The 115,343-nt window shown below is 30.9% G+C and carries 107 protein-coding genes, 2 tRNA genes and 1 pseudogene (2 of these 110 cut by a window edge); 59 read left to right on the forward strand and 51 right to left on the reverse strand.

The window, feature by feature from the left end; genetic code table 11:
- A protein-coding gene (locus ACZ49Z_RS11460) for a TonB-dependent receptor (RefSeq protein WP_464304454.1) crosses the window boundary here: on the reverse strand, nt 1-1,462 show its 5' portion. Its footprint begins 890 nt before the window's first position; 1,462 of the gene's 2,352 nt are visible here — the first part of the coding sequence; its start codon is at nt 1,460-1,462; the stop codon falls past the left edge of the window.
- A 181-nt stretch (nt 1,463-1,643) separates the two neighbouring features.
- Here ACZ49Z_RS11460 and argS point away from each other — a divergent pair, with 181 nt between their 5' ends.
- The 24 genes and pseudogenes from argS to ACZ49Z_RS11580 all read left to right on the forward strand — a co-directional run bounded on the left by argS (nt 1,644) and on the right by ACZ49Z_RS11580 (nt 26,483).
- Nucleotides 1,644-3,434, forward strand: a complete 1,791-nt coding sequence (argS, locus tag ACZ49Z_RS11465; protein WP_464304455.1) for an arginine--tRNA ligase — start codon at nt 1,644-1,646, stop codon at nt 3,432-3,434.
- Nucleotides 3,435-3,451: 17 nt separating this feature from the next.
- The gene (locus tag ACZ49Z_RS11470) at nt 3,452-4,900 is read left to right on the forward strand and encodes an SGNH/GDSL hydrolase family protein (protein WP_464304456.1); all 1,449 of its coding nucleotides are present in this window, start codon (nt 3,452-3,454) and stop codon (nt 4,898-4,900) included.
- A complete protein-coding gene (locus ACZ49Z_RS11475) occupies nt 4,878-6,293 on the forward strand; it encodes a GDSL-type esterase/lipase family protein (protein ID WP_464304457.1) in 1,416 nt (471 codons plus the stop codon). The genes ACZ49Z_RS11470 and ACZ49Z_RS11475 overlap by 23 nt, the downstream gene beginning before the upstream one ends.
- Before the next feature lie 57 nt (nt 6,294-6,350).
- Nucleotides 6,351-7,808, forward strand: coding sequence for an MBOAT family O-acyltransferase (locus ACZ49Z_RS11480; RefSeq protein WP_464308066.1), 1,458 nt, complete (start codon nt 6,351-6,353; stop codon nt 7,806-7,808).
- A gap of 370 nt (nt 7,809-8,178) precedes the next feature.
- Nucleotides 8,179-8,493: a tyrosine-type recombinase/integrase gene (locus ACZ49Z_RS11485; protein ID WP_464304458.1), complete on the forward strand. Its 315-nt coding sequence runs from the start codon at nt 8,179-8,181 to the stop codon at nt 8,491-8,493.
- A gap of 248 nt (nt 8,494-8,741) precedes the next feature.
- Nucleotides 8,742-9,149, forward strand: coding sequence for a hypothetical protein (locus ACZ49Z_RS11490; RefSeq protein WP_464304459.1), 408 nt, complete (start codon nt 8,742-8,744; stop codon nt 9,147-9,149).
- A 391-nt stretch (nt 9,150-9,540) separates the two neighbouring features.
- Nucleotides 9,541-10,548, forward strand: a complete 1,008-nt coding sequence (locus ACZ49Z_RS11495; RefSeq protein WP_464304460.1) for a hypothetical protein — start codon at nt 9,541-9,543, stop codon at nt 10,546-10,548.
- Nucleotides 10,549-10,687: 139 nt separating this feature from the next.
- A pseudogene (locus ACZ49Z_RS11500) lies at nt 10,688-12,357 on the forward strand (IS1182 family transposase).
- A 6-nt stretch (nt 12,358-12,363) separates the two neighbouring features.
- Nucleotides 12,364-12,531 (forward strand): DUF1398 family protein, encoded by a 168-nt coding sequence (locus ACZ49Z_RS11505; RefSeq protein ID WP_464308067.1) that lies wholly within the window; start codon nt 12,364-12,366, stop codon nt 12,529-12,531.
- 145 nt (nt 12,532-12,676) lie between these two features.
- Nucleotides 12,677-13,381: a response regulator transcription factor gene (locus tag ACZ49Z_RS11510; protein ID WP_464304461.1), complete on the forward strand. Its 705-nt coding sequence runs from the start codon at nt 12,677-12,679 to the stop codon at nt 13,379-13,381.
- 99 nt (nt 13,382-13,480) lie between these two features.
- Complete coding sequence (locus ACZ49Z_RS11515; protein WP_464304462.1) at nt 13,481-15,811, forward strand: outer membrane beta-barrel protein; 2,331 nt, start codon at nt 13,481-13,483, stop codon at nt 15,809-15,811.
- A gap of 183 nt (nt 15,812-15,994) precedes the next feature.
- Nucleotides 15,995-17,038 (forward strand): S66 family peptidase, encoded by a 1,044-nt coding sequence (locus ACZ49Z_RS11520; protein WP_464304463.1) that lies wholly within the window; start codon nt 15,995-15,997, stop codon nt 17,036-17,038.
- A gap of 263 nt (nt 17,039-17,301) precedes the next feature.
- Entirely contained in the window at nt 17,302-17,757 is a 456-nt protein-coding gene (locus ACZ49Z_RS11525) for a YdcF family protein (RefSeq protein ID WP_464304464.1), read from the forward strand.
- A gap of 231 nt (nt 17,758-17,988) precedes the next feature.
- Nucleotides 17,989-18,564 carry a hypothetical protein gene (locus ACZ49Z_RS11530; protein WP_464304465.1) on the forward strand — a complete coding sequence of 192 codons (576 nt, stop codon included), beginning with the start codon at nt 17,989-17,991 and terminating at the stop codon, nt 18,562-18,564.
- 183 nt (nt 18,565-18,747) lie between these two features.
- Nucleotides 18,748-19,311 carry a hypothetical protein gene (locus tag ACZ49Z_RS11535; protein ID WP_464304466.1) on the forward strand — a complete coding sequence of 188 codons (564 nt, stop codon included), beginning with the start codon at nt 18,748-18,750 and terminating at the stop codon, nt 19,309-19,311.
- A complete protein-coding gene (locus ACZ49Z_RS11540; RefSeq protein ID WP_464304467.1) occupies nt 19,308-19,697 on the forward strand; it encodes a VOC family protein in 390 nt (129 codons plus the stop codon). Before ACZ49Z_RS11535 ends, ACZ49Z_RS11540 begins: the two co-directional genes overlap by 4 nt.
- Nucleotides 19,698-19,921: 224 nt before the next feature.
- Nucleotides 19,922-20,905, forward strand: coding sequence for a c-type heme family protein (locus tag ACZ49Z_RS11545; RefSeq protein WP_464304468.1), 984 nt, complete (start codon nt 19,922-19,924; stop codon nt 20,903-20,905).
- Nucleotides 20,905-21,096 (forward strand): DUF6132 family protein, encoded by a 192-nt coding sequence (locus ACZ49Z_RS11550; protein WP_464304469.1) that lies wholly within the window; start codon nt 20,905-20,907, stop codon nt 21,094-21,096. The genes ACZ49Z_RS11545 and ACZ49Z_RS11550 overlap by 1 nt, the downstream gene beginning before the upstream one ends.
- A gap of 54 nt (nt 21,097-21,150) precedes the next feature.
- Entirely contained in the window at nt 21,151-21,357 is a 207-nt protein-coding gene (locus ACZ49Z_RS11555; RefSeq protein ID WP_464304470.1) for a hypothetical protein, read from the forward strand.
- 119 nt (nt 21,358-21,476) lie between these two features.
- Nucleotides 21,477-22,808, forward strand: a complete 1,332-nt coding sequence (locus tag ACZ49Z_RS11560) for a cytochrome ubiquinol oxidase subunit I (RefSeq protein ID WP_464304471.1) — start codon at nt 21,477-21,479, stop codon at nt 22,806-22,808.
- 3 nt (nt 22,809-22,811) lie between these two features.
- Nucleotides 22,812-23,888, forward strand: a complete 1,077-nt coding sequence (cydB, locus tag ACZ49Z_RS11565; RefSeq protein ID WP_464304472.1) for a cytochrome d ubiquinol oxidase subunit II — start codon at nt 22,812-22,814, stop codon at nt 23,886-23,888.
- Nucleotides 23,889-23,920: 32 nt separating this feature from the next.
- Nucleotides 23,921-24,268, forward strand: a complete 348-nt coding sequence (locus ACZ49Z_RS11570; protein WP_464304473.1) for a hypothetical protein — start codon at nt 23,921-23,923, stop codon at nt 24,266-24,268.
- A 305-nt stretch (nt 24,269-24,573) separates the two neighbouring features.
- A complete protein-coding gene (locus ACZ49Z_RS11575) occupies nt 24,574-26,154 on the forward strand; it encodes an NADP-dependent glyceraldehyde-3-phosphate dehydrogenase (protein WP_464304474.1) in 1,581 nt (526 codons plus the stop codon).
- A 206-nt stretch (nt 26,155-26,360) separates the two neighbouring features.
- Nucleotides 26,361-26,483, forward strand: a complete 123-nt coding sequence (locus ACZ49Z_RS11580) for a hypothetical protein (protein ID WP_464304475.1) — start codon at nt 26,361-26,363, stop codon at nt 26,481-26,483.
- 64 nt (nt 26,484-26,547) lie between these two features.
- On the opposite strand, the gene ACZ49Z_RS11585 is transcribed toward ACZ49Z_RS11580, so the two are convergent.
- The 7 genes from ACZ49Z_RS11585 to ACZ49Z_RS11615 all read right to left on the reverse strand — a co-directional run bounded on the left by ACZ49Z_RS11585 (nt 26,548) and on the right by ACZ49Z_RS11615 (nt 33,020).
- Entirely contained in the window at nt 26,548-28,035 is a 1,488-nt protein-coding gene (locus ACZ49Z_RS11585) for a serine hydrolase (RefSeq protein WP_464304476.1), read from the reverse strand.
- A gap of 104 nt (nt 28,036-28,139) precedes the next feature.
- Complete coding sequence (locus ACZ49Z_RS11590; protein ID WP_464304477.1) at nt 28,140-28,679, reverse strand: helix-turn-helix domain-containing protein; 540 nt, start codon at nt 28,677-28,679, stop codon at nt 28,140-28,142.
- 423 nt (nt 28,680-29,102) lie between these two features.
- Nucleotides 29,103-29,555: a hypothetical protein gene (locus ACZ49Z_RS11595; protein ID WP_464304478.1), complete on the reverse strand. Its 453-nt coding sequence runs from the start codon at nt 29,553-29,555 to the stop codon at nt 29,103-29,105.
- A gap of 6 nt (nt 29,556-29,561) precedes the next feature.
- Nucleotides 29,562-30,353, reverse strand: a complete 792-nt coding sequence (rluF, locus tag ACZ49Z_RS11600) for a 23S rRNA pseudouridine(2604) synthase RluF (RefSeq protein WP_464304479.1) — start codon at nt 30,351-30,353, stop codon at nt 29,562-29,564.
- Between the two features lie 137 nt (nt 30,354-30,490).
- Entirely contained in the window at nt 30,491-31,051 is a 561-nt protein-coding gene (locus tag ACZ49Z_RS11605) for a hypothetical protein (RefSeq protein WP_464304480.1), read from the reverse strand.
- Nucleotides 31,052-31,144: 93 nt separating this feature from the next.
- Entirely contained in the window at nt 31,145-31,924 is a 780-nt protein-coding gene (locus tag ACZ49Z_RS11610; protein ID WP_464304481.1) for a zinc ribbon domain-containing protein, read from the reverse strand.
- A gap of 1 nt (nt 31,925) precedes the next feature.
- Nucleotides 31,926-33,020, reverse strand: coding sequence for a Nif3-like dinuclear metal center hexameric protein (locus tag ACZ49Z_RS11615; protein ID WP_464304482.1), 1,095 nt, complete (start codon nt 33,018-33,020; stop codon nt 31,926-31,928).
- A 163-nt stretch (nt 33,021-33,183) separates the two neighbouring features.
- Between ACZ49Z_RS11615 and lpxK the strand changes: the two genes are divergently transcribed.
- Both lpxK and ACZ49Z_RS11625 read left to right on the forward strand, forming a co-directional pair.
- Nucleotides 33,184-34,191, forward strand: coding sequence for a tetraacyldisaccharide 4'-kinase (gene lpxK / locus ACZ49Z_RS11620; RefSeq protein WP_464304483.1), 1,008 nt, complete (start codon nt 33,184-33,186; stop codon nt 34,189-34,191).
- Nucleotides 34,163-34,975 carry a purine-nucleoside phosphorylase gene (locus ACZ49Z_RS11625; RefSeq protein WP_464304484.1) on the forward strand — a complete coding sequence of 271 codons (813 nt, stop codon included), beginning with the start codon at nt 34,163-34,165 and terminating at the stop codon, nt 34,973-34,975. Before lpxK ends, ACZ49Z_RS11625 begins: the two co-directional genes overlap by 29 nt.
- Here the strand turns inward: ACZ49Z_RS11625 and ACZ49Z_RS11630 are convergent.
- Complete coding sequence (locus ACZ49Z_RS11630; RefSeq protein ID WP_464304485.1) at nt 34,959-37,172, reverse strand: ATP-binding protein; 2,214 nt, start codon at nt 37,170-37,172, stop codon at nt 34,959-34,961. The two genes, ACZ49Z_RS11625 and ACZ49Z_RS11630, sit on opposite strands and share 17 nt — an antisense overlap.
- Before the next feature lie 91 nt (nt 37,173-37,263).
- Nucleotides 37,264-38,268: a type I glyceraldehyde-3-phosphate dehydrogenase gene (gene gap, locus ACZ49Z_RS11635; RefSeq protein ID WP_464304486.1), complete on the reverse strand. Its 1,005-nt coding sequence runs from the start codon at nt 38,266-38,268 to the stop codon at nt 37,264-37,266.
- Between the two features lie 107 nt (nt 38,269-38,375).
- Here gap and ACZ49Z_RS11640 point away from each other — a divergent pair, with 107 nt between their 5' ends.
- Nucleotides 38,376-40,241, forward strand: a complete 1,866-nt coding sequence (locus ACZ49Z_RS11640; protein WP_464304487.1) for a DUF4139 domain-containing protein — start codon at nt 38,376-38,378, stop codon at nt 40,239-40,241.
- 545 nt (nt 40,242-40,786) lie between these two features.
- Here the strand turns inward: ACZ49Z_RS11640 and lipA are convergent.
- From lipA to recF, 7 genes are all read right to left on the reverse strand, one after another.
- Nucleotides 40,787-41,662, reverse strand: a complete 876-nt coding sequence (gene lipA, locus ACZ49Z_RS11645) for a lipoyl synthase (protein ID WP_464304488.1) — start codon at nt 41,660-41,662, stop codon at nt 40,787-40,789.
- A gap of 78 nt (nt 41,663-41,740) precedes the next feature.
- On the reverse strand, nt 41,741-42,985 hold the full coding sequence (locus tag ACZ49Z_RS11650) for an MFS transporter (protein ID WP_464304489.1): 1,245 nt from the start codon (nt 42,983-42,985) through the stop codon (nt 41,741-41,743).
- Nucleotides 42,986-43,017: 32 nt separating this feature from the next.
- Nucleotides 43,018-43,599: an RNA polymerase sigma factor gene (locus ACZ49Z_RS11655; RefSeq protein WP_464304490.1), complete on the reverse strand. Its 582-nt coding sequence runs from the start codon at nt 43,597-43,599 to the stop codon at nt 43,018-43,020.
- Nucleotides 43,590-44,699 carry a glycosyltransferase gene (locus ACZ49Z_RS11660; protein ID WP_464304491.1) on the reverse strand — a complete coding sequence of 370 codons (1,110 nt, stop codon included), beginning with the start codon at nt 44,697-44,699 and terminating at the stop codon, nt 43,590-43,592. The genes ACZ49Z_RS11655 and ACZ49Z_RS11660 overlap by 10 nt, the downstream gene beginning before the upstream one ends.
- 23 nt (nt 44,700-44,722) lie before the next feature.
- On the reverse strand, nt 44,723-44,926 hold the full coding sequence (locus ACZ49Z_RS11665) for a membrane or secreted protein (protein WP_464304492.1): 204 nt from the start codon (nt 44,924-44,926) through the stop codon (nt 44,723-44,725).
- A 225-nt stretch (nt 44,927-45,151) separates the two neighbouring features.
- Nucleotides 45,152-46,159, reverse strand: coding sequence for a UDP-N-acetylmuramate dehydrogenase (gene murB / locus ACZ49Z_RS11670; RefSeq protein WP_464304493.1), 1,008 nt, complete (start codon nt 46,157-46,159; stop codon nt 45,152-45,154).
- Between the two features lie 45 nt (nt 46,160-46,204).
- Complete coding sequence (gene recF, locus ACZ49Z_RS11675) at nt 46,205-47,284, reverse strand: DNA replication/repair protein RecF (RefSeq protein ID WP_464304494.1); 1,080 nt, start codon at nt 47,282-47,284, stop codon at nt 46,205-46,207.
- A 199-nt stretch (nt 47,285-47,483) separates the two neighbouring features.
- Here recF and ACZ49Z_RS11680 point away from each other — a divergent pair, with 199 nt between their 5' ends.
- The 8 genes from ACZ49Z_RS11680 (at nt 47,484) to ACZ49Z_RS11715 (ending at nt 54,074) form a co-directional block, all read left to right on the forward strand.
- Entirely contained in the window at nt 47,484-48,266 is a 783-nt protein-coding gene (locus ACZ49Z_RS11680) for a tetratricopeptide repeat protein (protein ID WP_464304495.1), read from the forward strand.
- Nucleotides 48,267-48,272: 6 nt separating this feature from the next.
- Nucleotides 48,273-48,761, forward strand: coding sequence for a 6,7-dimethyl-8-ribityllumazine synthase (gene ribH / locus ACZ49Z_RS11685; RefSeq protein WP_464304496.1), 489 nt, complete (start codon nt 48,273-48,275; stop codon nt 48,759-48,761).
- Between the two features lie 111 nt (nt 48,762-48,872).
- A complete protein-coding gene (locus ACZ49Z_RS11690) occupies nt 48,873-49,103 on the forward strand; it encodes a hypothetical protein (protein ID WP_464304497.1) in 231 nt (76 codons plus the stop codon).
- Nucleotides 49,104-49,119: 16 nt separating this feature from the next.
- Nucleotides 49,120-49,407 (forward strand): riboflavin synthase subunit beta, encoded by a 288-nt coding sequence (locus ACZ49Z_RS11695; protein WP_464304498.1) that lies wholly within the window; start codon nt 49,120-49,122, stop codon nt 49,405-49,407.
- Nucleotides 49,408-51,270: a DNA mismatch repair endonuclease MutL gene (gene mutL, locus ACZ49Z_RS11700; protein WP_464304499.1), complete on the forward strand. Its 1,863-nt coding sequence runs from the start codon at nt 49,408-49,410 to the stop codon at nt 51,268-51,270.
- A complete protein-coding gene (locus ACZ49Z_RS11705; protein WP_464304500.1) occupies nt 51,267-52,073 on the forward strand; it encodes a rhomboid family intramembrane serine protease in 807 nt (268 codons plus the stop codon). The genes mutL and ACZ49Z_RS11705 overlap by 4 nt, the downstream gene beginning before the upstream one ends.
- A 97-nt stretch (nt 52,074-52,170) precedes the next feature.
- Nucleotides 52,171-53,037 carry a rhomboid family intramembrane serine protease gene (locus ACZ49Z_RS11710; protein WP_464304501.1) on the forward strand — a complete coding sequence of 289 codons (867 nt, stop codon included), beginning with the start codon at nt 52,171-52,173 and terminating at the stop codon, nt 53,035-53,037.
- Nucleotides 53,034-54,074: an endonuclease/exonuclease/phosphatase family protein gene (locus tag ACZ49Z_RS11715; protein WP_464304502.1), complete on the forward strand. Its 1,041-nt coding sequence runs from the start codon at nt 53,034-53,036 to the stop codon at nt 54,072-54,074. The genes ACZ49Z_RS11710 and ACZ49Z_RS11715 overlap by 4 nt, the downstream gene beginning before the upstream one ends.
- Nucleotides 54,075-54,085: 11 nt before the next feature.
- On the opposite strand, the gene ACZ49Z_RS11720 is transcribed toward ACZ49Z_RS11715, so the two are convergent.
- From ACZ49Z_RS11720 to ACZ49Z_RS11745, 6 genes are all read right to left on the reverse strand, one after another.
- Entirely contained in the window at nt 54,086-54,697 is a 612-nt protein-coding gene (locus ACZ49Z_RS11720) for a WbqC family protein (RefSeq protein WP_464304503.1), read from the reverse strand.
- A 69-nt stretch (nt 54,698-54,766) separates the two neighbouring features.
- The gene (lepB, locus tag ACZ49Z_RS11725; RefSeq protein WP_464304504.1) at nt 54,767-56,485 is read right to left on the reverse strand and encodes a signal peptidase I; all 1,719 of its coding nucleotides are present in this window, start codon (nt 56,483-56,485) and stop codon (nt 54,767-54,769) included.
- Between the two features lie 130 nt (nt 56,486-56,615).
- Nucleotides 56,616-57,314 carry a 4-hydroxy-tetrahydrodipicolinate reductase gene (gene dapB, locus ACZ49Z_RS11730; RefSeq protein WP_464304505.1) on the reverse strand — a complete coding sequence of 233 codons (699 nt, stop codon included), beginning with the start codon at nt 57,312-57,314 and terminating at the stop codon, nt 56,616-56,618.
- A gap of 45 nt (nt 57,315-57,359) precedes the next feature.
- Nucleotides 57,360-57,920: a DUF5683 domain-containing protein gene (locus tag ACZ49Z_RS11735; protein ID WP_464304506.1), complete on the reverse strand. Its 561-nt coding sequence runs from the start codon at nt 57,918-57,920 to the stop codon at nt 57,360-57,362.
- Nucleotides 57,920-58,816, reverse strand: a complete 897-nt coding sequence (locus ACZ49Z_RS11740; protein WP_464304507.1) for a ParB/RepB/Spo0J family partition protein — start codon at nt 58,814-58,816, stop codon at nt 57,920-57,922. The genes ACZ49Z_RS11735 and ACZ49Z_RS11740 overlap by 1 nt, the downstream gene beginning before the upstream one ends.
- Before the next feature lie 3 nt (nt 58,817-58,819).
- Nucleotides 58,820-59,584, reverse strand: coding sequence for a ParA family protein (locus ACZ49Z_RS11745; protein WP_464304508.1), 765 nt, complete (start codon nt 59,582-59,584; stop codon nt 58,820-58,822).
- 500 nt (nt 59,585-60,084) lie between these two features.
- Between ACZ49Z_RS11745 and ACZ49Z_RS11750 the strand changes: the two genes are divergently transcribed.
- On the forward strand, nt 60,085-61,707 hold the full coding sequence (locus ACZ49Z_RS11750; RefSeq protein ID WP_464304509.1) for an amidohydrolase: 1,623 nt from the start codon (nt 60,085-60,087) through the stop codon (nt 61,705-61,707).
- A 216-nt stretch (nt 61,708-61,923) separates the two neighbouring features.
- Here ACZ49Z_RS11750 and ACZ49Z_RS11755 read toward each other — a convergent pair whose 3' ends face one another.
- Nucleotides 61,924-63,051, reverse strand: coding sequence for a methionine aminotransferase (locus ACZ49Z_RS11755; protein ID WP_464304510.1), 1,128 nt, complete (start codon nt 63,049-63,051; stop codon nt 61,924-61,926).
- A gap of 458 nt (nt 63,052-63,509) precedes the next feature.
- Here ACZ49Z_RS11755 and ACZ49Z_RS11760 point away from each other — a divergent pair, with 458 nt between their 5' ends.
- The 4 genes from ACZ49Z_RS11760 (at nt 63,510) to ACZ49Z_RS11775 (ending at nt 71,447) form a co-directional block, all read left to right on the forward strand.
- Nucleotides 63,510-63,911 (forward strand): (deoxy)nucleoside triphosphate pyrophosphohydrolase, encoded by a 402-nt coding sequence (locus ACZ49Z_RS11760; protein ID WP_464304511.1) that lies wholly within the window; start codon nt 63,510-63,512, stop codon nt 63,909-63,911.
- Nucleotides 63,892-67,047: a DUF3427 domain-containing protein gene (locus tag ACZ49Z_RS11765; protein WP_464304512.1), complete on the forward strand. Its 3,156-nt coding sequence runs from the start codon at nt 63,892-63,894 to the stop codon at nt 67,045-67,047. Before ACZ49Z_RS11760 ends, ACZ49Z_RS11765 begins: the two co-directional genes overlap by 20 nt.
- A gap of 88 nt (nt 67,048-67,135) precedes the next feature.
- The gene (locus ACZ49Z_RS11770) at nt 67,136-70,414 is read left to right on the forward strand and encodes a VIT domain-containing protein (protein WP_464304513.1); all 3,279 of its coding nucleotides are present in this window, start codon (nt 67,136-67,138) and stop codon (nt 70,412-70,414) included.
- Nucleotides 70,415-70,550: 136 nt separating this feature from the next.
- Nucleotides 70,551-71,447, forward strand: coding sequence for a glycerophosphodiester phosphodiesterase family protein (locus tag ACZ49Z_RS11775; RefSeq protein WP_464304514.1), 897 nt, complete (start codon nt 70,551-70,553; stop codon nt 71,445-71,447).
- Between the two features lie 37 nt (nt 71,448-71,484).
- Here the strand turns inward: ACZ49Z_RS11775 and ACZ49Z_RS11780 are convergent, their stop codons facing one another.
- On the reverse strand, nt 71,485-71,907 hold the full coding sequence (locus tag ACZ49Z_RS11780) for a transposase (RefSeq protein ID WP_464304515.1): 423 nt from the start codon (nt 71,905-71,907) through the stop codon (nt 71,485-71,487).
- 204 nt (nt 71,908-72,111) lie between these two features.
- Here ACZ49Z_RS11780 and ACZ49Z_RS11785 point away from each other — a divergent pair, with 204 nt between their 5' ends.
- A complete protein-coding gene (locus tag ACZ49Z_RS11785; protein WP_464304430.1) occupies nt 72,112-73,473 on the forward strand; it encodes a transposase family protein in 1,362 nt (453 codons plus the stop codon).
- A 338-nt stretch (nt 73,474-73,811) separates the two neighbouring features.
- Here ACZ49Z_RS11785 and scpA read toward each other — a convergent pair whose 3' ends face one another.
- The 7 genes from scpA to udk all read right to left on the reverse strand — a co-directional run bounded on the left by scpA (nt 73,812) and on the right by udk (nt 79,581).
- Nucleotides 73,812-75,929 (reverse strand): methylmalonyl-CoA mutase, encoded by a 2,118-nt coding sequence (scpA, locus tag ACZ49Z_RS11790; protein ID WP_464304516.1) that lies wholly within the window; start codon nt 75,927-75,929, stop codon nt 73,812-73,814.
- A 9-nt stretch (nt 75,930-75,938) separates the two neighbouring features.
- Nucleotides 75,939-76,232, reverse strand: a complete 294-nt coding sequence (locus ACZ49Z_RS11795; RefSeq protein ID WP_464304517.1) for a type II toxin-antitoxin system RelE/ParE family toxin — start codon at nt 76,230-76,232, stop codon at nt 75,939-75,941.
- Nucleotides 76,222-76,455 carry a hypothetical protein gene (locus tag ACZ49Z_RS11800; protein ID WP_464304518.1) on the reverse strand — a complete coding sequence of 78 codons (234 nt, stop codon included), beginning with the start codon at nt 76,453-76,455 and terminating at the stop codon, nt 76,222-76,224. Before ACZ49Z_RS11800 ends, ACZ49Z_RS11795 begins: the two co-directional genes overlap by 11 nt.
- 40 nt (nt 76,456-76,495) lie before the next feature.
- A complete protein-coding gene (locus tag ACZ49Z_RS11805) occupies nt 76,496-77,122 on the reverse strand; it encodes a hypothetical protein (protein WP_464304519.1) in 627 nt (208 codons plus the stop codon).
- Nucleotides 77,123-78,484 (reverse strand): methylmalonyl-CoA mutase subunit beta, encoded by a 1,362-nt coding sequence (locus ACZ49Z_RS11810; RefSeq protein ID WP_464304520.1) that lies wholly within the window; start codon nt 78,482-78,484, stop codon nt 77,123-77,125.
- Between the two features lie 136 nt (nt 78,485-78,620).
- Nucleotides 78,621-78,971, reverse strand: a complete 351-nt coding sequence (locus ACZ49Z_RS11815; protein WP_464304521.1) for an FtsB family cell division protein — start codon at nt 78,969-78,971, stop codon at nt 78,621-78,623.
- A 1-nt stretch (nt 78,972) separates the two neighbouring features.
- Nucleotides 78,973-79,581 carry a uridine kinase gene (gene udk / locus ACZ49Z_RS11820; RefSeq protein ID WP_464304522.1) on the reverse strand — a complete coding sequence of 203 codons (609 nt, stop codon included), beginning with the start codon at nt 79,579-79,581 and terminating at the stop codon, nt 78,973-78,975.
- A gap of 127 nt (nt 79,582-79,708) precedes the next feature.
- Between udk and ACZ49Z_RS11825 the strand changes: the two genes are divergently transcribed.
- Nucleotides 79,709-79,783: transfer RNA gene (locus ACZ49Z_RS11825), tRNA-Pro, on the forward strand.
- Nucleotides 79,784-80,155: 372 nt separating this feature from the next.
- Here ACZ49Z_RS11825 and ACZ49Z_RS11830 read toward each other — a convergent pair.
- A tRNA-Met gene (locus ACZ49Z_RS11830) sits at nt 80,156-80,229 on the reverse strand.
- A 147-nt stretch (nt 80,230-80,376) separates the two neighbouring features.
- On the opposite strand from ACZ49Z_RS11830, the gene ACZ49Z_RS11835 reads away from it, so the two are divergent.
- Nucleotides 80,377-80,769: an START-like domain-containing protein gene (locus ACZ49Z_RS11835; RefSeq protein ID WP_464304523.1), complete on the forward strand. Its 393-nt coding sequence runs from the start codon at nt 80,377-80,379 to the stop codon at nt 80,767-80,769.
- Nucleotides 80,770-80,823: 54 nt separating this feature from the next.
- Nucleotides 80,824-81,669: an aminotransferase class IV gene (locus tag ACZ49Z_RS11840; protein WP_464304524.1), complete on the forward strand. Its 846-nt coding sequence runs from the start codon at nt 80,824-80,826 to the stop codon at nt 81,667-81,669.
- On the opposite strand, the gene ACZ49Z_RS11845 is transcribed toward ACZ49Z_RS11840, so the two are convergent.
- From ACZ49Z_RS11845 to ACZ49Z_RS11865, 5 genes are all read right to left on the reverse strand, one after another.
- Nucleotides 81,662-82,222, reverse strand: a complete 561-nt coding sequence (locus ACZ49Z_RS11845; RefSeq protein ID WP_464304525.1) for a YqgE/AlgH family protein — start codon at nt 82,220-82,222, stop codon at nt 81,662-81,664. The two genes, ACZ49Z_RS11840 and ACZ49Z_RS11845, sit on opposite strands and share 8 nt — an antisense overlap.
- A gap of 104 nt (nt 82,223-82,326) precedes the next feature.
- Entirely contained in the window at nt 82,327-82,602 is a 276-nt protein-coding gene (locus ACZ49Z_RS11850; RefSeq protein ID WP_464304526.1) for an HU family DNA-binding protein, read from the reverse strand.
- Nucleotides 82,603-82,778: 176 nt separating this feature from the next.
- Nucleotides 82,779-83,726, reverse strand: coding sequence for a methionyl-tRNA formyltransferase (gene fmt, locus ACZ49Z_RS11855; protein ID WP_464304527.1), 948 nt, complete (start codon nt 83,724-83,726; stop codon nt 82,779-82,781).
- Nucleotides 83,726-85,609: a RecQ family ATP-dependent DNA helicase gene (locus ACZ49Z_RS11860; protein WP_464304528.1), complete on the reverse strand. Its 1,884-nt coding sequence runs from the start codon at nt 85,607-85,609 to the stop codon at nt 83,726-83,728. The genes fmt and ACZ49Z_RS11860 overlap by 1 nt, the downstream gene beginning before the upstream one ends.
- Nucleotides 85,610-85,646: 37 nt before the next feature.
- The gene (locus tag ACZ49Z_RS11865) at nt 85,647-86,186 is read right to left on the reverse strand and encodes an AAA family ATPase (RefSeq protein WP_464304529.1); all 540 of its coding nucleotides are present in this window, start codon (nt 86,184-86,186) and stop codon (nt 85,647-85,649) included.
- Between the two features lie 131 nt (nt 86,187-86,317).
- Here ACZ49Z_RS11865 and ACZ49Z_RS11870 point away from each other — a divergent pair, with 131 nt between their 5' ends.
- The 4 genes from ACZ49Z_RS11870 to ACZ49Z_RS11885 all read left to right on the forward strand — a co-directional run bounded on the left by ACZ49Z_RS11870 (nt 86,318) and on the right by ACZ49Z_RS11885 (nt 89,461).
- Nucleotides 86,318-86,602, forward strand: coding sequence for a DUF493 family protein (locus ACZ49Z_RS11870; protein WP_464304530.1), 285 nt, complete (start codon nt 86,318-86,320; stop codon nt 86,600-86,602).
- A gap of 2 nt (nt 86,603-86,604) precedes the next feature.
- Complete coding sequence (locus ACZ49Z_RS11875; protein ID WP_464304531.1) at nt 86,605-87,300, forward strand: DUF4290 domain-containing protein; 696 nt, start codon at nt 86,605-86,607, stop codon at nt 87,298-87,300.
- Nucleotides 87,301-87,305: 5 nt separating this feature from the next.
- Nucleotides 87,306-88,616 (forward strand): UDP-N-acetylglucosamine 1-carboxyvinyltransferase, encoded by a 1,311-nt coding sequence (murA, locus tag ACZ49Z_RS11880; RefSeq protein ID WP_464304532.1) that lies wholly within the window; start codon nt 87,306-87,308, stop codon nt 88,614-88,616.
- A gap of 71 nt (nt 88,617-88,687) precedes the next feature.
- A complete protein-coding gene (locus ACZ49Z_RS11885; RefSeq protein WP_464304533.1) occupies nt 88,688-89,461 on the forward strand; it encodes a sulfite exporter TauE/SafE family protein in 774 nt (257 codons plus the stop codon).
- 66 nt (nt 89,462-89,527) lie between these two features.
- Here the strand turns inward: ACZ49Z_RS11885 and ACZ49Z_RS11890 are convergent, their stop codons facing one another.
- The 4 genes from ACZ49Z_RS11890 to ACZ49Z_RS11905 form a co-directional block, all read right to left on the reverse strand.
- Nucleotides 89,528-89,950: a hypothetical protein gene (locus ACZ49Z_RS11890; protein ID WP_464304534.1), complete on the reverse strand. Its 423-nt coding sequence runs from the start codon at nt 89,948-89,950 to the stop codon at nt 89,528-89,530.
- A gap of 58 nt (nt 89,951-90,008) precedes the next feature.
- Complete coding sequence (locus ACZ49Z_RS11895; protein ID WP_464304535.1) at nt 90,009-92,471, reverse strand: DUF5686 and carboxypeptidase regulatory-like domain-containing protein; 2,463 nt, start codon at nt 92,469-92,471, stop codon at nt 90,009-90,011.
- 52 nt (nt 92,472-92,523) lie between these two features.
- Nucleotides 92,524-92,937, reverse strand: coding sequence for a type II 3-dehydroquinate dehydratase (gene aroQ, locus ACZ49Z_RS11900; protein ID WP_464304536.1), 414 nt, complete (start codon nt 92,935-92,937; stop codon nt 92,524-92,526).
- 76 nt (nt 92,938-93,013) lie between these two features.
- Entirely contained in the window at nt 93,014-93,556 is a 543-nt protein-coding gene (locus ACZ49Z_RS11905) for a porin family protein (protein ID WP_464304537.1), read from the reverse strand.
- Nucleotides 93,557-93,888: 332 nt separating this feature from the next.
- On the opposite strand from ACZ49Z_RS11905, the gene ACZ49Z_RS11910 reads away from it, so the two are divergent.
- The 5 genes from ACZ49Z_RS11910 (at nt 93,889) to ACZ49Z_RS11930 (ending at nt 99,071) form a co-directional block, all read left to right on the forward strand.
- Nucleotides 93,889-94,476: a hypothetical protein gene (locus ACZ49Z_RS11910; protein WP_464304538.1), complete on the forward strand. Its 588-nt coding sequence runs from the start codon at nt 93,889-93,891 to the stop codon at nt 94,474-94,476.
- A 524-nt stretch (nt 94,477-95,000) separates the two neighbouring features.
- A complete protein-coding gene (locus ACZ49Z_RS11915; RefSeq protein ID WP_464304539.1) occupies nt 95,001-95,585 on the forward strand; it encodes an outer membrane beta-barrel protein in 585 nt (194 codons plus the stop codon).
- Nucleotides 95,586-95,731: 146 nt separating this feature from the next.
- Entirely contained in the window at nt 95,732-96,505 is a 774-nt protein-coding gene (locus tag ACZ49Z_RS11920; protein WP_464304540.1) for a hypothetical protein, read from the forward strand.
- An 81-nt stretch (nt 96,506-96,586) separates the two neighbouring features.
- A complete protein-coding gene (gene xerD, locus ACZ49Z_RS11925) occupies nt 96,587-97,489 on the forward strand; it encodes a site-specific tyrosine recombinase XerD (RefSeq protein ID WP_464304541.1) in 903 nt (300 codons plus the stop codon).
- A 79-nt stretch (nt 97,490-97,568) separates the two neighbouring features.
- A complete protein-coding gene (locus ACZ49Z_RS11930) occupies nt 97,569-99,071 on the forward strand; it encodes a PAS domain-containing sensor histidine kinase (protein ID WP_464304542.1) in 1,503 nt (500 codons plus the stop codon).
- Between the two features lie 117 nt (nt 99,072-99,188).
- Here the strand turns inward: ACZ49Z_RS11930 and rny are convergent, their stop codons facing one another.
- The 3 genes from rny to ACZ49Z_RS11945 form a co-directional block, all read right to left on the reverse strand.
- Entirely contained in the window at nt 99,189-100,751 is a 1,563-nt protein-coding gene (gene rny, locus ACZ49Z_RS11935; protein WP_464304543.1) for a ribonuclease Y, read from the reverse strand.
- Between the two features lie 209 nt (nt 100,752-100,960).
- Complete coding sequence (locus tag ACZ49Z_RS11940; protein WP_464304544.1) at nt 100,961-101,257, reverse strand: cell division protein ZapA; 297 nt, start codon at nt 101,255-101,257, stop codon at nt 100,961-100,963.
- Between the two features lie 5 nt (nt 101,258-101,262).
- Nucleotides 101,263-101,466, reverse strand: coding sequence for a hypothetical protein (locus ACZ49Z_RS11945; RefSeq protein ID WP_464304545.1), 204 nt, complete (start codon nt 101,464-101,466; stop codon nt 101,263-101,265).
- A 287-nt stretch (nt 101,467-101,753) separates the two neighbouring features.
- Here ACZ49Z_RS11945 and ACZ49Z_RS11950 point away from each other — a divergent pair, with 287 nt between their 5' ends.
- From ACZ49Z_RS11950 to ACZ49Z_RS11965, 4 genes are all read left to right on the forward strand, one after another.
- Nucleotides 101,754-103,442, forward strand: a complete 1,689-nt coding sequence (locus ACZ49Z_RS11950; protein ID WP_464304546.1) for a M23 family metallopeptidase — start codon at nt 101,754-101,756, stop codon at nt 103,440-103,442.
- 12 nt (nt 103,443-103,454) lie between these two features.
- Entirely contained in the window at nt 103,455-105,914 is a 2,460-nt protein-coding gene (locus tag ACZ49Z_RS11955) for a TonB-dependent receptor (RefSeq protein WP_464304547.1), read from the forward strand.
- Between the two features lie 125 nt (nt 105,915-106,039).
- Complete coding sequence (locus tag ACZ49Z_RS11960; RefSeq protein ID WP_464304548.1) at nt 106,040-106,762, forward strand: hypothetical protein; 723 nt, start codon at nt 106,040-106,042, stop codon at nt 106,760-106,762.
- A 32-nt stretch (nt 106,763-106,794) separates the two neighbouring features.
- Nucleotides 106,795-107,628 (forward strand): hypothetical protein, encoded by an 834-nt coding sequence (locus tag ACZ49Z_RS11965; protein ID WP_464304549.1) that lies wholly within the window; start codon nt 106,795-106,797, stop codon nt 107,626-107,628.
- A 54-nt stretch (nt 107,629-107,682) separates the two neighbouring features.
- Here ACZ49Z_RS11965 and ACZ49Z_RS11970 read toward each other — a convergent pair whose 3' ends face one another.
- The 6 genes from ACZ49Z_RS11970 to ACZ49Z_RS11995 form a co-directional block, all read right to left on the reverse strand.
- A complete protein-coding gene (locus ACZ49Z_RS11970; protein ID WP_464304550.1) occupies nt 107,683-108,384 on the reverse strand; it encodes a hypothetical protein in 702 nt (233 codons plus the stop codon).
- Between the two features lie 55 nt (nt 108,385-108,439).
- On the reverse strand, nt 108,440-108,892 hold the full coding sequence (locus ACZ49Z_RS11975) for a DUF2147 domain-containing protein (protein ID WP_464304551.1): 453 nt from the start codon (nt 108,890-108,892) through the stop codon (nt 108,440-108,442).
- An 8-nt stretch (nt 108,893-108,900) separates the two neighbouring features.
- Nucleotides 108,901-110,730, reverse strand: coding sequence for an ABC transporter ATP-binding protein (locus ACZ49Z_RS11980; RefSeq protein WP_464304552.1), 1,830 nt, complete (start codon nt 110,728-110,730; stop codon nt 108,901-108,903).
- A complete protein-coding gene (locus tag ACZ49Z_RS11985; RefSeq protein WP_464304553.1) occupies nt 110,731-112,458 on the reverse strand; it encodes a phospho-sugar mutase in 1,728 nt (575 codons plus the stop codon).
- Between the two features lie 100 nt (nt 112,459-112,558).
- Entirely contained in the window at nt 112,559-113,503 is a 945-nt protein-coding gene (locus tag ACZ49Z_RS11990) for a glycosyltransferase family 2 protein (RefSeq protein ID WP_464304554.1), read from the reverse strand.
- On the reverse strand, nt 113,504-114,034 hold the full coding sequence (locus tag ACZ49Z_RS11995) for a DUF4199 domain-containing protein (RefSeq protein ID WP_464304555.1): 531 nt from the start codon (nt 114,032-114,034) through the stop codon (nt 113,504-113,506).
- A 233-nt stretch (nt 114,035-114,267) separates the two neighbouring features.
- Here ACZ49Z_RS11995 and ACZ49Z_RS12000 point away from each other — a divergent pair, with 233 nt between their 5' ends.
- On the forward strand, nt 114,268-114,522 hold the full coding sequence (locus tag ACZ49Z_RS12000) for a type B 50S ribosomal protein L31 (RefSeq protein WP_464304556.1): 255 nt from the start codon (nt 114,268-114,270) through the stop codon (nt 114,520-114,522).
- 115 nt (nt 114,523-114,637) lie between these two features.
- Nucleotides 114,638-115,343, forward strand: partial view of a GlmU family protein gene (locus tag ACZ49Z_RS12005; RefSeq protein WP_464304557.1) — the 5' portion only. The gene runs 470 nt beyond the window's last position; only the first 706 of its 1,176 coding nucleotides appear in the window; its start codon is at nt 114,638-114,640; the stop codon falls past the right edge of the window.

The following is a 115,343-nucleotide window of genomic DNA, read 5'->3' on the forward strand; positions in this document are numbered from 1 at the left end:
CTTCAGCTTCAAATTTTTCAATTCTAGTACCAACTTGAGCGCTCCATTTTTTCCATTGTTTACCATAGGTAACATAGGCAGAATAAATGCGTCTTTCATAATTAAAACTAGAGTCATAATTATTGTCAATAGCCAATAAATTAGAAGTGTTTTCAATTCGTGTTTCTAAACCTGTTTCTAGTTTTGTAGATTCGGTTAAAGGGTTCACATAATCTAGATTAATAATAAAATTATCATTTGTATTCGCAACAGTATTTAATGAGAAATTAGAAATAAACGGAAAATCAAAAGTTGTTCTTTCAGGACTGTCGTTTTTGTTGTAGTTTAATTCTAATTCAATATTTTCTCCTTCTTTCTTGAAATTATGTTTGTAATCTAAATTATAAGCTTGCGAATTATTTTTGGTGTCAGAATTGAATAACTGTAGAATATCTGGCGTACTTGGATTAGTATAATCTATATAAGTTCTCCCTGTTCCGTCCCCATCAAATATATTTTGAGTAGTATAAAAAGATAAAGTATTAGCATCATTAATAAAATAATCCATTCCTACTTTGAATAAATGGGATGTGTTTTTGTTGTTAAATATGAAATCCTGACGATTGTTGTTGTTCAATTCAAAACCATTTATAAAACCATCATTAGCGTTTTTCCCATGATTAAAACCATAATTACCATAAATATTTACTTTTCCAGTTTTATAATTCAAGTCTAAAGCCGAATTGACTTTTGGCGTTTTCCCAAAGGTAATTCCAGAATTCACAGAGCCGTTAAAACCATCATTTGCATTTTTGTGCAAGACAATATTGATAATTCCACTCATTCCTTCAGGATTGTACTTTGCTGAGGGATTAGTAATTAACTCAATTTGCTTGATAGATGCAGAAGGAATTTGTTTTAATAATTGTTCTGGTGAAATATTAGAGGGCTTGCCATCTATTAAAATTCGCACATTAGAATTGCCTCGTAAACTAATTTGATTGGTTTGCGGGTCTACAGACACAGATGGGATATTATTCATGATTTCTCCAGCCGAAGCACCTGCACTTATTAAATCTTTACCTACATTAATTACCTTTCTGTCAATTTTTTGTTCCATAATAGAACGTTCTTTAACCAGTTCTACACCTTCAAGTTGTGCAATATCTTCGGTAATAGCAATAATGCCTAGGTTGGCTCTTGAGTTTGTTGTTAAATCTACCTCCTTAAAAATAGTTTTGTATCCAATGAATTGAATTTCAATAGTGTATTTTTTAGGAATAAGTTTATTGATTTCGAAGTTACCATTGTCATCTGTAATGCCACCAGTAAGTACGGCATTATTTTCTTTAACAACGATGGTAACATAGGGGAGCGGCTCGCTTGTTTTTTGGTCGATTATTTTTCCAGAAATATTTCCAGAGTTTTGAGCAAAATTCAAGCAACTGCTCAAAATAAATAAGATAAATAACTTTAAATTCATTGTGTAACTGTTTAACGTGATTTGATTAATGATTACAAACAAGACAGCTAAACAAAGAGTTTGTTACACCAACTCGTTTTATTTGGCTTTTTTTTAACATATTATAGAAAAAATCTACAAACGAAGCATTAATTACTAACCACTAATTACTAAATTTGCACCTTTATAAAATCAAAGAAAAATGACATTACAAGAAACACTAACAACACACATCCAGAAAGCCGTTCAATCCGTATTCGATTTAACTATTGAAAAAATTGAATTTCAAGCGACTAGGAAAGATTTTGAAGGTGATATTACTATGGTTGTTTTTCCTTTGGTAAAAGTATTAAAAGGTAACCCAGTAGAAATAGGAACCAAAATAGGAAACTATCTTGTAGAAAACGTAGCAGAAGTTGCTAAATTCAATGTAGTAGGCGGTTTTTTAAATATGGTAATTTCCGATGCCTATTATGTGTCTTTTTTTAATACAATTAAAGAGAATGATACGTATGGTTTTGTAGCACCAAAAGCAAACGAAAAGTCGGTAATGGTAGAATATTCATCACCAAACACCAACAAACCGTTGCATTTAGGTCATATTCGTAATAATTTATTGGGCTATTCTGTAGGCGAAATTATTAAAGCTTCAGGTAAAAAAGTATATAAAACTCAAATCATCAACGATAGAGGTATTCATATTTGTAAGTCAATGTTGGCTTGGCAAAAGTTTGGAGAAGGACAAACGCCAGAATCTACAGGCTTAAAAGGGGATAAACTGGTAGGAAACTTCTATGTAGAATTTGATAAGCAATATAAAAAAGAGATAGGTGAGTTAGTTGCACAAGGCAAAACAGAAGAAGAAGCAAAGAAATTAGCTCCTTCCATTTTAGAAGCACAAGAAATGCTACGCAAATGGGAAGCAGGCGATGAAGAAGTTGTTGCTTTGTGGCAAACAATGAACCAATGGGTATATGATGGTTTTGCACAAACCTATGAGAACCTAGGAGTTCATTTCGATATTCCAAACTACTATGAAAGTAATACATACCTTTTAGGAAAAGAGGTAGTGCAGTTAGGATTAGAAAAAGGAATCTTTGAAAAAGACCCAGATGGTTCGGTTTGGATCGATTTAACGGCAGAAGGTTTAGACAGAAAGATTGTATTGCGTGCCGATGGTACTGCAGTCTATATGACACAAGATATTGGAACAGCCATTCAACGTGTTAAAGATTATCCAGATGTTGGAGGAATGGTTTATACTGTGGGTAACGAACAAGATTATCATTTTAAGGTGCTGTTCTTAATTTTGAAAAAATTAGGATTCGATTGGGCAGAACACCTTTATCATTTAAGCTATGGAATGGTAGAATTACCTTCTGGAAAAATGAAATCGCGTGAAGGAACTGTTGTAGATGCAGACGATTTAATGGAAGAAATGACTGTGACCGCAAAAAACATTTCGGAAGAACTAGGAAAGTTAGACGGCTATAATGATGTAGAAAAAGCAAGATTATATAAAATTATCGGGCTTGGAGCGTTAAAGTACTATATGCTAAAAGTAGATCCAAAAAAATCGATGATGTTCAATCCAGAAGAATCGGTAGATTTTAATGGAAATACAGGGCCATTTATTCAATATACTTATGCCCGTATTCAATCGATCTTAAGAAAAGCAAATTTTGATTATACTTCTGTATCAGTTACTTCGAACGGAATCGAGATGCAGGACAAAGAAAAAGAGCTAATCAAACAAGTGCAAATGTTTCCAGAAATAATCCAAAGTGCGGCTCACAATCATAGTCCAGCATTAATTGCAAATTATACCTATGATTTGGTGAAAGAATTTAATTCATTCTATCAAAATGTTCCCATTTTGCCAGAGGAAAATATGGAAAAGAAAATATTTAGAGTACAACTATCTAAGACCGTTGGGAATATTATTAAAAATGCCTTCCAACTGTTAGGGATTCAAGTTCCTGAAAGAATGTAATTTTATACATACATAAATTGAAATCAACGTCTTATTTTTTCAGGACCTTTTTTGCATTGGTAATTGCAATTATAGTTTTTTTCTTGTTTAAAGAAGTTTTGCCCAAGAAAATATTTAAAGAAAAAGCAATTACAAAAAATGTAGTTGTAGATAGTTTGTTGTTAGAGGCTATTTCAGAAGCAAAAGATTCGGTAGTTGCAGATGCAGTAGTAGATAAACAAGGGAAAGTTGTTTTTAAACCAACAATTGAAGGAATTGTTTTTCCAACAGAAAAATACACAGAATATAAAGGATTTCAGTTTTTGATTCCTTTTTATGAAAAATTATATCAGTTAGAAACACAGAAGAAAGGGAATGTGCGTATAGCCTATTTTGGAGATTCCATGACCGATGGCGATTTAATTGTGAAAGATTTTAGAACCTATCTTCAAGAAAAATTTGGAGGCAAAGGAGTAGGGTTTGTTAATATCACATCAGAATCAGCAAGTTCAAGAAGTTCTTTGGTGCATGAGTATTCACCCAATTGGAAAATGGAATCCTATTTAAAAGTGAAAAGACCCAAGCACCCATTTGGAATTAATGGTCATGTTTTTTATGCGAATGACACCCTAAAAAAAACTTGGGTGAGCTACAAAGCCAATGCAACAAAATTTGCCACCGTTTTGAACAAACCAACCTTGTTCTATGGAAGTTCAAAAAATGAAAGAGGAGAAGTATATTATATTGCAAATGAAGATACTATAAGAAAAAAACTAACACCAACTCATAGATTAAACACGTTGCGATTTTCAGAAACAAGTTTGTCATCTTTAAAACTACATTTTAAAAACGCAGACAGTATTCCTATTTATGGTTTTAATTTTGATGATGGAGAAGGTGTGCATGTCGATAATTTTTCAAGTAGAGGTAATTCTGGCCTACCATTGTCAATGTTTAATAGAGAGATGATGTCAGAATTCAATAAACATCTAGGATATGATCTAATTGTCCTTCATTATGGAACCAATGTTCTCAATTATGGCACATTGGATTATTCGTGGTATGAGAAGAAAATGAAAACCGTAGTTGCTCATTTAAAAGAGTGTTTTCCAGGAGTAACCATATTGATTATTTCAACAGCAGATAAAGCTACAAAATATGACTTGGAAATGAAAACCGATTCTGCTGTAGTCCCTTTATCGAGTGCTCAAAAAAAATATGCTATTGCATCAGAAGCTGGCTTTGTGAATCTATTCACCTTAATGGGAGGTGATGGAAGCATGGTGAAATGGGTAGAAGAAATGCCAGCAAAAGCCAATAAAGATTATACGCATTTTAATTTTAGAGGAGCACAAGAAGTAGCCAAATTAGTCTATGCACAGCTAGATGAAGGCTATGTAAAGTATAAAAAAATGAGAGCAAAAAGAAAACCCGTTGTAAAAAAAGACAGTATTCATAAACACGATGACAGTATCTATGCGCAATAAAATAATATTTTGTATTCTCATTTCATGGCAGTTTTTGAGTGCACAAGTTCAAGATTCTATCGCTTTAGTAAACACAGTAATGGTAGATTCTTTAATGCCAAATTCAGATAGCATTATAAATCCTGAAGCCATTTCAAAATTCTATGAAAAACTGCAACAGCTTGAAGAAAAAAAAGATTACAAGCTACGGGTAGTGCACATTGGCGATTCGCATATTCAAGCCGATTTGTTTACTGGGAAGATGCGTAGTTTGTTGCAAGATAAATATGGCAATAGCGGATTAGGATTTACATTTCCTTATAATCTAGCTAAAACCAATGGCAATCATTTCATTAAATATACTTCCAACGCTTCTTTTGAAAGCTATAGAAATATTTATCCAGACACCACACAACCCGTAGGTTTAAGTGGTATTGCACTCTATACTAAAAATAAAGATTTTGCCATTCAAATTGGAGTGCGCGACAAAAATTTTGCCTTTCATACTGTAAAACTAGTAACACCAAACAATAATTCGGTTTTTGATTTGGCTACTGCTTCAAATGAAATGGTAATAGAATCATCTGTGCCTAAAAAAATAAGCCATAAGATAAAAAGAGGAGAATCCTTATCTATTATTGCAGACAAATATAATGTTGGTGTTGCCGCTATAAAAAAAGCAAATAATTTGCGCTCAAACACCATTCATGCAGGTAAAACAATAAAAATACCAACCAATGAAATGGAAGCCAAACAAATTAGTAAAACAGCCTTCATTCCATTAACACTACAAAACGATATCGTCTCTCAAAACTATTACAGTCAAGAGTTGATGAATACGATCTATTTAGTGCCAAACGAACAGCTAGAAACATTTGCTTTGAATGGATTAATTCTAGAGAGAAACAATCCAGGAATAGTGTATAGTGCCATAGGAGTTAACGGAGCAAAAGCATGTGATTATAATAAATTTCCAATGTTTTTTGAACAGTTAAAAGCCTTAGAAAGTAGCTTAGTTGTAATTTCTTTAGGAACAAATGAAAGTTTTGATAAAAAACCAACCGCAGTATATTTTGAAGAATTAAAAGAAATGGTGCAGCAAATTCGCAAAGAAAATCCGTCGGTAGAAATCATTATCACTACGCCTTCACCGTCTTTCTTTAAAAGAAAATATCCCAATACATTTGTAGCCGATTATACAAAAAAAATTCTAGAAACAGCAGTAGAAAATAATGTTGCCGTGTGGGACATGTTCCATGCCTTAGGGGGATTGTCTAGTGTGAATGAAAACTATAAAAAAGGCTTAATGGCAAAAGACAAAGTGCATTATTCCAAAGCAGGATATGAATTGCAAGGGCAATTGTTTTTTGAAGCATTAATAAAAAGTTACGAACAATTTAAAGCTATTAAATAAGTGAAACCCATAGTTGTTGTACTGTCTTTTATTCAGAATATTGTTGGAGAATTAGATATGGAAACCATAAAAAGTTGGTTTTTGTTTAATGAAAAACAGCCGCTACTCTTTAATAGTGGTCTTTTTTTAGGTTTTTTTACGGTGTTCTATTTCATTTATATTCTTAGTCAAAAAACACACTATTTCAGAATAGGATATGTGGTTCTTTTTTCTTTGTTTTTCTATTATAAATGTAGTGGAATCTATTTCTGGTTATTGATTTTTTCTTCGGTTGTGGATTATAGTTTGTCCTATTTAATACACACAGAACCAAAGCAAGCATATAGAAAATTCTATCTAATTTTAAGTTTGTTAATTAACTTAGGAATGTTAGTCTATTTTAAGTACACTAACTTTTTTATTACAAACTTTAACCTACTCTCTGGAGACAACATTACACTTTCAGATGTTATTTTGCCTGTAGGAATTTCATTCTACACCTTTCAAACACTCAGTTACACCATAGATGTTTATAGAAGAGATTTAGAACCTACAAAAAGCTTTGTAGATTTTCTATTCTTTGTGTCATTCTTTCCACAATTAGTAGCGGGACCTATTGTGAGGGCAAGCGATTTTATTCCGCAGATTTACCAAAAATTGAAGCTAACAAAAGAGGAATTTAATAAAGCCGTATTTTTAATAATTGGCGGATTAATAAAAAAAGCTGTAATTTCAGACTATATCTCTTCAAACTTTGTAGATCGTGTTTTCGATGCGCCCAACAGCTACACTGCTTTCGAAAACCTAATGGCGTCCTATGGTTATGCTATTCAAATTTATTGCGATTTTTCAGGATATTCAGACATGGCAATTGGTTTGGCATTACTCATGGGGTTCACATTGCCAGCTAATTTTAGAACGCCCTATAAATCGGCTTCTATAACAGAATTTTGGAGAAGATGGCACATATCATTGTCTTCATGGTTAAGAGATTACCTTTATATTTCATTAGGAGGAAATAGAAAGGGTAATTTTAGAACCTATTTCAATTTATTCATGACCATGCTTTTAGGAGGTTTGTGGCATGGAGCCAATTGGAAATTCGTTTTTTGGGGCGTGCTTCATGGTTTGGCTTTAGCGGTAGAACGCTTCTTTGGTCAATTTATAAAACTTCCTAAAAACTACTTTGTTAGAGGCATACAAATAGTATTAACATTCCATTTTGTAGTGTTTTGTTGGCTGTTTTTTAGAGCAAAAGATTTTAATACAGCCTTTCAAATTACAGAAAACATAAGCAAATTGAATGTTAGCTTAGAACAATGGTCTATAATTATTCAAGGTTATAGTAATGTTTTTCTTGTTTTAGCTTTTGGTTTTGTATGGCATTTTCTACCCGAACGTATCACAAATTTTAATGAAAAACAATTTGGAAAACTACCATTTTGGTTGCAAGCCATTGTTTTAGGATTTGTTTTTTGGTTAGTACTAGCCATGGCTTCAGAAGGAGCACAGCCTTTTATCTATTTTCAGTTTTAATGCAAAGTTTGTTGTGGGTTTGTCTGTTGTAGGTTGTCTGTTGTAGGTTTGTTGTCTCATAATTTTGGTTTACGCAAAGTTTACTTTTTCAACTTTTCTGTTAATAACCAATTTTTAATAATTCTTTGTTTTTTTTAATTTACAAATGAGTTTGTTTTTGCAAAGCTGTTTGTATTGATATGGGTGTGGTTATTATGGTTTTGTTTTGGTTTAAAAAAAATCGTCATTTTCTTTTACAGTAAATTCAAATCGCAAAGGGCATCATTTAGCAGTTGAGAACCTTGGCATTTTTTTTTGCTGAGGTTAACGTGTGCTACTCCAAAATTGTTGTGACAAAAACATTAATTCATTTCAATTTGTCACAAAAAGTGTGGCATTTCCAATTTCAAATCAAAATTGTCACAAGAACTGTGACGCTTTACTTTTCAAAACAAAAAATGTCACAAGTTTTTTTAAAAAAAACAATACAAAATTCCTGAATGTTGAATATTATTTGGTTTACAAGCCAAAAGAATTTTTATTTGAAGGACAATTTGGTGGTATGTACAGCAGTAGAAGTGCTCAAGTTATTTTAAAGAGAATAGCAGAAAGAGCAAGAATAAGAAAACCGATAACACTTCATAGACTTAGACACAGTTTTGCAACACATTTACTTGAAAGTGGTACTGATTTGCATTATATTTAAGGTTTATTAGGTCATAGTAGCATTAAAACTACCGAAAATTTACACATATGTAAGCACAAAAAGCATTCAACAAATTAAAAGTCCTTTTGATGAATTGTAATAAATAATTATTATTTTTGGGCAAGAAAAAAGTCTGACTGTTTTCAGACCTATCTAACAAATGGTTGTTGTATATGTCTGACGAAGTCAGACATATAAACAAGTTGTACACAATGAAAACCAATACAAATTAAAAAATGAAATTTAAAATGAAAAAAGTATTATTTACATTAATCTTTATTTGTGCATTTGGAACAATTAATGCTCAAAAAATTAAATTTAAAAAAGGCAAAGTGATAGTTGACGAAGTTGAATGCTTGAATTATGATAGTAGCTCAAACAATGTTGAATTCACAACTGATGATGGCAGTCAAACTATAATTTTAAAGTATATAAGGACTGGAGTTGGTCAAAATGGAGGATTATATACAAAAGTTGTTTTTGTAGAGCAAGACAAATCTTTTACCTCAAAATCTTATATATTCAACAAAAATTTATTAGTAAAAAAACTAATATCAGATAAGGTTTTAATAGATTGTAAAATCGATGAAACTAAGATTGATAAATTTCTTATGAAATATGATGAGGGAATTGAAGAAACTTTGATTAGACACTAAAATCACTGTGTACAACAGCTAAGGTTTCCTTGCGTGCGAAGCACGAACAATGAAACCGTGGTTGAACGGAACCTATTATATTCCACCACTATGGGGTTTTCGTTATGTTTTTAGAAGGAATTTCAAGAGGCATGTGAGCCTCTTTTTTTTGGAGTAAAATTAAGTTGGTTTTTCCGTGTTTTTCCATCACTTTTGAGTATAAATTCCCTTACCCATAAAATTAATTTTTAAAGGGATTTGATTTTAGCTATTGCCGATGTTTGATAAAAATGCATTTAAAAAAGTTTTTTAGTGTAGCTTAAAACCGCTATTTTTACTTCAATTTATAATACAAAGTAAAATAAACGGAGGTTTTAAGACAAACTGCCGTTGGCATAAATTTTTAAAAAAAATGAAACGAATAATATTATTTTACTTGATATTAAACTGCTTTTGCAATTGCGGACAAGAAAAAAAAACAGAATCAACTAAATTAGAAATTCAAAATTCTTTATACATTGATTTATCCGAATACGATATTAAAAAACAAAAAGTTGACTCTGTTACTAATCTAGATTTTAAGAATGCTATAATTGATAGCGATCTTAATTTTATACCAAATAGCAAAGATTTTTCAAATTTTTATAAAAGTGATTATAAAGGAAATGTAAAGCAAGTTACAAGTTATCACAAAGGACAAAATGACTCGTATAAAAGATTTGATGAATCGAATAGATATAATGAAAAAGGATATAAAGTTGAGTCTGAATATACCTATGCAGGGACTTTGAAATATTATTATGATTCAAATAATAACTTAACAAAAGAATTAAAGATAATGGATGGCGATACTATTCGAGTTAAAAGCATCTATTATAATAATAAAAATAAAATTATAAACATTAGAGAAAACCACTTAAAAAAAAATAAAGATTACGAATTTAACTTGGATATATCAATTGAATATAATTCAGATGGAAGCCCGAGTAAAATAATCAATAAAAACCCAAACAAAACTTACACTAAAGACATATCATATATTGGAAATAAAATTATAATTACTAAAACTGACAATACAAAAAAAGTTACAGAAGAAATTTATATATATTCTAAAACATATAAATTATTAAAACATAATTATGGCTATCATACTATATTAAATAAATATGATGAGAATGATAAAATAGCTAGTAGTATGACATATAGAGATAACGAATATTGCTGTACAGATTTTTATAAATATGATGATAAAGGAATTAAAACAAATTGGATATTTACTAACCATTTGAAAGACCATAAAGAAATTCACACTTATAATTATGAATTTGACAATTTAGACAATATAATCTACGAACACTCTACTGATAATGTAACAAATAAAGAGTATGAAACGTTTTACGAAATTGAATACTTTGAATAATAAAAAACTTCTGCCAACAATGGCTATAAGTAATTGCTTGTTCTCTCCTACTTGAGGCTGTCCAAAAAGTAAGGACAGCCTTTTTTATTTGTATTTTTTCTCTAAAATTAGTATCTTAGAGTTGAGACAAAAATACACAATGGCTAAGATAGTTTTTAAAAATCAAACAGGCAATTCTCCAGAGTTATTTCCTATCAATATTTTCGATAGAATACCGCAAAACCATCCAGTTCGCTTAGTGGAACAAGTTGTTAATCAGTTAGATATAAGTGAAATTTTAAAGCACTATAAAGGTGGAGGTACTTCTGCTTATCATCCAAGAATGATGGTTAAAGTATTGTTTTATAGTTATTTATCTAATGTATATTCTTGCAGAAAAATTGCAAAAGCACTTCAGGAAAACATTCATTTTATGTATATTTCGGGTAATTCAACTCCCGATTTTAGAACGATAAACGATTTTAGGGGTAAAGTTCTAAAAAATCACATTCAAACTCTTTTTGCAGAAGTGGTAAAAATGTTGGTTGAAATGAAATATGTAAGCCTAGATGTTCAGTATATTGATGGTACAAAGATAGAATCTAAAGCTAATAAATATACTTTTGTATGGAGAGGCTCCATTGAGAAATATAAAGAAAAACTAGAAATTAAAATTAGTCATATTTTATCGACTATTGAAAACAGTATTCAATCTGATAATCAAGAACTAAATATAGAAGAATTACCAAAATCGATTGATTCAGAAAGTTTAAAAAAAAGCTTTCGATTCTTAATAAAAAGCTCAAAATGCCTACCAAAAAGCAGGAAAAAGAGTTACAAAAACTTCAAGAGGAGCATCTTCCAAAGCTTGAAAAATATGAAAAAGACTTAGCTACAATGGAAAATAGGAACTCTTATAGTAAAACGGATCCCGAAGCTACCTTTATGAGAATGAAAGAAGATCATATGAAAAACGGTCAATTAAAACCCGCTTACAATCCGCAAATATCTACAGAAAATCAATTCATTACACATGTATCTGTTCATCAAACAACAAATGACACTACAACCTTAAGTTCTCATCTTGAAGGTTTTGAAAAAGCCTATCAAAAACAGAGCAAAGAAATCGTTACTGATGCAGGTTATGGAAGTGAAGAAAACTATGAAATGCTGGAAGAAAAACAAGCTGATGCTTATGTGAAATATAACTATTTTCATCAAGAACAAAAAAGAAAGATAAAAAACAATCCTTTTCTTGTTCAAAACTTATTCTACAACGAAGAACACGATTTTTATGTTTGTCCAATGGGGCAAATTATGCAAAAAACAGGAGTAGGAAAACGTGAAACCAGTACTGGATATGAATCACAAATTACATATTATCAAGCCAAAAGATGCCAAGGATGTCCTTTACGAAGTCAATGTCATCAAGCAAAAGGTAATAGAATTTTATCAGTCAATCATCGATTAAATGAATTAAAAGAAAAAGCAAGAAAGCTACTAATGAGTGAAAAAGGACTAGAACATCGAAGTAAACGTCCAATAGAGGTAGAAGCGGTTTTTGGTCAACTTAAAAGCAATAATAAATTCAATCGATTCACAATGAAGGGTTTAAAAAAAGTAACATTAGAGTTTTTACTAATGGCACTTGGACACAACTTTAGAAAAATGAATGCATTCAAGACAGACTTGCCAAAATTTGTTTTCAAAACCAAAATTCACACTTATCTAGCCTATTTTAAAACTAAAATTTGCCTTGTTAAAGTAACTCAAAGTTATTTTGCTATTATTTTTTCTTCAAAACAAAATAGCTTAAAAATAGCTACATAAAAAAAGCTGTCCTTTTCGGACAGCCCCGAAGGAGCAACTGATTATTTTACATTTTGCAATCATTGTGCCGAAACAGGAATCGAAAAATGGAATGTGAATCTTGAGAAAATGACTTGTACTTACTATGATAAGGCAGGTAATGAAATTTTAGTAGAAAATATACCTATTGTATAGAAGCAAAGAACAAGTATTAATGATTTTTAGTAAGGTGTGAGATACTTCACTTTGTTAATTGTCTTATTTAATACATTTGTGAATAAATGTTGGATAATGTTGACTTTATTATGGATTTTTCAATTTCAAAAATTTTAGATAAAAAATGAAAAAATATATTTTCCTGTTATTGATTATTACCTTTAAACTATCTGGACAAAATAATATTAAAAACACACCAACAAAAAAACTGTCTCCTTCAGAAATTTATGCTAAAGAGTATAAAATTATAGATGAAGAAGAACAAAAGTTTAAAAAGTTTAAAAAACAAATAAAGGCTATAACGACAGAAGACTATTTAGAAAAAATTAGAACTTATTCGAAAGATTCTTTAAAAACTTTAGCAATAAAACTTTTAAGTATAAAAGAATTGAATGAAAAAAAATTACTTCAAAAGGATATTACATTAAATTCTGATTATTATATCCGATTATTAGATGAATTGAAATCTAGTGAAATAAATAATCTTGAATATTTTTTTCTAGAGAGAGAATTGAATGGTTATTATTTGGTCACTATGAAGAAGAAACAAACTTTAAGCATAATTCTAAATGTCATCTTTGGAATAATAATAGTAGTTCTTAGTTATATTATTTACTCAATGAAGTCACAAAAAAAAATGACTATTGTTGAAGAACTTAGTAATCAAGAAATAAAAATAAAAGAATATATACTAAATGGTAAAAGTAATAAAGAAATTGCGGAAGAACTCTTTATTAGTTTAAACACTGTTAAAACACATATTACCAATATATACAACAAACTAAATGTCTCTAATAGAAAAGAATTAATTAATAAATTTCAAAAATAGTACTAGTACTAGTACTTAAATCATACTACAAAAGAAGCATTTTCACGAGTGCTTCTTTTTTATTTGCAGAAATATTAATTTAAAAAATCTATTAGAAAAATGTTTAAAAAGAAATTCTCTTTAGTCGTATTGCTATTCCATGTAATTGGATTTTCGCAAAATAATTTTACATTAGAAATTGAACTTTCAGCTTCAAAAAATGAAATTATAAAAGAAGGCAATGCATATCTATATAATTCAGAAACAAATCAAATTATTAAAACAAAATCTATTGTAGATAAGCAATTAATTTTCGATTCATTAAATGAGGGAAATTATACGCTTCTTATTATTTGTGAAGAATTTGAAGAATTTGAACAGAAAATTTTTTTGAATAAAAACCAAATTTTAAAAATAGAATTGACAAAAATCAATTTTACCGAACTAAACGGAATTGTAGTAGAAGGGAATAAAAAGACTTTTACCAATTCAAACGGAAATATTAAAGTGGATATTGCTAATTCTATTTTTAAAGCAATTCCAAATCCAATAGATTTACTTTCACAACTTCCAAGTATTCAAATAAGTGGCGACAAGGAAAGTATTTCAATAGTTGGAAGAGGTAATCCTTTAATTTATATAGATAATCAAAGAGTAGGAATGAATGATTTAAATACGTTATCGGTTGATGATATTAAGATAATAGAAATTATAAAAAATCCTTCATCTAAATATGAAGCCGAAGGTAGGGGCGTAATTTTAATTACTAGAAAGTTTAGTAAAAAAGATCGATTTGAAACTACTATTTCTGAAGTTGCTTCATTTAAAAAGAAGTTTAATAATTACTTAGGCATGAATTCAAGTTTTAAGAAGAATAAAACAGAAGTAAAAGCTAATTTTAACTACAATCAACTGAATCCTTGGGAAGGAGCAGCGAATACTCTGGAAATTGAAAATGACAATATAGCGTCAAATTTTATTGCCGAATCCTATTCAAAAAGACGTCAATTTATTCTGGGCAGTGGACTATATCATCAAATTAATGAGAACGATTATTTTTCATTTAATTTGAGTGGAAGAATTCAAAAAGATAACGATAAAAACACAACTACAACTTTCCACAATCAAAACAATATTCAAAATGAAATTGAAACAGTAAATAATAATGATGAAAAAAGAAATTTTTTAAACTCATTTGTTAACTACAACAAAAAAATAAAATGCTTAGATATAGACTTATTTACAGGCATTCAATTCTCCAATTTTAATCAAAACTCAAATAGTATAATTCAAAACAATTATAACAATACTCAATTTGACATAACACAAAATAGAAATCAAAAATTTAATGTTAATGTATATTCAGGAAGAACAGATTTAGAAAAATCATTTAAAAATGAAATGAAATGGGAAATAGGAGCGTTATATTTATCTGCGGAAGCTAGCACAAATTTTGAACTTTTAGATTTCATTTCAAATAATAATGAAAATTCAAATTATAATTTTAAAGAAAAAAATATTGCGGGTTATACTCAGTTTTCTGGAAAAATTAAAAAGATAAGTTATTCGATTGGGTTACGAACAGAAAACACAAACATAGAAGGAAAATATAGAAACAACCGCTCATTTTTAATTGATAAGAATTATATTAATTTTTTTCCAAAAATACAGTTCGACATTCCTGTTGATAGTACAAAAACAATAAGCTTTAATTATGCTAAAAGCATTCTAAGACCTAATTATTCATCTACAAGCCAAATATCAATTTACACAAACCCCTATCTGGTTTATTCTAGAAATATTAATTTAAACCCAACAATTACAGATGAAATTTCGGGAACATTTCAATATAAAAACAAATCTTTAAAGCTAATTTTTTATCAAAGTAAAGATCCTGTAAACTTTTCGTTTTCATATGATTCTTCAGTCAATTTAATTACATTTAATTCAATTAACTATGCCAAAGAATCAGGTTTGAATTTAGAGTTTATGCTTCCTTTTAAAAAAAGATCTTGGAGTTCTGAAAACAGTTTTAATTTAATTTATAATAAAATTGAAGATAAATCAGCTGTTTTTAATGAATCAAAACCCTATTTATACTACTATTCAAATCATATTTTTGAATTACCTAAAGAATTTCATTTTTCTATCACAGGTTGGGGTTTTACAGAAAGGAAAGAAGGTGTTTTTAAAAGGAATTCATTGTTCATTATGAACTTTGCATTATCTAAAACGCTGCTTAAAAATTTTGATTGCACATTTAGTTTTAATGATATCTTCAGAAATATGAATTTTAATGAAGATTTTACAATAAACGATATCACTTCTAAAGGAATATATAATACTGATACCCGAGAAATTTCATTTTCAATCCGTTATAAATTTGGAAAGATTAAAGATTCAAATTATCAAGAAAGAGATATTGACGAAAATTCGAATAGAATTAGATAAAAAGCAGCACACAACAAAATATAGGTATTCATCATTATTCCATGGCTTGTTAGCTTTATAGAATGCTAAAAAAGGAGATATATTTGATTTTCTTAATATAAATCGACTATTTTTACTTTAAAATTAAAACTGAAATAACACAAACAGCGTTTTTTTAGAGAAGCTTATATTATAGGATATTTTATGAAGACACTTATTAAACCGAAAGTATTAAAACCTGGGGACAAAGTAGCCACTATTTCTTTGTCTTGGGGAGGTGCTGGAGAAATTCCTCATCGCTATCAAACGGGGAAACGACAACTTGAAGACAATTTTGGCGTAAAGGTTATAGAAACAAAAAATGCTTTGAAATCTGCTGACTGGTTAAATAAAAATCCACAAGCAAGAGCAGACGATTTAATGGAGGCCTTTTCCGATAATTCGATTAAAGCAATTTTTTCAAATATTGGTGGGGAAGACAGTGTTAGAATCTTACCATATATAGATCTTTCAATTATAACTAAAAATCCAAAAATATTTTTAGGATTTTCGGATAGTACGATTACACATCTTACTTGTTATAAGGCTGGGTTGACTTCGTTTTACGGGACATCGATATTGGTTGGTTTTGCAGAAAATGGAGGAATGTTCCAATATCAAATAGACGATATAAAAAGAACTCTTTTTTCTTCAAAACCAATCGGACAAATACTGCCAAATATAAATGGCTGGACAAGTGAAAGACTTGAATGGTCAGACAAGTCTTTAGCAAATCAAAAACGAAAATTAACCAAAAGTAATGGGTGGAATTTTTTGCAAGGTACAGCCAAAGTTCAAGGGAAACTTATTGGAGGGTGTCTTCAGGTATTAGAATTTTTAAAGTCAACTGAATATTGGTTTGATCCAAACGATTGGGATAATAGCATTTTGTTTTTAGAGACTTCTGAGGCTATCATGCCTCCAATGAATTTCAAATGGATAATTTGGAATTATGCGGCTCAAGGTGTTTTTCATAAAATAAAAGCGGTTATTTTAGGCAGACCATACGACAATAAGTACACAGAAGAGTACAATAAAATTTTATTGCAAATAATCAGAGATGAGTTGCAATTGACAGACTTACCGATAGTAACAGAAATGGATTTCGGACATACAAGTCCAATTTTTACGATTCCATATGGAGTAACTGCCGAAATTGATTGTGCGCAAAAAGCATTTAGTATAATTGAAAGTGCGGTAATCGACTGATAAAAAACGCTCTATAATAGCATTGACTGTTGCACAATTTAAAAATTTGCTTAAGCACATCTAAAATATGAATTGCTAAATGAAATATTTTTGAAATTCAAGTACTTATATGTTTGATAATCTAGTAATAAACAAAAACGGTGGTTAGTTAACTTTCTATGAAAAATTGTAAACCAATTTTAAAGCTATTTATTACAATTCTGTTTTTATGGTTTTGTGGGCATTTGATTTTTACCATTGTTGACGGTTTAGCAGATAAAAACATGAAAGCAGACATTGCAGTAATTTTAGGTAATAAAGTAAATGAGGATGGATCACTTTCGGAAAGGCTTCAAAAGCGAATGGAATGTGGACTTGACCTTTATCATAAAGGGCGAGTAAAGAAAATAATAGTCAGTGGTGGTCTTGGAAAAGAAGGATATTATGAGGGTGATAAAATGAAAGATTTTTTAATAAAAAACAATGTCCCTGATAGTATAATAATTGTCGACAATTTAGGGAGTAATACTCTTGCAACCGTAAATAATACTCTTAAATTAAAAGACAGCCTAAATTATAAAAGCTTAATTGTTGTTTCTCAATATTACCATTTAACAAGGACAAAAATGTTGTTTAGAAAACAACACTTTGAAAATATTAGTAGTGTAAGTCCCAGATATTATGAGTTTAGAGACATTTATTCATTAATTAGAGAGTTTGTAGCGTATTATTCCCAATGAAGATTAAGGATTATTCATTTATTCTTTATAGGTATTCATCATCATTCCTAGCGCTGTTTGGTTCACTGAATACCAAAAAATAAAAAAGATATATTTGATTTTCTTAATATAAATCGACTATTTTTACTTTAGATTTGAATACAAATTAATCTAAACGGAGGTTTTTTTGAGAAGCTGATGTAAGTTGTAAGTACTCCTCAGATGCCAAATCTAAAGCAATTTTTATGACTTATGACAAAATTTTTCTTTTTCTTTATCACAATATTTTTTCTAAGCTGTGGGAAATCAGAATCCAATTCGAAAACGGATATTAAACAAAATCAAAATGACAACTCAAAAAATAATTCTAAAGGATTACCTTTTTTTGTTTTTGATGAGGTAATACACTATCACAAATGCATTACAATAGAAGAATGGTTAAATATTGTGAGAAAGGATGAGAAGCAAACCATAGATGAAAAAAAGTTGCTCAGTTTACTTAATGATTATTTACCTGAAAAATCTCTAAACGATAAAATTCTAATAAATGATATTGAAAACTTATATCCTCAAAAAAAGATAATAAACAAGTCTAAATTCGCAATTTTATCCAACATCTATAGTGAGAAATATCATGGAGATTATGCATTAGCTGCTTGTGAACCTTACTATCGTGATATTTTAATTTTTAAAAAGCAACATAAAATCATTGGGATTTCCAAAGTATGTTTTGAATGTTATTTGCATTCAACAATAGGATCAACACAGAATACGGAACAACTAGGTCAAAATGGAGATTACGCAAAATTACAAGACTTATTAAAATGATAAATGAGCAAGCTACTGTCTCGTTGCGAGCATTACACTAAGTTAATGAATTATAATCATTGGACACAAAACACCTATACTAAGTGTCAAGTAAACCGTGGTTGAACCCTTCGATTAGTTCAAATAACAAAATAAGGGTTTTTAGCCGAATTGAGGTTGTTTTCAAGGTTTAATTCTAGAATTATGAAAAAAGATTATAAATTAAATTCAAAAGACGAATTAACAGAATTAGCAAAATGTATGGGAATTGAAACATGGAATCAATTGACCCAATTCATTAAAAACTTGCCTTACGGAAGGAATAAGAATCGGTCTGATTTTAGATTAGTATTCTCTGAAATGAAGGGAACATGCAGTTCAAAACATGCTCTTTTGAAAACCATTGCAGATTTAAATGAAGTGCCAAACATTGTGTTAGTAATTGGTATTTATAGAATGAATCACTTAAACACACCAAAAATCGGTTTAGAACTTATGGAAAACTCAATTGATTTTATTCCAGAGGCACATTGTTATTTAAAAATTAATGGAATAAGAACCGATTTTACAACAAGAAAATCAGAATTTCAAAAAATTGAAAAAGATATACTGCAAGAAAAAGAAATTCAACCTGAACAAGTTTCAACTTTTAAAGTAAATTATCATATAGATTATGTGAAGCACTGGTTGATAGCAACAAATTCAAAATATGAATTTCATGAGATTTGGAAGATAAGAGAAAATTGCATACAAAATTTGACAGAATGAAATTTGATAGAACAGGTATACTATTATACACAATAGAATATAGAAAGTGTGTGGATTTCTATGAAAACCTAATTGGACTTACTAAAATGTTTGAAACGGATCGCTTAACATGTTTTGAATTTGGCGATTCCTACTTAATGCTAGAATTAGACAGTGAATATGATGAACATAAAGTTTATGAAGAAAGAGTAAGAACTTGTTTGAGAATGAACGTTAGCAATGTAAGGAAAGTATATGATAATTTGATTTTGAATAATATTAAAGCTGATTATCAAGAGCATTCATGGGGTGTTGTTGCTAAGTTTTATGATCCAGACGGCAATTTATGTGCTTTTAAGGATAGTGAAAAATTCGAACAACAAATAATGAAAGGTAGAGCCCAATAAAAAATGTCTGCCATCAGCCAAAGTGTATTCGTTTGTTCTTAAAGCACAAAGTATCAAAACATAAATGCATCAAAGTAAACTTTTCTTGTTTTGCCATCGTGAGCTTATTGAATTTTTTTTAGATAGTTTAAAGCGTAAACAATTTATTTTAATGTAACTTGAGTTACTAATAAGTCATTGAAACAATTATAACTTTGTTTGAATAGTTATTAAATCAATTTATTATGAATAAATATAGTATAGCTCTGTTTGCATTGTTGTTCTTTATAAGCTGTCAAAAAAAGAATAACGTTCCATATGAAGAAATAACTTCATTAAGCGAAGCCTATAATCCTCAGGAAGCAAAAGATTTAATGGAAACGCATTGTTATCTATGCCATAGTCCAAGTGCCAAAGAAAATGAAGGCCGGATTGCTCCACCAATGATTGCTATAAAATCGAGATATTTAATGGATTATAATTCAAAAGAAGATTTTGTAAATGCGATATCTAATTTTGTAGAAAATCCAACAAATGAGACGGCTAAAATGCATGGTGCGGTTAAAAAATTTGGGGTAATGCCTAAACAGGTTTTCCCTGAAAAGGCTGTGGCTCAAATTGCTAATTTTATGTTTGATTACCAAATCGAAGAGCCAGCTTGGTTCAAAGAACATTGGCAAGGACACGGAAACGATAATTGGACACAACCAGGAAAAAAAATCGATATAGTTGAGAAACGAAAAACGTTTGATGAAATAGGATTAGAATATGCACTTGCTACAAAAAAAATATTAGGTCAAAACTTAATGGGAACTATTCAAAAGAAAGGAACAATAGAGGCTTTAGTTTTTTGTAATAGTCAAGCAATACCTTTAACCGATAGTATGTCGGTTCAAAATAATGCAATTATAAAACGAGTGTCAGACAAAAATAGAAACCCAAACAACAAAGCAAATGCAGAAGAATTGGTATATATTGAACAATTTAAAAAAGACTTAGCAGCTAAAATAGAACCCAAACCGGTTGTTGTTGATAAAGGAGCGAAAATACAATTTTATTATCCTATTTCAACGAATACAATGTGTTTGGAATGCCATGGAAAATTAGAAAACATTAAACCCGAAGTGCGTGCTAAAATCTTAAAATTATATCCACAAGATTTGGCATTTGGTTACGGAGAAAATGAAGTAAGAGGAATTTGGAGTATCACTTTTGATAATAAAAAATAATGACAAAAAAAGGATATATCATCACGGGAATTGGAATTATAGTAGGACTAATTGCAGGATATTTATACTATCATTTTGTAGGTTGCCTTTCTGGAACATGTGCCATTACTTCAAAACCAATAAATAGCACTTTATATGGAGGATTAATGGGCGGTTTACTATTTAATATTTTTGTAAAAAAATCTAAATAAATTTCTGTATATTTGAGAAGCAATAAAAAATAGACACTTTAATATAAAATTATTATGAAAAAAATTGTATCAATCGTAGCATTATCATTGTTGTTTTCTGTAGGAGTGAGTGCTCAAGAGAAAAAGACAACTAAAAAAGAGAAAGCAAAAACAGAGAAAAAAGCAGAATGTTCTAAAGAAGAAAAAAAATCTTGCGGAACAGAAGCAAAAGGATCTTGTTGTTCTAAAAAAGCAAAAGCAGAAGCTAAAAAAGAAGACTAATAACTATTTCATAGCGATATAAATCCATCAAATTATGATGGATTTTTTTTGGAAAATAGGTAACGAATGTTGCCTACATTTTGGTTATTGTTCCGTAAATTTGTAGAAATACAACTACAATGGAAGAAATGTTATTCTACGATAGAATGCAATTTGCATTTACGATCACGTTTCATTACTTATTTCCGCAATTAACCATGGGATTGTCTTTAATGATAGTCTATTTCAAGTGGAAATTTATCAAAACACAATTAGAACACTATAATGATGCGGCCAAATTCTGGATGCGCATTTTTGCACTCAACTTTGCAATGGGAGTCGTTACAGGAATTCCAATGGAATTTCAGTTCGGAACCAATTGGGCAAAATTCTCAGAATTAACAGGAGGAATTGTTGGGCAAACTTTAGCTATGGAAGGCATGTTTTCCTTTTTCTTAGAATCGTCCTTTTTAGGACTTTTTTTATTTGGAGAAAAATTAATTGGACAAAAAATGCATTTTCTCACAGGCTTTCTAGTCTTTTTAGGTTCTTGGGCAAGTGGTTTTCTAATTATAGCAACACATTCTTGGATGCAAAATCCAGTAGGCTATGAAATTTTAGCCAATGGGAAATTTGTACTCAACAATTTCAGCGCTTTGTTCTCCAATCCTTGGCTTTGGCCTTCCTATTTGCACAATCAGGCTGCTTCCTTAGTGACAAGTTCTTTTGTAGTAGCAGGAATCGGAGCATTTTATATTCTAAATAAAAAGAATGTTGCGTTTGGAAAACTATTTGTTAAAACAGGAGTCATCTTTGGATTAATTGCTTCGTTAATAGTAGCAATGCCAACAGGAGACTTATTAGCTAAAAACGTAGTCAAATATCAACCAGTTACATTTGCAGCAATGGAAGGTATTTTTCATACCGAAGAAGGAGGTGCCGAAATCGTTTTAATCGGACAACCCGATGTTAAAAATAAAAAACTCGACAATAAAATTGCGGTGCCCAATATTCTAAGTTTCCTAACCTATGGTAATTGGGAACAAGAAGTGAAAGGTTTAGAAGAATATCCAGAAGAAGTGCATCCAACAAATATTTCAGGCTTGTATTATGCCTATCATATTATGGTCGGATTAGGGACTATATTTATCGGATTAATGGCATTGGCAGTATTTCAATTAATTCGTAAAAAACTCTACACTACACAATGGGTTTTGTGGGCTTTAGTCTTTATGATTCCTTTTCCTTATATTGCTAATACGACAGGTTGGTACACGGCAGAGTTAGGAAGACAACCTTGGTTGGTGTATAATTTGTTACGCACATCTGAAGGTGCTTCACCTACTGTTTCTTCAGGAAACACATTATTTACGCTACTTGGTTTTATTGGACTATATCTTTTGTTAGGGCTATTGTTCTTGTTATTGGTAGGTAAAATTATTCGTAAAGGACCACAAACACAAACGCATTAAACTATGGAATTTTTTTGGTACATTATTTTAATTATGATGTTAGCCATCTATATAGTATTAGATGGTTACGATTTTGGAGCAGGAATTGTACACTTGTTTTTCAGTAAAACAGAAAAAGATAAAAAAGCAATAACGAATGCAATTGGTCCTTTTTGGGATGCTAACGAGGTATGGCTTATTGCTACAGGAGGTTTGTTGTTTTTTGCATTTCCTACCTTATATGCATCTTCTTTTAGCGGATTCTATTTGCCATTAATCATGATTTTATGGTTGCTTATCTTTAGAGCAATAGGGCTAGAACTAAGAGGGCAAATTCATCACCCGATGTGGGAAGCAATTTGGGACAAAGCCTTTGGTATAGCGAGTTTATTATTAGCCTTGTTTTTCGGTGTTGCTTTAGGAAATGTGGTGAGAGGAGTTAATTTAGGAATGGTTGAAAACGGAGTTTCTACAGTAGAGGCACATTATTTCTTTTTACCTTTATGGAATCCTACGTTTAGTCCGCAGGCGAATCATTTAGGAATCATCGATTGGTTTACTTTACTATTAGGAATTATAAGTGTTGTAGCACTAACAATACATGGAGCTAATTGGATTATATTTAAGACCAATTCCGACATAAATACCAAATTAAAAGAGGTTATTTTTAAACTCAACTTTGTGCTTTTTGCATTAGTGATTGTGTCTTTGTTCGTTTGGCATAGTATAGAACCACAACCTTTTCATAATTTTATTAAATATCCATTCCTTTGGGTGTTTCCTATAATCATGTTCATCGGATTACTGGGCTTATTCAAAGTAAAAACATTTAAAAAAGATGGACACGGATTTTTATTTTCAACCTTGTTTCTAGTGGGAGGATTAGCTTCTACTGTGGCTTCAATGTTTCCTAATTTATTGCGCTCTACGAATAATGTAAACCCATCATTAACACTTTATAATGTGGCAGCAGATGATTATGGACTTTCCGTTGGGGTGTATTGGTTTGCTGTTGCAATAGTATTAGTAATTGTTTATTTTGTAATTCAATATAAAGTCTTTAAAGGTAAAATGGACGATGTAGGATATGGTGAACATTAGTGTTATTCGTAATTAGTAATAACCATTTTTTAATGAAATTTAAAATCATTTTAATTTTTACGATAGGGATTATTTTATTGGATTATTCCTCTGAAATTTGGTTGATGCCTAATTATAAAAGCAGACCTGATAAATGGCATTTGTTCTATTCAATGTTTTTGTTTTTTTTCATTTTAATCATTCAATTTTTATGGGCAGTTTTTAAAATGATTAAGCAAAAAAGAATCTCTTGGCAGATGATTTTGATAATGATAGCTACTATTTTTTCATTTTTATTATTGAATAATACAAATGGTAACATTCAGGTTCTTGGGTATGTAATTATGGCTTTTATTGCCTTTTTTTCAATGCAATTTTATCATTTAGACGATAATTGCTAAAAACCAAAATGAGAGATTAGTAAATTAATACTTTGAAATTATACATAAGATTACCGTTTTTTTGAGTTTTGTTACTAAAATTCCTTCTAAAAAAAGGCAATAATAATCTTTTACTATTCTATTTTTATTCGTTTTCAAAACAAAAAAAAATCATATTCTCTACGAAAACGTTTGAAAAAATACGGTATTAAAACCAAAACAGATTATTTACTATTATACCCTTAAAACGTATCAAATGAGTTGTTTATTCGCTTAAAAAATGAGAATTTTATACAAGTCAATAGCTTAAATAAAACAACATCATTATGAGTACAATTCCAGAAAATATAAAAATAAGCGAACCCTTACATCAAAAAGAATACCTATTAGATGGTGCATTAAAAATTTGGGATGGAGCAACTACAGAAGTTTTTTCAACAATTTCAAGTACACCAAACTACGCACCAACTGTTTTGGGCTCTATTCCTTGCATGGGCGAAAAAGAGGCTTTGGAAGCCTTAGCATCTTCTAATGAAGCTTTTAAAAATGGTCAAGGAGATTGGCCTACTATGAAAGTACAAGATCGTATTAAATGTATGGAAAACTTTGTTTCGAAAATGAAAGAAACAAGAAGTGAAGTAGTGAAACTATTAATGTGGGAAATTGGCAAAACACTTCCAGACAGTGAAAAAGAATTTGACAGAACCGTAGAATATATTTACGACACCATAAAAGATTATAAAGAACTCAACCATGAAGGAGCGCGTTTCACCAAAGTGCAAGGAATCAATGCCATGATCAAGCGAAGTCCGTTAGGTATTGTATTGTGTTTAGGACCTTATAATTATCCGCTAAACGAAACATTCTCTTTGTTGATTCCAGCATTAATAATGGGAAATACCGTTTTGTTTAAACCTGCAAAATTTGGAGTACTTTTGTTATCACCCTTATTAAAAGCTTTTCAAAGTTCTTTCCCAAAAGGAGTTATTAATATTTTATATGGTAGAGGTAGAGAAGTAGCAGCACCAATTATGAAATCGGGCTTAGTAACTGTTTTATCCTTAATTGGAAACAGTAAATCGGCAATTGCTTTGCAAGATTTACACCCTAATAAAAACAAGTTGCGATTAATATTAGGTTTAGAAGCTAAAAATCCAGCGATTATTTTACCCGATGCCAATATCGATTTAGCGGTTTCAGAATGTATTTCGGGTTCATTGTCTTTTAACGGACAACGATGTACGGCATTGAAAATTATATATGTTCACGAATCTGTTGCAGACGAATTCAATAAAAAGTTCACAGCAAAAGTAGATGCTTTGAAGTTTGGAAACCCTTGGGAAGATAATGTATTCTTAACGCCTTTACCAGAACCAGACAAACCCAATTATATTCAAGAATTAATAGATGATGCAAAAGCCAATGGAGCTTCGGTTATCAATCAAAAAGGAGGCGAAAGAAGCGAGAATTATATTTTCCCAGCCGTTTTGTTTCCAATTAATAAAAAAATGAGAGTCTATCATGAAGAGCAATTTGGCCCAGTTGTGCCTATTATGACTTTTAAAGACATTCAAGAACCACTAGACGACATGGCAGCATCTGATTATGGACAACAAGTAAGTCTTTTTGGAAAAGACATCAATACAGTTGCACCATTAATAGATGTTTTAGTCAATTTAGTATGTAGAGTCAACTTAAATAGCTCATGCCAACGAGGACCAGACGTTTTCCCATTCACAGGAAGAAAAGATTCAGCAGTAGGAACATTGAGTATTCACGATGCCTTGCGTTCGTTCTCTATAAGAACATTCGTTGCTTCAAAAGATAACGATTATAACAATGCCATTCTACAAGAGTTATTAGATAGTAAGAAAAGTAATTTCATTAATACCGATTATATTTTATAATTGTTATAAGTGGTCAATTCGAGTGTTTTTGTGTAGCCAAACGAACCAAAAAGGTATTGATAATTAGTAAGGTAAAAAAGAAACTTCTCGATACGCTTCGCACTCGAAGTGACGTAGAATGATTTATTATAAGTAAAAAAAAACAAAACTAGTTTAGAAATAAGCTAGTTTTGTTTTTTTTTAGAATTGATTCATAAATTAAACGTATGAAAACTTCATTAGGTACAATAAAGAAAAAATTAGTAATATGCACAAAAGCAAATATAGAAGTTGCCTATTTTGATGATTTAGTTTTTTATTATGGTTTTTGGGATACTACAGTTTTCTAGTTGGCTGTTATTTAATTAAATATGAAAAATATTAAGATTCGATAAAGCATTTTTTGACTCTGTCTTACTCTTTTTTCATTTCAATATCAATTATTTTTTTCCCGTTTTCTTCAAAATAATGCAATAATAACTTTTCATAGACTTTATAACCATCATCTACATTAGTAAAAATGAGAATTCCTTTTTTTGATTCTGGAAAAATAAAAAAAATTGTTTGAACCCCTTTGTCCGATCCGCCATGAGAAAGTGCAATCTCTCCGTTTCCTAGATCGTAAATTTCAAAACCTAAGCCAAAGTATTTATCTTTTTTGGTTGCTACTTGATTTGTAATCATTTCGTTAAATACTGCTTTAGATAACCAGTCATTGTTCATTACACTTACTAAAAAAGTGCCATAGTCTTCAATTGTGGTTAGCAGATCATCGGCAGCACTAACTGTTTTGTTTTTAAAAGTTTCATAAGCAACACCATCTGTATTGTATCCAATTGCAAACCTACTTTCATCAGTTTTCTTACTCCAATAAAATTCGGTGTCATTCATTTGTAAAGGTTCAAATATTAATTCTTTTGCGAGTTGATCTAGTGTTTTTTTAAATTTAATTTCTAAAGCTTTTTTTAAATATTCAAAACCTTCACCCGAATATTGGTATTTTGTACCAGGTATGAATTTGAAATCTAGTTTTCCTGAATCATTCATGTACCTCCAATTTGGAAAACCAGTTTGATGACTTAAAACATATCTTGTAGTGAGCTTTTTTAAATTTGTACTTTTTGAAACATCAGGATCAATCCAATAGTTGTAGAGCGGTTCATCTAAGTCCCATTTTCCAAGGCTTATTAGTTTTAGTGTAACGATTGCTGTGATGGGTTTTGTTAATGAAGCGACATTGAATAGTGTGTTGTAGGGTGCTGAGGTTCCTTTTTTGAGTTCTCCAAAGACTTTAATTTGTTTTAACTTTCCTTCGTCTATTATTCCTAAACCTAATGTTGGTACGCTGCTTTCTAAAAGCCATTTTTCAATAGCTTTATCATCATCAAATAATGAATATTGAGGAACATTGGCTAATTTTTCTTTGTGGTCATAACTTAAAGATCGATATAGCTTCCAAACCTCATTTTCTAATTGCCAAAGGTGAGTGAATTTTGCAGAACCAGCGAAAACTTCTTTTCGTGGTGGCATTGTCTCATAGAATTGATGCACTCCAATTTGAATTGCACCATATAGTTTGTTGTTGTTGTAGAGTGGAAAAACCTTACTGATTTCGGGTAATAAGGCTCTTCTAGATTGATATTCAGTTGGGTTTTTGCATAATCCGTTGCGTAAGCTGAACAAGAATTCTTTTTTATTACTGATGCCGTCTTTGTCATGAAAGAACTCAAAAGAATCACTCAATATGTTTTCAAATTGATCAACATTGCAAGTGTTAAAACCAACGTTGAAAAGCAAGCTGTCTTGTGAAAGAATAGTTTTGTATAAATTTGAATCAGTACTCACTTGCGTAAAAAGGAGTGAAGACGTGAATAGTAAAAAGAGATGAAATAACGTTTTCATAATACGGTTTCTTTAATTGTTTTTGTTACTGCAATAGTATGTTTTTTTGCAAACAAAAAGCATTAAACGAACCCGACAATAGCACGACAATGTGCTGACATTTTTTATAATAAATTGAAATTCAGTCCAATGAATAGTTTTTTGTTTTTGTTGATTTCGATGGCATTTCGAAGAATAATATAAACATTAATAATAAATAATAATACCATTGTTAGAGGAAGTACTTGCCTGTTTAATGAAAGCCATCTTCCAATGAAAGCAATAGCTAATATAATAATTGGGAAAGCAATTGTCCAAACAATTTGGATAGACACAATTTGTTTAGTTGTGTTGTTAACTTCTTTTTTCCAATACATAAGTATTAGAGGAGCAATAATGCTTCCTAATGGAATAAAGAGCAGTAGTAATGAGGAAAGATTAATGTATTTTAGGAGTTGATCGTTGTTTTTAGTTTCCTGAATGTTTTTTTGAAGCAATTCTTCTTTACTAATGTCTAAGGCTTTGCAGAGCGCGTCTAACGTGTGCCCTTTTGGAATAGTTCCTGCTTCAATTCTTTGTATAGTTCTAACAGAAATATTGGCTTTTGCAGCTAATTGTTCTTGGGTTAAATTTAATTTTTCTCTGTAAATTGTAAGATGAGACATCGTTGCTTTTTTATTTTTTTACTGAGCGACTAATTTAAAAACTATTTTTTAATAAGTTCTAAATTAAAATGGTCTCAAACAAATATAAAATTTGAAGGAGACATTTATTATGTATTTTACCAAAAATGAGAAAAAAAATATCTTTTCTTTTTCCTGTTTTTTTTCCTTACAATAATTTTACTTTTATTTGGATAAGGTAGTTAGCTAATAATTTTTCAATTAACTCTTCTTTTGTTAAGTGATGCAATGCGGTTTTACAGCTGTAATAAGTATAAGATACGTTGTGTTGGATTAATGTTCAATTTTGGTTTTGAAATATCCTGTAGAAATAAAATTACTGGTAAATATTTGGTAAAAGTTGTTAGATTGCAAGACAAGAGTAATAATCTAGTTCCTTTAAAAAAATGAAAGAAAATGTTATTCCTATATCTTTGTTTCGGGTTTGAAAGGAGTATATTTTTCTAAATATTCTGGTTTCATAATGAACCCTGAATATTTATGTTTTAATGTGGAATATACTCTAATTTCTGGAGTATGCTCAATTTTGGAATAGGTGGCTTTAAACCTATAAATTAATGTTTTTTTATAAATTCGTGTTTGTTCGATTTTTAATGAGAGTAGTTTACCATAGTCTTTATTTACTTTTGCACAGAAGGGTCTCATTTCTTCTAGCGTTAAATTTCTAGCTAAACCAGGTGTTGCAATTTTTGTTGTAATTGGGATATAATTTCCAGTAGAACAACTCTCCAATTGAGAAAATGCAAATGTTTTCGCATTTTCAATGTGAATTGGGTCTAGTTTTTCAGGAATTGTTGTCGTGGTCGATGAACAACCTATTATGGTAAAGGCTAGAATAAAAAGACTAAATTTTTTCATGGGTCATTATCTGTTCCTGTCTCTATAATTTCTTTTGCCTGTAAATTTACTTTTATTACTTGGTAAACTTGCCTCTTCTGTTTTGCTCGATTGCGAGATTAATTCATTCAATCCGTCCATTTCATTTGCCGTTAATAAACGGTATTTCCCTGCAGGAATATCAAGAGAAATATTCATGATTCGAGTACGTTTTAAGGCTACTACTTCATAATCGAGGTATTCGCACATTCTACGAATTTGACGGTTTAGTCCTTGTGTTAAAACAATTCGGAAAGTGTTTTTGCTCACTTGATCTACCTTACATTTTCGAGTAATTGTATCAAGAATAGGAATTCCATTTGCCATTCTATCAATAAAGCGATCAGTTATGGTTTTGTTTACAGTAACAATGTATTCTTTTTCGTGATTGTTTCTGGCTCTCAGGATTTTATTTACAATATCTCCATCATTGGTTAATAATAATAAGCCTTCACTGGCTTTATCTAATCTTCCAATCGGAAAAATGCGTTCAGGATAATTAATAAAGGAAACTACATTGTCTCTAACTTCAAGGTTTGTAGTGCATTCAATGCCTGTTGGTTTATTGAATGCTAAATAAATTCTATTCTCTTTTTTTTCTTGAATTAGTTGTCCGTTGACTTTTACTTCATCATTTGGGCCAATTTTTGTTCCCATTTCTGGAATGACTCCGTTAATGGTTACACGACCTTGGTCGATTAAGCGATCGGCCTCCCTACGAGAGCAATAACCTGATTCTGATAAAAATTTATTGATGCGAACTAATTTGTCTTCTTCCATGGTGCAAAGATAACTTTTTTAATAATTAGAGTGAAAAGTAATTCGTTGAAATGAATTACCACTTTTGTTATGAAATTATTATTGTTTTTTCAGTGTTTTAAAATGAAGAATAATGTTTGCAATGTTAGCGAATAAAGTTATTTTTTAATAATTTTTAATTCAGTTACTGCTTCGGTTTCTCTATTTATTCTTTCGATAAATCGTACTTTGAATTGATATGAAATGTTGTATAAAGATAAAATTGTGTCTAATTCCTTTTTAATTTTTGAGTTTGTTTTAGCGTCATATAAATGTCTGTTTATTGCTCCAAATGCCATGTTTAATAAGACAAAACCAATTGCGATGAAAATAATTATAATCGAAGGATAAATTTTAGTAGGTCTTCCGAGGCTTTGACTAATAATGTTAGAAATATAATTGGCAAAAAAATAGGTAAAGAAAAACATCCCAATGCCTAAACTAGCGAAAAGGGTAAAATAGGCATAAGCCCATTTTTTTTCCAATGCTAATTTTTCAAATGTAATATTGGTTTCTATAATTTTCTTTTCAAGGAGGTTACTAAAGTCTATTTTACTGCAGCTTTCATCAAATTCAGGTCTTTCAGAAGTTAAACCACAAATAATTCCCTTGTCAAAAGTTACAATATGTTTGGAGCAAAGTTCACAATGTTTAGATAAGTTTTGAGTCTTCGAATTCATTTTAATTTTGAATGGTTTTTTAGATTCATGGGTAGAAAAAAAAAAAATCCTGAAAATGGTTTCAGGATTTTTAATATTGGGTTTGCGAATCAATTATATCTTCGCAAATAATTTGTCCATTTCTTCTTTAACTTCATCAGCAAGAACATTATCTACTAAAATACGTCCACTATGCTCATCGGTAAGAATTTTTTTGCGTCCAGCAATTTCCATTTGCGTTTGCGGAGGAATGGTAAAGAAAGAACCTGCAGAAGCTCCACGCTCGATAGAAACGACCGCTAAACCATTTCTAACACTGCTTCTAATTCTAGTATAAGCAGCTAACAAACGCTCTTCGATTTGACTTTGATATTCTTCTGATTTACCTAATAAGAAGTTTTCTTCTTTTTCGGTTTCAGCCATAATATCACTTAATTCAGCTTTTTTATGTTTTAAGTGTTGTTGTTTGCTTTCTAGCTTTTCCTTAGTTTGAGATAATACTTCTTTTTTATGCTCAATAGAAGCTTTCATTTCTTTAATTTGCTTTTCAGCTAATTGAATTTCTAATTCTTGAAACTCAACTTCTTTGGTTAAAGAGTTAAATTCTCTATTATTACGAACATTTTTTTGTTGATCTAAATATTTTTTGATTGTTGTCTTGTGCTCATCGATTGCATTTTTCTTTTCTTTAATTTGAACATCGACAGCTTCTAGCTCTGATTTTAATTTATCTAAACGAGTGCTTAGACCGGCAACTTCGTCCTCTAAATCTTCAACCTCAAGAGGAAGTTCTCCTCTAACATTACGTATTTCATCAATCTTTGAGTCAACTAGCTGTAAAGCATAAAGTGCTCTTAATTTATCTTCTACGCTAAGTTCTTTTTTGTTTGCCATATTAAAAGTATTGAACAGGATTTGTATTTTCTTCTGATAAAACGACTGCAAAATTAGTGATTTTTTCTTTAAGATAATCAACAATATAATTTTTTGTATATCTTTCACTCTCAAAATGACCAATATCTGCTAAAAGAAGTCGGTTTTCTGCTTCATAAAATTGGTGGTATTTTAGGTCTGCTGTTAAAAATGCATCGGCACCAGCTTGTAGTGCGTTCTTTATTGCATAGCTACCTGAACCCCCTAAAACGGCTACTTTTTTAATATTTTTGTTAAGGAATGCACTATGCCTAATGCCACCACATTGCATTTTGTTTTTAACAAACGTTAGAAATTCGGTTTCATTCATTGGTGTTTCAAATTCACCAATCATTCCTAGACCAATATTTTGATGTTTGTTAGTTAAAGAATAAATTTCGTAGGCTACTTCTTCATAAATGTGGTTTTTAAAGAGCGATTTTAAAATTTTAGACTCTAAATATTTTTCAAAAGTAACTTCTATTTTGACTTCTTTGGTTTCTGTAAGTTCAAATTTAGTTCCAATAGTTGGATTGCTGTTTTCGTTGCCTTTATAGGTGCCAATTCCGTTACTATTAAAACTGCATTCTTCATAGTTGCCAATTTTTCCAGCTCCTGCTTCAAACAAAGCGTTTCGCAATGTTGAAGCGTTTTCTGGTACAGTATAGGTAATTAGTTTTTTAATAAAGTTTTCTTTTGGAATTAATATTTTAGTATTCATTAATCCCAGAGCGTTGCAAAATATTTTATTAACACCTTGTTGGTGGTTGTCTAGAGCGGTGTGAATGGCATAAATAGCAATATCGTTTTTAATGGCTTTTAGAATGGCTCTTTCTACATAATTTTTACCTGTAATTTTTTTTAATCCACTAAAAAGGATAGGGTGGAAGCAAACAACAAGATTGCATTTTTTTGAAATAGCTTCATCAATAACACTTTCTAACGCATCATGGCATACTAAAATACCGTTAATGTCTTCATTCTGATTTCCAACGAGCAAGCCTACATTGTCAAAGTCTTCGGCATAGGCTAAAGGGGCGAGTTCTTCAAGTAGGGGAAGTATTTCGAAAAGTTTCATTGTAATTTTAATGGTTTTATGTTGACTTAGAAAGTTATAATAGATGTTAATATTGCGTTCTTATCTTTTATAAAAATCATTTAATCTAATTCCTTATAGAACAAAGAAACGAATAAACACTAAAAGATAAAAATGGGAACAAAAAAAATACTATTTTCGTGCTATGATTTTTTTAAGAAAAATACTTTTTCCAGTTGCTTTGGTCTATTGGATTGTAACCTATTTGCGAAATTTTTTTTATGATGTAGGCGTTTTTAAAAGTCAATCTTTTGATGTGCCTATTATTGCAGTTGGTAATTTGAGTGTTGGTGGTACAGGCAAAACACCTCAAATAGAATATTTAATCCGTGTATTAAAAGACTATAAGATTGCCACGTTGAGTAGAGGTTATAAAAGAGAAACAAAAGGTTTTGTTTTGGCTGATGCTACAGCAACAGCAAAAACGCTAGGTGATGAACCTTTTCAGTTTTTCTCTAAATTTCCAGATGTTTGTGTTGCTGTTGATGCTAATAGAAGAAATGGAATTTTGCAATTAATGGAACATAAACCCGATGTGATTTTATTAGATGATGCCTTTCAGCATAGAAAAGTGAAAGCAGGGTTGTATGTGCTTTTAACCACACATGACGAGTTGTTTTGCGATGATTATATTTTGCCTTTTGGAAACTTGAGAGAGCCTTCTCTTGGAAAAAAAAGAGCAAATATGATAATTATCACCAAATGTCCCGCTACTATTTCCGAACTTGCACAAGAAAGAATAAGGCAAAAATTAAAAGTAAACATACCTGTTTATTTTAGTACTATTGAGTATGATGAATATGTCTATAATGAAAACAATAAGATAAAGGTTAGTGATTTAAAAGGAATGAAATTGCTTTTAGCTGGAATTGCAAAACCAGATTTGTTTTTTAAACATTTAGAAAATGAAGGCGACGAGAAAATGGTTTTTCCAGATCATCATGATTTTTCTAAAGAAGACATTCAAAAAATTAAAGAAGTTGGAAAACAGAAAATTAGTATTACTACAGAGAAGGATTATGTGCGATTGAAAGGCAAACTTGAAAATGATAAATTGTATTATTTGCCTATAAAAAGTAAGTTTGTTACAAATAGTGAAATATTTAATAAAAGGATAATAGATTATGTGGGAAAAAGTTCAAGAAACAGTTAACTATATTAAAGAGAAAGTAAATTTTGTTCCAGAATATGGGATTGTTTTAGGTTCTGGATTAGGTGGTTTTTCAGAAGACATTCAAGAAACTATCTTACTGCCCTATAATGAAATTCCTAATTTCCCAGTTTCAACAGTTCAAGGACATAAAGGTGCTCTGTTGTTTGGTACTATTGGAAGTAAAAAAGTAATGGCAATGCAAGGTCGTTTTCATTATTATGAAGGCTATGATATGAAAGAAGTTACTTTCCCAATTCGTGTAATGAAGCAATTAGGGATAGAAAAAGTAATCGTTTCTAATGCTTCGGGAGGTGTTAATTCTACATTTCAAGTGGGAGACATTATGATTATTAAAGATCATATAAACATGATGCCAGAGCATCCTTTGAGAGGACATAATGATGAGCGTTTTGGACCACGATTTGTAAACATGAGTGAGCCATATTCTAAAAATATGATTGCAAAAGCTAAAGAAATTGCAAAAACATTAGATATTAATGTGAAAGAAGGTGTTTATTTGAGCTTGCAAGGACCAACGTTTGAAACCTTAGCAGAGTATAAAATGGTAAAAAATATGGGAGCAGACTGTGTAGGAATGTCAACTGTTCCAGAAGTAATTGTCGCGAAACACATGAACATGGATTGCTTTGGGATTTCTGTAATTACCGATATGGGTAATGAAGAAAGCCTTGAAGGCGTTAATCATGAGGAGGTTTTAGAGGCAGCTAGAAAAGCAGAACCGCATGTTAGAAGTTTAATTAAAAACTTTATTCTTCAGTATTAGTTTCAGATTGTGATAGGAAATTAAATAAGATTTCATAAAACTCTTCCGGCACAAAAGGTTTTGTAATAACTTCGTTCATTCCATAAGACAATAACATTTCTCTGTTTTCATTTAAAGAAATTGCAGTTAAGGCTATTATTGGTGTGGTAGTATTGAATTTTCTTATTTCAGAGGTTGCTTCTGTGCCATTGATGCCGGGAAGATGAACGTCCATGAGTACTAAATCGTAAGTGTTAGATTTCAAATGCTCTATAGCTTCCTCACCATTATCAATAATAACCGATGGAATGCCTTTTTGTTCTAGCATTTTTTGAGTAATCATTTGGTTGATTTTGTTGTCTTCAACCAGTAAAATCTTTTTCGTCATACCTGAAATTTTATTATTGCTTGAACAAATGATTTCTTTCTTTTCTAACGCTTCACCAATCCCGAAAGTAAGGTTAAATTTTAAGGTGGTTCCTTTGTTAACATCACTTTCTAAATGAATAGTGCTTCCTAAAATCTCTAGTATTTTCTTAACAATAGAAAGCCCCAATCCAGTTCCCCCATAGGTGCGGTTAATTTCAACAGAACCTTGGCTAAAACTATCAAAAATTGTTTCCTGTTTGTCTTTAGGAATTCCTATACCGTTGTCTTTTATTTCAAAAGAAAGTGTTACATTGTTGTTCTTTTCTTTAACCTTTTTTAAGGTTAACCAAACATCTCCGTTTTTACTAAATTTAATCGCATTGTTAACTAGGTTAATTAGTACTTGCGATAGTTTTGTTGGGTCTCCAATAGTGTAAGGATTAATTGTTTTGTCGATTAAAAGATGAAAATTGACATTGTTTTCAATTATGAATTCATTGAAAGAAATTTTGATATTTTCAACCAAATCAACAAGGTTAAAATTAATTTGCTCTACAGGTACTTTGTCCGATTCTAATCGGTTGATTTCTAAAATATCATTAATAAAAGTAAGAAGGTATTTGCCTGAAAATTCTAAAGATTTTAGATAATTTAATTGTGTTGCTTTTGGTTTTTCATGCAAAAGAATATAAGCGATACCATTTATGGCATTGAGTGGTGTTCTTAGTTCGTGACTCACCGTAGCTAGGAATTCTGCACGGGCTTTGCTGGCTCTTTCTGCTTTTTCTTTTTCAATGGTTAATTCTTTGTTCTTTTCTTTTAATAATTTATTTGTGCTAATTCTAATTTTATTGTTTTTGTATAATGACAAACTAAGTAGAGATAAAATTGAAATTAGTGCAATACTTAAAATACTTATTAATTTCGAAAAACGTAAAGTTCTTTGTTGACTTTTCTTTTCCTTATCTAATTCTTCAATGGTTTTCAATTGTTTGTCAAACTGTATCCTGTCGAAAGTGTTTTCAGATAATGAATTATTATAGAAATTATCCAAAGAGTCGGCAATGTCAACGTAGCGTTCAAGATAAATTTGAGATTTATCAAATTGGTTGTCTTTTTTATAGGTGTCGCTTAATTGTTTTAAGACTTTCTTTTGTAATTGAATGTTTTTCGAATGTTTGTTGTTCAATACTAACGCTTTTTCAAAGTAACTAATAGCACTACTAGGTTGATGTTTTAAATTTTCTATTTCACCAATTTGGTAATAAGCTTCAATTTTGGTGTCAATAAATGTAGTGTTATTTATAGATTGAATTACAGATTTAAAAATAGCGATTGCATTTTCATAGTCGCCTCTGTTTTTTTGAATAATTCCTTTTTGAATATTAATTAATTCTATGGCGTCTAAAAAATTTAAGGCATTGTATATTTCTGCCGATTTTTCAAAGTAGATTTCAGCAAGATCAATTTTGTTTTTCTCAAGATAGCATTTTCCTAAGCTATAATAGGCTAGTGCTAAATTGGCACTAGGCACATCTTTTTTATATAAATTAATACTTCGAATAAAGTTTTCAATGGCTGTATCGGGTCTGCCCAAATCATAATAAACACCACCAAGAACTAAATAACAATCTGGGAGCTTCGCATTTAGTTTGTTTTTTTTGGCATAATCAATAGCTTTTTCAGTATAAATTATAGCCTTATTAAAGTAGCGTTTGTCTTCTTTGTTGAATGATGCAATTTCTAGGTAAAAATCGATGCTGTCATTAATTTCTGTAGTTAATTTTAAAAGCGACTGAGAGTGACTTATTAGGCAAGAGAATAGTAAAGCAAATAATAAGCTTCTCATTGTTGATAGAAATTAATTGTTATTTAGCAGTAATTCTTTCAAAAATATGCATTTTTTTTCAATCAAAAAACTTATTATTTGCATTATTGCCTTAATTCGTTTTGTTTTTTGTAATAAATTCTATTAAATCAATGAGTCTAGAAGAATACCCAATTTCATTGTCATACCAACCAACAACTTTGATCATTTTATCAATTACAGAAGTTAGTTGAGCGTCGAACAAGCAAGAATTTCTATTACCAATAATATCAACAGACACAATTGGATCCTCAGTATAATCTAGAATACCTTTAAGATTAGTGTTTGCTGCCACTCTAAAAGCTTCGTTAATTTCTTCAATGCTCACTTTTCTTTTCACGTTGAAAGTAATGTCGGTTAAAGAACCATCAGGTACAGGAACACGAATACCACAGCCACCAATTTTGCCTTCAAGTTCTGGGAAAATTTTAGACAATGCTTTAGCAGCACCTGTCGTTGTTGGAACAATTGATTGCGATGCACCTCTTGCTCTTCTTAAATCTTTGTGTGGTTGATCGTGAAGACTTTGGTCTGTAGTATAAGAGTGTACAGTAGTAATATAGGCCTGTTCAATTTCACACAATTCCTGAATCACTTTAATCATTGGGGCTGCATTGTTTGTTGTGCAACTTGCATTGGAAATTATTGTTTCCGAACCATCTAAAATAGCTTCGTTTACACCTAAAACGACAGTTTTTATAGTGTCATCTTCTGGAGGAACAGATAAAATTACTTTTTTAGCACCAGCATCAATATGTTGTTGTAAAGAGGAAGCTGTTTTAAATTTCCCAGTAGCTTCAATAACAATGTCTATGTTTAGTGCTTTCCAGTTAAGATTTTTAATCTCTTTTTCATGAAAAAACAAATATGCTTTCTCGTCAATTATAATAGCTTGTTCATTATAACTTGTTTTTGCTTGTAGCACACCATGAATACTGTCATATTTAATAAGATGACTCATGGTTTTATTGTCTGCAATGTCATTTATAGCCACCACTTCAATAGAAGGATGGTTTAATAATAATCGGAATAAATTTCGGCCAATTCTTCCAAAGCCGTTAATAGCAATTCTTGTCATTTCTATTGAAAAAAATTAGAGTATAAAAGTAAGGAATATATTATATTTGTTTAGTAGTAAAAGCGATTATTTAAAAAAATAGATATTAAAATTAAGAAATAGTAGGTATGATTATTCAAAAAAAGGCAATATTAGGAATTGTTCTTTCGTTTTTTGGAGCTTTAAGCTCCTTTTCACAGCAAAAAACAAAAAATATCGTTTCAAAAATAGAGAATGTTATTGTTTTTTCAGAGGGAGCTCAAATAACCAGAAATGCAAAAACAACATTAGAATCGGGAAAAACAGAATTAATATTTAGTGGTGTTTCTCCAAGAATAGATAAACAAAGTCTTCAAGTTAAAGGATCGGGTAATTTTACAATTTTGTCTGTTATACACCAAAATAATTTTTTAAAGGAACAAGAAAACAGAAGCGAAATTGAAAAATTAGAGGCAAGTAAAAAGAGTTTGGAGCAGAACAAAATAGCCGAAACAAATGTTTTAGCAATTCTTCAGAATGAGGAGAATATTTTGGCTAAGAACCAAGTAATAGGAGGCGTTAATTCGGGTTTAAAAGCTACTGAACTGAAAGAAGCAGTAGATTTTCATAGACAACGCTTGGTTGATCTGATTAAGGAGAAAACAGCAATAAATGAAAAAATAGCGGCTATAGATACTGATTTAATAAAACTCAATAAACAATTGAAAGCCTTAAATCAATCCGATGAAAAGGCTACGAGCGACATTGTAGTTACCGTTGCTGCACCTTCGAGTGTTGCTAATGCTAGGTTTGAGATCGATTATTATGTTTACAATGCAGGTTGGTTTTCAAATTATGATTTACGAGTAGAAGATGTTAATAGTCCAATAGATTTGTTATTAAAAGCAAACATTTTTCAAAGTTCTGGAGAAGATTGGAAAGATGTAAATTTATCAATATCGAGTGGTAATCCAACAGAAAGTGGTGTGTCGCCAACAATGAATCCGTGGTTTTTGAATTTAAATAGCCGTAGTAGTACAGGAGGTTCTGTTCAAGCTTATGGTCAGTTAATAGGAAACACTGTTTCCGGAAAAATTTCAGATAGTTATGGTCCTTTGCCTGGCGCATCTGTAATGGTTAAGGGAACTTCTATAGGAGCTCAAGCCGATTTTGACGGAAATTATTCAATAAAAGTACCTCATGCAAATTGCGAGTTAGTATTTTCTTATATTAGTATGAAATCTCAAACGGTGCAAGTAAGAAACAATACCATAAACGTGGTTCTAGAGGAGGAAGTAGCCCAGCTTGAAGCGGTTGTTGTTACAGCTTATAGAGGGAAAAAATCAAGAAGAAAAGATGAAGACGAATTTAAATCGCAACCATTAGAAACCAGTGTCAATTATCAGCCAACCACTATAACCTATGATATTGATGTTCCCTATACAGTTTTAAATGATGGTAAAGTCTATACTGCAGAAATCAAAAAGTTTAATCTGCCAGCAGAATATCAATATATGGCGGTGCCAAAGCTAGATAAAAATGCCTATTTAACAGCTAAAATTACAAATTGGCAAGATTTGAATTTGTTCGATGGTGAATTAAATTTGTTTTTTGAAGGAGCTTTTCTCGGTAAATCTTTGTTAGACTTGCAAAATGCTTCAGATACTTTAGCAATTTCTTTAGGGAAAGATAAAGGCATTGCAATTGAAAGAAAACAATTAAAAGAATACAAATCGAAACAATTTTTAAGTAGTAATAAAACAGAAAGCAGGGCTTTTGAAATTACTGTAAAGAACAATAAACCCTATGCTGTTGCCATTACAATTCTAGATCAACTTCCAATAAGCACTACCAAAGAAATAACAGTTTTTGATGAAGAATATAGTGAAGGTGAAAGGAACGAAGAAACAAAATTCGTGACATGGAACTTAAAATTACCTTCAAAATCGGAAAAGAAACTGAATTTGAAATACAAAGTGAAGAGTCCAAAAAATGCTTCCCTCATATTAGATTAAAGATTTAGATTTGATTTTTTAGGAGCAGAAAATAGTCAATCACAGGGAAATAGTCCCGCTATCCACTATATCTGTCATTGCTGCGTTCCTCTCAATGACAGGATGCCGTTGCTATCGGGGCTAAAAAACACGTTTCTAATTTTTGGACATAATCAACATAATAGGGTTGTAGTAATTTTTGTCTATAGAAAAACAAGTCATATTCGACATTCTTGAATTCTGTGTTGTTTTTTTAAAAAAAACTTGTGACATTTTTTGTTTTGAAAAGTAAAGCGTCACAGTTTTTGTGACAATTTTGATTTGAAATTGGAAATGCCACACTTTTTGTGACAGATTGAAATGAATTAATGCTTTTGTCACAACAATTTTGGAGTAGAACACTATTAGCACAGTGAAAAAAACGCCAAGGTTCGCAACTGCTAAATTATGTGCCGAAAAAGTATAATCACATGAAAAAGCCTTCAAGTTTTTAACTTGAAGGCTTTTTTATTTCAGTAAATTCCATTGATAAAAGGTATTATATAGAATTTAGGCAGAGTAAAGGTCTAATGAATATGTTTTTCGGCATGATATGAAGAACGAACAAGCGCACCACTTTCAACATGTCTAAAGCCTAGTTCTTTGCCAATTTTTTCATATTTTTCAAATTGTTCTGGAGAAATATATTCTTTAACGGGTAAATGTTTTTTACTCGGTTGCAGGTATTGCCCAATGGTTACAATATCAACGTTAGCATCTCTCAAATCATGAAGTACCTGTATAACTTCTTCTTCTTTTTCTCCCAAACCAAGCATTATTCCCGATTTGGTTCTCTTAATACCTTGTGCTTTCAAGTAACGCAAAACCTCTAAACTCTTTTCATATTTGGCTTGAATGCGAACCTCTCTCGTTAATCGTTTCACGGTTTCCATATTGTGCGAAACTACTTCTGGTGCCACTTCTATAATGCGATCTAGGTTTCTAGTGTTTCCTTGAAAATCTGGAATTAAGGTTTCTAAAGTAGTGTTTGGATTCATTCTTCGAATGGCTTTCACTGTCTCAGCCCAAATAATAGACCCCATATCTTTCAAATCATCACGATCCACGCTTGTAATCACCGCATGTTTAATTTTCATTAATTTGATAGAACGTGCCACTTTTTCAGGTTCATCCCAGTCGACCGTTTCAGGTCTTCCTGTTTTAACACCGCAAAAACCACACGAGCGTGTGCAAATGTTTCCTAATATCATGAATGTAGCAGTTCCTTCACCCCAACATTCACCCATGTTTGGACAACTTCCAGAAGCACAAATTGTATTTAATTTATATTTATCGACTAGTCCTCTTAATTCGGTATAATTTTTTCCTGTTGGAAGTTTCACTCTAAGCCATTTTGGTTTAGGTTCTCTTGGCGGAAAAACATTCTCGGTAACAGTATTCATAGCATAAAAATTTGAACTACAAAGATAGTGAGATTTGATAAAACAAAAGTATAAATATAGTTTTTTAAGATTTGTTTACTATTCCACAAAATCCAAATCGATATTGTGTGTTTCAGGAATAGTTAAGGTTGCATATATCGCTATTGCAAAAACAATGCTTCCAACTATAGCTGCACTAGTAATTACACCATTGTTTATTTTTAAACTATCAAATCCAAATAATATTAAAGGAAGTAAACCACGAACCATATTCGGTATGGTGGTTGCAGCTGTGCTTCTTATGTTGGTTCCAAATTGTTCTGCACCAACGGTCACAAACATTGCCCAATATCCGGTTCCTAGTCCAAGCCATGCACAATAAAAATAATACATTTCTTCTGTTTTTGTGCCACCAAATAGCATAAGAGATACACCAATGAGGGTGAAAATTAGCATGTATAAAATGGCTTTTTTTCTAGACTTCAACCAATGCGATATAAAACCACTCGCAAAATCACCAGCAGAAATACCAATATAGGTCCACATAATTGCTTTGCCTGGATTTATTGAAGAAATCCCAAAAGCTGGAGCAAACTGATTTCCCATTACCGCAAGTATACCAACACAAAACCATGTAGGTAATCCAATGGCAATACATTTAATGTATTTGATGAAGCGTTCAAAATTCGTAACAAAGAGGAGAATGTTTCCTTTTTTAACATGGTGCGACTTTTGTATGTCTTTATATATTCCAGATTCAACAACACCTAGACGTAGAAAAAGCAATATAAGTCCAAGAATACCACCAACAAAATAAGCAATAGTCCAATCGCCTGCTAAATCTACGGTTAATTGTGCAACAACAGCACCAGAAAGTCCAAAGCCAGCAACTATAGAGGTTCCTATGGCTCTCAATTCTTTAGGTAAGGATTCCGAAACCAAGGTGATACCTGCCCCTAACTCGCCAGCAAGACCAATGCCCGCAATAAAGCGCAGAATGGCATAGGTTTCAGATATGTTTTCTTTAGGAAAATAAGGTAAAAAACCACAAGCTATGTTGGCAAGTGAATATACTAGTATAGAGCCAAATAAAACAGAAAGCCTTCCTTTTTTGTCTCCAAAAATCCCCCAAACAATTCCTCCAATTAGAAGACCAATCATTTGCGCATTTAAAATGAATGATCCATCTTTGTCAATGTTCAAACCCAATGCTTCAAGACTAGGAATTCGAACGATTCCAAAAAGTAATAGATCATAAATATCTACAAAATAACCCAATGCGGCTACTATGACAGGTAGAGAAAATAGGTGTTTAATTTTTTGTTGTGAGTGGCTATCTTTCATTTATATTTTGGTTTGACCAAATATATAAATTCTTATTTAGATTTTTTCTTCTCCTTTTTAGAAATAGTTTCGGCTAATAATTTTTTAGCGCGCAACAGTTTTATTTTAATATTATTCAAAGGCTCGTCAAGTTGTTCAGCCATGTCTTGATAGCTCATTTCTTGAAAATAACGCAATTGTATTACTTCTTGATAGGCTGGTTTCAAGGTTTTGATATCATTTAAAAGTTGCGATAAATTTTGTTCTGTAATAATATCGTCTTCTATTGTTGGAGTCTCATCAACTACATTAAACGCATTTTTGTTATCGTCGTCTGTAATGTCAATAAATAAAGAGGTTTTCTTTTTGCGAAGCATGTCTATATGAACATTTTTCGCAATAGTAATTAACCAAGTGTTAAAACCGAATTCTGGATTATAGGAACCTATTTTATCAAAAGCTTTCGCAAAAGTTTCAATGGTAATATCGTCTGTGTCTGTTTCGTTCTCTGTTCTTTTTAGCATGAAACCATAAACCTCATTCCAAAAAAAATCAAGTAAGAAAGTAAAAGCTACTTGGTCACCCGTTTTTGCTTTTTCTATGTTGTTTAAGATGATTTCTGAATTTATTTCCAATGTACAGGTTTTGAGAAGATATTAGTAAAAAAAACATTTAGTTGTGTGAAAACTAGAAAAAATTCAATGATTGGATACCAGTACATCACGTCTTTTTCGTTTAGTTTTTTTGCTGCATAACCAAGGCTAATCCAAGTAAATAAGTATCGGAAAACAATTATGCCTAGAACAATCATCCATTGGTATTGAAACGCTAATAGCATAATTGCTAAAAGGAAAAAGAATAATTGTGAAACAAAAAACAAGCCCAACTGAAAACGATCAAAAGCAGTATATAATTTTGCCGTTGAAACATGTCTTCTTTTTTGATTAAACCAATCTTTATAGGTTTTTTTAGGTTCAGAATAGGTGAAGCTTTCAGGAGTGTAGCAAGTTGTCGTGTTTTCTTTTGTGCTAGCTTGGTTCACAAATAAATCGTCATCACCAGAACGAATTTTCATGTGTTCCACAAAACCACCAACACTAAAAAAAGTTTCTTTAGTGTAAGCAAGGTTTCGACCAACACCCATGTAGGGTTTTCCCATTTTTGCCCAACCAAAATATTGCGTAGCCGTTAATAATGTTTCAAATCGAATAATTTTATTTAGAAACGAATTTTTAATTTTGTCATAAGCACCATATCCCAAGACAATAGTCTTCTTTTTAGATAATTTTCCGCTCATTTGTTTTATCCATTCTTTTGAATTCGGATAACAGTCAGCGTCAATAAATAATAGATTATTGTTTTTTGCTACTTTAATTCCTAGCGTTAGAGCATATTTTTTATTTCCCCAGAAAGTTTCATTATTTTCAACTTTAACAAGTTTTACGTTGGAATATTGTTTTTCATAGGCTTCAAACAGCTCCAAAGTATCATCTGTAGAAGCATCATCAATTAACACAATTTCATATTCTGGATAGTTTTGTGTAATTAAAAGAGGAAAGAATTTCTTAATATTTTCTGCTTCGTTTTTTGCACAAACAATCACAGAAACTGGTTCATTGTTAGTGATTGTTTCTTTGGGTTTAGAGAATGAAAAACGTCCTAAGATAAAAATATAATAAACAAACTGAATACCAACAAAAGATGCTAGTAACAGCAATAAGACTTGAAAAAGCATAATGAGAAAATTTAATAAAAAAATTAAGAGTGAGATTGGTTATCACAATGCTTCATTTCTTCGGGTGTTTTTCCACAAAAACCACAGTTTTCTCCTTCAGGATTTAGGAATGGACTTTGGCTAGCACATGTTCCAGCAAATTTACCATCTTTTTTAGCCCAAATTTTTATAGTTATGCCAATAACTGCAACTGCTAAAAGACCTATCGTAAGTAGAATTAGTTTCATATATGTAAATTTATTTTTTTATAAGTAATAGTGTTTTTGTTTTAACTCTTATTTTGCAATTATTTACAATTATTTGTAAAGTAAAAGGCAATTCTATATACTAAATATTTATAACTAGTTTTTCTAATGTGTTTTACATTTTTTTTGAGCAGTCATTCTTTATGTGTCCATAAAACTGAGACTGCAAATTTACAAAACAATTAGTATAAATAGTGTGTTTTTAAGTTAAATAATGTTTACTTCCGCTTCTATGCATATTCCAAATAGCTCTAAAATAGTCTCTTGAATGTTTTTTGAGACCGCTAAAATTTCGCTTCCAGTAGCATTTCCATAATTGACTAATACGAGGGCTTGGTTTTTATGAATACCAGCATCTTTAAAGCGTTTACCTTTAAAACCAGCTTGTTCTATTAACCAGCCTGCTGGTATTTTGACTTCCTGTTCAGAAACGTTATAATGAGGCATTTGTGGATGTGTTTTTAGGATTTTTTCATAATCTGTTTTTTTAATTATAGGATTTTTAAAAAAACTTCCACTGTTTCCTAATTCTTTAGGGTCTGGCAATTTACTTTTTCTAATAGCAATAACAGCATTACTCACATCGCGAAGTGTTGGTTGTGTAATATTTTGAGCTTTTAATTCGGTTTCAATTGCACCATAAGAAGTGTTTAGAATATGGTTTCTTTTAGAAAGTTTAAAGGTGACCGCTGTAATGATGTATTTGTTTTTTAGTTCATTTTTAAAAACACTTTCTCTATAGCCAAATTGGCAAGATGCGTTATCAAATGTTTTTATTTCTTGTGTTTCAATCTCCATTGCTTCACAACTAAAAAAGGTATCTTTAATTTCTATTCCATAAGCACCAATGTTTTGAATAGGAGTAGTGCCAACATTGCCTGGAATTAATGATAAATTTTCAATACCGCCATAATTGTTTTCAATACAATAAAGGACGAACTCGTGCCAATTTTCTCCTGCATTAGCTTTTACCCAAACAAAATCATCACTTGAATCAACAATTTCAATGCCTTTTAAATCTATGTGCACAACAAGTTTGTCAATGTCTTTTGTGAGAAGCATGTTGCTTCCGCCTCCTAAAATAAAAATATCTTTTTCGTTATGGAGCAGTGCAGCTAATTCTTCCTTTGTGTGTATGGCAACAAATTGTTTTGCTTTAGCATCGATACCGAATGTATTGTACTTTTTTAAAGAAAAATTAGATTGAAATGTCATTTGAGTTTGAATTTGATAGTGCAAAAATAAGGATAAAATATATAATTAAAGCGTGTATATTCTATAGGATTGATGTGTGTTTTTAATAATATTTTCAGTTCTTTCAGCATGAGTGTCAGAGATAAATATTTGTCCAAAAACTTTATCGTTCACCATGGTAACAATTTTGCCAACTCTAGACTCGTCCAGTTTGTCGAAAATATCATCAAATAATAAAATAGGTAATTCTCCGCTTTGTTCTTTTATGAATTCAAATTGAGCAAGTTTTAAGGCAATTAAAAAAGATTTTTGTTGTCCTTGCGATCCAAATTTTTTAATAGGATAGCCTTCTATTTCAAAAGATAAATCGTCTTTGTGAATGCCAGTGCTTGTGTATTGTAGTGCTCTGTCTTTATTTAAGTTCTGACTAAAAAGTGTTTTTAAATCTGCTCTAAAAAGTTGACTTTGGTAAATTAATTGAACGCTTTCGGCTTCTGTGGAAATAATTGCGTAATATTTTTGAAAAATGGGAATAAATTGTTCTAAAAAATGGGTTCTTTTTTCAAAAATTATTTTGCCTAAAGGTTCCAATTGATCATCATAAATCGCTAAGTTGTCTTTGTCAAAAGTTTGGTTCAAAGCAAAATATTTTAGAAGTGCATTGCGTTGTGCAATTAATTTTTGATATTGAATAAGCTCGTTGAGGTATTTGTTGTCTAAAGTAGAAATAACACTGTCAATAAACTTTCTTCTTGTTTCGCTTCCTTCAATTATTAAATCGGTGTCCGACGGAGAAATAATAACGAGAGGAATAAATCCAATGTGTTCGGAAAGTTTTTCATATATCTTGTTGTTCTTTTTTATGACTTTTTTTTGCCCTCGTTTTAAACTACAAGATATCTTTGCTTCTTGATTTTGTTTGTTGAAAACAGCATCTATTAAGAAAAAATCCTCATCATGTTTAATGTTTTGCGAAGCCAACGGATTAAAATAACTCTTGCCATAGGCCAAATGGTAAATGGCATCGAGGATATTAGTTTTGCCAATTCCATTTTTGCCTACAAAACAATTGATTTTGTTGTCGAAATCAAAAGATTGTGAGGATATATTTTTGTAGTTAAGTAATGTTAAATGCTGTAGAAACACTATGAGTTAAGGCTTTTGGTTAAAATTTAGACAAAAATACTATGAAAAAACAGAAAATAATTAAAAAAAAGCAGATTTTAAATTTAATTGTACCATATTATAATAGGGTCTAAATGAGAATATAGTAATATTTTAAAATATTTTTTGTGTCTGTTTCAATAAAAATTATATTTTTGCAACTTTAATAAACTTATTATAAATGGCAACATATAACAAAAGAGGTTATAAAGTACCCAAACCTAAAGACGTTTTAGATAACGAAAATGAATTTGAAGAAGTATTAGAATCTGGAGAAAGTACTACGGAAGAAGTATTTAACACCCTAGATGCAACCGCTTCAAAAACGGAAGAATGGGTAGCTAAAAATCAGAAGTTAATTTTAGGAGTTGTTGGTGCTATCGCTTTATCAACAATAGGATACCTACTTTACAATAAATTTGCAGTAGAGCCTAAAGAAGAAAAAGCATTGAATGAGATTTATCAAGCTCAGGTTTATTTTAACGATGCATTAGCCAATACACAAAACCCAGATTCTTTGTTTAATTTAGCACTTAAAGGTGGTGAAGGTAAATTAGGATTAATTGGTGTAGCAGAAGAATATTCTGGCACAAAATCTGGAAATGTTGCAAATTATTATGCAGGAATGGCATATTTGCATATTAAAGATTTTAAAAATGCTGAAAAATATTTAGCAAGCTATAAAGCTGATGATGCTATCACTAAAGCAGAAGCATTAGGTGCGTTAGGCGATGCTTATTCAGAATTGAATAAAGTGGATGCAGCTATTGAAAATTATAAGAAAGCAGCTGAAGCAGATGAGAACGATTATACAACGCCGAGGTTTTTAATGAAAGCAGCTCAATTATGTTATTTGAATAACAAAAAAGCTGAGGCAAATGCGTTATTTGTTAAAATTAAAGAAAAATATGAAATGTCTAGAGAAGCTCAAAATATTGATGCTTTAATTACTATGACAGAATAAGCTACTATGGCTACAGAAAATAAAAATTTATCACAGTACGATAAAAACACAATCCCAAATGCGAAAGATTTTCGATTTGGGATTGTTGTTTCAGAGTGGAATGATACCGTTACAAACGGATTGTTTGAAGGAGCAAAAGCTGCATTGTTAGATTGTGGTGCTTTGCCAGAGAATATTATTCGTTGGGACGTTCCTGGAAGTTTTGAACTCGTTTTTGGTTCAAAAAGAATGATAGAAACCCAAAAAGTAGATTGCGTGATTGCGATTGGTTGCGTAATTAAAGGGGAAACCATGCATTTCGAATATGTTTGTAGTGGCACAACACAAGGAATAAAAGACTTGAATGTAAAATATGATGTGCCAACAATCTTTTGTTTATTAACCGATAATACCATGCAACAATCTCTTGATAGAAGTGGAGGAAAGCACGGGAATAAAGGCACAGAAGCAGCTATTGCAGCTATTAAAATGGTTGACCTAAACCAAAAAAAATAAGAATAAATATATTTTAAAAAATAGTAGAAATACATTTAACAAAGTTTTGTTAAATGTATTTCTAATTGTGTCTATTTTTAAGTATTTTTGGTATTATAAAATATCCAAGTTTTGCTAAATAAACCAAAAAATAGAACTTTTAATTATAATCCTCGATTTTTAAACGAAAATCATGTTGATAGTGATGATAATACTTCATCAAAAAAAGATTTTATTTCAAAGTGGAAAGGAGTACAAAAACAAAATAGAAAAGCAAAAGCTACTTTGTCAATAAGTACATTAATACTATTGTTGGTATTATTATTGATAGGTATGTATCTATTAAATTCCTATGTTGAATAATTAAAAAGTGAGTATTATGGGGCTTTTCGGAAAGAAAAAAAACAAAAAATATAGTTATCAACCACGCTATTTTGACGATAAAGGTGAAGGAAATCCTTTTGAAATTAAGCATAAATTTGACGAATATCGAGTTACAATTGGCTCAGATAGAGGGTTGAAAACAAAATTAGTGAAAGCTTTAAACGATTTTAAATACAATCAAAACAGAGAAGCAAATAGACGAATTTTGATTATAGTAGCCATTTTGCTACTTGTTTTCCTGTTCGTTATTGACTTTGATTTATCTATCTTCAAAAAGAAATAAATGTCCAGTATAATACAGTTATTACCTGATCATGTTGCCAATCAAATTGCAGCGGGTGAGGTTGTTCAAAGACCTGCTTCTGTGGTAAAAGAATTGCTTGAAAATGCTATTGATGCAAAAGCAAGTGATATTAAATTGATTGTGAAAGATGCAGGGAAAACTTTAATTCAAGTAATCGATAATGGTATAGGAATGAGTGTTACCGATGCACGTATGTGTTTCGAGCGTCATGCTACATCTAAAATTCGAATTGCAGAAGATCTATTCGAATTGAGTACCAAAGGATTCCGTGGAGAAGCCTTGGCTTCTATTGCTGCTATTGCCCATGTGGAGTTAAAAACAAAACAAGACCAAGAAGAGTTAGGACATCATATTATTATTGAAGGAAGTAAATTTGTTTCTCAAGAAGTTGCCGTTTTACCAAAAGGAACTTCTTTTTTAGTAAAGAATTTGTTTTTCAATATCCCAGCTCGAAGAAATTTCTTAAAATCGGAAGCAGTAGAAATGCGTCATATTTTTGATGAATTTCAACGTGTAGCATTAGCGCATCCGAATATCTATTTTACGTTGATTCATAATGGAAGTGAAACCTATAATTTACCTTCTTCAAACTATAGACAAAGAATTGTAAATCTTTTAGGGGGCAAAACAAATGAAAAATTAGTTCCTGTTAGTGAAGATACCGAAATTGTTAAAATTAGTGGCTTTGTAGGGAAACCAGAATATGCAAAAAAGAGTAGAAGTGAACAGTTTTTCTTTGTAAATGATCGTTTTATTAAGAGTGGCTATCTGCATCATGCGATAATGAGTGCTTTTGATGGTTTGTTGAAAGAAGGGAATCAACCAAGTTATTTTCTTTATTTAGATGTGCCTCCGCACACAATAGATATTAATATTCATCCAACCAAGACCGAAATTAAGTTTGATGATGAACAGGCTCTATATGCAATATTGCGTTCGGCTATAAAACATAGTTTAGGGCAGTTTAATGTGGCACCTGTTCTTGATTTTGAGCGTGATCCTAATTTGGATACACCCTATGAATATAAAGACAAAGATTCTCATTCACCCACCATACAAGTAAATGCCAACTATAATCCGTTTGCAGAAGAAAAACCAGTAAAAGCTAGTAGTAATTCCTATGCTTCAAGTGGAAATTATGCCAAAAAGGAAACAGCAGGTTCTTGGGAAAGTCTCTATGTAGATTTGAGAAAAGATACTGCAGAGGTGGAAAGTATCTCATTTGAAAGTGAAGAAGTTACAGGGTCATTTTTTGAGAGTAAAGAGGTGGAAACAACAACGTCAAGAACCTATCAAATACATAAAAAATATATTGTTAGTTCTATAAAATCTGGAATGCTTGTTGTGGATCAAAACAAAGCACATCAGCGCATTCTATACGAACAATATTTAACGAATATAACCGTAAAACACGCTTCAAGTCAGCAGTTATTATTTCCTTTAGAATTGTATTTTTCAAGAGAGGAAATTCAATTCATAAAAGAATTGCAGCCTTCTTTAGAGAATACAGGATTTATTTTTGAACAAATAAAAGAGGACAGTATTCAAATTGGAGGAATTCCAGTTTCTATTCAAGAAAGTGAAGTGAGTATTCTATTAGAAGAATTAATCAACGGATTGCAAAATGATATTCCAGAATCTACTTTTTCATTAAACGATGGAATAGCTAAAACGATGGCAAAAAGTTTGGCAGTAAAAACAGGAAGTTATTTAACAGAAATAGAACAAGAGAACTTAGTAAACGGATTGTTTGCCTGCAAAGACCCTAATGTTTCTCCTTTTAATAAACCCACTTTTATAACAATAAGTGTAGAAGATTTAGATAAAAAATTTGCATTATGATTAGAATGACAGACATGGTAAAGCATTTGCTTATCATTAATATTATATTTTTTGTAGTAAGTATTGTATTGCCTAACTCTAATGATTTATTGGTTATGCATTATATTGAGAGTGATAAATTTCAATTTTGGCAGCCTTTAACTAGTATGTTTATGCATGGAGGGATTATGCATTTATTTTTTAACATGTTTGCTTTGGTTTCTTTTGGAAGCGCTTTAGAGCAAATGTGGGGTAGTAATAAATTTCTGTTTTTCTATTTTTCTTGTGGCTTTGGAGCAACTTTATTGCATGTAGGAATTGATTATTATGAAGTTCATAGGATGCTTAGTTATGTATCACATTTAAATTTGACTTCGAATGAGATTCATACATTATTAAATTTAGATTATTCATCTTTGTTTGATGTTGATGGGGTGATGAAAGAAGGAGAGATTAAATCGATATTGGATAGAGTTAATGCTAGTCAAGAAGATTTTAATTACATTATAGAGGCTTTTTCTATAACAAGGTCGGTACTTTTAGGAGCTTCAGGAGCAATTTATGGTTTGTTAGTGGCTTTTGCTTTTATGTTTCCAAATGCAGCTCTTGGTATTATGTTTATTCCAATTCCAATTAAGGCAAAATATTTTGTTCCAGGATTGTTAACAATAGATTTGTTTTTAGGATTAAAGGGGAGTGCTCTTTTTGGTAGTGGAGGAACAGGAGTTGCTCACTTTGCACATTTAGGTGGGGCTTTAGTTGGTTTTTTAATGATGTGGTTTTGGAAAAAAAATCAGTTTGATAGAAATCGTTGGGATAGATAATTTTTTTAATATGGTTATAATTCTGTAACAACTTATAATAATAAAGACCTATATAGAGTATAAAGTAGTGGAACATTAATAATTAAAAGAGTATAAAATGAACATTATTGAAGATTTAAAACAGCAATTTAAAACAGGAGGTATTGTTCAAAGGATTATTTTTTTAAACATTGCGGTTTATCTGTTTTCAATTTTCTTTTTCTATTCTTCTCAAGAAAAATCTTTTGAGTTTCCTTTATGGTTAGGGCTGTTTTCAGACATGAAACAGTTAATTTTTAGACCATGGACATTGGTTTCGTATATGTTTCTTCATAATGGTTTTTTGCATTTGTTTTTTAACTTAATGGTGCTTCATTTTTCTGGTAAATTATTTTTAAGCTATTTTACAGGAAGGCAATTCGTTGGTGTGTATCTTTTAGGTGGAGTTTTTGCAGGATTAATCTATTTGTTTTCTTTTTATTTGTTAGGGAATTATTCCATGCTGGTTGGTGCTAGTGCGGCTATTATGGCTATTCTTGTAGCTGTAGCGGTCTATGCACCCTATTTGTTGCTTCGCATGCCATTAATAGGTACAGTAAAGTTATGGCAAGTAGCAGCTGTAATCGTATTGTTAGATTTAATTCAAGTTCCAATCAATAATACTGGAGGTCATATTTCGCATCTAAGTGGGGCTTTGTTTGGTTTCTTATTTGTGAAAGCGTTGCAAAATGGGGTCGATTTAACAAAAGGGATATCTAAAATTCAAGATTTTTTTGAGGACTTATCAAAACCAAAAGCTAAGACACCATTTAAAAAAGTGCATAAAAACACTACAAATTCAAATACAACGAGTACTTTTACCAAACCAACGAGTGAAATTAACCAGAAAAGAATTGACGATATTTTAGATAAAATTAGTAAAACGGGCTATGACAGTTTATCTAAAGAGGAAAAGGAATTCTTATTTAAAGTAGGAAATAATTGAAAAAAGAATCATTAATTAGTAGATTGCTGTTTTTTGTAAATAAGGTTTTGGCTTTGTTGACTTTTCTTGCCTATATCTTACCTTTTCTTGCACCCAAATTATTTCCTTTTCTAAGTGTTTTAACACTTTTGTTACCAATGTTTTTGATATTGAATTTTATATTTTTTATCATTTGGTTGTTGCAGTTAAAACGAAAGCTACTTTTGTCGGGTTTTGTATTGCTAATAGGAATTACTTTTATAAGTAAATTTTATAAGTTTTCTGAAGCTCAATTTGAGCCAGATCCAGAAGATTTTACGTTAATGAGTTATAATGTGCGATTGTTTAATAAATATGAATGGTTGCCCAATAAAAAAGTACCTAGCGATATTTCAGATGTAATTCAAAACTATAATCCAGATATATTGTGTTTGCAAGAATATACTCCTAGTGAGGAGGTGAGATTGCGTAATTATCCCTATAAAAACATAGAACTAGAAGGGAAAAAAAATAAGTACGGGCAAGCTATTTTTTCAAAATATGAGATAATCAACACAGGGAAAATAGATTTTCCAGATTCAAATAATAATGTGATTTATGCAGATATTGTTAAGTTTAAAGACACCATAAGAGTCTATAGTATGCACTTGCAATCTGTAAAAATTAGTACCGATATTCATGAAAAATTAGATGAAAGCAAATCAAAATTCATCTTTAAAAGAATAAGCGAAGCATTCAAGCAGCAACAATTACAGTCCGAGTTGATTAAAGAACATTATTTAAGTTGCCCATATTCGAAAATTATTTGTGGAGACATGAATAATAGCGCTTTTTCCTATGTTTATAGAAATATAAAAGGAGAAATGAACGATGCATTCGAAGAGTCGGGAATTGGCTTTGGGAAGTCTTATAATTTTAAATATTATCCTGCACGAATTGATTATGTTTTTGCGGAAAAAACTTTTGAAATTAAAGAATTCATAACGAATAATCAAATCAAACTGAGCGATCATTTCCCTGTCATAACCCGATTAAAAATTAAAGAACAGAAAAAATAAAAAAAAGCAGATTATAGTTTCTGCTTTAATAGATAATCCTTTGCATGTCTTCCTTCATTAAATAATAAATCTAAGATACTAAGGTTAGGAAGAAATCCGAACTTTTCATCAAAAACTTGAGTGTAACTTTCGTTTATGAATGTGTCTTTTTTTCCATTGGCTAAATGCCTAAAATCGGTAAAGTTAGTAGCTTCATGAAAATATTCTTCAGTTTTTGAAAAAGGCAATTCCACACCTAAACAGTCATTGATTATTTCAAATATTTCAAAATTTAAGTCCATCATGAAAGTATGTTTCTTTTCAAAAATAGGAATAAAATCATCTTCAAAATACTCAAAAAAAGGAGATGTTCTGTAGGCAGCTTCAAGAGATTTGAAATGATTTTTTTGCCAGCCAAATGCATTTTCAATTTTTATCTCTTTGTATTTTTGGTGTACAGTTTTGCTGTGTTTTACAGGAATGTTTAGCATTTGAACACCATTTGGACTATAAATATACATCCTGTTCCTATTCGTTTGTTTTTGGAAGTTATCTTCCATTTCAAAAGTAATTGTTTCCGCTTGCAACATAGCAGCATATTGACTTATTGAAGGGAAATAGGTAGGGTGTAATAGGATATTCATTTTTTACTATATTTAAAAAAGTTCAAAGTTTTTAACACTTTGAACTTTAAGATTAGACCTAAAATTAGGTTATATGTTTTCTTTTGCTTTCTTCTTTTTCTTCCAAAAATGTTCACCCACAAAATACAAAGCAAGTAACACTAAGAAATATTTAAAATAAGATTGAGGTTGCCCCGTTCCGCTAACTGTAGTGAACAATCTGTCCCAACGGATTCTCCAGTTTTTAATACCGTCATTAATGCCGTCAATACTCATCCAAATAAAGATAGGTTTCCCAACAATATGATCTTCTGGAGTGAAACCAAAATAACGAGCATCTAAGGAGTTGTGACGGTTGTCTCCCATCATCCAATAGTAATTCTGCTTGAAAGTATATGAAGTAGCTATCTGACCGTTAATTCTGATCTCGTCACCCGTAACGGTTAATGTGTTTCCTTCATATTCACCAATAATTTTTTTATAAAAAGGTAGATTTTCTCTGTTCAATTGTACAGTTTTTCCAGCCTCAGGGATGTAGATTGGTCCCATGTTGTCACTATTCCAATTGCGAGTTGGTGAAGGTGTTCCATCTTTGAAATCAGGAAAAACACCATCTTCTGGAGTGTGTTTCACATAGCGTTTTACAGTGCTCACTCTAGAATCGGATTTCATTTTTTCAGCTTTATCGAATGTTAAATTTCCGAAAAAATAATTGCTAGCAGTTTTTAATTTTAACTGATTGTATATATTTTGATCAATGTTTCCTGTGATAATAGAAATAGTTGAATCTCTTTCAAATTCTTCAATTCCAACATTCTTTATTAAATGTTCTTTAACCTCTGGTCTGTCCCATATTTTGTTGTCAATCTCAAAAAAACCTTTACTTTCAGTAATATTATAATCTTCAATGAAACTATCTGTAAGAGGTTCTTTGGTTTTAATAATATAAAAATACTGTGGTTTTGCTCTTTCTGGCAAGATAGACTCTTTACTATTAATAAATACAATTCCATCTTTTATTTGTAAAGTGTCTCCTGCAATTGCGGTACATCTTTTTACATAGTTGGTTTTCTTGTCAATAGGTTTGTCATAGCGTTTATCTGCATCTTTATACATGTTGTATAAAGTATCTGCTGGCCAGTTAAAAACCACGATGTCGTTGCGCTCAATTTTTTGTAATGCAGGAAGTCTAAAATAAGGCAACTGTGGAAAAGTAGTATATGATTTTACATGAGCAATAGGAATGGTATCATGAACCATAGGGGCAGCAACCGTTGTCATTGGAGTTCTTGCACCATAATGAAACTTACTCACGAAAAGGAAATCCCCAATTAAAAGCGACTTTTCTAATGAAGAAGTAGGAATGGTGTATGGTTGAATGAAATAGGTATGCACAAACGTGGCTACCACTATTGCAAAAGCAAGTGACCCAACAGTATCCATTGCTTTGTTAGGCGCTTTAAGGTCACGTTTTTCAAAATAAGTTACTTCTTGAGTATAGTTTACATATAGAATATAAAATCCTAAAGTAAAAACACCCAGAAACATATCCGAAGTAGATTTTTTTCCAAAAGTGCGCAATGTCTCAATCCAAATAATTGGAAAAAGAAATAAATTGATAATAGGAATAAAAAGCAATAGCGTCCACCAAGTTGGACGGTTAATGATTTTCATTAAAACAATAGCATTATATACTGGAACAAAAGCTTCCCAAGATTTTCTACCTGCTTTAAGATATAATTTCCAAGTACCTAAACCATGAATTACTTGAACTAATACTATAAATAATAACCAACCTTGTATTGACATATTTCTCTTTTTTAAGAATAAAGAAAATAGAGTAAAGAAAACAGACTCAATGTAGTCTATTTTGAAAAGACAGCTGTCATGCTCTACAATTCTTCAATTTTGTTATCTAATTTATTAATTTTTCTTTGTTCTAAATTCCGAGCACATCTTTCATTGTGAAGACTCCTTTTTTGCCCAAAAGCCATTCTGCTGCCACAACAGATCCTAAAGCAAATCCTTCTCTAGTGTGTGCTGTGTGTTTAATTTCAATTTGATCTACTTCGCTATCATAAAAAATACTATGCGTTCCAGGAATATTTTCAATGCGTTTCGCATCAATTAAAATATTTTCTTGATCTTTTTTATCGAGTGACCAGTTTTTATAATCCGTATGCTTAATAATACCATTGGCTAAAGAAATTGCCGTTCCACTTGGAGCGTCTAACTTTTGCGTGTGATGAATTTCTTCCATGGTAACTTTATATTGTTTTAGGTTAGCCATCATTTTTGCTAAATATTCATTGAGTTCAAAAAATACATTCACACCCAAGCTAAAATTAGAACCATAAATAAAACTTCCCTTTTTTTCTTCACAAAGCGCAATGATAGTGTCATATTCCTCTAGCCATCCAGTAGTTCCAGAAACTACAGGAATGTTTTTTTCAAAGCAAGTCGATATGTTTAGAACAGCACTAGTTGGAACGCTAAAATCAATAGCAATGTCTGCATTTTCTAGTCCATCAAAACTATCGTTACTTCCTTTTTTTAATACGATTTCATGACCTCTTTCTAAAGCTATTTTTTCAATAACTTTACCCATTTTTCCGTATCCTAAGAGTGCAATTTTCATTTAATATTAGTATGTGTTTTTATAATTGTGTTAGCTAATAAAGTGTTAAAAGTTGTAGGTAAGTCGAACGCCTGTTTTGAATTTAAAATCCACTTCATTTTGAAACATTTCAGGGCGAATAGATAAATTGTCGTTCACATTAAATTGCATTAAGTGAGCATCAACATTAGCGTCAATGATATTTAAAATATAAATAACCCCTGTAATTAAAGCAGACAAGTCCCTGTTTCTTTGGTGAAATTTTTGACCTCGAATTAAACCATCATTCGTAAGATTACCATAAATTGGATGATCTCCCATGTTAGAAGTACCATCCAATCTTTTCTTATATTCGTCTCTAAAAGCGTGATATTTTGTGTTGTTCCAAGTGTAGTAATACAATCCAGCACCTAAACCAGCATATACCAAAGGTATTTTCCAATACTTTTTGTTATAGGCCTGTCCCAAACCTGGCAAAATAGCCGAATAAAAAGCAGCCTTAGCAGGAGCTAGTGGATTGATAGTTGATTTAACAGTGTCTTTTACAACAAGCGAGATTTCTTCCTGAGCAGTAGCAGTAAAACTTATAAATAAGCTTAAAAAGAATATTGTTACAAACTTTTTCACTAATTATTAATCAATTTCAAAATACGATTAAAATCTTCTTCAGAATGAAAAGGAATAGTAATTTTTCCTTTACCATTGGTAGCAACTTTCACATCTACTTTAGTACCAAAGAAACTAGTAAAAGCTTTTTTCTCAATTTCATCAATATCAAAACTACTGTCTTTGGTTTTAACAGTAGAAGGTTTTAAGCTATCCTGATATTTTTTAACCAAAGCTTCTGTTTCTCTAACAGAAAGGCTTAGCGTTACTACTTTATGATAAATGTCTGATTGTACATCTTGGTCTTCAATAGAAATTAAAGCCCTACCATGTCCCATAGAAATAAAACCATCACGCATACCTGTTTGGATAATTGGATCAAGTTTTAAAAGACGTAAGTAGTTTGTAATTGTGGAACGTTTTTTACCCACACGATCACTCAATTCCTCTTGCGTTAGGTTTATTTCATCAATCAATCTTTGGTAAGACATTGCCACCTCAATAGGATCTAAATCATGGCGTTGAATGTTTTCAACCAAAGCCATTACCAACGATTCGTTATCATTAGCAATTCTAATATAGGCAGGAATGGTTTCTAGGCCTGCCAATTTAGAAGCACGAAGTCTTCGCTCTCCAGAAATTAATTGGAATTTATTAAATTCTAATTTTCTAACTGTAATAGGTTGAATTACGCCTAATTCTTTAATAGAAGTAGCTAATTCTTTTAGTGTTTCTTCGTTAAAATTACTTCTCGGCTGAAACGGGTTTATCTCAATTGCATCTAATTCAAGCTCAATAATACTACCAACCACTTTTTCCGCCCCTTTATCTTCAACCGATTTTATATCGTTTGTAGGGTCTTTTAATAAGGCTGATAATCCTCTTCCTAATGCTTGTTTTTTCACTGCTTTCGCCATTTTCTACTTATTTTTCTTGATAATTTCTTCCGCTAAGTTTATATAGTTCGTTGCTCCTTTACTTGTTGCGTCATAGTTAATAATACTCTCTCCAAAACTTGGAGCCTCACTCAATTTGATATTTCTTTGAATCACAGTTTCAAAAACCATATCGTTGAAGTGTTTTTGAACTTCCTCTACCACTTGGTTAGATAAGCGTAAGCGAGAATCATACATGGTTAATAATAATCCTTCAATATCTAATTCAGGATTGTGAATTTTTTGAACACTTTTAATCGTGTTTAAAAGTTTTCCAAGTCCTTCAAGAGCAAAATATTCACATTGAATAGGAATCACCACACTGTCAGCAGCTGTTAACGCATTTAACGTGAGCAAACCTAAAGAAGGAGCACAGTCTATAAGGATATAATCATATTTGTCTTTGACAGATTCTAATGCTTGCTTTAGCATATATTCACGATTTTCCTTATCCACTAGTTCAATTTCAATCGCAACTAAGTCAATATGTGCAGGAATAACCCATACATTTGGAGCAGTACATTCCAAGGTAGCCTCATCTGGAGTATTACTGTGTTCTAAAATTTGATACGTACCAGATTCTACTGTTTCAATATCAATACCTAAACCCGAACTAGCATTCGCTTGCGGATCGGCATCTATTAAAAGTACCTTTTTTTCTAAAACACCTAATGCAGCTGCAAGATTAACTGAAGTTGTTGTTTTTCCTACACCACCTTTTTGGTTGGCAATTGCTATGATTTTACCCATTTGACTATAAAAAATTTTTGAGTGGTAAAAATACAATTATTTATCGTTTTTTCAACTCTATTTTGTTAACAATACATTAAAGTCTGTTTTCTCCTTATTTTACAGAAGTAGTTATACAGTTTTCTTTTTTTAGAAGCAAGAAAAATCTGCTAAAAATAAAAATAGTCCTGCTTTCGCCTTTATCTTTTCTCCTCAAAAAAAGGAGAAAAGGATATCGGTTCTATCAGGGTTATTCATCGAATCCTTTTTTCAAAACAAATAAAAAAAAATATTTCTATTGTTAAAAATTAATCTCGCTTTGGAGAATTTTTTTTATCTCTTTTTTCAGCTTTTTTCTCTTTAGCTGTCTTTAAAGGTTCTTTTTTTACTGCCTTTTTTGCGTCTTGACTTTTTGCCATAATTTCATTTATTTAAGTAAAGATACTTTAAAATAACACACAGTATATTGAAAGCTAATATATTCTTTTAAATTTGCGTCTTAAAAACTTTAAAAGATGAATATGTCAAGACTTGCTTTCTTTTTTTTATTAAGCTCATTTACAGTTTTAGCACAAAAACAAAAAAATGTAGATTTAATACTAAGTAATGCTAAAATCTACACCGTAAATAATGCATTCGAAATGGTAGAGTCCATGGCGATTCATGAAGGTAAAATTGTAGCTATCGGAAGCACAATGGCAATAGACAAACAATACAATTCGCAAAATAGAATCAATGCCGAAAACCAATTTGTTTACCCAGGGTTCTATGATGCGCATGCTCATTTTTATGGTTACGGAATGATGCTGCAAAAAGTGAATCTAAAAGGAACAAAAAGTTTTGATGAAGTGTTAGAAAAAGTAGTTGCCTTTCAAGAACAAAAACAATTAAACTTTATTGAAGGAAGAGGTTGGGATCAAAACGATTGGGAAAACAAAGATTTTCCTTCAAGGGAAAAACTAGACGAACTGTTTCCAGATATCCCTGTAGTGTTAACCAGAATAGATGGTCATGCCATGTTAGTGAATGGGAAAGCGTTAGATTTAGCTGGCATAACTACAATAAGTACCATTGAAGGAGGACAAATAGAAGTTAAAAATGGAAAAGTGACAGGTATTTTGGTGGATAATGCTATGGAATTGGTAAAAGCAATCATACCCAATCCAAGCGTGTCCATAAAAATACAAGCATTGAAAGACGCTCAAGCAGAAATGTTCAAACATGGTATCACTACAATTAATGAAGCTGGTCTGGAACGCGAAACGATTGAGCTAATAGACAATCTGCAACAAAAAGGAGAACTCGACATTAATATTTATGCCATGGTAATGGCTTCTAAAGTAAATATAGATTATTACACGCAATTAGGCATCTATAAAACCGATAAATTAAATGTTCGCTCTTTTAAATTTATGGGCGATGGAGCCTTGGGTTCTCGTGGTGGATGTTTGCACCAACCCTATTCCGACAAACCAAAACAATTTGGAGCACTGCTGTCTCCCATTAGAGAAATAACACGCATGGCAGAACAAATTGCGGCTTCAGAATATCAAATGAATACTCATGCAATTGGCGATTCTACGAATACTGTTTTATTGAAGATTTACAAAGAAGTGCTAAAAGATAAACCTAACAGAAGATGGAAAATTGAACACGCACAAATTATGCGCGAACAAGACTTCGATTATTTTGGTTTAGGAATTATTCCTTCTGTTCAACCCACACACGCTACTTCCGATATGTATTGGGCACCAGATAGAGTAGGAGAAGAACGAATAAAAAATGCCTATGCCTACAAAAAGATGTTAGACAAAGCGGGTTTGATAGCTTTAGGAACCGATTTTCCTATAGAAGAAGTAAATCCTATGTACACGTTCTATGCGGCTGTGGCTCGCAAAGATTTAAAGAATTATCCTGAAAACGGATTCCAAATAGAAAATGCTTTAACTAGAGAAGAAACTTTGAAAGGAATGACTATTTGGGCTGCCTATTCTAATTTTGAAGAAAATGAAAAAGGAAGTTTGGAAATAGGTAAATGGGCCGATTTTACCATTTTCTCCGAAGACTTAATGACAATGGATATAGAGAAAGTACCTTATGTTTTGCCTACTGAGGTTTATATTAAGGGTAAGAAAGTAAAATAATCCGTTGGGTGTAATTAATTTTCGAGAAGTTTTGTTTTCAGTACAGAAGTTCTCGATACATTTTTAATGAAATAGCTGTTCGCATTTCCTTAAAAACACTCGAACTGGTGGTAAATAAAGAATAGCTTTTCAATAGAATCACTGAGAGCAAACGACTTTACTTCGCAACTAACATACAACCTACAACCTAGAACCTAGAACAAAAAAAACACACAACTAAACTTTTCTCAACTTTTCCGCTGCTGCAATTAATGTTTCATCTGTTTTAGCAAAACAAAAACGAAGCATTTGTTTGTCGGTTGCATCTTTATAAAACACCGAAATAGGAATGGAAGCCACACCATGCGTTGTGATTAATTCTTTCGCAAAATCCATATCGTTTTTCGTGCTAATTTGTTTGTAATTTACGACTTGAAAATAGGTTCCCTCACAAGGTAATAATTCAAAGCGACTCCCTTTAAGCAGGTTTTGAAACAAATCGCGTTTGCTTGCATACATGTTGGCAACTGCAGCAAAGTCAACAACATCCAAGTATTCCGAAATGACGTGTTGCGAAAAACTATTCACACTAAAGACAAGAAACTGATGCACTTTTTTAATCTCGTTCATGATTTTTTCTGGAGCAATTAAATAGCCCACTTTCCAACCCGTAACATGCAACGACTTTCCAAAAGAAGAAGCAATAATCGTCTTGTCTATTAATTTCGGACGCGAATTAGCCGAAATATGAGCATGTGCAAACGAAATGTATTCATATACCTCATCACTCAACAATAAAACTTGAGGATGTTTGTCTAGCAAACTTTCCAAAGCTTCAAATTCACTTTCCGTCCAAATTCTACCTGTTGGATTGTGCGGATTGTTAACGATGATTAGTTTTGTTTTGGCTGTAATTCCAGCTTCAATCCTATTAAAATTAGGAGAATAATCATCATTCAATGAAATACGAACGGGTTTTCCACCAGCCACTAAAACCGAAGGTTCATAACTATCATAACTAGGATCTAAAATAAGCACTTCATCACCCTGATTCACCAAAGTGTTAATCACCGTATAAATACCTTGTGTGGCACCAGCAGTAATTAAAAGTTCACTAACTGGGTTCACTTTTCGTTGGTAGTTTTTCGCAGTCAAAGCCGCAATTTTCTCCAACAGCGAAGGCAATCCAGCCATAGGTGTATATTGGTGTATGTTTTCGCGAAGCAAACGCTCGGAAATTTGTAATAAACGTTCATCGACAGGGAAATTAGGAAATCCTTGCGATAAATTAATCGCTCCGTGTTCGTTCGCTAATTGCGACATCACAGAGAAGATACTCGTGGGTATGTTAGGTAGTTTTGACATAGCACGAAAATAATAAAAAAAAGAGGAAAACGAGGTAATACTTTTAAATGTTTTGCTATTCTTTAAATAGTAAAATTGTGATATTTTTTTTTGGAGCGATACTGTAACCATATCCTTTATGCTTTTGTGACAAAACACTATTTTATTTTCATTTTGTCACAAAAAGTGTGACAAAATGAATTTTAAAATATAAATGCCACAGTTTTTGTGATAATTTTTATTTTAAAATAAAAATTATCACAAGGATTTAGTGATGTGTTTTTTGTTCAAAACAGGCAAGATGTTTTTGATAGCATAAAAATACCCCTACTCTAAAAAAAGTGTCTAACTTTTTAGAGACAGTGCAAAAGAATAATGTTTATATGTATATGCTCTTTTGTAATATTTGTTTTTTCATAGTAATCATTTTGTATTATGTTAAGTGTGAAATATTTTTATAAATTTAGAAAAAAATAAAAATGGTTAATGTTACCTGTGCAGTTATAATAATGAGTCGAAAAATTTTAGTTACCCAAAGAAGTGAAAAAATGAAATTGCCATTAAAGTGGGAGTTTCCTGGAGGCAAGTTAGAAGTAGGTGAAAGTGAAATTGATTGTATTAAAAGAGAAATAATTGAAGAAATTAATATTGAAATTGAAATTTTAGAAAAGTTATCAAATAGTGTACATGATTATGGAGATTTTAAAATTAATTTAATTCCGTTTATAGCAAACTATGTTTCTGGTGAGATTAAATTAGCTGAACATAAAGATTACAAGTTGCTGTATAAGTCCGAATTATTAGATTTAGAGTGGGCTGAAGCAGATTTACCTATTGTATATGAATTTTTAAAATCAGATTATGTATCAAGGAATATATGAACAATTAGTTACCAAACTAATAAACATAAAATTAGACGAGCTAGATAAAAATAGTTTTCAAATCAAAACTACATTAATTGATAAAGAAGAGGCGGCCGAATTACTATCTATGCATATAGGAAAGGTAATAAAATTTGCATTAGAAAGTTTGCCAAAAAATAAAGAAATAGATTTAGTTGAACATCAAATTAATATCTCAAATAAAATAATTCATCTATTGAAAGAAGAATTAAGAAATGAAGATTTTGAAAATGATTTGATTGAAATTGAAGGTAAAATTTTAAAAGCCGTTTTTACAAAAGTAGATGCTCATTTTTCTAATTTAGATTTACATTTAAAAGAAATTACTCCTTATACAAGGTTGATTCATAGTGAATTATTTACTGGTGGTAACACCGGAATTTCTTTAGACAGTGAGTTAAAAAAGGAAATATTGTCTTCTAATAGAATTGATTTATTAGTTTCTTTTATAAAGTGGAAAGGGATAAGAATTTTACAAAAAGAATTAGAAGAGTTTACTAATAGAGGAGGAAAATTAAGAGTTATTACAACTACGTATGTTGGCGCAACAGACGCAAAAGCTATAGATTATCTAGCTTCTTTAAAAAATACAGAAATTAAAATCTCATATAATTTAGATAATGAAAGGCTTCATGCAAAAGCATATTTGTTTTTGAGGGATACTGGATTTCATACAGGATATATAGGTTCTTCTAATTTTTCTAGATCTGCTTTAACCGATGGTTTAGAGTGGAATTTAAAAATTACAAGTAAAGAAGTAAGTCATATTATTGATAGATTTAGAAAAACATTTGATTCATATTGGGAGAACCAAGAATTTAAATTGTATGATAAAAATGAACATCAAGAAGAATTAGTTAAGGCATTAAAAAAAGGGAAGTTTACAAAAGAATATTCTTCTAATAATTTTCTCTTCGATATAAAACCGTATCATTATCAAGAAGAAGTATTAGAAAAACTTGAGGTTGAAAGAACGATTCATAACAGATATAAGAATTTAGTTGTTGCAGCAACAGGAACAGGTAAAACAGTTATTTCTGCTTTTGATTATAAAAGATTTAAAGTTAAAAATCAATCTTCAAAATTACTTTTCGTTGCTCATAGAAGAGAAATTTTAAAACAATCAATTGATACATTTCAAGGTATATTAAAAGATAATAATTTTGGAGAGTTATGGTTTGATGGCATAGAACCCAATAGTAATGAACACTTATTTGCTTCTGTTCTAACACTAAATAATAGATTAAAAAGTATTAATTTATCACCAGATTATTTTGATTTTATTATTGTTGATGAAGTTCATCATATTGAAGCTAAGACTTATAGGCCTATTTTAGAATATTTTAAACCCAAAATATTACTTGGTTTAACAGCTACACCAGAAAGAATGGACGGGGCAGATATTTTAAAAGATTTTAATAATCGTATAGCAGCTGAAATAAGATTGCCCGAAGCATTAAATAAGAAATTATTATGTCCTTTTCAATATTTTGGTGTTACGGATAGTATAGATTTAACCAATGTTAAATGGGAAAAAGGAAAGTATGTTTCTTCTGAATTAACAAGTTTGTATACCGCGAATGATAGGCGTGTAAATGAAATTATTACAAATCTCAAAAAATATGTAAACGATATTAATGAAGTTACAGCAATTGGATTTTGTGTTACTATTGAACATGCAGAATTCATGGCTGAAAAATTTAATTTATTTGGCTTAAAAGCAGAATTTTTAACTAGTAAGAATTCTGATAATAGAGATAGAATAAGAGAACAATTAAAGAATAAAAAAATTAACTATTTATTTGTAGTAGATATTTTTAATGAAGGTGTAGATATAAAGGAAATTGATACGGTTTTGTTTTTGAGACCTACGGAAAGTTTAACGGTTTTTCTTCAACAATTAGGGCGTGGTCTAAGATTATCAGAAGGTAAAGATTGTTTAACAGTATTAGATTTTGTTGGAAATGCTCGTGCAGAATATGATTTTGAGAATAAGTTTAGAGCATTAATAGGCAAAACAACGACATCTGTTTCAAAAGAAATTGAGGATGATTTTCCACATTTACCGTTAGGTTGTTCAATAGTTTTAGAGAAAAAAGCCAAAGAAATAATTCTTTCAAATATTAAAAATGCAACAACACTTAATGTTAATCAATTAATAAAAAAGATTACTGATTATAAACATCAAACATCTTTACCCTTATCATTAAAAAACTTTATGAATTTATATAATATTCCCTTAGAAGTTATTTATAAAAAAGATAGTTGGTCTAGATTATGTCAAAGAGCTGGTGTTATTGATGATTTTGACTTTGTAAATGAGAAACAAATTTATTCTGCAATAAGTAAAAAATGGCTTGCAACTAATTCTTTGACTTATTTTGAATTCATTTTAAGTCTTGCAAAAAAAGATTTCCATATTAAGGTAACTGATTTTTCAGAAAATGAAAAAATAATGTTGTTGATGATACATTATGATATTTGGCAAAAAGCACTAGGGTTTGAATCCTTAGAAGAGAGTATTAATCAAATAGGTAAAAATCAAATACTTGTTGAGGAGATTATTGAAGTTTTAGAAATTTTAATTGATAAAGTAGATTTTAAAGAAATTGATATTGAACTTCCTTATAAACAACCTTTAAAACTTCATGCGAGATATACTAGAGATCAAATATTAGTTGCTTTTCAAATGTCAACCTTTCAAAAAAAATCATCAAATGCTATTGGTGTTGGAGTTGCAGAAAACAAAAAGCTTAACACAGAAGTATTATTTATTAATTTAATAAAATCTGAAGAAGATTTTTCTCCAACAACTATGTATGATGATTATGCAATAAGTGAAAAGCTATTTCATTGGCAAAGTCAAAATTCCGCAAGACCTGACAGAGGGAAAGGATTATCCTATATTAATCATCGGAAAGAAGATAAAATAATATTGCTTTTTGTTAGGGAAAAAGCAAAAGATGAAAATGGGAATACAATGGGTTATGTTTTTATTGGGGAAGCAAAATTTATTGAATCAGAAGGCGCAAAACCAATGAGTATAAAATGGGAACTTAATGAACCATTACCACATTATTTATGGAAAGAATCTGCAAAAATGTTGATAGGATAAATTTTAAACAAAAAACAAACTCCGTTCCAACCTTTTCATTAAAAAGATACTCTATATCTTTATAACCGCTGTTTAAAAAGATAATACAATGAAAAAAGTGATCCTGTTTCTCCTGTTTCTAAGCCAATTTGTTGTGGGGCAAAATCCGCAACTTACTGTGAAAGACAAAGATTCTTCCTTGGTGAGATTGAATAAATTAAAAGTAAGTGTGAAAGTAGTGGGTAATATTGCTTATACCACAACCGAGATGCATTTCTTTAATGCAGCGACTCGCGATATGGAAGCCGAATTGCTGTTTCCGTTGCCAGAAGGTGTTTCGGTATCTCGTTATGCAATTGATATTAACGGAAAAATGAGAGAAGCCGTTCCAGTGAATAAAAACAAAGGGAAACAAGTTTTTGAAGCCATTGAACATAGAAGAGTAGATCCAGGGCTTTTAGAAAAAGTAGCAGGGAATAATTTTAAAACGCGTATTTATCCTATTTTACCCAATAAAGAACGTATTGTAATTATTGGATACGAACAAGAATTGACTAGTTATGATACTTCGTTTTTAGGCTATCAAATGGTGAGTGCTTACACGAAGAAAATAGACCATTTCGAATTGGAAGTTGCTGTCGTTGGGTCAAATGAAAAACCAATTATTACCCATGATGGTAAAGAAATTACAATTGAGAAATTCAATACCATTTATCAAGCAAAAATTCAACAAAAGAATTATTTACCCAATGATAAATTGTTGGTGAAAATTCCCATTAGTTCGGCTATTCCAACAGTAATTGCAGAAGCCAATGACAATCAGTATTATTTCTATGCTAATATGCATTTGGACACCGAAAAGAAAGCCAAAGCGCTACCAAAATCAATCGGTTTGCTTTGGGATGTGTCGTTGAGTAGTACTAAGCGCGATATAAAAAAGGAATTGGAATTATTGGATGTCTATTTTAAAAAATTAGGCAACGTTGCCGTGAGTTTGTATTTCGTGGGTTTTACTTTCGATAAAAAAGCCGATTTTATGATTACCAATGGAGACTGGTCGGCATTACGAAGTGTTTTAGAAAAAGTGGTGTATGATGGTGGGACTCGTTTTTCGGAAATTAGTTTACCTAAAAATGATGAAATATTGTTTTTTACCGATGGTTTGTCCACCTTGAGTGACGCTACTTTACCTGAAACCAAACAGGAAGTGTACACGATTACTTCTTCCGTTACAGCTGATTATGCTTTTCTGAATTACAATGCGATGAAAACGGGTGGAGCATTTATAAACTTGAATCAAATAAAAAAAGAAGAGGCTTTAGACCGATTGTTATATAAGAATTTGTTGTTTTTTGGTGTGAAAAACAATCCTACATTAGTGGAAACCTATCCAATGAAGGGTACATTTGTAACCGATAATTTCAGTGTTTCGGGTATTTCGTTATTGCCTTCTAATGAAATTACATTTTTATTTGGTTATGATGCCAACAACCTCACCGAAAAGAAAATCCAGTTAGACGTAAAGAACCAAGCGATTGCAGAAATTAGTGTGGAGAAACTTTGGGCACAGAAAAAGATAGCCAATTTGGAGATTCAATATGAAAAAAATGCAGAAGCAATTGAAACCATGGGTAAGAAATATGGCATCATTACTCCCAATACGTCTTTAATTGTATTGGAAGATATTAACGATTATATCTTATATGATATTATGCCTCCGGCAGAATTAAGAGAAGAGTTCGAAAAAATAAAAAAGAACCAATTAGCTGAAAGAGAAGCCATACAAAAGAGCAATTGGAACAACATTAACAGTTATTTTAATGACTTGTCTTCATGGTGGAAAAAAGACATTAAGTATGTGAAGTCAAAATATGTAAAGTCAAGAAAACCTTCACGAAATAATACTACAGTAAGAACCAATTTGGAACCCAATCCTATTGGAGAAGCGAGAAGTATTTTTGGAGTCGTTAACGATGCTTCAGGACCTTTACCAAGCGCATCCGTTGTAGTGAAAGGAGTAATGGGGAGTGGTCAAATAACAAATTTTGATGGTGGTTTTATTATTAATGCTAGAACAGGAGATGTTTTGGTTATTAGTTATTTAGGTTATTATTCCGAAGAATTCAGAATTGGCTCTCAATCTAATTATAGTATTACTCTTGAAGAGGATGGTTCAGAAATTCAAGAAGTTGTTATTGCTGGGTATGCAGTTGAAGATAGAAGCGACAGAAGACAAAGAAGAAGAGATGAAATAAGAGCTAGTTCAAGTCCAATTGTAGTTGAAGATGTGATGGAAGTAAACGAGAATGATGAAAATGTAGATATAGCGTATGAATATTATAATGGAGAAGAAAATAAAGCTAAATTAAGTGTGAATGAAAATAGGACAGAAGTTTTATCTGGTGAAGTAGCAGAGTTAGAGAATGTTGAAATTCAGGTCGTTGATGGGGTTTTTAGCAATTCACCAAGCCAACGAACAGTAAAAACAAGCAGTTGGAATCCCGATCGAATGTATTTAAAAGCCTTAGATAAAGTCGCTAAAGAAGAAAAGTATTCATTGTATTTGCAATTGCGAGAAGTCAATAAAAACAATCCAAGTTTTTATTTTGATGTAGCCAATCATTTCTACGAAGCAGGAGACAGAGCCAATGCATTGCTAGTACTGAGTACTATTGCCGAATTGGATTTAGAAAATCATCAATTATACAAATCCTTATTGTATTTATTGCGTCAGTGGGAAGCGAACGAAATGGCATTACATGTTGCGAAAAAAATTGTGATGTGGAGAGTTCACGAACCCCAATCGCATAGAGATTTAGCTCTGACTTTAGAAGACAACAAACTGTATCAAGACGCTTTTGATGCTTTAGTAACCGCTTTAGAAATGAATTATTATGATGAAATGAGAGGTGTGTATGAAGGGATTGAAGATATTATCCTAATGGACATTAACCGACTGATTGCTACGCATAAAAAAATAAATACAGGAAAGTTAGAAAAAAAATACACAGACCACATTCCAGTCGATGTGCGCATCATTTTGAATTGGAATCAGATGGATACAGATATTGATTTACATGTTATTGAGCCCACAGGAGAAGAATGTTATTATTCACATAAAAATACGGCTATGGGAGGACGTTTTTCTAAGGATTTTACCAATGGTTATGGACCAGAACAATATTTATTACGTAATGCAATAAAAGGGAAATATATCATAAAAACCGATTTCTATGGAGAAACAAAACTAACCGAAAGCGGACCTGCAACCGTTATGGTGGAGATTTATATTAAAAGAAAAAACGGAAAAACAGAACGTACCTTGCAAACGATTCAATTAGGAAAAGTAAAAGAAAATCAGAATTTAACAGAAATTGAAATAGAGTAATATTTTTTTAGGACGTCTGTTCGGGTTTTTTAATGGAGAGAAGTTGAAAAGATATTTATCTATTAATTAACACTTGCTCAATTGCGAGAATCCTTAGAATAATTACTTTTGTGCTTCAAATTTTAAAAATACTATTTTGAAAAAAATATTCGGTTTTTGGGTAACACTTTCTCTTGTGTTTTCTGTAACGGCACAAGAAAAGTTACATACATTGCATTTTGAAAAAAATGCCGATTTTAAATCCTTTTTTAGAGCATCAACTAATTTTTATCCAGTGGTAAGTGCGCATAGAGGAGGACCAACAGTCGGTTTTCCTGAGAACTGTACGGCTACTTTTGAGAATACCATCAAATACAATCCAGCAGTGATTGAAACTGATATTGCTTTGACCAAAGATTCGGTTTTAGTAATGATGCATGATAATACTTTGGACAGAACTACTACAGGTACAGGAAATATTAATGAATATACCTATAATGAGTTGCAACAATTTTACTTAAAAGATGATGAGGGAAATGTAACACCATATAAAATAGAAACCCTAGATGAGGTATTGCAATGGGGGAAAGGAAAAGTAGTGTTTACTTTAGATGTGAAACGCGGTGTGCCTTTCAAAATGATTGTAGATGCCGTAAGACGTAATAAAGCAGAAAACTATTCCATTATTATTACCTATAATGCAAACCAAGCAGCTGAGGTAGCTACTTTAGCACCCGATATGCTACTTTCAGTTTCAGCAAGAGGAAAAGAAGATGTGGAACGTATGGAAAATTTAGGAGTAAAAGTTGAAAATATGGTTGCTTTTGTTGGAACTTCTTTTCCAAAACCAGAAGTCATGGACTACATGAAATCGAAAGGAATTACTTGTATTTCGGGAACAATGGGTAACTTAGATAAAAGTGCTATTACCAATGGAGATAAAGTATATCTAGACCTTGTAAAAGCAGGGGTTATGATTATTTCAACGGATAGACCTGTTGAAGTAGCGAAACAAATGGAGGTTTATATTAAAGAGAATAAGTTGAAGAGATAATAATATACCTGACAGGTTCCGAAACCTGTCAGGTATGTTATAAAAAAGTTTCATTTTCAAAGGCATGAGATTCGGATGTATTTCTTTGATGTATAAATTTAAAATTAGTTACATCATTGAAAATAGAAATAACTTCATTACGTTTTAATTTTGTAGGTTTTTCAGATAAGCAAGAGGTATATGAACTCCAAGGATATTCTATTGGATCATTGCAGACAGAATGATGAACAGGGTTATTGTGTATGTATACAATTACATTTTGAAAATAAGTATCAAAGCCTATCTGTTTTCTTTGAAATGGTCTTTCAAACAAAGCACCATGTCGATTGTATCTTTTGTTAAATGCTTTAGTATAGGCATTGAATAAATTAGAGAAAGATTGTGAAGGCAAAATAATTTTCTCTGAATTGATTTCAGCGATTTCTTTAATTCGTACTAAGAAATGGAAGTGATTTTTCATTAAACACCAAGCAAAAGTTTCTGCAATTGGTTCTATATGAGTTTCAAAAAGTTTAAGAAAATGTTCGTAGTTGTCTTTTTCTTTAAAGGCACATTCACAATTAAATAAATACTTGCTTATCAGTTATTTAATTTGTATTTTAGAAGAAATAAACCCCGAGAATGCTCAAAAAGAGTCAAAAACGGGGTTTTCTTTTAAATATGTATGTCAAAAATAATACGAATAAGTGAATTTCAGCACAAATTGCCTTTAAATATTATCAATGAAGATTTTAATGTTTTTTATGAGCAATTTCTAAAGTCTGATTTAGGTAAAATTCATCTAGCTACACCTTTTTCAGAACTTTCTCAAAGTTTTAAATTGAAAGCGTGCAAAAAAGGTCCAGATTGCATTTTTAGTACTAAAGGTAAGATTGCCTTGATGATGCTAAAAAACTATTATGGTTGTTCTGATGCTAAACTAATCGAGTTGTTAAACGGAAATGTTTACATGCAATACTTTTGTGATATTGTATTACCTCTAGATTCCCCGCTTACAAATTTTAAAATAGTTAGCCAAATAAGAATGGAATTAGCCAAAAAATTAGATGTTCGAAAAGTTCAAGAAACATTAGCTAAAAGCTGGCTACCTTATATGAATGATTTAGACAAAGTCTTGATAGATGCCACTTGTTATGAGAGTGAGTTGCGTTTTCCTACCAATGAGAAACTACTTTGGGAATGTATTGTGTGGAATTACAATCAAATGAAATCATTATGTGGAATTTTAAAAATAAAACTTCCAAGAACCAAATATATTGATTGGTGTAAACGCTACAATGAGTATTCTAGAAAAAGAAAAAAAACAGCAAAGCAACGAACAAAAATGACTCGTGGTCTTCTGAAATTATTATATAAACTTAATGGAGAATTGAGTAAAATTGAAAATCAATATTCCTTTGAGCCAACCACAAAATACAGCAAACAACGCAGAATAATCCGTCTTATTTACCAACAACAATCAAAAATTTTTGCAACAGGAAAAAGCGTTCCCGATAGAATTGTTAGCATAAATAAAAGTTATATTCGCCCAATTGTGCGTGGTAAAGAAGTAAAACAAGTAGAATTTGGAGCAAAAGTAAATAAAATTCAAATTGATGGAATCAATTTTATAGAACATATAGAATACCGTGCCTTTAACGAAGGAACTCGATTTCAAAACAGTATATTTTGCGCACAAAATCTAACTAAAACTAAAGTAAGAATTACTGGAGCTGATGCTATTTATGCCACAAATAAAAACAGAACTTTTTCGTCCACAAATAACATACAAACAGACTTTGTTAGAAAAGGAAAAGCTGGAAAACACGAAGAGCATAGAAAGAAGCTAGCCTCAGAAATTAAAAAAGAAAGAGCTACTCGATTAGAAGGTAGTTTTGGCAAAGAAAAAGAGCACTATAATTTACGAAAGATAAAAGCTAGAACCAAGAAAAGTGAAATGCTTTGGATTTTTTTCGGAATACATACAGCTAATGCTAAAGAAATAGGAAGAAGAATTTACAAAAATCAAACACAACTAGCAGCGTAAAGTATTCAAAAAAATACTTTATAGGAAAAGTGCGTCTTGTTGAGAAATATCAAATTTAAAAATCATAAAAACATATAATTTTTACTACAAAATAAAAAACCTCAATTATATTAATATGAATTGAGGTTTTTATTTAAAGTATTTTTCAAAAAATCTTGTTACTTCTGAATTTGCCTTTAAAGAGCGTACAACTGTTTATTCCACGATTGTAAATATGGTAATAATTACCACGTTCTAAGGCTTGTATCATTTTAATTTTGGCTTATATATAACAACAAATATAAGAAAAAAATGATATTAAACCTGACAGGTTTCAAAACCTGTCAGGTTTAATTGTTTTAATCCTCCAACAACACCTCTAAAATGGTAATCGCTGCATCGCTAATTTTAGTTCCAGGACCAAAAACAGCAACCGCACCAGCATCGAAAAGGAATTGGTAATCCTGAGCAGGAATAACACCACCTACAATAACCATAATATCTTCACGTCCGTATTTTTTTAACTCGGCAATTACTTGTGGTACTAAGGTTTTGTGCCCAGCAGCTAATGATGACACACCTAAAATGTGAACGTCGTTTTCAACGGCCTGTTTGGCCGCTTCTTGTGGTGTTTGAAATAACGGACCAATATCCACATCAAATCCTACATCTGCATAGCCTGTTGCGACTACTTTGGCACCACGATCATGACCGTCTTGTCCCATTTTGGCAATCATAATACGAGGACGACGTCCGTCTTTCTTGGCGAAAGCATCGGCTAATTGTTTTGCTTTTTCAAAACTCTCGTCATTTTTTATTTCTTTACTATACACTCCGCTAAAACTTCTAATTTGTGCTTTATATCTTCCGAAAACTGTTTCTAATGCATCGCTAATTTCACCAAGAGTAGCTCTTTCTCTTGCTGCATCAACAGCTAAAGATAATAAATTTCCATCTCCTTTTTTAGCACATTCGGTTAATTTAGCTAAAGCAGCTTTCACTTTTTCTGTATTTCTTTCGGCTTTTATTTTTGCAAGTAATTCTAATTGTTGCTTGCGTACCATTTGATTGTCAACGTCTAAAATGTGAAGAGGATCTTCTTTTTCTAAGCGGTATTTGTTGACTCCTACAATAATGTCTTGTCCGCTATCGATACGTGCTTGTTTTCTTGCAGCTGCTTCTTCGATACGTAATTTTGGAATGCCAGCTTCAATCGCTTTGGTCATTCCTCCTAAAGCTTCTACTTCTTCAATTAGAGCCCACGCTTTTTCGGCAATTTCTGCCGTTAAGCTTTCTACATAATAACTTCCCGCCCAAGGATCTACCGTTTTGCAAATCTTGGTTTCTTCTTGCAGAAAAATTTGTGTGTTTCTAGCAATTCGAGCTGAGAAATCAGTAGGTAGAGCAATGGCTTCATCTAAAGCATTAGTATGTAATGATTGTGTGCCTCCAAAAGCTGCTGCTGCTGCTTCAATAGCAGTTCTGGCTACATTGTTAAAAGGATCTTGCTCAGTTAAACTCCATCCTGAAGTTTGACAATGTGTGCGTAGTGCTAGTGATTTATCATCTTTTGGGTTGAATTGTTTTAGGAGTTTTGCCCATAACATTCTTCCTGCACGCATTTTCGCAATTTCCATAAAATGGTTCATTCCGATCGCCCAGAAAAACGAAAGACGTGGTGCGAAAGTATCGATATCCATACCTGCAGCTAGCCCTGTTCGAATGTATTCTAATCCGTCTGCAAGGGTATAGGCTAATTCGATATCTGCTGTTGCTCCAGCTTCTTGCATGTGGTAGCCAGAAATAGAAATAGAATTGAATTTAGGCATGTTTTTACTAGTATATTCGAAAATATCAGCAATGATTTTCATGGAAGGAGTAGGAGGGTAGATATAAGTGTTTCTTACCATAAACTCTTTCAAAATATCATTTTGAATGGTTCCTGAAAGTAAGCTAGGGCTCACACCTTGTTCTTCAGCGGCTACAATATAAAATGCCATAATAGGTAATACAGCACCATTCATAGTCATAGAAACAGACATTTCTCCTAAGGGAATTTGGTCGAATAATATTTTCATATCTTCCACCGAATCAATCGCTACTCCTGCTTTTCCAACATCACCTACTACGCGATCATGATCGGAATCGTAGCCTCTATGGGTTGCTAAATCAAAAGCTACGGATAGTCCTTTTTGACCAGCAGCTAAATTTCTTCTGTAGAATGCGTTACTTTCTTCTGCGGTTGAAAATCCGGCATATTGGCGAATGGTCCAAGGACGACGCACATACATGGTTGCATAGGGGCCACGTAGATTGGGTGCAAAACCAGCTGCGAAATTTAAATGTTCGATATTTTCAAGATCTTCTTCAGTATATGTTTTTTTTACAGCAATGTTTTCTGCAGTTAGGAAAGTTTCTGTTTCAGAAACTGCTAACGTTGAGTTATTTAATTGTATGTGTTGTATATTTTTTCTCATAACAATATGTTATTTCGGATATTTTTTGGGATTTCTTGATGTGTGAAAACAAGAAAGGATTTTTATTTGTTGTTTTTCTTCCTCAATTATGAAAAATAAAATAAAAGGAAAACTAGTAATAGTAATTGCTCTGAAGTTTTTATATCTTTTTTGATAATAAGGGTTTGCGCTAATATTTTGATAAGCAAAATCCAATTGGATATAAAATTTTGAAGCAAGATTTATACTTATTTCTGCATAATATTCTATTGCATTTTCAATTTCAAATTGTGCTCTTTTGGAAACAATTAAATCAAAAGCCATATTTTTTTTTAATTTTTGCTAAAGATTCATTAGAAGAAATATAGTCGGACTCTGGTTCGTTTAATCTGTTTTCTAAAATATTTTTTTGTTCATCAGAAAGGAAAAACTCATCCTTATTTTGGGCTAATATAATTACTTCTACTTCTTCAGCATTAAAATCATCTGGCAAAACAATGTTTACTTGATGGTTTTTTACCTTAACAAATTGTCTTATTGCTTCCATGTTTTTCTTTTTGCGAAAGTTACAAAATTTATACTATAATTTAAATCCTTATTTTTTCTATATAGGGATCACAATCTATTTGAACTGGTGTTTCTAAATTGAATAAAACGCTTTTCTTATTGTAACTGATAAAATAGACGTGTTTATAAATTTTCATCTCTATTTTTGGAGATTTCGCTTCATAAATAGCTTTGAAAATTTTTAGATTTTTGTTTCCTTTAAATTGAGATTCTAATAATTCATATTGTGTATAGGGTTGACTATTACTTTTGATGGTCTTGTCTATAACAGCTAATAGGTACTTAGCATCTCTACTGCTGAATTCGATATATTTTTCGGGCATTATGGTTGCGATACTAGCTGATTCAAAATGTTCGAAAAAGTATATTTTTCTTCCTGTATTTTTAACAAAATCGATTCTTTGTTTTTCTGTGTTTAATAGAAAGGTGTCTTTTGATTTTTCAATGTATTCTAGGTAGTTTTTCGTTGAAAGATAGTTGAATTCTTTGGGTAGAAAAACTTTAATTTTTTCCGACTTTAAGGTATGGTATTTACCAATGAGTTCTTTTTTTTCTGTTACTAAATTTTCTGCTGTTTTTTCAATGACTTGCTGGCAAGCAGAAAAAAGAAACAGGATTAGTAGAAGCGAAAAGTATTTTTTTATCATTTATTCTTGTGCTAATCGTTCTTGTTCTATTTTTTCGGCTAAACGTCTTTCTATAATAGGTGTGATTAACGTTTTTCTTGGGTTTGTTTTCACAAAGGGATACAATTCTAATTCGTTCTTCATTTTGTCATTTTTATTAGGATATTTGTTTGTGCCTAATAAAATTTCTTTTCCAGAATCGAATAGTTCTTGTTCTTTTTCGGCACTCTCTTTAATTTTTCGTTGAATGGTGCCTTCAATTAATTGTGTGATAAACCCTCCATTAACCTCAATGTCTTTGAAAAGAGCTAATGCTTTTTCGGCTAATTGTTCTGTTAATGATTCTATATAGTAGGCTCCATCTGCTGGGTTATTTACTTTGTCAAAATAGCTTTCATTTTTTAGAACTAATAGTTGGTTTCTTGAGATTCGATCTCCAAATTCATTGTCTTTATGATAGAGTGCATCATAGGCTAAATTGGTTATTGTGTTTGCTCCTCCTAAAATGGCACTCATGCATTCGGTTGTGGTGCGAAGCATGTTCACGTTATAGTCATACAATGTTTTGTTGCGTTTTGTGGGTGTCGCTATAATATGGCAATCGAATGTGTGATTGTATTCTTTGGCTAACGTGTTGAAAAGTAATCGTAATGCTCTCAATTTTGCAATTTCAAAGAAATAGTTGGTTCCAACAGCTACTTCTATTGTTATTGGGTGGTTTATTGATTCAAACCTATTGAAGTATTCATTAACATGTGCAAGTGTGTAGGCTAATTGTTGTATGCAATTGGCTCCAGCATTTTGATAGGTATTGGTTTTTATGTTTAAAAAAGGAATTTTACTTTCTGAAATTAGTTGGTCTAGTTTCTGAAAGTCTTTTTCTTGGTTTTCGAACCAATTACCGTCTTTTGCTAATTGCCCTATAGGGTCCAGTAAAAGAATGATTTTAGCGCTTTTGGAAGTAGCAAATTGATTTACTTTTTTGAAAAAATCGAGTGATAGGAAATCGATGTTAAAATAGTAGGTTATTTTTTCAAGGGGTAAATTTCTCATTAGCTCCTCGATACTGGTTTCTTCTGATTGAATAGTAAATCGGATGCATTCTGCTCCTCTGTTGATAGAGTCTAATGCTTTTGTGTTTGATTTAGCAATATCGTGTGTGAATATATTTTGTGCAATTTTAAATTGACTTACTGCTGTTTTTACGGTTGTGTTTTTTTTAAACTCATCTTTGTGATAAAATGGTTTTACTTTTATTCCTTCAAGGCTTTCCCAAATTAAAGTGTCGTTATAGTCTGCACCTTTAAGTTCTACTTGTATTTTTTGTTTCCATTCTTTTGAGGAAACGTTTTCGAATTCTTGAAATAAGTTTGTATTTGCCATTATCGGTTTTTATTAATGGTTTAAAAAGTTCCTAATTGTTTGTTTTTTAGCCCTGATGGAAGCTAGCTACCTTGTAGCGCGAACAGCAGGAAAATGGTTTAAAAAAACTGCCAAACGATTGGCTTCTTATTGATTTTTAGAAATCGGTTTGCTCTTCTTTTTGTTCGTTTGCCTCTTTTTCAAATTCTATAATGTAAACGTCTTCATTTTCTCTTTTCATATAGTATTTTTCCCGAGCATACTTTTCTATTTGATTACTGTTTTTGAGTTTTTTAATCTTGATGCTGTCGTTTCTTTTTTCTCTTTTATAGTAATCTCTATTGTTTTCTAGTTCTTTTATTTGATGGTTTAAAACACGTTGTTCAAGATAAGAATAATTATCTAGGAATAGCATCCAGATGATGAAGAAAATAAGCACTAATAGGTATTTGTTTCCTATGGTTTTTAGGAACTTGAAACGGGATATTATGGCTTTTATTTTTTTCAAACTATCGAATACGTTGTTTAATTACCGCTCTCACTACATCTATGGCTACAGTGTTGTAACGGTCGTTTGGAATAATGATGTCGGCATAGGTTTTTGTAGGTTCAATGAATTGTTGGTGCATTGGTTTTAGGGTGTTTTGGTACCTGTGCAATACTTCTTCCATATCGCGACCACGTTCTGCAATGTCTCTTTTTAATCGTCTGATTAGTCTTTCATCAGAATCGGCGTGAACGAATACTTTAATGTCGAACATTTCTCGGAGTTCTGGATTAGTGAGGATTAAAATTCCTTCAACAATCATTACTTTTCTTGGGTGTGTTACAATAGTGTCGTCTGTTCTGTCGTGTGTTACAAAAGAATATACTGGTTGTTCTATTGTTTTTCCTTCTTTTAAATCTTTTAAATGTGTAACTAAAAGGTCAAAATCGATAGCTCTTGGATGATCGAAATTTATTTTTGTGCGCTCTTCATAGCTAAGATGATGCGTTTCCTTATAATAGGAGTCTTGCGATATTATTCCAACCTCTGTAGCAGGTAATTCATTCATGATTTGGTGTACTACGGTTGTTTTGCCACTTCCAGTTCCTCCAGCAATTCCAATAACTAACATTTTAATCTAATTTTATTTGGCAAATTTAAGTATTTGATTTTAATTTTGGGTTTTTAATTTTAATGCTATTTTTTTGTTTTTTTATTTGCAGGTATCAATTTTAGTATTATATTTGCAACCTCATTTACGGGGTGTAGCGTAGCCCGGTTATCGCGCCTGCTTTGGGAGCAGGAGGTCGCAGGTTCGAATCCTGCCACCCCGACAAAAATCTTCTTGGAAACAAGGAGATTTTTTTTGTTTTGGGGTAATGGTTGATACAATTGTTGGTTTTTCGGCTCAAGCTAAAAAAAATGTGGAGAAATTAAGAAGTATAAAATTCTTTCTTTTAGGCTTACAAATTTATAGGTGTAATTTATCAAATCCACAGGTTTTGGACTAGATCTCATACCATCTTTTAGAATGATCGTTGTTTGCAGTGTGTATTTTTGGTGTCGAAAATAATTTCAAAAGTAATAAATCGTATGTGTTTGCGTATGCGTTTGTTAAGATTTCCTTTAAACTGGACATAAAAAAAGCGGTTTTAAATTGCTCTAAAACCGCTTAATGCCTTGTAAATGTTGACTTTTAAGTCTTGTAGCGAAGACGGGAGTTGAACCCGTGACCTCAGGGTTATGAATCCTGCGCTCTAACCGACTGAGCTACCTCGCCATTATTTCATCAAGTATCTCTCTCAATGCGGGTGCAAAGATAATACTAAAATTGATACTTGCAAATAATTTCTTTAAAAAAAATGATTTTTTTTCTTTTTGGATATTAAAATTATTCTCTATATATTTCCAAAATAAATTTTTTAAAATGGAAATAAAAGTAAAATACGAATTAGAATTCCCTTTTCATGCCTCGCCATCACTATTGTATCAATATATTTCTACTCCTTCTGGCTTGTCTGAGTGGTTTGCGGATAATGTAAATTCTAGAGGAGAAATTTTTACATTTATATGGGATGATTCTGAAGAAAAGGCTAAGTTAATAGCAAAAAGAACTGGGGAGAGAGTTAAATTTCGTTGGTTAGATGAAGACGGTAATGATACAGATTATTTTTTTGAGATTAAAATTATGGAAGACGATATAACAAAAGATGTGTCTGTTGTTGTTGTTGATTTTGCAGAAGAAGATGAAGTTGATGAAGCTAGATTATTGTGGGAAAATCAAATTTCAGATTTAAAACATGTCTTAGGCTCTGTCTAGAATTAATTATAAAGAGTATATTTGTCCCGATTTTTAATCGGGATTTTTTTTGCTATGATAAATTTTAATGGAAATATACAAGAAAATAGTACAGTAACTATTGAAAATAATAGAGGTTTCTTATATGGAGATGCTGTTTTTGAAACTTTAAGAGTGTTAAATAATAAAGTTTTGTTTCTTGAAGATCATTATTTCAGGTTTATGGCTTCCATGCGTATTTTTAGAATGGAAATACCTATGAATTTTACAATGGAATATTTTGAAGCACAAATTTTGTTATTAGTTCAGTCTGACAATAATAAATCAAATGCTTATAGAATTCGTTTTTCTGTATATAGAAAAGAAGGTGGTTTTTATTTGCCAAAAACAAATGATGTTGATTTTGTGGTTTCTTTTCTTGCATTAGAAAACGATTTATACCAAATAGATGCTGATGTAAGTTATGAAGTGGAGCTTTTTAAAGATGCCTACGTTACCAAACAATTATTTTCTTCTTTAAAATCGAATAATAAGATGGTGCAAATTACAGGTAGTATTTTTGCTTCTGAGAATGGATATGACAATTGCTTACTTTTAAATGATGAAAAAAATGTGATTGAAGCTTTGCAGGGTAATTTATTTATGAGAATGGGCAATACATTAATCACGCCTCCAATTAGTGACGGTTGTTTGAATGGTATTATGCGTAAGCAGATTCTGTTGATTGCAAAAAAAATAGAAGGGTTAGAAGTGATTGAAAAATCTATTTCTCCTTTTGATTTGCAAAAAGCAGATGAACTTTTTATTACAAATGTAATAAAAGGAATTCAGCCTATAACTAAATATAGGAAAAAGGAATTTGTTATAGAGATAGCTAATGAGTTGTTGTTGCGACTAAACGCTCAAGTGCGACTTAATTAAGCATTGGATCCGATGGAGAGTTTGAAAAAAGAACATACTCTCCTCCTTGTTCAATTATTTGTTCTTTCCAAAAATGCTGAGATGATTTTGAGAGTATTTTATTTTTTAATTTATTTTCGGCAACAATCCATGAGTTTTCTTTTAATTCGCTGTCAAGCTGTGCTGTTTCCCAGCCGCTATAACCAAGGAAAAATCTAATATTATTTTTAGATATTTTGCCATTGTTTATGAGGTTTTTTGTGGTTTCAAAATCGCCTCCCCAATAGATGCCATTGGCAATTTCTATGCTGTTAGGGATTATATCTGGTACGTTATGGATGAAGTAAAGGTTGTCTTGTTCGACAGGACCACCATTATATACTTTGAATTCGGCATTTATTTCTGGAACTAAATCGCAAATGGAATAGTTTAAAGGTTTATTTAGTATAAAACCTACCGAACCGTCTTCATTGTGTTCTGCTAGCAGAACAACAGAACGATTGAAAGAATTGTCGCCAACTGTAGAAGGTTCTGCTATCAGCAAATGTCCTTTTTTGGGTAAAACTGATATCATAAGCAAATTAATTTATCTTAAAATTATCAAAAAAACTTTATAAAATCAAATTTCAATAAAAAAATCCCGCTTAAAGCGGGATTTTTTATTATGTAAAAAATATATTATTTATTTACTGCCGCCTCTAACTCTGCACCAGCTTTGAATTTTACCACATTTTTAGCAGCAATTTTAATAGTAGCACCAGTTTGTGGGTTTCTTCCGTCTCTAGCCTCTCTTTTAGATACAGACCAAGAACCAAAACCTACTAATGAAACTCTCCCTCCTTTATTTAAGGTGCCTTCAACGTTGCTTAAAAATGACTCTAAAGCCAATTTAGCAGCTGCTTTTGTAATTCCAGCAGAAGCTGCCATTGCATCGATTAATTCTGATTTGTTCATAATAAAATGTTTATTAATTTGGTTAAACTTAATTATTTTTCACAAATTTAGTTGTATAACTGAATTGTACAAGTGTTTACTGGTATTTTAACTGCAATTGTTAATAAAATAATCATTTTGTTAATAACCTTGTTTTGATTTTTGGTTTTTTTCTTAATATCACTGTTTATAAGGCTTTATAACGCAATTGAATTTTGACTTAATTGTATTCCGTTCAAAAGTTCGGGAGTAGTCATTTTTCTTTTTCCAGGAAATTGTAAACTATTAATGTGTAAAAAACCGTCAGTGGTTGCAATTTTCATTTCTTTTTTTGTTGTAATTATTTTTCCAACTGAATGATTGTGTTTTTCTGTCTTAAAATTTACATCATATAATTTTACATTCCATTCATTTTCATTATCTTTTATAAATGTCCAAGCAGCAGGATAGGGGTTTAGACCTCTAATGTGGTTGTAAATTTCATTTCCAGTTTTTGACCAGTCTATTTTACAGTTTTCTTTGTTTAGTTTGTAGGCTGTTTTAATAGCGTCACTTTCAACTTGAATTGTTGTGTTGACTTCTTGTTTTGAAATTAGCTCTAATGTTTCTGTTACTGCATCGCAGCCTAAAAGCATTAATTTATCGTGTAGTTCTCCAACAGTTTCATTTGGTTCAATGGTTGTTTCTTTATGAAGTATCATTGCTCCTGTATCTATTTTGTCATCAATAAAAAAGGTAGTTACTCCAGTTTTTGTTTCTCCATTGATGATTGCCCAGTTAATTGGAGCTGCACCTCTATATTGTGGTAATAGTGAAGCGTGGAGATTGAATGTGCCTAGTTTAGGCATTCTCCAAACTACTTCGGGTAACATTCTAAAGGCAACAATTACTTGGAGATTGGCTTCTAAGCTTTTTAATTCTGTTAGAAAGTCTTCAGCCTTTAAATTGGTGGGTTGTAATAATCGTAAGTTTTTTTCTAATGCATATTGTTTTACAGCACTCATGCTTACTTTTTGTCCTCTTCCAGCTGGTTTGTCAGGAGCTGTAATAACGCCAACAATTTCGTAATTATTCTTATATATGGTATCGAGAATTCCAACTGCAAAATCGGGAGTTCCCATGAATACGATTTTTAATTTTTCCATTATTTTAAGTAATATTGATTGTGTGAATTAATTGCTATTTTGTCATTTTCAAGTAAAATTTGAATAGCAAAGATAGTATCTTCTGAAGGTATAGCTAATTGGTTTTCTATTTCTATTGAAGTGTAGTTTGATTTTTTTAGCAGTTGCAAAACTTTTTCTACTAGTTCTTGGTTGTTTTTTTTGTTTAGTGAAATACAAAATGAGCATATTCCGCATTGTTGAACATTTTTCTCTCCAAAATATTCTAAAAGTAATTTGCTTTTACAAACTTCAGCAGATGCAAAATTAATAACTTGTCTAAGTTGCTCTGTTTTTAACTCGTTTTGTTTTGTTAAAAACTTTGCAATTCGATTAATTGTCAACGCATCTTCTCTGGCTTCATTAAAGGTGATGCTACTGTCGTTGTTTAGAATGTTTAGATTTATGTAGTTATTTTTGTGTAGATGTGTAATTATTTTTAACACATTTTCTTCATTAGTTTTTGCTTTTTTAGCAACAAGCGAAATGTTTATTTGGGTTTCTAGTTCAAAAATGCCAGAATAAGTTCGAAGAATAGTTGTTATAACCTCTTCATGGTGAGGGTTTAAACTTATATATCGAATGATTTCCTTACTTGGTGTGGTAAATTGCAAATTTACCCTCTCTGAGAATTCATTTTGTAATGAAATTATACCTTGTCTGTCAAGGAATTGTAAAGCATTATATGTTTTTATAACAGGAAATCTATATTGTGTGCAAAAATGATTTATATTGAAAGAAAATTGTTCTCCAAAACCTTCTCCATAGGCAATTTGAAAATAATTATTTATTTTAATATAAATTTCTTTTAAAAAGTCTTTGTCTGGAAGTACAGATAGAAATTGTTGTTTGGCTGTCTTTATATCGCCAGGGCTAAGTAATAAAATGCCAAATGCTTTTTGATTGTTTCTTCCTGCTCTCCCAGCTTCTTGATAATAATTTTCTAAATTTTCAGGTAATTGAATATGAATGACTGTTTTTACATCTGGTTTATCGATACCCATCCCAAAAGCATTAGTTGCAACTATAACTTGTACTTTGTTTTCCATCCAGAGTGACATGTTTGTTTCTTTTTCTTTGCTACTAAGACCACCATGAAAATAGGTGCTTGAAATGCCTAAACTGTTAAGTTTGTTTGCATTTTCGATACAAGCTTTTCTGTTCCTAACATATATAATACTAGGTTGAGGGTTTTTTGTGAGTATTTGATTGATTTTGTAGAATTTATCTTCGGTTTTAATAACGTGAAAGGCTAAATTATCTCGTCCGAATGATTTTCTGAAGATTTTAGGGTTTTTTAATCCTAAATTTTCAATAATATCTTTCTCAACACGGTTGGTGGCCGAAGCTGTTAATGCTAAAAAAGGAATTTCAGGGAAAAAGGTTTTTAGTTGATTGATTTTTAAATAAGCTGGTCTGAAATCATGCCCCCATTGACTGATACAATGAGCTTCATCTATTGCAATAAGGTTTACTGGAAGTTGTTTTAGTCTTTCGACAATCCAATCTTGTTGAAGTCGTTCAGGAGAAAGGTATAGGAATTTATAATTCCCGAATTCACAATTATCAAGTAATTCTATAATTTCATTTTGAGAAATACCGCCTAATAAAGCTATTGCTTTAATGTTCCTTTTTTGTAAGTTTTGAACTTGGTCTTTAATTAAAGCAATTAAAGGAGATACAACAACACAAATTCCATCAAGTACCATTGCTGGCACTTGATAACATACAGATTTTCCACCACTTGTGGGTAGCAAGGCAAAAGTATCATTACCATCTAAAACAGCATTTATAATCTCTTCTTGTGGTTTTCTAAATGATTCGTGTTTCCAATATTTTTGAAGAATTTGTAGTGATGCTGTCATTTGCGATAATTTGCTTAAAATTTTTATAACTAAAAAATTATTTTAAAAGATGTTGCAAAACAAATTCCACCCTATTATCTACCGTGTCTTTTGGAATTTCTATTAATTCGTATCCAAAATTAGTATAGGTTTCTTTTAAATGATCCTGAATTAAAATGGCTTGTTCATAGGTTTCATATCTTTCCTTATCGCTCACATAGATGTCTTTCCAGGGTGGAAGAATGAAAATTTTTGAATATTTGAACTCTAAGCAGGCTTTACTAAAACTTTCTGGATAGCTATCGCCTATGTAGTGCATGTAGGCTAAAACGTCAGGAATTCCTCTATCTAAAAAAACAATAGATTCTTTTTGTTCAGTAGCTTGTTTGTATTGTTTAATTCTTCCTTCAAGTAATAACTCGCTAAAAAGTAATGGTTTCTCTAAGAATAACTGTTCAATTCCTTGTTTTTGTGCTTCTTTTATAACTTCTCTTGAAATTTCAGGATAACAAATATGTCCTTTTTCTATTAAAGCATTTATCAATGTTGTTTTCCCTGAGCTAGGTCCTCCTATTAAAACTATTATTTCTTTATTCATTCTATTAGTAAAATATGAATTGCAAAAGTAGTTTTTTTTAAAAATGTATTCAACTTTAAAATTTTATGCTTTTTAAAATATTAATTCTTAACTTAAAAAAGTATATTTGCTAATCAAATAATAGAATGAAGATGGATAAGAAAACGGAAGACTTTTATGTGCGTTTAAAAGAAGAATTGGCTAATAACACAGTGTGGCCATCAGAGTATTTATATAAATTTATTGTGCCAGCAGACATTGAAAAAGTAAATAAAATTGAAAATGCTTTTGATAAAATGGGAGCAGTAATTACTACAAAACATTCAAAAACGGGTAAATACACAAGTGTTTCAGTAAGTGTTCAAATGAGAGACCCACAGAGTGTGATTGAAAAATACCAAGAACTCTCAGTAATTGAAGGCATAATATCATTATAATTATGGAAGTGAAAACAGAAGCAGTATCACAATTAGAATATAACTCTGAAAGAGAACAATTAATTATTCCAGAATATGGAAGGCACTTGCAAAAATTAATTGATCAAATTACTGTAATTGAAGATAAAGAAGAGCGAAATAAAGCTGCAAAATATGTTATTTCAGTTATGGGTTCATTGAATCCTCATTTAAGAGATGTCCCCGATTTTCAACACAAACTATGGGATCAATTATTCATTATGTCTGATTTTAGGTTAGATGTAGATTCACCATATCCAATTCCTTCAAGAGAAGTTTTAAATCAAAGACCTGAAATTTTAAAATATCCTCAAAACTTTCCAAAATATCGTTATTATGGTAATAACATTAAATATATGATAGATGTTGCTATAAAATGGGAAGAGGGAGACATGAAAAGTGCATTAATTCTGGTAATAGCAAATCATATGAAGAAATGCTATCTAAGCTGGAACAAAGAAACGGTTGAAGATGATGTTATTTTTAGTCATCTCTATGAACTTTCTAATGGTAAAATAAATTTATTAAAATCTAATGAAGAGCTTTCAAACTCTCATAATTTGATGAAAGTAAATAAGAAACTATCTAATAAATCTCAATTTAGTTCAAATAAAACAGCAAACACAAAAAACATTCACAAAAAGAAGAACATAAATACTAAAAATATAAAACGCAAATAAAGTTCATGGGAACATTTCAAATAGAAGGAGGAAAAAAATTACAAGGAGAAATAACACCTCAAGGAGCAAAAAATGAAGCACTGCAAGTATTGTGTACTGTTTTATTAACACCTGAAAAAGTTACAATTACTAATATTCCAGATATTATAGATGTAAACAAGTTAATTACCTTATTAGGAAATTTAGGTGTTAAGATAAAAAAGAACGGACACGGTTCCTATACTTTTCAGGCAGATGAAGTGAATGTGGATTATTTAGAAACAGAAGCTTTTAAAAAAGAAGGAGGCTCATTACGCGGTTCTATTATGATTGTTGGGCCTTTGTTAGCTCGTTTTGGAAAAGGATATATTCCTAAGCCAGGAGGAGATAAAATAGGAAGAAGAAGATTAGATACACATTTTGAAGGGTTTATAAATTTAGGTGCGAAATTTAGATACAATAGAGAAGATCATTTCTATGGTGTTGAAAGAACGGAAAGGTTAAAAGGAACCTATATGTTACTTGATGAAGCTTCTGTAACAGGGACAGCAAATATTGTTATGGCCGCAGTTTTAGCAGAAGGAACAACAACAATTTATAATGCTGCTTGCGAACCTTATTTGCAACAATTATGCACCATGTTAAATTCAATGGGGGCGAAGATTACAGGAGTAGGTTCAAATAAATTATTTATTGAGGGTGTAGAAGAACTTGGTGGTTGCGAACATAGAATTTTACCCGATATGATTGAAATTGGCTCTTGGATTGGTTTAGCAGCTATGACAAGAAGTGAAATTACAATTAAAGACGTGTGTTGGGATAATTTAGGGCAAATACCAAATGTATTTAGAAAATTAGGAATTACTTTAGAACGAAGAGGAGATGATATTTATATTCCAGCTCATAAGGATGGATACCAAATAAAAACGGACATTGATGGTTCAATATTAACAATTGCAGATGCTCCTTGGCCTGGTTTTACTCCCGATTTATTGAGTATTGTTTTGGTTGTCGCTTCACAAGCAAAGGGAGAGGTGTTAATACATCAAAAAATGTTTGAAAGTCGTTTGTTTTTTGTGGATAAACTAATTGATATGGGGGCAAAGATTATACTTTGCGATCCGCACAGAGCTATTGTTATTGGGCATAATTTCCAATCTCAATTAAAAGCTACAACAATGACGTCTCCAGATATTAGAGCGGGAGTTTCTTTATTAATCGCGGCTCTTTCTGCGAAAGGAACAAGCACTATTCAAAATATTGAGCAAATTGATAGAGGGTATGAAAGAATCGGTGAACGATTAACAGCTATAGGTGCTAATATTGTTCGTGTTTAATAATTAATTGATTATTGAATTTTAAATTATACAGCTAAACTCAGTATTTTGGGTTTAGCTTTTTTAATGCCATGGAAATAGAGTTTTATTGTTTGTTGATACTTTGCTTAGCTGCATTTATTGCTGGTTTTATAGATGCAATTGTTGGTGGTGGTGGGTTAATTCAAACCCCTGCTGCCTTAATAGTATTACCTAATTTAAGCGTTGCACAGGTTATAGGGACTTTGAAAATTCCTGCCTTTAGTGGAACAAGTATCGCAACCTACCAGTATTTGAAAAAAGTAAAAATTAATTGGAAGTTATTTGTATTAATGGCTTTAGTCTCTTTTGTTTTTGCTTATTTAGGATCTAATTTATTGAGTGTAATGAAAAACGATTTTATGAAACCAGTACTTTTTGTAATGTTGGTTTTGTTGATGGTTTATACTTATATGAAAAAAGATTTCGGACAGTTTCAAATTAGTGAATTAAGTATTAAAAAACAATATTTCTTCACCATACTAATATGTGTAGTAATAGGTTTTTATGATGGTTTTATTGGACCAGGAACAGGTAGTTTATTGATTATGGCGTTCATTGCTATTTTAGGTTTTGATTTTTTAAAAGCATCTGCTTATGCAAAATTGGTTAACTTGGCTACTAATATTGGTTCAATAACATTATTTGTTATAAAAGGAAAAATTATTTGGACAGTTGCTATTCCTATGGCAATTTGTAACGCTTTGGGTGCTTGGATAGGAGCGAGATTAGCAATTTCAAAAGGCAATTCATTTATTAGAGTTCTTTTTTTAGTAATTGTAGGTATTGCATTACTTCGTTTTGGATATGATGTGTTTTTTCACTAAAAAAAAACTCCTATTCTCTATAGAAAATAGGAGTTTTTCTTAAAATGGCGATTTGTCAAAATAAATTTAAGAAATCCAGTTTCTTTTTTCTGCAAATTTAGAATACCAATATAGAAACAATGCAACGACTAATACCATTATGGTCATGAAAACGGCACCAGGTCCGTAGGCAGTAGAAGACTTTATCATAAATACATTATAATACATTTGAATAACAACACCTATTAGTGATAAAAGGAAAAATACTTGAGACCATTTTTTGCGTAATAATAATAAAACACACCCTAAAGCACCTGAGAAAACTGCAGTGGCAAAAGCAGCAATTACCCAAGTAGGGGTGTTTAAGATTAATTGGAGTTGTTCTTCTGAATACGCAGCTTTAAAACTATCTGTCTTGTAAGCTTGCTGTATGTAATGATTAACACCCATTAAGTTCCAAACTAGTGAAATTACACTAATTATCCAAAAAGAAAGGTTTGGTTTTGACATAGTTGTAGTGGTTAATTGGTTAATAGCCACTAATTTACTGAATTTTTTTCAATAAATGTTAAAATCTTAGCCCAAATAATATTCCATCTCCTTGAAAACCATTTTGATAGGTTCTCACATAATCAATGCGTAAAAAACGAAACTTTCCAAAACCAATGTTGTCAAAACCAACACTAAATTCCTGATATGGTTTTTTGTTAGGCACATTAATTTGATGAAATCCACCAACTAAATTCCATTGCAATTTGTTAATTAAAGGGATTTTGTTCATTATATATCCTTTAAAATTATGCTGTAAATGCGTCTCGATGTAAGCATCATTTGTAGAATGAGAATAATAGGGTAAAAGATTAAACGCATTAATATAATTTCCTCTAAAATTAACATGTGTCTCGTTGCCATTAAAGTGTTTGTAATCTATAAAAGAAATAGAAGCAGCATTAAAGAATTTTCCACCTCTAATATTTGCTGAAAAATCACCTTTATTTCCAAAAGTTTTGCTATAATCCAATCGAGCAGCAATGAAATCATAATTAAAATCAGAATTTGAAGCACCAAAACCTTTTTCATAAGCAAAACTCAAAATTGGGTAATTGCTATTTTGAATATTTATTTTCCCATCTGGTCTTGAAATGTATTTTTGACCAAAACGAATTCTTGTTGAAAAATTGGCTTTATAGATACTGTTTTTTATAAAACTTGAAGTATAATTGAAAGGTTGTAATGGATCATTCGATGTGTATGGGTCATCGTTTTTAATTACACTATAGTCAGTATTGTTGAATAATGCATGTCTGTTCTCGTAAGAAATTTTTCCATTTGTATAAATTCCATTAACTAATTCTTGGCCATAATTTATTTCAATAAATTCTTTATTATATAATTTCATAAAATTATTTTTAAAGAACAAAGTACTCACAGAGTTGATGAAATTTGAAATGGGTTCATTTTGGTTAAATTGACTAATTTTACTTCCTCCTGTTATTGTGATGTTTGCGTTGTTTATGTTGTTAAATCGATGATAGATACTTCCTGTAACACGCAGTCGATCTTCTGCAAATCCATAATTGAAAATTGAATTAATAGAAGTGAATTTTCCATTTTCATCATTCCATTTTCTAAATGAAAAACCACTGTCTAAATTCCAACCTTGAACAGTATTAAAACCAAGTGATGAAAAGTCAAGAATTCCATTATAACTTAAATTCCATTTTCCGTGTGTATTTTTATAGGAATAGCCGCTAATTATATCGAAAATTTTAAATTTATTGGATTTTGAGTCTAGAGAATCTAAATAAGTTTTTGACTCTCTAATAGTTTGGATGCTATCTTTCTTGATGTAGCTCAGGTTTTCTTCTTCTGTTAAAGGTACTGGTCTATTGTTTAGCCAAAACGAGTCTTCTTTTTTATTTGCGTTTTCAGCAAAGGAGACAATTTCTTTTCCAAATGTTTTTTTCTCAAATTGATCTCTGAAAATATAATTGCTAAATACATGTGTGTATTTTCCAGTAAATTTCATTCCAAAAAAACCTGCATCAAAATCTAAGGATTGAACATTTTTTACCCATATTTTCGACTCTTTATTATAGCTGAAATTTTGTGTTAATTTCATGGTTTCTAGAATGGGCTGTTGCATTCTATATCCTTTTATGTCTAAATCTATTCCAAAAATCGCCCAAGTATCTTCAACAATATAAATGAATCCTTCAAAAACAGGTTCTTTGTCTCTTTTTGGAGTTACACTTATTTTGTTAATAAGTTGGTTTTTGTCATCATAAAAACTTCCTTCTAATTTGTATTTGTAATAGTTAAAAGCGTTGTCAGCAATTGGAGAAACCATATTAATTCCTAATTGAACATAGTTTTCATAGAAATCATAATTAGTACTTAATGCTGTGTTATAGCTAAAACCATTATTGTTTCCTGCTACTTTAGAGGCAATTATTTCTTCTTTGAGATTATTAGGTTTTTCAAATTTTATTTTAGAAACAGTTTCTGATAAGTAAATAACACCACTTCTTGTGGAATCTAAACTTCCATCAATATCACCGATTTCGAAGCCCATAAATTTTTCAGGAATGTCTTTGACTCTAAAAATCCCTCTAGAATAAAAATCGGCTTCAAATTTATCTGTTTTAGCAGCATTAATCTTTTTATTATCAATTGTTTTTTTTATAATTTCGTTAGCAGGGTTAATTCCGTTCAATAAAATAACTTCTTTAAGTTGTAGGTTTTCTTCTTCAAGTATAGTATTGAATTCATATGGGAAAGTAGTAATGTTTAAACTTTGTCTTTGTGTTTTATAACCTAAATATTGAAAGAGTAATACAACATCTTGACTAGAATTATAATTTAATTCATATTTTCCTTTTTCATTTGTAGTAGTTCCTATATAAGTGTTTTCTATATATATATTAACGTAAGGAAGTGGATTTCCATTAGCATCAGTAACAGTTCCTTTAATTTGAGAGAATAGAAAGCTATTAAATAATAAAAATAATAAAGTGAGTAATTTTTTCATATTTGAGTTTTATTTAATAGACGAGTTAAAAATAATAAGGGTTGTATATGAATTATAAAAACGATTGAATAGCCAATTTGTAACTTTCCATTCCAAAACCGATAATGATTCCTTTCACATTAGGAGAAATATAAGATTGGTGTCTAAAGGATTCTCGCGAAAAAGTATTGGATATGTGCACTTCAATTACTGGAGTTGTAATTCCTTTTATGGCATCTCCAATTCCAATTGATGTGTGAGTATAAGCACCTGCATTTAAAATTATTCCATCATAACTAAAGCCAACTTCATGCAATTTGTTAATAATTTCTCCTTCAATATTACTTTGGTAGTATTCTAAGCTAATGTCTTTAAAGCTATTTTTTAATTGTTCAAAGTATGCTTCAAAAGTTAAACTGCCATAAATTTCTGGTTCGCGTTTTCCTAATAAATTAAGATTAGGTCCGTTTAGAATTAATAATTTCATATTACTATTAGAATTTGAGTAAAAATAAAAAAACCATTCAACTAATGAATGGTTTTATAATAAGTTTATGATTAATTTAAAAAAGGATGCCAGCAGATAGTTGAAAAACACTGTTTTTGGCATCAGCATTTTTCGATATTTCACTTAATCCAAGATTATATCTTGCTTGAATGAATAAAGATTTTGTTAGCTTAAGCCCTAAGCCACCGTTTACGCTAAAGTCAAAAGAATTATAATCGGTTAAATTAAATTCGTCTTTTTTGCTCAATAAAAATGATGCTTGTGGTCCCATTTCTAAACTGATACTTTTATTTAGGTAAATTTTTGCTAAAATAGGAATAGAAATATATCCTAATTCATTTTTAAATTCACCAATAGCGTTTTTATAGGAAGCTCCTTGAGTAGAATAGAGTAATTCGGGTTGTAATGAAAATGAATTAAAGAGACAAATTTCTGAAATTAGACCAGCATGATAGCTTGTTATGGCATCTGTTTTGATGGTTGTGTCTGTTAGATTGGCATAATTTATACCTCCTTTTATACCTATTTTGAAGGTTTGACCATAATTATTAATGGTAAATAATATGGTTAGTAATGAAATGAAAAATACTTTGTTCATAAGAAAATATAATTTAGTGAGTAGAATGATTTGTTTTACAAAAATAAACGTAAAAAGTGATGAAAAAATTGTGATTAGTATAAATAGTACTCTAAAGTTTTTATAGTTAAAACGTACGAAATACTCTTTTAAAAAGTTAATATTTTGTTAATGAAGTTTTTTCTTGTTAAATTATTAATTTTAAACAATTATAAATAAAATTTTAAACCACTGATTATAAATGTTTTATATTTTGATTTTTTTATTTTTGATACAGCTTAGGTGATATTTATCATTTTCATTATCAATATATTAGTATAATTTTGTCTCAATAACTAAAAATATAAATTAAAATGAAAAAATTATTACTATCAGTTGTCGCTGTTTTAGCATTTGGATTTTCTAATGCACAGTCAAACGAAGAAGGTACAATGCACGCATCTCTTCGTGGAGGTTTTGGATTTGGAACTGGAACATATAAGAGTAATGGTATTAGCTCTAAAAATACTAATGCAGCAGTTGCATACGCTATTGATTTTCAATACGGACTTTCTGAAAAAATTAGTGCTGGTGTTGGTATTGAAGGTGTAGCAAATGTTTTTACTCCTAAAGGTGCTGATTTTGCAGATGATGTAAATACTACTTTAGCAGGTTTTAAATTTAAATTAAACGGTAGATATTATTTCGTGAACAAAGATAGATTTAACTTTTATGGTGGGCCAAGTGTTGGTTATACAACATTAAAAAATGTAGATTACTCAAATCTAAAATATAATGGTTTAAACTATGGTGTTAATTCTGGAGTTAACTTTTATTTCGCTGATTTTATCGGAGCAAATGTAGAGTTAGGATATGAAGGAAATTCATTGAAAGGTGATGATAGTGTGAAACTAGCAGTAGGTGGAGTTAGAATTATGGCAGGAGTTGCTTTTAAATTCTAATTTTAAAAATATTTTTAAAACAAAAAGTCCCGCATCTGCGGGACTTTTTGTTTTAAATAATTGTTGCTAATTTAGTTTGCCTTAAAATAGAGTTTGAGTTAGGCTTTGATTAATATTAAAGTAGATTATTTAAATTGTTTGGTTTTAAAAGCTTTTTTTATCGTTTAAATTGTTGTCTTTTTGTTAAAGAAAATAATTTTTAAGCTCATTTTCTTTTTGTTTACGTTGTGTATTGTTTAAAAATTGGCATTAATTGTTTGAATGAATAAAATTTTAGTTTAATTATTTTAAAATATATCATTTTTTGAGTATAATTTTTGAGATTTATTATGTTAGAGTATGGTTGTTTTGTTGGTAATTTTATCTTGTGTTTTGTTTGTTGTTTGATAATTAGTGCTTTAGGTTTTATTTTGCCATTGTTAACATGGTTTCTTAATGATAAAAAATGTTAAAGTAGTATCTTTCTGATATTTTAATTTGTTTTTTCTATAGCTTTGTGGTCTCAAAATTTAAATTAAAATAAAATGAAAAAATTATTATTATCTGCAGTAGCAGTTTTTGCATTTACTTTTGCAAATGCACAGGATGGAGAAGGTTTTTCTAAAGGTGATGTTTTTGTTTCTGGTTCAGTAGGGTTTAATTCTTCTAAACAAGGTGATGCTAAATCTAATGAGTTTTCTTTTTCGCCAGCTGCTGGTTATTTTTTAACAGAAAATATTGCTGCTGGAGCAAGATTGAATGTTGTTAGTGGAGAAAATACTGACGAATCAACATATTCTGAATTTGGAGCTGAGGTTTTTGGTCGTTATTATTTTACACCAGCTTCTAAATTTTCTCTTTTCGGAGAATTAGCAGTTGGATTTGGAAATGAAAAAACTGAAAGAGAGATAGGTTTAGTAAAAGTTGAAACAAAACATTCTAATTTTGGTGTTAATGCTGGAGTTGGTGTAAATTATTTCTTGTCTAACAATTTCGCTATTGAAGCAAAATGGGCTGGTTTAGGATATAACTCTAGAAAGTTAGATGCTGATGGTGCTGATGCTGAAAATACATTTGGATTGAATGTAGATTTAAGTTCTATTAATTTAGGATTAGTTTACAAATTCTAATTTATAAAGAATTGATATATTAAATCCCGCTTTTGCGGGATTTTCTATTTAATAATGTAAAGTATTTCTTGATGTTTTTTTATTATTTGCACTTATTTTTTTATAGTTTTGCAACATTAAAAATGAATTATAAAAAATAAACAAAAATGAAAAAATTAGTACTATCTGTAATTGCATTGTATGCTTTTAATGTAGCCAATGCACAAGATGAAATTTTAGTAAATCCAATACTATCTAAAAAAGGAGAAAATTATTTACCAGAAATGGATGACTGGGCAATTAGTTTTAATGCTGATGGTATTTTTGAATATATCGGAAATTCATTTAATGGTACTTCAGGGAACAGAGCACCAGGTGTTGATTATGTGAGAAGCAATACTTTTGTTGGTAAAATGTTTAAATCAGATAAAAAAGCATATCGAGTTGTAGTTAATTTAGGATTTAATAGTGGAACTAAGACAAGTTTAGCTTTAGCTGGTGAACCAGTTGGGACTGATAAAGAAGTTAAAAGTAATATGTTTGATGTAGCTTTAGGTTTAGGACAGGAATGGAGAAAAGGGAATACACGTTTGCAAGGGTTTTATGGAGCAGATGCATTGATAACAGTTAAGTCTTCAAAAAATGAAACTACATTTACTAATATTGCTGATGGTGAATTTGTACAGAGTGTAGAAAATAAGTCAGGATTAGGATTAGGATTAGGTGTGCAAGGGTTTATTGGAGCAGAGTATTTTATTTTTCCAAAATTTGCAATTGGAGCACAATATACTTATAGGGTAGGTTTTGATATGAGTGGTAAATCAGAAACAACAACTCAGACAGGAACTGCCGATCCAGTGACAGTTAATAATGGAAAGAATTCATCATTTGGACTTGGAAATGTAGGTATTGCTTCAATTAATTTGACATTACATTTCTAATAAAAAGAGAATATTCGACTAATGTTTAAATCCCGTTTTTTCGGGATTTTTTTATTTACATTTTTTTGATACTTTTGACATATGAGCAATTGGCAATCTTATATTAAAGAATATATAAACTATTTAAAATTAGAGCGTGGTCTTTCTCAAAACACGATTGAAAATTATACTTTTGATATAGAGAAGCTTTTGATGTTTTTAGAACACAATAAAATTGATGAGACACCGATTTCTATTACTGAAGAAATTATTCAAAAGTTTATTTACGATATATCTTCAAAAGTAAATGCTAGAAGTCAAGCGAGGATTATCTCGGGACTGAAAAGTTTTTTTAGTTACTTGGTTTTTGAAGATTATAGAGATTCTACTCCTATGGATTTGATTGAAGTGCCTAAAATAGGTAGAAAGTTGCCAGATACGCTTTCAATTGAAGAGATAGATGCGTTAATTAGTGCGATTGATTTGTCAAGTTTTGAAGGGGAAAGAAATAGAGCTATTTTAGAAACACTTTATAGTTGTGGACTTCGTGTATCTGAATTAATTACGTTGAAGATTTCGGATTTGTTTTTCGAAGAGGGTTTTGTTAAAGTTACTGGAAAAGGAGATAAGCAACGTTTCGTGCCAATAAATAAAGCTACAGAAAAATATATTACAATTTATAAAGAGCAAATACGTGTTCAATTAAATGTTCAAAAAGGATCAGAGGATACTTTGTTTTTAAATAGAAGAGGGAAACAATTGACTAGAGCTATGATTTTTACAATAATTAAAGATTTAGCAAAGAAAATAAATTTAAATAAAGTAATAAGCCCACATACATTTAGACATTCGTTTGCTACACATTTGCTTGAAAATGGAGCAGATTTGCGTTCTATTCAATTAATGTTAGGTCATGAATCAATAACTACTACTGAGATTTATATGCATTTGGATACTAGGTATTTAGCAGACGTTTTGAATACTTTTCATCCAAGAATGAAGTGATTTTTTTTCTAACAAATTAAATGGTTGATTTTCAGTATTTTTTTTGTATCTTTCTTGTTATAATGCTATTAACTAACTAATGATTTTTGTATCAAAGAATAAACCGGAAGAAATTAATAGACTTTATGAAAGTCTAATTAAGCAATTACCAAATATTATCTTTCAAATTAGAGTTACATCTAAAAAAGATATTCATTTGGATTTTATTAGTAAGCCTATTGAGAATCTATATCAATTTTCTATTAAAGAAGTTATAAATGATTCTTATAGGTTTGCTCAGTATAGGATTTGTGAAACAGATTTGGATGATTTTATTAAATCATTTAATCATGCAGTTGAAAATAATTCTAAATGGGAAATTGATTTTCGTTTTTTATTGCCTAACTCAGGATATAAGTGGCTTAGGGTTGAGGCGACTCCGAAAGGGAATGAGAATAATGAAACTATTTTTTATGGCTTGCTTTCTGATGTTACAGTAATTAAGGAGCAGGAAATTCAGCTAAAAATAGCAGATGAACGTTATCATTTTGCTGTGCAAGCATCAGATAGAGGTGTTTGGGATTGGGATTTGGTTACCAATAAAGTATATTATTCATCCGAATCTATGAAGATTTTGGAATTAGCAGATTCAGATTTGGTGGGTGCTCCTGAAGAGTGGGATCATCGTGTTCATCCTGATGATGTAGAGGAGTATTTTGGTAATATTAATCGCCACATGGCTGGAGAAATTCCTTTTTATGAAACTTGTCATAGGGTAATGTGTAGTGGAAGGTATAAGTGGATATTAGATAGGGGGAAGGTTATTGAAAGAGACGATAATGGTAACCCATTGCGAATTACAGGTACGCATACCGATATTTCTGCGCAAAAAGAGAAAGAGCAAGAGCTGACGAGAATGTTGGAAATTGTAAATTCACAAAATAACAGATTGCTCAATTTTGCTCATATTGTCTCTCATAATTTACGTACCCATTCGGGTAACATTAAATCACTTTTAGAATTTTATAGAGATGGTAGTTTTGAATATAAAGAGACTATTGATAATATTGAAATGGTTTCAAGAGAATTAAATGATACTATTGAAAATTTGAATGATTTGGTAAAAGTGCATGTGCAAACTAATAAGGAATATCATTCGTTGAAGTTGTCTGATTATATTTCCAAAATGTTGTTTATTCTTAATGAAGAAATTCTTAATAAGAATATTGTTATTGAGAATAATGTTGAAGATAATGTTCTTGTGAAATGTATTCCTGCGTATTTGGAAAGTATTTTGTTAAATCTTGTTACTAATGCTATTAAATATTTGGATCCCGAAAAGAAAGAAACACATATTTCTTTTCATGTTGAACATACTAATGATTTTTTTGTTTTGCACATTAAAGATAATGGTATTGGTATAGATATGGATAAATATGGAGGAGTGATTTTTGGGTTGTATAAAACATTTCACAATAGAGAAGATTCTCGTGGAGTTGGTTTATATTTAACTAAAAATCAGGTTGAAACAATGGGGGGTAAAATTGAAGTAGAAAGTGAATTGGGGGTAGGGACTACTTTTAAAGTTAGTTTTAAAAAATAAAAAAAAACGTAGAGTTATGATTGTGTAATTTCTTATGTGCAATTGATAAAAAAACAAAACGGGCTTGTCTTAAAAAATTAGACAAGCCCGTTTTTGTTAGTTTTAAAGAGTAGTGGTTTATTTGGCGATATTTACAGCTCTAGTTTCTCTAATTACAGTGATTTTAACTTGACCTGGATAGGTCATCTCTGTTTGTATTTTTTGAGAAATTTCAAAAGATAAATTAGAAGCCATTTCGTCACTTACTTTTTCGCTTTCAACAATTACACGAAGTTCTCTACCTGCTTGAATGGCATATGCATTTTTAACGCCATTGAAACCGAAAGCAATATCTTCTAGGTCTTTTAATCGTTGTATGTATGAATCTAAAACTTGTCTTCTAGCTCCAGGTCTAGCTCCAGAAATTGCATCACAAACCTGAATAATTGGAGAGATTAGAGACTTCATTTCAATTTCATCATGGTGAGCTCCAATTGCATTACAAACTTCTTCTTTTTCACCGTATTTTTCTGCCCACTGCATACCTAAGATAGCGTGAGGAAGTTCGCTTTCTGTATCTGGAACTTTACCAATATCGTGAAGTAAACCAGCTCTTTTTGCTAATTTAACATTTAGACCAAGTTCTGCGGCCATGATACCACAAAGATTTGCTACTTCTCTAGAGTGTTGTAGTAAGTTTTGTCCGTATGAAGAACGGTATTTCATTCTACCCACAATCTTAATTAATTCTGGGTGTAATCCATGAATTCCTAAATCAATCACAGTACGTTTTCCAACTTCAATGATTTCTTCCTCGATTTGTTTTTGTGTTTTAGCAACAATTTCTTCAATTCTTGCAGGGTGTATTCTTCCATCTGTAACTAGTTTGTGAAGTGCTAACCTTGCAACTTCTCTTCTTACAGGGTCAAAACAAGAAAGAATAATTGCTTCTGGAGTATCGTCAACAATAATTTCAACACCAGTTGCTGCTTCTAAAGCTCTAATGTTTCTTCCTTCTCTACCAATAATTCTTCCTTTTACATCGTCAGATTCAATGTTAAAAACAGAGACACAATTTTCAACTGCTTCTTCTGTTCCTACGCGTTGAATGGTGTTTATGATTATTTTTTTAGCTTCTTGTTGAGCTGTCATTTTTGACTCTTCAATAGTAGTTTGGATAAAAGACATGGCAGATGTTTTTGCTTCTGCTTTTAAACTTTCTACTAATTGATTTTTAGCCTCTTCTGCAGATAAACCAGAAATTACTTCTAGTTGTTCAACTTGACTTTTGTGTAATTTGTCAATTTCTTGTTGTTTCTTTTCTAAGAAATCAATGCGGTTGTTGTAATCTGCAATTTTAGCATCAACATCTTCGTTTAATCGTTTAGTTTTTGCTAATTCATTAGAAATTTGAGACTCTTTATCTCTAGTTCTTTTTTCGGCATCTGCCATTTTTTTATCACGAGACAAAATAACTTGTTCGTGTTCTGTTTTTAATTCTAGGAATTTCTCTTTTGCTTGAAGAATTTTATCCTTCTTTATAGATTCAGCTTCAGCTTTTGCATCCTTTAAAATAGATGAAGCTTCTTTTTTTGCGTTTTTAATTAGAGTAGATACATTGCTTTTTTCTAAAAATTTTGCAATCCCAAATCCTACTCCAATACCTACAAAAATCCCAATTATTATACTTACTATATCCATGTTGTTTGTGAAAATTATATATAAAAAAAGCCTACATTAGGTGTTTGTATAAACTCGTAAAGACAAGTTTTGAGCTAACTCGTATTTCAAGCTTCCCACTTAAGGGCTTGCAATAGTTACGAAGATTCACTCATTTTAATTTGTTAGTGTTGAGTTTATCAAATATATACTAATGTAGGCAGTATCTTATTTTTTATTATGTATGAACGTTATTGTTTTGAGAGTAATTCACTCAATTTTTTATCTAAATTCTTTAATCGATCAAAAGATGAATCGTAATCTTGTGAAACATCTAATTGTTTTTGTTCTACTTGAGATGCAAATTGTAATGCACACATAGCTAATACATCTTGTTTGTCTCTAACAGCATAGCTTTGTTCAAATTGCTTAATCATAATATCAATCTTTTTCGAAGCGCTTCTTAGAGCTTCTTCTTGCGTTTCTTCAATAGTTAGAGGGTAAACTCTGTCTGCAATTGATATTTTTATTTTTAATTTTTCACTCATGCTTTCTAATCAGAAAGTTGTGCTATGCAATAATCGATTTCTCGAATTAATGAATTTATTTTGAGCTTTGTTTCTCTTTTATCTTCTTCACTGCCTAATAGCGTATTTACCATTCTTAGATTGTCTAACTGATTTTTGAGATTTGCAATTTCATTTGATTGTTGCTCCTGAATTTTTTCAGATTCTTCAATTTTTTCTAATAATTCCATGTTTTTTTTCTCAAGTTTAATCAATTTTTGGTTGAGCTTGAAAAATTTAATCTCTAGAGAATCAATTAATTCAGATAATCCATTCATGAATGATAAAATTCATTTCTATTTCTACAAAATTAGTATTACTATTGGATATTAACAATAGTTTTTTAAAAAAATTGTGTAAAAAAAATATTTTTTTTTAATAATTTGGTTATTAAGTAGTTATGAAGCATGTTTTTTCTTACGTATATTTGTAGACAATTTTTTTCATAACTTTAGCAAAATACACAATAATCACAAACATGAACAAATTATTTTTATTTCTTCTTTTTGCAACATCTGCATTTTCTCAAAAAGAATATCCTAAAGAATTTATTTCTCCTTTATCTATCCCTCTAGATGTTTCTGGATCTTTTGGTGAGTTAAGGAGTAATCATTTTCATGCTGGATTAGATTTAAAGACAAATAATAAACAGGGATTAGATGTTTTTGCTGTTGGAGACGGTTATGTGTCAAGAATTAAGATTTCTACTTTTGGTTATGGAAAGGCTATATATATAACTCATCCTAATGGTTTTACTACAGTTTATGGCCATTTACAAAAGGCAAACGGTGCAATCGAGGAATATATAAGAAAAGCACAGTATAATCAAAAATCTTTCGAAGTGGAGTTGTTTCCTAGTGCTTCTGAGTTGCCTGTAAAACAAGGAGATGTTATTGCATTTTCAGGTAATTCAGGAGGTAGTGGTGGTCCTCATTTACATTTTGAGTTTAGAGATACTAAAACAGAACACATCGTGAATCCTTTATATTTTGGATTTAATAAGCTCGCAAATGATACTAAAGATCCTTTTTTACAAGGTATTGTGGCTTATCCTGTAGAAGGAGCAATTGTTAATGCTTCTAATAAACCAGTTACTGTTTCATTTAATAAACAAGCAGATGGGACTTATTTGGCTTCTAAAGTTGTAGTAAATGGAAAAGTTGGATTTGGAATTAATGCATATGATTATTGTACTAATCCCTATAATAAAAATGGCGTTTTTAAAGTGAGTGCATATTTGAACGGTGTTTTATATTATCAATATGATTTTGATTCATTTTCTTTTGATGAAAGTAGGTATATCAATAATTTAATAGATTATGAAAGGTATAAATTAATGAAACAAAGGGTTCAGAGATTATTTCATTATTCCAACTATCCTTTGTCTGTTATAAAAGCGAGTAAGAATAATGGTATCATAAATCCTCAACCCAATACAAATTATAATTATAAAGTTGAAATTTCAGATTTTCACAATAACAAAGCTACTTTAATTATTCCAGTTGAATTTCAAGAACAAAACAGTGTTGTTTTAAAGACGGAAGCACAATTACCATATTTTCTGAAATCTAAAGTTGAAAATAATTATACAAAAGAAAATGTATCTGTTTACGTGCCTGAAAATGCTTTTTATGACGATTTTAGTTTTGACTTTGATGTAAAAGATGGTATTTTGTCTTTTTCAAATGAAAATATACCTGTTCATAAAAATATAACAATTACATTTAATAATGTAGAAGGGCTTTCAGAAGAAGAATTAAGCAAAACCTTTATTGCTTCGTTAGATGGTCATCGATTAAGTTATAATAATACTTATAGAAAAGGGAATACATTTTCAACTAGAGTGCGTTATTTAGATAAATATAAATTGGCTCAAGATTCTGTTCCACCTAGGATATATAATGTGAACTTTGTGGAAGGGAGAAATTTAAAAAATCAAAAAACGTTGAGTGTTTCTATTTCTGATACTATGTCTGGGATTAATACCTACAATGGATATTTAAACGGGAAATGGATTTTAATGGAATATGATTATAAGACTAAAAAGTTAATTCATACGTTAAGTGATGGTGTGTATAGTGAGGGAAGAAATGATTTTAAAGTTGTTGTAACCGATGATATGCAAAATTCAACTACCTTTGAGTCACATTTTTTTATGAACAATTAAAGTTTTATATAATTGAAGAAGCTATTTTTTTTATTGGTTTTATGTTTTTTTGCACAATTCAATGCAGCGCAAACAGCTAGGATAAAAGGAGTTATTTTAGACGAGTTTAATAGTCCTATCGAAAATGTAAGTATTAAGGTAGGAGAGACAGGAACAATCACAAACGCAAATGGATTTTATTCGTTGGAAGTGCCAGCAAATAAAGATGTAACTGTGGTTTTTTCTCATCTAACGTTTAAAAGTGTTACTTTGAAAATAAATTTAAAGCCTAATGAAGATTTTGAATTACATCCAGTGATGAACTCAAAAGTTACTCAAATATCAGAAGTAGTTGTAACAGGTAATAATAAGAAAAGAATTGAAGGGATAACAACAATAGATCCTGTATTAATACGAAAAATTCCGGGAGCAAATGCTGGAATTGAGAATATTGTGAAAACATTACCTGGAGTTTATTCGAATAATGAACTAAGCACGTCTTATGCGGTACGTGGTGGAAATTATGATGAAAATTTAGTTTATGTAAATGAGATTGAAGTATATCGCCCATTTTTAATTCGTTCAGGGCAACAAGAAGGCTTAAGTTTTACCAATACAGATATGGTGGAAAATGTAGACTTTTCTGCTGGAGGATTTCAAGCAAAATATGGAGATAAGTTATCGTCTGTTTTAGATATTACTTATCGAAATCCTAAAAGATTCAAAGTTGGTGTAGAGGCAAGTTTATTGGGAGGAGGAATTACAGCAGAAGGTATTTCTAAGAATCAGAAATGGAGTAATATTACAGGTATTCGATACAGAGATAATAGTTTATTAGTAAATAGTCAGGAAACAGAAACAAATTTTAGACCTAAATTCATTGATATTCAAACTTTGTTAAATTTTAATGCTTCCACAAAATGGAATTGGAGTTTTTTAGGGAATATTTCACAAAATACTTATAATTACCAACCTCTAACGAGGCAAACAAACTTTGGGACGATTAGTGATCCAGTAGCCTTATTGGTTTTCTATGAAGGTCAGGAAAATGACGAGTATTTAACATTTTTTGGAGCAGTAAAATCTACTTACCAATATAATGATAAAAATAAATTAAAGTTTATAGCTTCTACCTATCACACCCAAGAGCAAGAATATTATGATATTTTAGCACAATATCGTCTTGGCGAAGTAGACTCGAATATTGGTTCAGAAACTTTTGGAGATGTCGTTTTTTCTAGAGGTATTGGTTCACAATTAAATCATGCGAGAAATGATTTAGATGCTTTAATCTTTAATGCAGAAACTAAAGGATTTCATGAAATAAATGAAAAGACACAAATAGAATGGGGTTTCAAATATACTCGTGAAGACATAAGAGATAGAATTGTAGAATGGGAAGTTGTGGATTCGGCAGGTTTCTCTTTGCCAGCTCCAATTTTAGAATATCAAAATGACCAACCGTATAATCCTTACACAGGTCCTTTGGCACCATATAAAAATGTGAGAGCAACAAATTATACCACAATCAATAGGTTTTCGGGTTATGCTCAATGGAATTATAGAGGTGTTTTTGGAGCACATAAATATTGGCTTAATGCTGGTGTTCGGGCACATCAATGGCAGGTTTCAGGAGAAAATATAAATGGAAACAGTCAAATGACAATTTCTCCAAGAATTCAATTTGCTTTTAAACCAGATTGGGAAAAGGATATTCTATTTAGGGTGTCAGGAGGAATGTATCATCAGCCGCCTTTTTACAGAGAATTGAGAGATTATGATGGAGTAGTACAGCCCAATGTGAAAGCACAAAAATCAATTCATTTGGTATTAAGTAGTGATTATAGTTTTAAAATTTGGAACAGACCATTTAAACTGTTAACAGAAGGTTATTATAAAGATATATCAGACGTTAATGTGTGTACCATTGATAATGTTCGAATTCGATATAGAGCAGATAATAATGCTAAGGCATATGTATATGGTTTTGATGCAAGATTGAATGGAGAATTTGTGCCAGGAACAGAATCATGGTTTAGTTTTGGTTTTTTAAAAACAGAAGAAAACTACAATGAAAGAGGGTATATTGCAAGGCCAACCGATCAACGATTAAAATTCGGATTGCTTTTTCAAGATTATATGCCTAATATACCAAACGTAAAAGTATATTTAAATTTGGTATATAATACAGGATTACCTGGAGGTTCACCATCTTATGCGGATCCGTATGATTTTCAATTGCGTCTAAAAGATTATAGAAGAGCAGATACTGGATTTTCTTATGTGTTTAAAGATGAAAAAATCAAATCTGAGAAAAAATGGTTAAAACCTTTTAGTGAGTTATCTTTAGGATTGGAAATTTTTAACCTCTTCAATAATCAAAATGCAATTACGAATACTTGGGTTAGAGATGTATATACAAAATCACAATATGGAATTCCTAATTTTATGACAACCCGAGTTTTTAATGTAAAGTTAATTGCACGCTTGTAATTTAAATGAAATTAAAAAATTAGTATATTTGACTATAATTTTCAAACAATAATTGGTTTTTAGAAACAAATCATTGCAGCTAAAACAGAGGTTGAGTTTGAGAGTTTAAAATAAATTTTATATTCATGAAAATCATATCACGTTATATTCCTTTTTTAGCAATAGCACTTTTAGTAAGTTGTAAAGAGCAAGAGCAACCAACTCCGAAAGTAATTTATGAAGAAGCAAAAAATACAGAAGAACTAAAAAAGGTAGATTCTACTTCTATTAAAATTGCAGATTTACCTATTTTAATGGAAGGGACAAAGTTTTTAATTCACCCCGTAGGAGACATTCGTGTATATGATGATTATAGTAAAGTGTATGGTTCTAGTAAGACAAATCAGGTTAGTTATGCAATTTCAAACTATAACCGATTTGAATTAACAGGATATTTTGAAAATTTAAAATTTCAACATGTTGATTCAACTACAGTAAAACCATTAACGGAAGAAAAAGTTCAAATTCAGACTGTTACATTTTTAAATACAATAGCAGAGAAGACAAGAAAGCAAATTTTAGTTTATACCTTAGTAGATAACGATACTAATAAAGATGGTAAAATAGATCAGAACGACATTAAATCTTTATATTTAAGTAGTGTTGATGGTTCTCGTTTTACTAAAATAACAGAATCATTGCAAGAACTGATTGATTGGAATATTATTGAAGCCCAAAACCGTCTATACTTACGTTGTATAGAAGATATAAATAAAAATGGAGCCTTTGATAAGAATGATAAAGTGCATTATCACTTTGTAAATCTTTTAAGTGATGATTGGAAGGTTGAAGAGTATATGCCGATCTAATAGTTTTATGATTAAGTAAAACAAATAAGAATTTGAAAAAAATACTGTTTTTATTTTTTATCCCTTTTATATTCTTTTCTCAAGAAAGTTTATGTGAAAAAACAGTAGTATTGTCAGAGCTTTATTATAAAGAAAATTATAAAGTATTCTTGGCTAAAACAAGGCTATTAAAAGAAGGAGCTCAAAATAATTCTTGCATGAAAGCAATTGATTTTAATATTGCTTGCGGGCTTTTTCAGTTAAAAAAATATGAAGAATCTAAAGAGGTTTTACTACATGTTTTAAAAGAAGAGAAATACGAAACCAATTTTAAATGCGATAAAAGTGTTTTTGTAGAAGATTATGAAGTAGAAAATCTTTTTTTGCAAAGTAATGAGGTAATTATACAGAAATCATTGTTTCTGTTGTCGGATATTTATTTTGAGTTGGAAGAGTATCAATTGGCTTTAGAACGTCTTGAACAAACAGTTAAAAAAGATAAGCAAAAGTTTTATGGTTGTGGAAATGCTTTTATACGAGATATTCTTCAATACGAGCATAGAAACTTTAGAATACTAACTGCATTAGGTGATATTGAAAAAGCAAATCAATCTGCTATCTCAATTTTATTTTTAACTATAAATGAAGAATTATTAAATGAAGTTAAAAGTAATTTGTTGAAAAAATATTCAACTAGAGAAATAAAGGATGAATTTAAATCAAAAATTGAGAATGTAAAAAAAGATTTTGTTTTTGTAGCAGGAAATGAAATTGAAATAAATTACATAGATTTTTTTCAATATAAAATCCTACTTTGGAATACTATTGAACATGATAGAAAAGATGGCTTGTATAATAGTTTAGCATATAGGATATTGACAAAATAACGTTTAGCTTTTATAATATAGATTTCGTGATAGTGTTTTTATGCTTAATTTAAGTTAAATCAGAATATCGCTTTCTAAATCCGATTTTTCAATTGAAATAGTATAGCCTAATTTTTTTACCATTTCTATAACTAAGTTTTTATACCAGTTTTCACTTTTCGGATGAATATAGACTTTCTCAATGAGTAGATTAATATCAACATCAATTTTCAAACCATCGTTCAATGATATTTTTGAAGTACTTACATCGGAAATTATTCGAATCTCTCGTTCATATTGAAAACTTTTTCGCTTGAATAAAAAAGGGAAAAAAGTGTCCTCAAAAGGAATATATTCCTTCTTATAGTCAATATAGTTAACATTGCCAATGTGTTGTTCAAAATGCTTTTCTGCTTTCAAAGCTTCTTTTAATCTCCCTATAGTAGATTGGATTGCAAGACCTTCATTGTTTTTCGTGAAAATTTGCCACATTGCGAAAGACTCATATTCATTTGCATGCCAACTACTAATCACTACTTTTTCTCGGTGCGATTTGTAGTAGTCTAAAAACTTAGGATTGCTTGCTGCAATTTTTTTAATTTCTTCAAAAGTAGGTTCTGAAAATGTACCTTCGTATTGATCTTCAAATTTATCAGAACGAGACATAAATAGCTTTTGAGATAAAAGCATGTCTAAAAACTTAGATAGATCTAAATACTTCCAAACAACAAGATTGTCGTTATTAGCTAAATTAATATCGATACTATTAACATACATATTGGAACAACATTATTCTCAAATGTAGTGAAATTTCCAAGAGTATGAATGTTAATTAATTGGTTTTTGTCCAAATTTCAGTTCTGCCTAATAAGGAAATGCCAATATAACCTCTAACCTTTAGTTTGTTGTTTTCTTTTTTAATAGTACAACTATATGTTTTTCCAGATTCAGGGTCGTAAATTTTTCCATTTTCCCAAACATTTTCTTCTGCATTATATTCAAAACCAGAAATAATTTGCAATCCTATTATTGGGTTGTTTCGTTTCTTTTTGTCTGGATTCTTTTTGTCTAAGGCTTTCTCACCATCTCTAATTGGATTTTGTAACCAAATAATCTTACCATAATATTTAGAACCCGATTTAAATATTTCAACTTTTGCATTGTCTTCTCCTGCTGTTAGCCATTTACCTATAATTGCATCTGCTTTTTCAGAATTAGTAAATGAGCTTATAAGTAAGCTTAAGATAAAAAGAGTAGTACTATTAAAAAAGGATTTTATATTCATAGTGCAATCTATTCAAAGGATTGTAAATTCACTAAATTAGCATAAGTGCCATTTTTAGCTAACAGTTCAATGTGAGACCCTTGTTCTACAATTTGGCCTTTTTGCATTACAATAATTGTATCTGCTTTTTGAATTGTAGAAAGGCGATGCGCAATAACAATCGAAGTTCTGTTTTGCATCATATTCTCTAGAGCAACCTGTACTAATTTTTCACTTTCTGTATCTAATGCAGAAGTAGCCTCGTCTAAAATCATAATAGGAGGATTTTTCAATACAGCACGAGCGATAGACAAGCGTTGTTTTTGCCCACCAGATAATTTTCCACCAGCATCACCAATATTAGTTTCTATTCCGTTTGGTAAATTTTTTACAAACTCGTAGGCATTGGCAATTTTTAAAGCCTCAATAATTTCTTCATCAGTAGCATCTGGTTTGCCAATAAGTATGTTGTTTTTCACAGAATCATTAAACAAAATGGAGTCTTGCGTTACTAATCCCATTAAACCACGAAGCGCATGAATATCCCAATCTTTAATAGAAACGCCATCAATATTAATGTCTCCATCTTGAATGTCGTAAAAACGGGTTAGTAAATTAGCAATAGTACTTTTTCCGCTTCCAGATTGTCCAACCAATGCAACCATTTTTCCTTTAGGAATATCAAGTGAAAAATTCTTTAAAACTTTTTCTTCTTGGTAAGCAAAATTGATTTTTGAAATGGATATTTTGTCTTCAAAAGATTTTTTTATGAATGCATTTTCTTTGGATGTGATTGTGTTTTCTTGTTCAAGAATTTCTAGAACCCTATCAGCCGCAGCCATCGAGGACTTAAGTGTATAATTGGCTTTGGAGATGGCTTTTGCAGGAGTTAAAATACCATAGGCTAATAGCATATAGCCTATGAAGTCAGTTCCTTTTAAGGATTGATCAATTAAGACCATTTTTCCACCATACCATAATAAAGTTGCAATAACTACAATCCCTAAAAACTCACTTAGAGGGGAGGCAATGTTGTTTCTATTTAATAAACTGTTGGTGTATCGATATAGTTTATTAGCAGAATCTGTAAATTTATTTTTGAAGTTGTCTTCAGAATTATAACTTTTAATCACTTTTAAGCCAGATAGAGTTTCATCTAATATTGATAAAAAAACACCAGATTCTTGTTGCACTTTACCTGATTTACGTTTTAAGCTTTTTCCTAATTTAGAAATTATTATTCCAGACAGAGGAATAAATACCATTACAAAAATGGTTAACTCAACACTCATGGTAAACATTATTATTAACGTAATAATAATTGTTAATGGTTCTTTAAATATAATTTCAAGAATGGATAAAAATGAAAATTGTACTTCTCCTACATCATTGGTTAAGCGTACCATTACATCACCACGACGTTTTTCGGAATAAAAACCAAGAGGTAAATGAATCACTTTCTTGTATAGTGCAATTCGTAAATCTCGAAGTGTTCCATTTCTTAAAAAAGTAACATTGTAAACTGCTAAATAGTTGAAAATATTTTTTAACAGAAAAGTAGAAATAACCAAAGCTATCATGATCAGCAATGCGTTTTCTGGACTAGATGCTTTTGCTGTAGTAATACTGTAATCTAGATAGTTTTTTAAAAAGTTTTTAAGTTCAAATATAGAGGTGTAAACAGGTTTTTCAAAGACTTTATTCGTAGTGCCAAACATAACATCTAGCATTGGAATTAGCATTACAAATGACAAAGCATTAAATAAAGCGTATAAAATATTGAAAAAGATGTTAAGAAATGCAAATCGCTTATAGGGAAGTGCAAATTTTAGAATTTTGTAAAAAGTACTTTTTTTCATTTAGTTCAATTGCATCTCAGCAATAATATTTTTAATTTTAGTATCAAGCTCCTGCTCAACGGTATTATAATCTTCAATAGAATGTAAAGCTGCATTCACACTGAAATAGAATTTAATTTTAGGTTCAGTACCGCTTGGTCTTGCACAAATTTTACTACCATCTTCTAAATAATAAATCAAAACATTCGATTTTGGAATAGTAATTTCATAGGATTCATTACTCATTAAATCTAATGCTTTCGAACTTTGGTAATCTTCAATGCAAACCACGCGTTGTCCGTTTATTTCTTTTAAAGGGTTTTCTCGTAAATCAACCATCATTTGTTTGATTTCATTTGCTCCCTCAATTCCTTTTTTTGTAATCGAAATTAAATGTTCTTTATAAAAACCATAATCTAATGAAAGATTTGCTAATTCTTTAAAAAGAGAACTTCCTGCAGCTTTTGCTTGTGCAGCAATTTCACAGACTAATAAAATGGCTCCAACAGCATCTTTGTCTCTCACGGCATCACCAATCATAAAACCAAAACTTTCTTCACCACCTCCAATGAATTTTTGATTTGGAAAATCTTTAATGAACTTTGCAATCCATTTGAAACCAGTTAAACCAACCTTGCATTCAATATCATAGGCGGATGCTAATTCGAGCATTAATGGAGTTGATACAATAGTCGAGCCAATGAACTCGTTTCCTGTTAATTTGTCAGCTCTTTTCCATTGTTCTAGTAAAAAAGCGGTCATAATGACCATAGATTGGTTCCCGTTGAGCAATTTCATATTACCATCAAAATCACGAACAGCTACACCAAGTCTATCACTGTCTGGGTCTGTTCCAACAACAATATCTGCATTGATTTTTTCAGCTAACTCTAAAGCCATAGTAAGTGCTTCGGGTTCTTCGGGATTTGGAGATTTAACTGTTGGGAAATTTCCGTCGGGTTGTTCTTGTTCAGCAACAATATTGACATCTTTGTAACCCGCTTTTTCTAAAACATTTGGAATAGCTTTTATTGATGTTCCGTGAAGCGATGTATAAACTATTTTTAATTGATCTTTTGCAGATTGAGGAGTGTTAAAACTTGCATTTTCAACTGTAGATTGCCAGAAGGCCTCGTCAATTTCTCTATCGATATATTTTATTAAATTTTCATTTGCCTCAAAATTAATATCACTGTATTGTAAGTTCTCAATAACTTCAATTATTTCCTTGTCTTGAGGTGGTACTAGCTGTCCACCATCTTGCCAATATACTTTATATCCGTTATATTCTGGAGGGTTATGAGAAGCTGTTAAAACAATACCTGCATGACAGTTTAAATGACGAACAGCAAACGATAACTCTGGTGTTGGTCTTAGTTCTGAGAAAAGATAGACTTTAATGCCATTTGCAGAAAAAACATTCGCAACAACTTTGGCTAGCGTGTTGCTGTTATGACGACAATCATAGGCGATTGCTACTTTTAATTCTTCTCCAGCAAAGACTTTTTTTAAATAATTAGACAAGCCTTGGGTATTTTTTCCAAGAGTGTATTGATTGATTCGGTTGGTGCCAACACCCATTATGCCTCTCATACCACCTGTGCCAAATTCAAGATTTTTATAAAAAGAATCTTCCAGTTCTTTTGGAGCACTGGTCATCATTTTTGTGATAGCTTTTTGTGTTTCAGAATCAAACACAGGAGTTAACCACTCGTTAACTTTGTCTAAAATTTGTTTGTCTATATGCATAATATTCTTTTTGGTATTATCTTTATCTTGGTTAATAGCAAGATTTTTATACCCTAATTTCTTTTAAATGTTTTTAAAAATAACAATAAAAAACGGTGTTTTACTCAATTGTTTTTGAAATTTTATAGCGTTCTTCGTTGTTTTTTGTTCTTAAAATAATTTCACCTAAAAAGCCAGCTAAAAAGAGCTGAGTCCCTAAAATCATGCTAACAAGAGCAATGTAAAACTGAGGTCTGCTTGTAATTAGTCTAGATTTGGTATGAATAAAAAGTTTGTCAATTCCCAAATAAGCAGCAAGACAAAAACCAATAATAAACATAATAGTACCCAATAGTCCAAATAAATGCATTGGTCTTTTTCCAAACTTAGATAAAAACCAAATAGTAATTAAATCAAGAAAACCATTTATAAAGCGATTCATTCCAAATTTAGAATTGCCATATTTTCTAGCTTGGTGAATTACAACTTTTTCTCCAATTTTACTGAAACCTGCATTTTTTGCTAAAACAGGAATGTAGCGATGCATTTCTCCAGAAACTTCAATGTTCTTAATGACTTCATTTTTATAGGCTTTTAAGCCGCAATTAAAATCGTTTAAAACAACACCAGAAGTCTTCCGAGCAGCCCAATTGAATAATTTTGATGGAATATTTTTAAAGAGAACCGAATCGTATCGTTTCTTTTTCCATCCAGAAATTAAATCAAAATTATCTTTAGTAATTAACTCATATAATTCAGGGATTTCATCTGGACTGTCTTGCAAATCAGCATCCATAGTAATGATAACATCACCTTTTGCTTTAGCAAACCCAGCATGAAGAGCTTGGCTTTTGCCATAATTTTTAAGGAAGCGAATACCCTTAACGTTTGGGTTTTGTGATGAAAGCCGTTCAATAGTTTGCCAAGAAGCATCTGTACTTCCGTCATCTATAAACAATATTTCATAAGAAAAGTTATGACTAGTCATAACTTTCACAATCCAATTGTGTAATTCTGGTAACGATTCTTGTTCGTTTAATAAAGGAATAACTATGGATAAATTCATTTAGAATTGTTCTTGTGGTTTACTTTTGAAAATAAGGGCAAATAAAAGACCAAATATTGAACTGACAGCAATATTTAAGAAAAAACCTTTGACTTGAGATGTTATGCTATAATTGTCGGATTTTTCTATCTCTTCAACAGTTTTTTTAATTTCTGCTGTTTTAGCCCCAAATTTCTTCATGAAATTTACAGTAGATTCAATAGAAACATCTTTTACTTTCTCTCCTAATTCTGTATCAATAACATTAAAAAGAATAATATTAAAAATTACCGTAATACTCACTCCAATAACTAAACATAAAAAATAAGTAGTAAAAGCTTCTTTAAAACTAAAAACATTATTTAGCTCTTTTTTTGTTTTTTGTAATAATACAATATTAATTACTAAGAAGAAGATAACTACAAATAGTAATAACCATAGTGAACCAAACAATTCTAAGTTAAAAAGATAAGCGTATAGAGTAATTAAAACAGATGCAAGACCATTAATAATTCCAAATTTAATCCCGTTTTTTTTGATAATTTCGTTCATGGTTAGTTTCTTTTAAGAGTTTACAAATATAGAAATAATAAAGTTTGTGATTAATTAGTAGCTAAAAATAAAAAATGTTACACTTATGTTTGTAAATTAAAAATTTAGTGTAAATTTGCACTCTGAAAATAAAAGAATATAAACGTAAAAGGTTATAGACTGTTTACACCTTTTTTAATAAAATAAAAAAGCCGCGGAGCAATTTATAATCATAAATAAAAAAGATTTACAAAATGCAAAAAGGAATTCACCCAGAAAATTACAGATTAGTAGCTTTCAAAGACATGTCTAACGATGACGTATTTATTACAAAATCAACTGTAGAAACTAAAGAAACAATTGAGCACGAAGGTGTAGAGTATCCAGTTTTCAAAATGGAGATTTCTCGTACATCTCACCCTTTTTACACAGGTAAATCGAAACTTATCGATACTGCTGGACGTATTGATAAATTCAAAACGAAATATGCTAAATTCGATAAAAAATAATCGAATCTTATCAAAAATATCAAGAACCTTCCAATTTGGAAGGTTTTTTTATGTCTTTACTTTTCTGTATTTACTTTCAAACTTTGTAACTTTGGCACTTTCAAATTAAGCTATTATGAATTATATCCTTTTTGATGGAACTGTACGCAATGCATTGCTCCCTTTTACATTTACTCGTCCTGTAGCAGATATTCGTGTGGGAATTTTGACCATTCGCGAAAAATGGGAAAAATATTTGGGTTATACCACTACTACTTTAACGGAAGAATATTTGATGGAAAAATTTCCAATGGTAGAATTGGAAGAGAATATAATGATTAATGCCTCTTTTTTTCCAAACGAAGTCTTGGTAGAAATGATTAAAAATCTTGAAAAAAATCAGGCAATAATTGTAGATGAAGAAATTATTGCTTTTTATGCTAATGACTCTCAAGAAGCTGTCGATTTTGAAGACTATGATCTAATCGATTATGATGAAGAAATTTTGCGTATTGAAAACACTTGGGATATATTTTCTAAAAACGATATGGCTATCCGAGAAGATTATCAGTTAATTACTGAAGATCGATTTTCGGAACCAATTCCTAAAAGTGTAAATGTTATTGCTCCTGAAAATGTTTTTATAGAAGAAGGTGCTAAATTAGAATTTGTGACTTTAAATGCTTCAACAGGTCCAATATATATTGGGAAAAATGCAGAAATTATGGAAGGGTCTCTTATTCGTGGACCATTTGCATTATGTGAGGAAGCACAAGTAAAAATGGGAGCTAAAATATACGGAGCCACAACAATTGGTCCTTTTTGTAAGGTTGGAGGTGAAG

It is taken from the genome of Flavobacterium sp. KY-23415, assembly GCF_055384985.1.

Coding starts and splice junctions, on each gene's coding strand:
- argS (WP_464304455.1), top strand. CDS start 1,644: ATGACATTACAAGAAACACTAACAACACACATCCAGAAAGCCGTTCAA.
- ACZ49Z_RS11475 (WP_464304457.1), top strand. CDS start 4,878: ATGACAGTATCTATGCGCAATAAAATAATATTTTGTATTCTCATTTCA.
- ACZ49Z_RS11480 (WP_464308066.1), top strand. CDS start 6,351: ATGGAAACCATAAAAAGTTGGTTTTTGTTTAATGAAAAACAGCCGCTA.
- ACZ49Z_RS11490 (WP_464304459.1), top strand. CDS start 8,742: ATGAAAAAAGTATTATTTACATTAATCTTTATTTGTGCATTTGGAACA.
- ACZ49Z_RS11495 (WP_464304460.1), top strand. CDS start 9,541: ATGAAACGAATAATATTATTTTACTTGATATTAAACTGCTTTTGCAAT.
- ACZ49Z_RS11510 (WP_464304461.1), top strand. CDS start 12,677: ATGAAAAAATATATTTTCCTGTTATTGATTATTACCTTTAAACTATCT.
- ACZ49Z_RS11515 (WP_464304462.1), top strand. CDS start 13,481: ATGTTTAAAAAGAAATTCTCTTTAGTCGTATTGCTATTCCATGTAATT.
- ACZ49Z_RS11520 (WP_464304463.1), top strand. CDS start 15,995: ATGAAGACACTTATTAAACCGAAAGTATTAAAACCTGGGGACAAAGTA.
- ACZ49Z_RS11525 (WP_464304464.1), top strand. CDS start 17,302: ATGAAAGCAGACATTGCAGTAATTTTAGGTAATAAAGTAAATGAGGAT.
- ACZ49Z_RS11530 (WP_464304465.1), top strand. CDS start 17,989: ATGACAAAATTTTTCTTTTTCTTTATCACAATATTTTTTCTAAGCTGT.
- ACZ49Z_RS11535 (WP_464304466.1), top strand. CDS start 18,748: ATGAAAAAAGATTATAAATTAAATTCAAAAGACGAATTAACAGAATTA.
- ACZ49Z_RS11540 (WP_464304467.1), top strand. CDS start 19,308: ATGAAATTTGATAGAACAGGTATACTATTATACACAATAGAATATAGA.
- ACZ49Z_RS11545 (WP_464304468.1), top strand. CDS start 19,922: ATGAATAAATATAGTATAGCTCTGTTTGCATTGTTGTTCTTTATAAGC.
- ACZ49Z_RS11550 (WP_464304469.1), top strand. CDS start 20,905: ATGACAAAAAAAGGATATATCATCACGGGAATTGGAATTATAGTAGGA.
- ACZ49Z_RS11555 (WP_464304470.1), top strand. CDS start 21,151: ATGAAAAAAATTGTATCAATCGTAGCATTATCATTGTTGTTTTCTGTA.
- ACZ49Z_RS11560 (WP_464304471.1), top strand. CDS start 21,477: ATGGAAGAAATGTTATTCTACGATAGAATGCAATTTGCATTTACGATC.
- cydB (WP_464304472.1), top strand. CDS start 22,812: ATGGAATTTTTTTGGTACATTATTTTAATTATGATGTTAGCCATCTAT.
- ACZ49Z_RS11570 (WP_464304473.1), top strand. CDS start 23,921: ATGAAATTTAAAATCATTTTAATTTTTACGATAGGGATTATTTTATTG.
- ACZ49Z_RS11575 (WP_464304474.1), top strand. CDS start 24,574: ATGAGTACAATTCCAGAAAATATAAAAATAAGCGAACCCTTACATCAA.
- ACZ49Z_RS11580 (WP_464304475.1), top strand. CDS start 26,361: ATGAAAACTTCATTAGGTACAATAAAGAAAAAATTAGTAATATGCACA.
- ACZ49Z_RS11585 (WP_464304476.1), bottom strand. CDS start 28,035: ATGAAAACGTTATTTCATCTCTTTTTACTATTCACGTCTTCACTCCTT.
- ACZ49Z_RS11590 (WP_464304477.1), bottom strand. CDS start 28,679: ATGTCTCATCTTACAATTTACAGAGAAAAATTAAATTTAACCCAAGAA.
- ACZ49Z_RS11595 (WP_464304478.1), bottom strand. CDS start 29,555: ATGAAAAAATTTAGTCTTTTTATTCTAGCCTTTACCATAATAGGTTGT.
- rluF (WP_464304479.1), bottom strand. CDS start 30,353: ATGGAAGAAGACAAATTAGTTCGCATCAATAAATTTTTATCAGAATCA.
- ACZ49Z_RS11605 (WP_464304480.1), bottom strand. CDS start 31,051: ATGAATTCGAAGACTCAAAACTTATCTAAACATTGTGAACTTTGCTCC.
- ACZ49Z_RS11610 (WP_464304481.1), bottom strand. CDS start 31,924: ATGGCAAACAAAAAAGAACTTAGCGTAGAAGATAAATTAAGAGCACTT.
- ACZ49Z_RS11615 (WP_464304482.1), bottom strand. CDS start 33,020: ATGAAACTTTTCGAAATACTTCCCCTACTTGAAGAACTCGCCCCTTTA.
- lpxK (WP_464304483.1), top strand. CDS start 33,184: ATGATTTTTTTAAGAAAAATACTTTTTCCAGTTGCTTTGGTCTATTGG.
- ACZ49Z_RS11625 (WP_464304484.1), top strand. CDS start 34,163: ATGTGGGAAAAAGTTCAAGAAACAGTTAACTATATTAAAGAGAAAGTA.
- ACZ49Z_RS11630 (WP_464304485.1), bottom strand. CDS start 37,172: ATGAGAAGCTTATTATTTGCTTTACTATTCTCTTGCCTAATAAGTCAC.
- gap (WP_464304486.1), bottom strand. CDS start 38,268: ATGACAAGAATTGCTATTAACGGCTTTGGAAGAATTGGCCGAAATTTA.
- ACZ49Z_RS11640 (WP_464304487.1), top strand. CDS start 38,376: ATGATTATTCAAAAAAAGGCAATATTAGGAATTGTTCTTTCGTTTTTT.
- lipA (WP_464304488.1), bottom strand. CDS start 41,662: ATGAATACTGTTACCGAGAATGTTTTTCCGCCAAGAGAACCTAAACCA.
- ACZ49Z_RS11650 (WP_464304489.1), bottom strand. CDS start 42,985: ATGAAAGATAGCCACTCACAACAAAAAATTAAACACCTATTTTCTCTA.
- ACZ49Z_RS11660 (WP_464304491.1), bottom strand. CDS start 44,699: ATGCTTTTTCAAGTCTTATTGCTGTTACTAGCATCTTTTGTTGGTATT.
- ACZ49Z_RS11665 (WP_464304492.1), bottom strand. CDS start 44,926: ATGAAACTAATTCTACTTACGATAGGTCTTTTAGCAGTTGCAGTTATT.
- murB (WP_464304493.1), bottom strand. CDS start 46,159: ATGACATTTCAATCTAATTTTTCTTTAAAAAAGTACAATACATTCGGT.
- ACZ49Z_RS11680 (WP_464304495.1), top strand. CDS start 47,484: ATGGCAACATATAACAAAAGAGGTTATAAAGTACCCAAACCTAAAGAC.
- ribH (WP_464304496.1), top strand. CDS start 48,273: ATGGCTACAGAAAATAAAAATTTATCACAGTACGATAAAAACACAATC.
- ACZ49Z_RS11695 (WP_464304498.1), top strand. CDS start 49,120: ATGGGGCTTTTCGGAAAGAAAAAAAACAAAAAATATAGTTATCAACCA.
- mutL (WP_464304499.1), top strand. CDS start 49,408: ATGTCCAGTATAATACAGTTATTACCTGATCATGTTGCCAATCAAATT.
- ACZ49Z_RS11705 (WP_464304500.1), top strand. CDS start 51,267: ATGATTAGAATGACAGACATGGTAAAGCATTTGCTTATCATTAATATT.
- ACZ49Z_RS11710 (WP_464304501.1), top strand. CDS start 52,171: ATGAACATTATTGAAGATTTAAAACAGCAATTTAAAACAGGAGGTATT.
- ACZ49Z_RS11720 (WP_464304503.1), bottom strand. CDS start 54,697: ATGAATATCCTATTACACCCTACCTATTTCCCTTCAATAAGTCAATAT.
- lepB (WP_464304504.1), bottom strand. CDS start 56,485: ATGTCAATACAAGGTTGGTTATTATTTATAGTATTAGTTCAAGTAATT.
- dapB (WP_464304505.1), bottom strand. CDS start 57,314: ATGAAAATTGCACTCTTAGGATACGGAAAAATGGGTAAAGTTATTGAA.
- ACZ49Z_RS11740 (WP_464304507.1), bottom strand. CDS start 58,816: ATGGCGAAAGCAGTGAAAAAACAAGCATTAGGAAGAGGATTATCAGCC.
- ACZ49Z_RS11745 (WP_464304508.1), bottom strand. CDS start 59,584: ATGGGTAAAATCATAGCAATTGCCAACCAAAAAGGTGGTGTAGGAAAA.
- ACZ49Z_RS11750 (WP_464304509.1), top strand. CDS start 60,085: ATGTCAAGACTTGCTTTCTTTTTTTTATTAAGCTCATTTACAGTTTTA.
- ACZ49Z_RS11755 (WP_464304510.1), bottom strand. CDS start 63,051: ATGTCAAAACTACCTAACATACCCACGAGTATCTTCTCTGTGATGTCG.
- ACZ49Z_RS11760 (WP_464304511.1), top strand. CDS start 63,510: ATGGTTAATGTTACCTGTGCAGTTATAATAATGAGTCGAAAAATTTTA.
- ACZ49Z_RS11765 (WP_464304512.1), top strand. CDS start 63,892: ATGTATCAAGGAATATATGAACAATTAGTTACCAAACTAATAAACATA.
- ACZ49Z_RS11770 (WP_464304513.1), top strand. CDS start 67,136: ATGAAAAAAGTGATCCTGTTTCTCCTGTTTCTAAGCCAATTTGTTGTG.
- ACZ49Z_RS11780 (WP_464304515.1), bottom strand. CDS start 71,907: ATGAAAAATCACTTCCATTTCTTAGTACGAATTAAAGAAATCGCTGAA.
- ACZ49Z_RS11785 (WP_464304430.1), top strand. CDS start 72,112: ATGTCAAAAATAATACGAATAAGTGAATTTCAGCACAAATTGCCTTTA.
- scpA (WP_464304516.1), bottom strand. CDS start 75,929: ATGAGAAAAAATATACAACACATACAATTAAATAACTCAACGTTAGCA.
- ACZ49Z_RS11795 (WP_464304517.1), bottom strand. CDS start 76,232: ATGGCTTTTGATTTAATTGTTTCCAAAAGAGCACAATTTGAAATTGAA.
- ACZ49Z_RS11800 (WP_464304518.1), bottom strand. CDS start 76,455: ATGGAAGCAATAAGACAATTTGTTAAGGTAAAAAACCATCAAGTAAAC.
- ACZ49Z_RS11805 (WP_464304519.1), bottom strand. CDS start 77,122: ATGATAAAAAAATACTTTTCGCTTCTACTAATCCTGTTTCTTTTTTCT.
- ACZ49Z_RS11810 (WP_464304520.1), bottom strand. CDS start 78,484: ATGGCAAATACAAACTTATTTCAAGAATTCGAAAACGTTTCCTCAAAA.
- udk (WP_464304522.1), bottom strand. CDS start 79,581: ATGTTAGTTATTGGAATTGCTGGAGGAACTGGAAGTGGCAAAACAACC.
- ACZ49Z_RS11835 (WP_464304523.1), top strand. CDS start 80,377: ATGGAAATAAAAGTAAAATACGAATTAGAATTCCCTTTTCATGCCTCG.
- ACZ49Z_RS11840 (WP_464304524.1), top strand. CDS start 80,824: ATGATAAATTTTAATGGAAATATACAAGAAAATAGTACAGTAACTATT.
- ACZ49Z_RS11845 (WP_464304525.1), bottom strand. CDS start 82,222: ATGATATCAGTTTTACCCAAAAAAGGACATTTGCTGATAGCAGAACCT.
- ACZ49Z_RS11850 (WP_464304526.1), bottom strand. CDS start 82,602: ATGAACAAATCAGAATTAATCGATGCAATGGCAGCTTCTGCTGGAATT.
- fmt (WP_464304527.1), bottom strand. CDS start 83,726: ATGGAAAAATTAAAAATCGTATTCATGGGAACTCCCGATTTTGCAGTT.
- ACZ49Z_RS11860 (WP_464304528.1), bottom strand. CDS start 85,609: ATGACAGCATCACTACAAATTCTTCAAAAATATTGGAAACACGAATCA.
- ACZ49Z_RS11865 (WP_464304529.1), bottom strand. CDS start 86,186: ATGAATAAAGAAATAATAGTTTTAATAGGAGGACCTAGCTCAGGGAAA.
- ACZ49Z_RS11870 (WP_464304530.1), top strand. CDS start 86,318: ATGGATAAGAAAACGGAAGACTTTTATGTGCGTTTAAAAGAAGAATTG.
- ACZ49Z_RS11875 (WP_464304531.1), top strand. CDS start 86,605: ATGGAAGTGAAAACAGAAGCAGTATCACAATTAGAATATAACTCTGAA.
- murA (WP_464304532.1), top strand. CDS start 87,306: ATGGGAACATTTCAAATAGAAGGAGGAAAAAAATTACAAGGAGAAATA.
- ACZ49Z_RS11885 (WP_464304533.1), top strand. CDS start 88,688: ATGGAAATAGAGTTTTATTGTTTGTTGATACTTTGCTTAGCTGCATTT.
- ACZ49Z_RS11890 (WP_464304534.1), bottom strand. CDS start 89,950: ATGTCAAAACCAAACCTTTCTTTTTGGATAATTAGTGTAATTTCACTA.
- ACZ49Z_RS11895 (WP_464304535.1), bottom strand. CDS start 92,471: ATGAAAAAATTACTCACTTTATTATTTTTATTATTTAATAGCTTTCTA.
- aroQ (WP_464304536.1), bottom strand. CDS start 92,937: ATGAAATTATTAATTCTAAACGGACCTAATCTTAATTTATTAGGAAAA.
- ACZ49Z_RS11905 (WP_464304537.1), bottom strand. CDS start 93,556: ATGAACAAAGTATTTTTCATTTCATTACTAACCATATTATTTACCATT.
- ACZ49Z_RS11910 (WP_464304538.1), top strand. CDS start 93,889: ATGAAAAAATTATTACTATCAGTTGTCGCTGTTTTAGCATTTGGATTT.
- ACZ49Z_RS11915 (WP_464304539.1), top strand. CDS start 95,001: ATGAAAAAATTATTATTATCTGCAGTAGCAGTTTTTGCATTTACTTTT.
- ACZ49Z_RS11920 (WP_464304540.1), top strand. CDS start 95,732: ATGAAAAAATTAGTACTATCTGTAATTGCATTGTATGCTTTTAATGTA.
- xerD (WP_464304541.1), top strand. CDS start 96,587: ATGAGCAATTGGCAATCTTATATTAAAGAATATATAAACTATTTAAAA.
- ACZ49Z_RS11930 (WP_464304542.1), top strand. CDS start 97,569: ATGATTTTTGTATCAAAGAATAAACCGGAAGAAATTAATAGACTTTAT.
- rny (WP_464304543.1), bottom strand. CDS start 100,751: ATGGATATAGTAAGTATAATAATTGGGATTTTTGTAGGTATTGGAGTA.
- ACZ49Z_RS11940 (WP_464304544.1), bottom strand. CDS start 101,257: ATGAGTGAAAAATTAAAAATAAAAATATCAATTGCAGACAGAGTTTAC.
- ACZ49Z_RS11945 (WP_464304545.1), bottom strand. CDS start 101,466: ATGGAATTATTAGAAAAAATTGAAGAATCTGAAAAAATTCAGGAGCAA.
- ACZ49Z_RS11950 (WP_464304546.1), top strand. CDS start 101,754: ATGAACAAATTATTTTTATTTCTTCTTTTTGCAACATCTGCATTTTCT.
- ACZ49Z_RS11960 (WP_464304548.1), top strand. CDS start 106,040: ATGAAAATCATATCACGTTATATTCCTTTTTTAGCAATAGCACTTTTA.
- ACZ49Z_RS11970 (WP_464304550.1), bottom strand. CDS start 108,384: ATGTATGTTAATAGTATCGATATTAATTTAGCTAATAACGACAATCTT.
- ACZ49Z_RS11975 (WP_464304551.1), bottom strand. CDS start 108,892: ATGAATATAAAATCCTTTTTTAATAGTACTACTCTTTTTATCTTAAGC.
- ACZ49Z_RS11980 (WP_464304552.1), bottom strand. CDS start 110,730: ATGAAAAAAAGTACTTTTTACAAAATTCTAAAATTTGCACTTCCCTAT.
- ACZ49Z_RS11985 (WP_464304553.1), bottom strand. CDS start 112,458: ATGCATATAGACAAACAAATTTTAGACAAAGTTAACGAGTGGTTAACT.
- ACZ49Z_RS11990 (WP_464304554.1), bottom strand. CDS start 113,503: ATGAATTTATCCATAGTTATTCCTTTATTAAACGAACAAGAATCGTTA.
- ACZ49Z_RS11995 (WP_464304555.1), bottom strand. CDS start 114,034: ATGAACGAAATTATCAAAAAAAACGGGATTAAATTTGGAATTATTAAT.
- ACZ49Z_RS12000 (WP_464304556.1), top strand. CDS start 114,268: ATGCAAAAAGGAATTCACCCAGAAAATTACAGATTAGTAGCTTTCAAA.